Annotated in this window: 111 protein-coding genes and 1 tRNA gene (1 of these 112 running past the window's edge); 42 read left to right on the plus strand and 70 right to left on the minus strand. The window is 56.8% G+C overall.

Features of this window, described 5'->3' with window-relative positions:
* Positions 1-371: 371 nt before the first annotated feature.
* The 4 genes from AACZ86_RS10100 to AACZ86_RS10115 form a co-directional block, all read right to left on the minus strand.
* Positions 372-1124, minus strand: a complete 753-nt coding sequence (locus tag AACZ86_RS10100; protein WP_339692054.1) for a siderophore-interacting protein — start codon at positions 1122-1124, stop codon at positions 372-374.
* Positions 1125-1190: 66 nt separating this feature from the next.
* Positions 1191-1904 carry an SDR family oxidoreductase gene (locus tag AACZ86_RS10105; protein WP_339692057.1) on the minus strand — a complete coding sequence of 238 codons (714 nt, stop codon included), beginning with the start codon at positions 1902-1904 and terminating at the stop codon, positions 1191-1193.
* Positions 1901-2776 carry a TauD/TfdA family dioxygenase gene (locus AACZ86_RS10110; RefSeq protein WP_339692059.1) on the minus strand — a complete coding sequence of 292 codons (876 nt, stop codon included), beginning with the start codon at positions 2774-2776 and terminating at the stop codon, positions 1901-1903. The genes AACZ86_RS10105 and AACZ86_RS10110 overlap by 4 nt, the downstream gene beginning before the upstream one ends.
* A 220-nt stretch (positions 2777-2996) precedes the next feature.
* Positions 2997-5462 (minus strand): TonB-dependent receptor, encoded by a 2466-nt coding sequence (locus AACZ86_RS10115; RefSeq protein WP_339692062.1) that lies wholly within the window; start codon positions 5460-5462, stop codon positions 2997-2999.
* 197 nt (positions 5463-5659) lie between these two features.
* Between AACZ86_RS10115 and AACZ86_RS10120 the strand changes: the two genes are divergently transcribed.
* Positions 5660-6139: a hypothetical protein gene (locus AACZ86_RS10120; RefSeq protein ID WP_339692064.1), complete on the plus strand. Its 480-nt coding sequence runs from the start codon at positions 5660-5662 to the stop codon at positions 6137-6139.
* A gap of 14 nt (positions 6140-6153) precedes the next feature.
* On the opposite strand, the gene AACZ86_RS10125 is transcribed toward AACZ86_RS10120, so the two are convergent.
* The 4 genes from AACZ86_RS10125 to AACZ86_RS10140 all read right to left on the minus strand — a co-directional run bounded on the left by AACZ86_RS10125 (position 6154) and on the right by AACZ86_RS10140 (position 9974).
* Entirely contained in the window at positions 6154-7104 is a 951-nt protein-coding gene (locus AACZ86_RS10125) for a LysR family transcriptional regulator (RefSeq protein WP_339692065.1), read from the minus strand.
* 174 nt (positions 7105-7278) lie between these two features.
* Positions 7279-7572, minus strand: a complete 294-nt coding sequence (locus tag AACZ86_RS10130) for a LysR family transcriptional regulator (protein WP_339692067.1) — start codon at positions 7570-7572, stop codon at positions 7279-7281.
* Positions 7573-7650: 78 nt separating this feature from the next.
* The gene (locus tag AACZ86_RS10135) at positions 7651-8607 is read right to left on the minus strand and encodes a 2-dehydropantoate 2-reductase (protein WP_339692070.1); all 957 of its coding nucleotides are present in this window, start codon (positions 8605-8607) and stop codon (positions 7651-7653) included.
* Entirely contained in the window at positions 8604-9974 is a 1371-nt protein-coding gene (locus AACZ86_RS10140) for an MFS transporter (protein WP_339692072.1), read from the minus strand. Before AACZ86_RS10140 ends, AACZ86_RS10135 begins: the two co-directional genes overlap by 4 nt.
* Positions 9975-10328: 354 nt before the next feature.
* Between AACZ86_RS10140 and AACZ86_RS10145 the strand changes: the two genes are divergently transcribed.
* The 7 genes from AACZ86_RS10145 (at position 10329) to AACZ86_RS10175 (ending at position 21261) form a co-directional block, all read left to right on the plus strand.
* Entirely contained in the window at positions 10329-11339 is a 1011-nt protein-coding gene (locus AACZ86_RS10145) for a TauD/TfdA family dioxygenase (protein ID WP_339692074.1), read from the plus strand.
* A 77-nt stretch (positions 11340-11416) separates the two neighbouring features.
* Positions 11417-12151 (plus strand): SDR family oxidoreductase, encoded by a 735-nt coding sequence (locus AACZ86_RS10150; protein ID WP_339692075.1) that lies wholly within the window; start codon positions 11417-11419, stop codon positions 12149-12151.
* Positions 12152-12162: 11 nt separating this feature from the next.
* The gene (locus tag AACZ86_RS10155) at positions 12163-13077 is read left to right on the plus strand and encodes a fumarylacetoacetate hydrolase family protein (RefSeq protein ID WP_339692076.1); all 915 of its coding nucleotides are present in this window, start codon (positions 12163-12165) and stop codon (positions 13075-13077) included.
* A gap of 504 nt (positions 13078-13581) precedes the next feature.
* On the plus strand, positions 13582-15699 hold the full coding sequence (locus AACZ86_RS10160) for a BamA/TamA family outer membrane protein (protein ID WP_339692078.1): 2118 nt from the start codon (positions 13582-13584) through the stop codon (positions 15697-15699).
* The gene (locus AACZ86_RS10165; RefSeq protein WP_339692080.1) at positions 15699-19913 is read left to right on the plus strand and encodes a translocation/assembly module TamB domain-containing protein; all 4215 of its coding nucleotides are present in this window, start codon (positions 15699-15701) and stop codon (positions 19911-19913) included. The genes AACZ86_RS10160 and AACZ86_RS10165 overlap by 1 nt, the downstream gene beginning before the upstream one ends.
* The gene (locus AACZ86_RS10170) at positions 19913-20143 is read left to right on the plus strand and encodes a hypothetical protein (protein WP_339692083.1); all 231 of its coding nucleotides are present in this window, start codon (positions 19913-19915) and stop codon (positions 20141-20143) included. Before AACZ86_RS10165 ends, AACZ86_RS10170 begins: the two co-directional genes overlap by 1 nt.
* The gene (locus AACZ86_RS10175) at positions 20140-21261 is read left to right on the plus strand and encodes a YihY/virulence factor BrkB family protein (protein ID WP_339692085.1); all 1122 of its coding nucleotides are present in this window, start codon (positions 20140-20142) and stop codon (positions 21259-21261) included. The genes AACZ86_RS10170 and AACZ86_RS10175 overlap by 4 nt, the downstream gene beginning before the upstream one ends.
* 51 nt (positions 21262-21312) lie before the next feature.
* Here AACZ86_RS10175 and AACZ86_RS10180 read toward each other — a convergent pair whose 3' ends face one another.
* The 4 genes from AACZ86_RS10180 to AACZ86_RS10195 all read right to left on the minus strand — a co-directional run bounded on the left by AACZ86_RS10180 (position 21313) and on the right by AACZ86_RS10195 (position 26725).
* Positions 21313-21549 carry a hypothetical protein gene (locus AACZ86_RS10180; protein WP_339692087.1) on the minus strand — a complete coding sequence of 79 codons (237 nt, stop codon included), beginning with the start codon at positions 21547-21549 and terminating at the stop codon, positions 21313-21315.
* A gap of 651 nt (positions 21550-22200) precedes the next feature.
* Positions 22201-23133, minus strand: a complete 933-nt coding sequence (locus AACZ86_RS10185; RefSeq protein ID WP_339692090.1) for a hypothetical protein — start codon at positions 23131-23133, stop codon at positions 22201-22203.
* Positions 23130-25754, minus strand: coding sequence for a hypothetical protein (locus AACZ86_RS10190; protein WP_339692093.1), 2625 nt, complete (start codon positions 25752-25754; stop codon positions 23130-23132). Before AACZ86_RS10190 ends, AACZ86_RS10185 begins: the two co-directional genes overlap by 4 nt.
* Positions 25751-26725: a hypothetical protein gene (locus tag AACZ86_RS10195; RefSeq protein ID WP_339692095.1), complete on the minus strand. Its 975-nt coding sequence runs from the start codon at positions 26723-26725 to the stop codon at positions 25751-25753. The genes AACZ86_RS10190 and AACZ86_RS10195 overlap by 4 nt, the downstream gene beginning before the upstream one ends.
* A gap of 200 nt (positions 26726-26925) precedes the next feature.
* Here AACZ86_RS10195 and AACZ86_RS10200 point away from each other — a divergent pair, with 200 nt between their 5' ends.
* The 5 genes from AACZ86_RS10200 (at position 26926) to AACZ86_RS10220 (ending at position 32583) form a co-directional block, all read left to right on the plus strand.
* Positions 26926-27453, plus strand: a complete 528-nt coding sequence (locus AACZ86_RS10200) for an ECF-type sigma factor (RefSeq protein ID WP_339692276.1) — start codon at positions 26926-26928, stop codon at positions 27451-27453.
* Positions 27450-29795 carry a serine/threonine-protein kinase gene (locus tag AACZ86_RS10205; RefSeq protein WP_339692096.1) on the plus strand — a complete coding sequence of 782 codons (2346 nt, stop codon included), beginning with the start codon at positions 27450-27452 and terminating at the stop codon, positions 29793-29795. Before AACZ86_RS10200 ends, AACZ86_RS10205 begins: the two co-directional genes overlap by 4 nt.
* 448 nt (positions 29796-30243) lie before the next feature.
* Positions 30244-30492 carry a DUF3489 domain-containing protein gene (locus AACZ86_RS10210; protein ID WP_339692098.1) on the plus strand — a complete coding sequence of 83 codons (249 nt, stop codon included), beginning with the start codon at positions 30244-30246 and terminating at the stop codon, positions 30490-30492.
* Complete coding sequence (locus tag AACZ86_RS10215) at positions 30489-30947, plus strand: DUF2924 domain-containing protein (RefSeq protein WP_339692101.1); 459 nt, start codon at positions 30489-30491, stop codon at positions 30945-30947. Before AACZ86_RS10210 ends, AACZ86_RS10215 begins: the two co-directional genes overlap by 4 nt.
* The gene (locus AACZ86_RS10220; RefSeq protein WP_339692102.1) at positions 30940-32583 is read left to right on the plus strand and encodes a recombinase family protein; all 1644 of its coding nucleotides are present in this window, start codon (positions 30940-30942) and stop codon (positions 32581-32583) included. Before AACZ86_RS10215 ends, AACZ86_RS10220 begins: the two co-directional genes overlap by 8 nt.
* A 182-nt stretch (positions 32584-32765) precedes the next feature.
* On the opposite strand, the gene AACZ86_RS10225 is transcribed toward AACZ86_RS10220, so the two are convergent.
* From AACZ86_RS10225 to hisB, 10 genes are all read right to left on the minus strand, one after another.
* Positions 32766-32841 (minus strand) — tRNA-Phe (locus AACZ86_RS10225).
* 101 nt (positions 32842-32942) lie between these two features.
* Positions 32943-33146, minus strand: a complete 204-nt coding sequence (yacG, locus tag AACZ86_RS10230; protein WP_339692104.1) for a DNA gyrase inhibitor YacG — start codon at positions 33144-33146, stop codon at positions 32943-32945.
* 9 nt (positions 33147-33155) lie between these two features.
* The gene (locus tag AACZ86_RS10235) at positions 33156-34619 is read right to left on the minus strand and encodes a sodium-dependent transporter (RefSeq protein ID WP_339692107.1); all 1464 of its coding nucleotides are present in this window, start codon (positions 34617-34619) and stop codon (positions 33156-33158) included.
* A gap of 52 nt (positions 34620-34671) precedes the next feature.
* Entirely contained in the window at positions 34672-35052 is a 381-nt protein-coding gene (locus AACZ86_RS10240; protein ID WP_339692109.1) for a histidine triad nucleotide-binding protein, read from the minus strand.
* Entirely contained in the window at positions 35052-35372 is a 321-nt protein-coding gene (locus tag AACZ86_RS10245) for a phosphoribosyl-ATP diphosphatase (protein ID WP_339692112.1), read from the minus strand. The genes AACZ86_RS10240 and AACZ86_RS10245 overlap by 1 nt, the downstream gene beginning before the upstream one ends.
* Before the next feature lie 164 nt (positions 35373-35536).
* Positions 35537-35941, minus strand: coding sequence for a PEP-CTERM sorting domain-containing protein (locus AACZ86_RS10250; RefSeq protein ID WP_339692113.1), 405 nt, complete (start codon positions 35939-35941; stop codon positions 35537-35539).
* A 196-nt stretch (positions 35942-36137) separates the two neighbouring features.
* Positions 36138-36899, minus strand: coding sequence for an imidazole glycerol phosphate synthase subunit HisF (hisF, locus tag AACZ86_RS10255; RefSeq protein WP_339692114.1), 762 nt, complete (start codon positions 36897-36899; stop codon positions 36138-36140).
* Positions 36900-36995: 96 nt separating this feature from the next.
* The gene (hisA, locus tag AACZ86_RS10260) at positions 36996-37724 is read right to left on the minus strand and encodes a 1-(5-phosphoribosyl)-5-[(5-phosphoribosylamino)methylideneamino]imidazole-4-carboxamide isomerase (RefSeq protein WP_339692117.1); all 729 of its coding nucleotides are present in this window, start codon (positions 37722-37724) and stop codon (positions 36996-36998) included.
* Positions 37721-38341, minus strand: a complete 621-nt coding sequence (gene hisH / locus AACZ86_RS10265) for an imidazole glycerol phosphate synthase subunit HisH (RefSeq protein ID WP_339692119.1) — start codon at positions 38339-38341, stop codon at positions 37721-37723. The genes hisA and hisH overlap by 4 nt, the downstream gene beginning before the upstream one ends.
* 117 nt (positions 38342-38458) lie before the next feature.
* A complete protein-coding gene (gene hisB / locus AACZ86_RS10270) occupies positions 38459-39052 on the minus strand; it encodes an imidazoleglycerol-phosphate dehydratase HisB (protein WP_339692122.1) in 594 nt (197 codons plus the stop codon).
* Positions 39053-39166: 114 nt separating this feature from the next.
* On the opposite strand from hisB, the gene AACZ86_RS10275 reads away from it, so the two are divergent.
* Genes AACZ86_RS10275 through AACZ86_RS10285 form a run of 3 tightly spaced genes read left to right on the plus strand, consistent with a single transcriptional unit; the run spans position 39167 to position 41352 of the window.
* Positions 39167-39652, plus strand: coding sequence for a ClpXP protease specificity-enhancing factor SspB (locus AACZ86_RS10275; protein ID WP_339692124.1), 486 nt, complete (start codon positions 39167-39169; stop codon positions 39650-39652).
* Positions 39649-41043: a class II fumarate hydratase gene (gene fumC / locus AACZ86_RS10280; RefSeq protein ID WP_339692127.1), complete on the plus strand. Its 1395-nt coding sequence runs from the start codon at positions 39649-39651 to the stop codon at positions 41041-41043. Before AACZ86_RS10275 ends, fumC begins: the two co-directional genes overlap by 4 nt.
* Positions 41044-41058: 15 nt before the next feature.
* Positions 41059-41352: a hypothetical protein gene (locus AACZ86_RS10285; RefSeq protein ID WP_339692129.1), complete on the plus strand. Its 294-nt coding sequence runs from the start codon at positions 41059-41061 to the stop codon at positions 41350-41352.
* Here AACZ86_RS10285 and AACZ86_RS10290 read toward each other — a convergent pair.
* Complete coding sequence (locus AACZ86_RS10290; protein ID WP_339692130.1) at positions 41335-41946, minus strand: DUF2585 domain-containing protein; 612 nt, start codon at positions 41944-41946, stop codon at positions 41335-41337. The two genes, AACZ86_RS10285 and AACZ86_RS10290, sit on opposite strands and share 18 nt — an antisense overlap.
* Positions 41947-42073: 127 nt before the next feature.
* Here AACZ86_RS10290 and AACZ86_RS10295 point away from each other — a divergent pair, with 127 nt between their 5' ends.
* Positions 42074-43354 carry an MFS transporter gene (locus tag AACZ86_RS10295; RefSeq protein WP_339692132.1) on the plus strand — a complete coding sequence of 427 codons (1281 nt, stop codon included), beginning with the start codon at positions 42074-42076 and terminating at the stop codon, positions 43352-43354.
* Here AACZ86_RS10295 and AACZ86_RS10300 read toward each other — a convergent pair.
* Positions 43351-44469 carry an AI-2E family transporter gene (locus AACZ86_RS10300; protein WP_339692135.1) on the minus strand — a complete coding sequence of 373 codons (1119 nt, stop codon included), beginning with the start codon at positions 44467-44469 and terminating at the stop codon, positions 43351-43353. The genes AACZ86_RS10295 and AACZ86_RS10300 overlap by 4 nt on opposite strands.
* A gap of 121 nt (positions 44470-44590) precedes the next feature.
* Here AACZ86_RS10300 and gmk point away from each other — a divergent pair, with 121 nt between their 5' ends.
* Complete coding sequence (gmk, locus tag AACZ86_RS10305) at positions 44591-45259, plus strand: guanylate kinase (protein ID WP_339692137.1); 669 nt, start codon at positions 44591-44593, stop codon at positions 45257-45259.
* A gap of 466 nt (positions 45260-45725) precedes the next feature.
* A complete protein-coding gene (locus AACZ86_RS10310) occupies positions 45726-47756 on the plus strand; it encodes a hypothetical protein (RefSeq protein ID WP_339692139.1) in 2031 nt (676 codons plus the stop codon).
* A gap of 63 nt (positions 47757-47819) precedes the next feature.
* Here AACZ86_RS10310 and AACZ86_RS10315 read toward each other — a convergent pair whose 3' ends face one another.
* Both AACZ86_RS10315 and AACZ86_RS10320 read right to left on the minus strand, forming a co-directional pair.
* Positions 47820-49259 carry a hypothetical protein gene (locus AACZ86_RS10315; protein WP_339692140.1) on the minus strand — a complete coding sequence of 480 codons (1440 nt, stop codon included), beginning with the start codon at positions 49257-49259 and terminating at the stop codon, positions 47820-47822.
* A gap of 30 nt (positions 49260-49289) precedes the next feature.
* Positions 49290-50135, minus strand: a complete 846-nt coding sequence (locus tag AACZ86_RS10320) for a caspase family protein (protein WP_339692142.1) — start codon at positions 50133-50135, stop codon at positions 49290-49292.
* Between the two features lie 178 nt (positions 50136-50313).
* Here AACZ86_RS10320 and uvrA point away from each other — a divergent pair, with 178 nt between their 5' ends.
* Both uvrA and AACZ86_RS10330 read left to right on the plus strand, forming a co-directional pair.
* A complete protein-coding gene (uvrA, locus tag AACZ86_RS10325; protein WP_339692144.1) occupies positions 50314-53334 on the plus strand; it encodes an excinuclease ABC subunit UvrA in 3021 nt (1006 codons plus the stop codon).
* The gene (locus tag AACZ86_RS10330; RefSeq protein ID WP_339692146.1) at positions 53331-53666 is read left to right on the plus strand and encodes a phosphotyrosine protein phosphatase; all 336 of its coding nucleotides are present in this window, start codon (positions 53331-53333) and stop codon (positions 53664-53666) included. The genes uvrA and AACZ86_RS10330 overlap by 4 nt, the downstream gene beginning before the upstream one ends.
* Here AACZ86_RS10330 and AACZ86_RS10335 read toward each other — a convergent pair.
* Together AACZ86_RS10335 and AACZ86_RS10340 are read right to left on the minus strand one after the other, a co-directional pair.
* Positions 53663-54034, minus strand: a complete 372-nt coding sequence (locus tag AACZ86_RS10335; protein ID WP_339692148.1) for a DUF4345 domain-containing protein — start codon at positions 54032-54034, stop codon at positions 53663-53665. The genes AACZ86_RS10330 and AACZ86_RS10335 overlap by 4 nt on opposite strands.
* Before the next feature lie 381 nt (positions 54035-54415).
* Entirely contained in the window at positions 54416-55813 is a 1398-nt protein-coding gene (locus AACZ86_RS10340) for a cytochrome P450 (protein ID WP_339692149.1), read from the minus strand.
* 174 nt (positions 55814-55987) lie between these two features.
* Here AACZ86_RS10340 and AACZ86_RS10345 point away from each other — a divergent pair, with 174 nt between their 5' ends.
* On the plus strand, positions 55988-56680 hold the full coding sequence (locus tag AACZ86_RS10345; protein ID WP_339692152.1) for a hypothetical protein: 693 nt from the start codon (positions 55988-55990) through the stop codon (positions 56678-56680).
* A gap of 153 nt (positions 56681-56833) precedes the next feature.
* Positions 56834-57922 carry an acyl-CoA desaturase gene (locus AACZ86_RS10350; RefSeq protein WP_339692155.1) on the plus strand — a complete coding sequence of 363 codons (1089 nt, stop codon included), beginning with the start codon at positions 56834-56836 and terminating at the stop codon, positions 57920-57922.
* 19 nt (positions 57923-57941) lie between these two features.
* Here AACZ86_RS10350 and gspM read toward each other — a convergent pair whose 3' ends face one another.
* From gspM to AACZ86_RS10400, 10 genes are all read right to left on the minus strand, one after another.
* Positions 57942-58415 (minus strand): type II secretion system protein GspM, encoded by a 474-nt coding sequence (gene gspM, locus AACZ86_RS10355; protein ID WP_339692159.1) that lies wholly within the window; start codon positions 58413-58415, stop codon positions 57942-57944.
* Positions 58412-59536: a hypothetical protein gene (locus AACZ86_RS10360; RefSeq protein WP_339692161.1), complete on the minus strand. Its 1125-nt coding sequence runs from the start codon at positions 59534-59536 to the stop codon at positions 58412-58414. The genes gspM and AACZ86_RS10360 overlap by 4 nt, the downstream gene beginning before the upstream one ends.
* Before the next feature lie 12 nt (positions 59537-59548).
* Positions 59549-60016, minus strand: a complete 468-nt coding sequence (gene gspG / locus AACZ86_RS10365; protein WP_339692162.1) for a type II secretion system major pseudopilin GspG — start codon at positions 60014-60016, stop codon at positions 59549-59551.
* 20 nt (positions 60017-60036) lie between these two features.
* On the minus strand, positions 60037-61260 hold the full coding sequence (gene gspF / locus AACZ86_RS10370; protein WP_339692164.1) for a type II secretion system inner membrane protein GspF: 1224 nt from the start codon (positions 61258-61260) through the stop codon (positions 60037-60039).
* On the minus strand, positions 61253-62743 hold the full coding sequence (gene gspE / locus AACZ86_RS10375) for a type II secretion system ATPase GspE (RefSeq protein WP_339692279.1): 1491 nt from the start codon (positions 62741-62743) through the stop codon (positions 61253-61255). The genes gspF and gspE overlap by 8 nt, the downstream gene beginning before the upstream one ends.
* Positions 62744-62799: 56 nt before the next feature.
* Complete coding sequence (gspD, locus tag AACZ86_RS10380) at positions 62800-64950, minus strand: type II secretion system secretin GspD (protein WP_339692165.1); 2151 nt, start codon at positions 64948-64950, stop codon at positions 62800-62802.
* The gene (locus tag AACZ86_RS10385) at positions 64950-65759 is read right to left on the minus strand and encodes a type II secretion system protein N (RefSeq protein WP_339692167.1); all 810 of its coding nucleotides are present in this window, start codon (positions 65757-65759) and stop codon (positions 64950-64952) included. The genes gspD and AACZ86_RS10385 overlap by 1 nt, the downstream gene beginning before the upstream one ends.
* 108 nt (positions 65760-65867) lie before the next feature.
* The gene (locus tag AACZ86_RS10390) at positions 65868-66515 is read right to left on the minus strand and encodes an HAD-IA family hydrolase (RefSeq protein WP_339692170.1); all 648 of its coding nucleotides are present in this window, start codon (positions 66513-66515) and stop codon (positions 65868-65870) included.
* Positions 66512-67210, minus strand: coding sequence for a VIT family protein (locus AACZ86_RS10395; protein ID WP_339692172.1), 699 nt, complete (start codon positions 67208-67210; stop codon positions 66512-66514). The genes AACZ86_RS10390 and AACZ86_RS10395 overlap by 4 nt, the downstream gene beginning before the upstream one ends.
* Before the next feature lie 9 nt (positions 67211-67219).
* On the minus strand, positions 67220-68140 hold the full coding sequence (locus tag AACZ86_RS10400) for an SMP-30/gluconolactonase/LRE family protein (protein ID WP_339692174.1): 921 nt from the start codon (positions 68138-68140) through the stop codon (positions 67220-67222).
* Positions 68141-68226: 86 nt separating this feature from the next.
* On the opposite strand from AACZ86_RS10400, the gene AACZ86_RS10405 reads away from it, so the two are divergent.
* Both AACZ86_RS10405 and AACZ86_RS10410 read left to right on the plus strand, forming a co-directional pair.
* Positions 68227-69663, plus strand: coding sequence for an NAD-dependent succinate-semialdehyde dehydrogenase (locus AACZ86_RS10405; RefSeq protein ID WP_339692177.1), 1437 nt, complete (start codon positions 68227-68229; stop codon positions 69661-69663).
* A gap of 177 nt (positions 69664-69840) precedes the next feature.
* Complete coding sequence (locus AACZ86_RS10410) at positions 69841-71490, plus strand: thiamine pyrophosphate-binding protein (RefSeq protein WP_339692180.1); 1650 nt, start codon at positions 69841-69843, stop codon at positions 71488-71490.
* Between the two features lie 85 nt (positions 71491-71575).
* Here the strand turns inward: AACZ86_RS10410 and AACZ86_RS10415 are convergent, their stop codons facing one another.
* On the minus strand, positions 71576-72037 hold the full coding sequence (locus AACZ86_RS10415) for a response regulator (protein ID WP_339692182.1): 462 nt from the start codon (positions 72035-72037) through the stop codon (positions 71576-71578).
* Positions 72038-72214: 177 nt separating this feature from the next.
* Between AACZ86_RS10415 and AACZ86_RS10420 the strand changes: the two genes are divergently transcribed.
* Positions 72215-72388 (plus strand): hypothetical protein, encoded by a 174-nt coding sequence (locus AACZ86_RS10420; protein ID WP_335653157.1) that lies wholly within the window; start codon positions 72215-72217, stop codon positions 72386-72388.
* Between the two features lie 34 nt (positions 72389-72422).
* Here AACZ86_RS10420 and AACZ86_RS10425 read toward each other — a convergent pair whose 3' ends face one another.
* The 15 genes from AACZ86_RS10425 to coxB form a co-directional block, all read right to left on the minus strand.
* Positions 72423-72833, minus strand: a complete 411-nt coding sequence (locus AACZ86_RS10425; RefSeq protein WP_339692187.1) for an EVE domain-containing protein — start codon at positions 72831-72833, stop codon at positions 72423-72425.
* A 100-nt stretch (positions 72834-72933) separates the two neighbouring features.
* A complete protein-coding gene (locus AACZ86_RS10430; RefSeq protein ID WP_339692190.1) occupies positions 72934-73503 on the minus strand; it encodes a fasciclin domain-containing protein in 570 nt (189 codons plus the stop codon).
* 177 nt (positions 73504-73680) lie between these two features.
* Entirely contained in the window at positions 73681-74262 is a 582-nt protein-coding gene (locus AACZ86_RS10435) for a fasciclin domain-containing protein (protein ID WP_339692193.1), read from the minus strand.
* A gap of 124 nt (positions 74263-74386) precedes the next feature.
* Complete coding sequence (locus tag AACZ86_RS10440; RefSeq protein ID WP_339692195.1) at positions 74387-75154, minus strand: SDR family oxidoreductase; 768 nt, start codon at positions 75152-75154, stop codon at positions 74387-74389.
* The gene (locus tag AACZ86_RS10445) at positions 75151-75522 is read right to left on the minus strand and encodes a dihydroneopterin aldolase (RefSeq protein ID WP_339692199.1); all 372 of its coding nucleotides are present in this window, start codon (positions 75520-75522) and stop codon (positions 75151-75153) included. The genes AACZ86_RS10440 and AACZ86_RS10445 overlap by 4 nt, the downstream gene beginning before the upstream one ends.
* Before the next feature lie 36 nt (positions 75523-75558).
* Positions 75559-76443, minus strand: coding sequence for a class I SAM-dependent methyltransferase (locus AACZ86_RS10450; RefSeq protein WP_339692201.1), 885 nt, complete (start codon positions 76441-76443; stop codon positions 75559-75561).
* On the minus strand, positions 76436-77839 hold the full coding sequence (gene thrC, locus AACZ86_RS10455) for a threonine synthase (protein WP_339692202.1): 1404 nt from the start codon (positions 77837-77839) through the stop codon (positions 76436-76438). Before thrC ends, AACZ86_RS10450 begins: the two co-directional genes overlap by 8 nt.
* 12 nt (positions 77840-77851) lie before the next feature.
* A complete protein-coding gene (locus AACZ86_RS10460) occupies positions 77852-78457 on the minus strand; it encodes an SURF1 family protein (RefSeq protein WP_339692203.1) in 606 nt (201 codons plus the stop codon).
* Positions 78454-78846, minus strand: a complete 393-nt coding sequence (locus tag AACZ86_RS10465; RefSeq protein ID WP_339692204.1) for a DUF983 domain-containing protein — start codon at positions 78844-78846, stop codon at positions 78454-78456. Before AACZ86_RS10465 ends, AACZ86_RS10460 begins: the two co-directional genes overlap by 4 nt.
* Positions 78847-78855: 9 nt before the next feature.
* Entirely contained in the window at positions 78856-79716 is an 861-nt protein-coding gene (locus tag AACZ86_RS10470; protein WP_339692205.1) for a cytochrome c oxidase subunit 3, read from the minus strand.
* A 31-nt stretch (positions 79717-79747) separates the two neighbouring features.
* On the minus strand, positions 79748-80335 hold the full coding sequence (locus AACZ86_RS10475; RefSeq protein WP_339692206.1) for a cytochrome c oxidase assembly protein: 588 nt from the start codon (positions 80333-80335) through the stop codon (positions 79748-79750).
* Positions 80335-80496 carry a hypothetical protein gene (locus tag AACZ86_RS10480; protein WP_339692207.1) on the minus strand — a complete coding sequence of 54 codons (162 nt, stop codon included), beginning with the start codon at positions 80494-80496 and terminating at the stop codon, positions 80335-80337. The genes AACZ86_RS10475 and AACZ86_RS10480 overlap by 1 nt, the downstream gene beginning before the upstream one ends.
* A complete protein-coding gene (locus tag AACZ86_RS10485) occupies positions 80493-81398 on the minus strand; it encodes a heme o synthase (protein ID WP_339692208.1) in 906 nt (301 codons plus the stop codon). Before AACZ86_RS10485 ends, AACZ86_RS10480 begins: the two co-directional genes overlap by 4 nt.
* Before the next feature lie 32 nt (positions 81399-81430).
* On the minus strand, positions 81431-83092 hold the full coding sequence (gene ctaD, locus AACZ86_RS10490; RefSeq protein ID WP_339692209.1) for a cytochrome c oxidase subunit I: 1662 nt from the start codon (positions 83090-83092) through the stop codon (positions 81431-81433).
* Between the two features lie 11 nt (positions 83093-83103).
* On the minus strand, positions 83104-84117 hold the full coding sequence (coxB, locus tag AACZ86_RS10495; RefSeq protein ID WP_339692210.1) for a cytochrome c oxidase subunit II: 1014 nt from the start codon (positions 84115-84117) through the stop codon (positions 83104-83106).
* 250 nt (positions 84118-84367) lie between these two features.
* Here coxB and pyrE point away from each other — a divergent pair, with 250 nt between their 5' ends.
* The 4 genes from pyrE to lepB all read left to right on the plus strand — a co-directional run bounded on the left by pyrE (position 84368) and on the right by lepB (position 87136).
* On the plus strand, positions 84368-84961 hold the full coding sequence (pyrE, locus tag AACZ86_RS10500) for an orotate phosphoribosyltransferase (RefSeq protein WP_339692211.1): 594 nt from the start codon (positions 84368-84370) through the stop codon (positions 84959-84961).
* Positions 84958-85692 carry a pyridoxine 5'-phosphate synthase gene (locus AACZ86_RS10505; protein ID WP_339692212.1) on the plus strand — a complete coding sequence of 245 codons (735 nt, stop codon included), beginning with the start codon at positions 84958-84960 and terminating at the stop codon, positions 85690-85692. The genes pyrE and AACZ86_RS10505 overlap by 4 nt, the downstream gene beginning before the upstream one ends.
* 127 nt (positions 85693-85819) lie before the next feature.
* Complete coding sequence (gene acpS / locus AACZ86_RS10510) at positions 85820-86221, plus strand: holo-ACP synthase (RefSeq protein ID WP_339692213.1); 402 nt, start codon at positions 85820-85822, stop codon at positions 86219-86221.
* 42 nt (positions 86222-86263) lie between these two features.
* Positions 86264-87136 carry a signal peptidase I gene (gene lepB / locus AACZ86_RS10515; protein ID WP_339692214.1) on the plus strand — a complete coding sequence of 291 codons (873 nt, stop codon included), beginning with the start codon at positions 86264-86266 and terminating at the stop codon, positions 87134-87136.
* A 9-nt stretch (positions 87137-87145) separates the two neighbouring features.
* On the opposite strand, the gene argC is transcribed toward lepB, so the two are convergent.
* Positions 87146-88075, minus strand: a complete 930-nt coding sequence (gene argC / locus AACZ86_RS10520) for an N-acetyl-gamma-glutamyl-phosphate reductase (protein WP_339692215.1) — start codon at positions 88073-88075, stop codon at positions 87146-87148.
* Between the two features lie 8 nt (positions 88076-88083).
* The gene (locus AACZ86_RS10525) at positions 88084-89010 is read right to left on the minus strand and encodes an NlpC/P60 family protein (protein ID WP_339692216.1); all 927 of its coding nucleotides are present in this window, start codon (positions 89008-89010) and stop codon (positions 88084-88086) included.
* 462 nt (positions 89011-89472) lie between these two features.
* Between AACZ86_RS10525 and AACZ86_RS10530 the strand changes: the two genes are divergently transcribed.
* Complete coding sequence (locus AACZ86_RS10530) at positions 89473-90939, plus strand: amidohydrolase family protein (RefSeq protein ID WP_339692217.1); 1467 nt, start codon at positions 89473-89475, stop codon at positions 90937-90939.
* A 61-nt stretch (positions 90940-91000) separates the two neighbouring features.
* Here AACZ86_RS10530 and AACZ86_RS10535 read toward each other — a convergent pair whose 3' ends face one another.
* The 4 genes from AACZ86_RS10535 to AACZ86_RS10550 form a co-directional block, all read right to left on the minus strand.
* Entirely contained in the window at positions 91001-92419 is a 1419-nt protein-coding gene (locus AACZ86_RS10535; protein ID WP_339692218.1) for a leucyl aminopeptidase family protein, read from the minus strand.
* Between the two features lie 39 nt (positions 92420-92458).
* Positions 92459-93973, minus strand: coding sequence for an NAD(P)/FAD-dependent oxidoreductase (locus AACZ86_RS10540; protein WP_339692219.1), 1515 nt, complete (start codon positions 93971-93973; stop codon positions 92459-92461).
* 54 nt (positions 93974-94027) lie between these two features.
* Entirely contained in the window at positions 94028-94360 is a 333-nt protein-coding gene (locus tag AACZ86_RS10545) for a PilZ domain-containing protein (RefSeq protein ID WP_339692220.1), read from the minus strand.
* 107 nt (positions 94361-94467) lie between these two features.
* Positions 94468-95997 carry an NAD(P)/FAD-dependent oxidoreductase gene (locus AACZ86_RS10550; protein ID WP_339692221.1) on the minus strand — a complete coding sequence of 510 codons (1530 nt, stop codon included), beginning with the start codon at positions 95995-95997 and terminating at the stop codon, positions 94468-94470.
* A 355-nt stretch (positions 95998-96352) separates the two neighbouring features.
* On the opposite strand from AACZ86_RS10550, the gene AACZ86_RS10555 reads away from it, so the two are divergent.
* Complete coding sequence (locus AACZ86_RS10555) at positions 96353-96721, plus strand: hypothetical protein (protein ID WP_339692222.1); 369 nt, start codon at positions 96353-96355, stop codon at positions 96719-96721.
* Between the two features lie 392 nt (positions 96722-97113).
* On the opposite strand, the gene AACZ86_RS10560 is transcribed toward AACZ86_RS10555, so the two are convergent.
* Positions 97114-97701 carry a manganese efflux pump MntP family protein gene (locus AACZ86_RS10560; protein WP_339692223.1) on the minus strand — a complete coding sequence of 196 codons (588 nt, stop codon included), beginning with the start codon at positions 97699-97701 and terminating at the stop codon, positions 97114-97116.
* Positions 97702-97879: 178 nt separating this feature from the next.
* Here AACZ86_RS10560 and AACZ86_RS10565 point away from each other — a divergent pair, with 178 nt between their 5' ends.
* Together AACZ86_RS10565 and AACZ86_RS10570 are read left to right on the plus strand one after the other, a co-directional pair.
* Positions 97880-98398: a hypothetical protein gene (locus AACZ86_RS10565; protein ID WP_339692224.1), complete on the plus strand. Its 519-nt coding sequence runs from the start codon at positions 97880-97882 to the stop codon at positions 98396-98398.
* 204 nt (positions 98399-98602) lie between these two features.
* Positions 98603-99625 (plus strand): hypothetical protein, encoded by a 1023-nt coding sequence (locus tag AACZ86_RS10570; RefSeq protein ID WP_339692225.1) that lies wholly within the window; start codon positions 98603-98605, stop codon positions 99623-99625.
* 608 nt (positions 99626-100233) lie between these two features.
* Here AACZ86_RS10570 and rimO read toward each other — a convergent pair.
* Positions 100234-101616 (minus strand): 30S ribosomal protein S12 methylthiotransferase RimO, encoded by a 1383-nt coding sequence (gene rimO / locus AACZ86_RS10575; protein WP_339692226.1) that lies wholly within the window; start codon positions 101614-101616, stop codon positions 100234-100236.
* A gap of 179 nt (positions 101617-101795) precedes the next feature.
* On the opposite strand from rimO, the gene AACZ86_RS10580 reads away from it, so the two are divergent.
* Together AACZ86_RS10580 and AACZ86_RS10585 are read left to right on the plus strand one after the other, a co-directional pair.
* Positions 101796-102206 (plus strand): DUF1761 domain-containing protein, encoded by a 411-nt coding sequence (locus tag AACZ86_RS10580; RefSeq protein WP_339692227.1) that lies wholly within the window; start codon positions 101796-101798, stop codon positions 102204-102206.
* 223 nt (positions 102207-102429) lie between these two features.
* Complete coding sequence (locus tag AACZ86_RS10585) at positions 102430-102690, plus strand: hypothetical protein (RefSeq protein ID WP_339692229.1); 261 nt, start codon at positions 102430-102432, stop codon at positions 102688-102690.
* Positions 102691-102703: 13 nt separating this feature from the next.
* Here the strand turns inward: AACZ86_RS10585 and AACZ86_RS10590 are convergent, their stop codons facing one another.
* From AACZ86_RS10590 to serS, 5 genes are all read right to left on the minus strand, one after another.
* On the minus strand, positions 102704-103423 hold the full coding sequence (locus AACZ86_RS10590) for an alpha/beta hydrolase (RefSeq protein ID WP_339692231.1): 720 nt from the start codon (positions 103421-103423) through the stop codon (positions 102704-102706).
* A 76-nt stretch (positions 103424-103499) separates the two neighbouring features.
* Positions 103500-104561: a potassium channel family protein gene (locus tag AACZ86_RS10595; RefSeq protein ID WP_339692233.1), complete on the minus strand. Its 1062-nt coding sequence runs from the start codon at positions 104559-104561 to the stop codon at positions 103500-103502.
* 6 nt (positions 104562-104567) lie between these two features.
* Positions 104568-105617 carry a M23 family metallopeptidase gene (locus tag AACZ86_RS10600; protein ID WP_339692235.1) on the minus strand — a complete coding sequence of 350 codons (1050 nt, stop codon included), beginning with the start codon at positions 105615-105617 and terminating at the stop codon, positions 104568-104570.
* A gap of 114 nt (positions 105618-105731) precedes the next feature.
* Positions 105732-106496 (minus strand): 5'/3'-nucleotidase SurE, encoded by a 765-nt coding sequence (gene surE, locus AACZ86_RS10605; protein ID WP_339692237.1) that lies wholly within the window; start codon positions 106494-106496, stop codon positions 105732-105734.
* On the minus strand, positions 106496-107776 hold the full coding sequence (gene serS / locus AACZ86_RS10610; RefSeq protein ID WP_339692238.1) for a serine--tRNA ligase: 1281 nt from the start codon (positions 107774-107776) through the stop codon (positions 106496-106498). The genes surE and serS overlap by 1 nt, the downstream gene beginning before the upstream one ends.
* Here serS and AACZ86_RS10615 point away from each other — a divergent pair.
* The 5 genes from AACZ86_RS10615 to AACZ86_RS10635 all read left to right on the plus strand — a co-directional run bounded on the left by AACZ86_RS10615 (position 107775) and on the right by AACZ86_RS10635 (position 111630).
* Positions 107775-107948, plus strand: coding sequence for a hypothetical protein (locus tag AACZ86_RS10615; RefSeq protein WP_339692239.1), 174 nt, complete (start codon positions 107775-107777; stop codon positions 107946-107948). The genes serS and AACZ86_RS10615 overlap by 2 nt on opposite strands.
* 127 nt (positions 107949-108075) lie before the next feature.
* Positions 108076-108879, plus strand: coding sequence for a hypothetical protein (locus AACZ86_RS10620; protein ID WP_339692241.1), 804 nt, complete (start codon positions 108076-108078; stop codon positions 108877-108879).
* A 553-nt stretch (positions 108880-109432) separates the two neighbouring features.
* Positions 109433-109900, plus strand: coding sequence for an RNA polymerase-binding protein DksA (gene dksA, locus AACZ86_RS10625; protein WP_339692243.1), 468 nt, complete (start codon positions 109433-109435; stop codon positions 109898-109900).
* 191 nt (positions 109901-110091) lie between these two features.
* A complete protein-coding gene (locus AACZ86_RS10630; protein WP_339692246.1) occupies positions 110092-110502 on the plus strand; it encodes a PilZ domain-containing protein in 411 nt (136 codons plus the stop codon).
* Positions 110503-110589: 87 nt separating this feature from the next.
* Entirely contained in the window at positions 110590-111630 is a 1041-nt protein-coding gene (locus AACZ86_RS10635; protein ID WP_339692247.1) for a CaiB/BaiF CoA-transferase family protein, read from the plus strand.
* On the opposite strand, the gene AACZ86_RS10640 is transcribed toward AACZ86_RS10635, so the two are convergent.
* From AACZ86_RS10640 to AACZ86_RS10650, 3 genes are read right to left on the minus strand one after another with little or no spacing between them, the layout of a single operon-like run.
* Positions 111588-112349, minus strand: a complete 762-nt coding sequence (locus AACZ86_RS10640; protein ID WP_339692249.1) for a LytTR family DNA-binding domain-containing protein — start codon at positions 112347-112349, stop codon at positions 111588-111590. The two genes, AACZ86_RS10635 and AACZ86_RS10640, sit on opposite strands and share 43 nt — an antisense overlap.
* Positions 112350-112351: 2 nt before the next feature.
* A complete protein-coding gene (locus AACZ86_RS10645) occupies positions 112352-113527 on the minus strand; it encodes a histidine kinase (RefSeq protein WP_339692252.1) in 1176 nt (391 codons plus the stop codon).
* The gene (locus AACZ86_RS10650) at positions 113524-114729 is read right to left on the minus strand and encodes a DUF2891 domain-containing protein (RefSeq protein ID WP_339692254.1); all 1206 of its coding nucleotides are present in this window, start codon (positions 114727-114729) and stop codon (positions 113524-113526) included. The genes AACZ86_RS10645 and AACZ86_RS10650 overlap by 4 nt, the downstream gene beginning before the upstream one ends.
* Before the next feature lie 149 nt (positions 114730-114878).
* On the opposite strand from AACZ86_RS10650, the gene AACZ86_RS10655 reads away from it, so the two are divergent.
* Positions 114879-115343, plus strand: partial view of an MATE family efflux transporter gene (locus AACZ86_RS10655; protein ID WP_339692282.1) — the 5' end (the start) only. The gene runs 858 nt beyond the window's last position; the window shows 465 of its 1323 coding nt (coding positions 1-465); the start codon lies at positions 114879-114881; its stop codon lies beyond the right edge, outside the window.

The raw sequence follows: 115343 nt of genomic DNA on the forward strand, positions 1-115343 counted from the left end.
CAGAGGACAGTACATATCTTGGCGCTCAATGACGGGCGAGCTTTTAACAAACCTAATCCCCTACCTACATTCCTGACTATCGCTCTAGTCAATGCAATAATTTCTATACTGCTTATCGTTATAATGATATCTATTATTAATTATAATTTGATATTACAAGCGTATTTAAAATTTGTGTCGGCTTTTGCAGTTGAGCGAAGAACGGTGTCGACCTAAAGAATTAGGCAGCCAATGGCGGATTTAATCTAGGCCGCGCGGAGCCCGTTGTGCTGAAATACATTGGAATTGGACGCGCCGCATTTTTATTGGAAAGCCTAGATATTCAAGTCAGCTATTTCTTGTTCTTGCAATTTTGTCCGTCTGGTGGCGGTTCAGTCCGCGGTTTCCAAGTCGTCGCGCTTGATCTGTTTGTGATCATCTTCCATCAACCCTCGCTTCCAATAGCTGGATATATAGAGGCGGTCTGGTCCGAATTGTCGCTCGACCCGGAGAAATTGACGGAGCAGCTTCATAGCCTCGAACTCGCAGGCGACCCAAGCATAGGCAACTTCACCCCCAGTAGGCAGTTTACGGACGGCATCGGCGAGCAGCGTTGGGTTGGCGCCAAGATCGGCTTCTACCAGCCAGTGAACCACGACTCCTGCCGGTTTAGCAAGTCGCTGCTTGTCCCCAGCATCGCGAACAAGAATGATAGCATCGCCTTTCGCTTCATCCGACAAGGCCTTGAGATTGACGGAAATCGCTGGTAATGCCGTCATGTCACCGACAAGCAGAAACGGGCCGCGCATATCTGGTAAAGGTCTGGCAGCGCCCGGACCACCAACCTTTACCATATCGCCCGTTCTTGCATTTAGCGCCCATTTGGTGGCCGGACCGGACTTTTCAATGGACCCGTGCAAGGCGAAATCCACTTCAATTGCGCGCTCCGACTGACTTCTTATAGTGTACGTTCGAACAGGCGTCTTGCGACCTTCAGCTCCGGGGAGCATCAGCTTTATGTAACCGCCGCTCTGGCTGCGCGGAAAGTCAGCAAGGCCTTCACCGCCGAGTGTCAGGCGGTGAAGGTTCGGAGTGATCCTGACACTCTTCATCACCGTCAAATTTCGTGGTTCCGGCCGAGCCATGATCATTCCTCATCCAGTTTCAGCACATCTTGATCAACGCTCGGAACAATCCAAGCCTGCGGATGTTCAAAAGGCGAAGCGGCGCAATCCGCCATCGACGGAGATTGTTTCCCCGGTAATATATCGCGCGACAGGGCTGGCCAGAAAGGCAACAAGCGCACCGACGTCCGAAGGTTCGCCATAGCTGCCGACCGGTATTGCGGATTCTGGCACCGGCACCGGAGCCCGGTCCATTTGCTCGCTACGGATAAAGCCAAGTGCGATCGTGTTTACAGTCACGCCATCGGCGGCGACCATGTGCGAAAGGCTCTTGCCATAAACGGTTATCGCCGCATTGAACACGGAAGCCGCGTTAATTGTTTGCTGCACTTCAAAACCACCGCCTATTGAAATAATCCGTCCAAAACGGTTGGCGCGCATATGGGGAAGCAACGCTTCGATCAACTGTCGACCACCGATCATCCGCAATTGCGCCGAGACCGCCCAATCGGCTTCGGAACCACCGATTCCCAGCGGTGCGGACGCACCGGCACAATTGACCAAAATGTCGACATCCTCCGCCGCACGGGCCAGCTTTTCGGCGGCGCCCACTTGTGATAAATCGATAGAGACCGAACGGGCATCGCCTATTTCGGCGCATGCTCGCGAAAGCGCGTCTTCACGCCTACCGGCAATAACAAGTCGCACACCTTCTGCCGCGAGTGCCTTGGCAATACCAAGACCGACACCAGCCGAACCGCCCGTAACAAGCGCTACCCTTCTTTCAAGTCCGAGTTTCATCGGTCTTCCACCAGCGTGCGGACCAACTGCCGAGGTTCGTCATTCTCGCGATAACGGCAAGCCCGATGCAGTGTGGAGCGGTCGTCCCAGATAACCAGTTCACCCGGGCTCCACTGGTGGCGATAGCGATATTGTGCCTGCGTGGCATGTTCCCGCAGTGCAACAAGCAGGGCTCGTCCTTCCGGGAGCGACATCCCTTCGATATGGGAACAATGCGAGCCGATGTTCAATACCTTGCGGCCTGATCCCGGATGAGTTTCGACGAGCGGCCTCGGCTGATCCGGCAGGTCGGAGGTAAAGCCGCCTTGGTTGGCCTTGGTCGCACCCAAAAGGTCCATCACGGTCCAGGGGCTGTGAATGCCAACTAGGGGGTCAACTTCCTCGCGGATGTCTTGTGGCAAACCGTCATAGGCGGCAGCCATATCGGCAAACTCTGTATCACCTCCGGAATGCGGCACCTTTATCGCCAAGAGCATGGTGTAACGCGCGCGTACCGGACGAAAGGTACTATCAGTATGCCACAACTGGTTTGCATATTGGAAGGTCCGGCGCAGATCGTTTTTCTCTAGCAATTTCTCACCGTCGACAAGATTGGATATTTCGGAAACACGCTGGTCTGCAAACTTCAACTCTTCCCGAAGCTTCTGATATTTGGGATTGCCTTCGTCGGAATTCTCAATCGGACCGAGGTGCTCGCTAAACGCAATCTGCTCGTCTGGCGACATATTCTGACCCGGCAAGACGACCACGCTATATTGATCAAGTGCGCTTATGATGGTTGCGATTTGAGTCGGATCGAACGGCGGCTTAAGATTGAGGCCGGTCAGACGTGCGGCAAAACTGTTTCCGACTTGCTCTATTTGGGCTGTCATTCTTGCTCTCCATTCAATCTATGTTAGTTTGGGCTACCTTGTCGCATCCGGAGAGGCTCGAGTAAAATAGCTGATCGGAATAGCGGGTATAGGAAGCAGAGCATAGGGCGGCTCGATCATTTGCGAAACCATGGCTCGTTTGACTCATACTATCGCGAGTGAAAGGCCGGAGCGAATATTTTCGTTCCGGCCTTTCGCCGATTTTGGTACAGGATGCGTATCAAAAGCTCTTTTTGATATTGAAGAACCATTCTCTCGGGGCGGCGGGAGCACCGACCATGGTTTGCGAGCTGTTCCGATTGTCAAAATAGGTGTTGTAGTAGAGCTTGTCAGTCAGGTTCGACACCGACAATGCCATTTCCAGATCCTTGTCTGCGTTGCGCCACGACAGGCGCGCATTCATGATCGTGTTGCCAGCGACATAATTATAGGGGTCGTTGCCAGCTGCGGCGAAAAACCCTGACTGATATGCCATGTCGACCCGGGGTGTAAGCGAGCCCGCGTCGCCCAGCCCTATCTCATATTGCGCCCCGATGCTCAGCTTTTTCTCGATCACAAAGGGGCCTTTTGATGCCAGATTGATCCCTGACGCTAGCGCCTCGGAAGTCAGTGATTTATATTTGAAATCAACGAGGCTTCCCGATGCGTCGATGATGAAGCCGTCGACGGGTTCAATCGTCGCTTCGAGTTCGCCGCCCCGAAGTGTTGCGCGACCTGCATTAATCGGCGCGGCGCATGGAGGCGTGAGCGGGTCGAGCGTTGGGCAGCTAAGCACAGTTATCTGGATGTCACTATAATCATTCGTGAAGATAGCACCATTCAGCCTTAGCCGGCGGTCGAAAAATGTTGATTTAAAGCCTAGTTCCCATGCCTTTGTCTCTTCGATATTAAACGGCTTCACCTGTGCTGCAGAGAATGGCCGAGGGTTTACACCACCACCCTTGAAGCCGGTAGCAAACTGGCCATACGCCATAAAGTCCGGAGAGAAACGATATTGCAGTCCAAGCCGAAAATCGGTGTGATCGCCAGTGTAGACCTGTGGAACCAGAGTTGCGAACCCTGCGATCAGCGGAATGGTTGAAATCGGGTCTCCATTTGAGGCGCGCCGGTCGAAGATATAGTTCTTTTTTTCAGACGTATAGCGAACGGCGCCGATGACATTTAGATCGGGCACAATCTCCCAATCAACATGGGCAAATACCGCCTTCGACGATTGCGGAACTTTTTCGTTGTTCACCGTATCGAATGCACCAAGGTTGAGGCGGCCACCAAGCGTCGTGGTCTGCTTATTGTATATACCACCGACAGTAAAATTGGCCACGTCAGCAATCGTGCCGGACAAACGCAATTCCTGACTAAACTGCCAGTGCGAATAAATATTGCTCGTCAGGCTGGTTTTCACCGGCGACATGTCCTGGTCAAATGCGTAGTCGCTGTTATAGGCGCGATAGGCCGTGATCGATTTTAGCGCCAAAGTATCGCTCAGTTCGGCGTCAATCGTGCCGGAGAAGCCGTAAATATCCAGATCGTTCGTTCTTTGCAGGCAATAGGGATAATAAGCAGTAGCCCCCGTTCCTGGATTTGCTGGTCTGCCAACGCTATCGCAGTACGTCGAATAATTGGCATAGGGGCTGTTCGTGAACGTATCACCCGGGACGATTCCCGCAAAGGGCGAGTAACTTAGATAGGGAGACGATCCCGGACGGCCTACACCGGGAATTACCGGCGTAACCAGAGGGATAACAAAGTCTACCCCGCCAATGGTTGGCCCGACGCCGCCGCCGCGTGAGGTGAACGCGGCGAGCATAGTGTTGGCAACTGGTTCCGAGCGGTCGCGTGTATAGTCAGCGGCCAAATTGATTTCGATCCCATCAGACGCAACCCAGCGCAATGCCGCGCGTACACCGCCCAAATTGATGCCACCCTGCTTGCCAATCACACAATCCTGCCCGGAGACCATAGCCGCGGGAACACCGCTGCCGGGATGGGTGCAACCGTAATCATAGGACGTTACATAGCCTTTTTTAGACTTGTAGACGCCAGAAACCCGTCCAAAAAGACTGTCTTCCGCAATAGTGAAACTTGCCCCACCACGCGCTTCGATGCGATCATAGGCACCATAACCAACCGACAGAAAGCCATTGGTTTCGGGACCCGGCTTCTGGGAGAAAATCTTGACCGCGCCACCGATTGAGTTGCGACCCGATAGCGTTCCTTGTGGACCGCGAAGGACTTCGACCCGGTCAATGTCGAGCAGGTCTACCTGCGAACCCACGAGGGTCGCATAATAGACGTCATCTACGTAAAGACCGACACCGGGTTCAACGGCAGCATTGGTGTCACTTTGCCCCACGCCGCGAATGAAAGCGGTTATCGCTGGACCAGCAGTATACGGCTTCAACGACAGATTGGGGACCGACTGTGCAATATCCGTAACCGTAACCTGTCCGCGCGCATCAAGCATATCCGCATTGACGGCGGTCATAGAAATCGGTGTATCCTGCAGGTTTTGGTTGCGAAACTGGGCCGTCACAACGATCACATCATCTTCGTCTGCTGCGTCAACCTGGGCTGCATCAGCCTCGCTCGCCATTGCCGGCGTCGCAATGGCCATTGCCAGCGCCGTTAGCGATCCACCGATCAATGTGGCGAACCGCAGATTCATCTTGTAGTTTATTTTTGTCATTTTTGTCCTCCCCAGACATATTTATTATTACACACTTATGTTGCGCGTATTGCGCTTGCTTACGTCACGAATTTAAGTAACCGAAGCCAAACAATCGAACAAAAACCCATCTGATATAGGGATATGCCCTGTCGCGATGCTGACATCCGTTAGCGAGCTGCTAGATGTTGCGAATGGAAATTGGAAAACACGCTCGCGTGAGCCTTGCGCTCATCTTTGGTTCACTTGTTGCCTTGCCGGCGCAGGCTGCCGTTCAACCTGGCAACGAGTGCAGTTCGACGCCCGCACAGATTGCCGCCAATAAACAGTTGGTCGAGACTTTCTATGACAGCAGCGGCGCTGACAAAGTTGCACTGATCCATCCCGACTATATTCAGCACGATCCCGCCTTCGAGAAGCGTTCGGAAATCAACGGAACGAGTGCCTATGATGAGATTGCTTCGGCAATTTTGAACGGCAGCCAGCCGACACCCGAATCAGCCAATCGCGAAATAGTGATTGTGATGGCGGAATGCGATTTCGTGACAGGCATCGTCAAGCGTATCCGACCGGATCCACATACCGCAGGCAGAACCTACGAATTATACACATTCGATGTTTTCCGGGTTCTGGATGGTAAACTATACGAGCATTGGGACGGGGTCGACTTGAACCGCGCTCCCGGGGCCCCGGAATAAACGCTTATTGGCTGTCAAGCGCACAGGGCTGCGTGTTTCCATTCACCGCTCTCGATCTTGTCGAGAATGATTTGCTGCAATTCGTGTGCAATGGCGCGTGCAGCTAGTGTTCGCGGCCGCCCTTCAGCGACACAAAGCACGATCGTCCGGCTTAGCGGCATATCCTTGAGGCGCTTCAGGCATAATGACCCGCTTTCGACATTTCCTGCGACAAACGATTCAGGCAAGATGCATGCCCCATAGCCCGAAGCCATCAATATCTTAATCGCGTCGCCGTCAATCTCGGCCACCACGTTCAATTCGATCCCGTGCCGTCGGAAAAAATCAATTGTATACTGGCCACTCGCGAACGTTTTGGCAGTGGGAAATATGAAAGGTATATCCGCCAGAACCGCCCGATCGATACATTCCTGTTCCGGAAGCCCGGGCAGCGTCGGTCCTGCGACGATGAACAGTTCCTCGTCGAGCCGCATATCGATATCCAGATTATCCGCTTCCTCATCGAAAACCATGATTCCGACATCGATCAGACCATCGATCAGCGAGCGGTAGATATCCTTGGTCTGCCCGGCACCGACCGAGAGCCTGACATTGGGGTAATCATTGCTGACCTTGATCGCCAGCGGCGGTGCCAGAAGTCGCGTCAGACTGTGCAAGCAGCCGACCCTGACCTCGCCGGTCGGATTTTCATCCGCTGCATGAACTTGGTCAATGACGTGCTCCATATCGCGCAAAACGCGCTGGGCTGCCTGGTATAGCAGCATTCCCTGCTCGGTAGCTTGAATGCCGCCCGGCCCCCGATGAAGCAATGTCACTTTCAGGCCGAATTCAAGATTGGCAATACGCTTGGACAAGGCGGGCTGGGCAATGTTGCAGAGCCGGGAAGCTTTCGAGATGCTGCCAGCGTCAATAACCGCGACAAAATAGCGGAGTTGCTTCAGATCTATGTTAGAATTGAAGTTCATGATCTTGTGGTCGCTTTCGCCATATCGCTACGATATTTTCCCATTAGTTGCTCCCGTATATTAACCGTAAATCCATAATAATGGCATCTATTATCATGTTATGCTTATCAAGTATATTCGACTGAAGCAGCACTAGTGGCCAAACTAACAATCAATCCCGAGGGGGCAAAGAGGTTAGCCGTTAGTAGGATGTATGGAGAGATTTGCAGCGGCTAGTTCGGCATCGCGCAGACTGTGCAGCACGCCGCGTGCTGACGGGAGAAAGGCGCGTCCCGCTTCCGTCAGCGACACCCTGCGTGTGCTACGCTCGAAAAGTTGGGCACCAATGCTCAGCTCGAGCTTTCCGATGAGAGCGCTCACAGCAGAAGTAGTCAGCGCAATGCGCTCCGCAGTCTCGGTAAAGCTGCTCAACTCCGCAACCAAAACGAAGGCTTCAAGCTGGCGCACGATCAGTCGGGAACGCTTCATACGACGCTCTTTTGCCAAGTTGCATTTAACTTCACAGACACCCGATCTAAAGCGATTGGCGAAAGACTAAATACCGATTCAGTAGATCCCACGACTTTCCCCCATAAGGCGCGCAAGTCCGAAAAGAGCGTCGAGATTGGGTGTCGAGACCCCGAGGCCAGCAGCAATTTCCAGCGGCGCGCCCAGCAGCGCATCAAGCTCGATGCTGCGGCCCGCCTCCGTATCCTGTAACATTGATGTCCTGAATGCGCCGAGTTTGCGCGTCAGCTGGTTGCGCTCCTCACCACTTTGCTCAATCGGGCAGCCGATTTTCTCACCAATCGCATTGGCTTCCGACATCACCGAGAGGATGAAGTTGCTGACGAGTTCGTCATCAAGGATGCGATCAGCAGTCGCCAGCGTTAGTGCGGAGATCGGGTTCACCGTCATGTTACCCCAGAGCTTGTACCAGATTTCCTGCCGGATCGATTCGCTCAATACGGCAGGGATGCCGGCTTCCGCAGCAACCTTGACGACGGCTTCGGCCCGGTCAGCGCCATCCAGAGACGGCGCACCCAGGATCAGGCGATCGGCAAGCCTCAATTGCACGATGCCCTTTTCAGGGCAGAAAGCAGCGGCGTGGACGACAGCTCCCGTGATCTGATCCTCTGGCAGGGCAGCCCTGATCTGGCCCTCGGGATCAACAGATCCCAACGGCTGGTCAGCACCCATGAACCACCAGGGAACGCCGTTCAGAAGCGGGACGATTGTCGTGGATGTACCGACCATCTTGCTGAGTTCTGGAGCGAGAGCGGGAAGGGATTGCGCCTTGACTGCGATGAACAATATGTCCTGTTCGCCCAATGCAGCGGGACTATCGGCGGCGAACATTCGATAGCTCTGTTCTACGTCTCCCTCCCGCAAGATCAGGCCGCGGTCGCGGACTGCATCCAAAGTGGTTCCGCGAGCCAGCAGCGACACCTCGTGTCCGGCACCAGAAAATTTTGCGGCAACCCAGCCGCCTATCGCACCAGCACCAGCAACTCCTATTCTCATGCCACATTCTCCTTCTTGCTTCCCAATACATCATCCCAGATACGGCGGCCACTCTGGTCCGGGACCCATTTCCAATAAACGAACGTTCCAATTGTGAATATGAAAATGGGCAGGTAAATTCCGCCGATCGGGTCGTTGAGAAGCTGTCCCACCAAGAGCGAACCGCCAGGTGCAAACCCTCCGACGATACCTCCGATGGAAAAGGACAGAGCTACGGAAGTGGCGCGGCGTGAAGCGGGAAATGCCTCAGTCATTGCCGCGAAACCAGGCCCCACAATCATCGCGCCCGGAATTTGCAGCAGACAAATCCAAAGCCAAACCATGGATGAAGCGGCTTCAGCCGCGCCGATCAGAAGTCTGAACAGGGGCAAGAATATGATGATGCCCAGAATCATGCCAGCCATCTGCACCTTCTTGCGATTAAGTTGGTCAGATAGCCAGCCAAAGAAGACGGTGGCGCAAAGACCGAAAAAGCAACCGGCCGCAATAATCAGCGTTGCCGAACCCGCGTCGAGGCTCGCCACTGTCTGCAACATATATAACGCCAGCATCGAACCACTCAGTCCAGCGGTAATCTGCGGGGCACAAATGCCGAATGCCACGGCGAGCGTAAGACCGAGCGCAGACGGATCGTTCAGAATATCCCTTAGCGGTGTTTTTGCCACGCCCATGGTTTTCTTCAGATGCACGAAGATCGGAGATTCGCGCAGTTGCGACCTGACGACAAGAGCCAGCACAAGCAGAATCGCTGCGCCTAGAAACGGCACCCGCCAGCCCCATTCGTCGAATGCTTCCCGTCCCAGCCAGGCCTGAACGCCAGCTACAACAAGCAAAGCTAGCAACAACGAAGCGCTCGTCATCGCACCAAGCCAGCCGGTATAATATCCGCGCTGCCGATCGGGAGCATGTTCTACGACGTAGGTCGATGCCGCGGCATATTCCCCCCCCACCGCCAGGCCCTGTGCAACACGGAGCAGCAGGATGAGGACCGGCGCAAGGATACCGATAGCCGCATAGGTAGGCACAAGGCCCATCAATATCGTGGCACAACTCATCAGCAACAATGTGACCATGAATGTGAATTTTCGTCCGATCCGGTCAGACATGACGCCAAATAACGCTCCGCCGAGAGGCCGGACAAGGAAGGCCGTACCGGTCGAAGCAACCGCGAGGAGAATTCCGAGCTCGGGATTTTCCTGTGGGAAAAAATTCATCCCCAGATAGACAGCCAAGGCAGAATATATGCCAAAATCATAATATTCGATCACTGTGCCAACAGCAGCACCCGTGACTACCTTATTGAGCGGCGTGACCTCGTCTCCAGAAACATCCGCTTCAAGTTCGAAATCCGCCAAAACATCTGCCATTATCTGCATCCCCCACCAGCGACTGCTTGCAAGCGGTCGCTACTCAACATCTTTTGCATTTTTGCAACTCTCCAATGATGTGCACTCACGCGAAATAATGCAAAAATGCTCAAGCGAGATGGGGGCATAGGAGGAAACTATAGGAAGGACATAAGTTTCTTTCATCGCTTGCACCTCACCTGCAATCAACCAAGCATCACGGATTGTTGCCAGGCGATGCTGGGGATCCACTAGCGGTATCACGCACTGATATACCCCCGTCGTCAAAGGTGATTTTCGACGACCCTCAAACCATGGCAGGCATTTGTCTGAAAGTGCACGCGAAACTGACCAAGCTGCGCAAGGAGTTGACTGATGGAAGACGAAATTCTAAAAACACCGATCACGGGAGCAGCGCTCTGGGGCCCCGAAGACTTTCCAGGTGACGACTGGGTCTGGCGGATAACCGACGAGGAGCTTGCTGACATTCACAACGCATTTCTGAATGCCCAGTCGCGCCGACTTCGTCTGGGCGAGTTTGGCAAAGAGGACTTTCCTCTTCCAGTGTTCGGGAAGAAGCTAGAAGAAATACGCCAGGCACTGATCGAAGGAGTGCGCTTCGCGCTCATCCGCAAGCTGCCGGTTGACCGCTATTCCGTCTCCGAACTCGAGGTTATTTACTGGGGGATCGGCACTCATTTGGGAAGTGGTATCGGACAGAATGCTTCTGGTTCGCTCCTGACCCATGTCACCCATCGCGGAATCGACCCGTCTAATCCCAATGTCCGCGGCTATCAGGACCGGCGTCACCAAGAACCTCACAACGATCTTGCTGATATCGTCGGCTTGCTGTGCGTGCGGAAAGCCAAATCGGGCGGCGCGAGTTCTATTGTCAATATTCCCGCGGTCTATAACGAATTTCTCGCCAATCGACCGGAGCTGCTGAAGATATTCTACCGTGGCTTCCACCTCGACTATCGCGGCGAAGGCGACGATCCCAATGCGACGACCGATTACCGGGTCCCGAATTTCGGTGTCGCCGACGGCAATCTTAGCGTGTTTTTCGGACGTCGCGGCATCGAAGCCGCACTACGAAAAAGAGGCGAAACCGCAACTGTCGAAGAGACCGAAGCGATGGACTATCTGGAAGATCTGCTTAACCGCCCGGAATATCGGCTGGACATGCAACTCGAAACTGGCGACATCCAGTTTGTGAATAATTATGCGGTGATGCATGCGCGCACGGCTTATGAGGATTATGAAGAACCCGAACGCTGGCGACTAATGCTGCGCTTGTGGCTCAATCTGGAAGATATCCAGCTGCCGCCACGACAGGCACGCTTCACACGCGCGGGCTTTGCAGATGTCGCTACCAAGGATAAGTGAACCGATATGATCGGACAGTCTTTATCGAACCACAATAAGGAATATTTCAAGTCATGGATCTAGGACTGTCAAGTAAAGTGGCGATTGTAACAGGTGCGGGAACCGGAATCGGCTTTGCGGTCGCTGAGGCTCTTGCCGAGGAGGGCGTACGGGTCGTCATGGTCGGTCGCAGAGAAGCCGTCCTAAAAAAGGCCAGTGAGCAGATTGCAGCGACGGGCGCACCCGAACCGCTTATCATCCCTGCTGACTTGACTGAAGACAACGGGGGCAAGCTGGTCGCCGCTGAGGCCATTCGGCTTGCAGGGCAGGTCGATATTCTGGTGAACAGCGCAGGTGTATCGCAACCCGTCGGAATCGGCGGCTCTGAAGACAGATGGCAGCACGCTTATGCGTTGAGGGTGATTGCAACCCGTCATCTCGCCGAGGAGTTATTGCCCGCAATGCGAGAACGCAAATTCGGTCGGATCATCAACATCGGCGGATCATGGGAAGTCCAGCCAGTCATCAACACGGCAAGCGTGATGAACGCCGCACGAACCGTATATCACAAGAGCCTGAGCCACGTGGTCGCAGCTGATGGGGTTACCGTGAATACTGTCGGCCCGGGCATCATAGAAAGCGAACAGATCGGAAAGATTTTCCCGACCGACAAAGAGCGTGAAGCTGCGATCGACCAGCTCATCCCGGCTGGTTATTTTGGCGCAGCCCGCGATCTGGCCGTTCTTGTCGCCTTTCTCGCCAGCCCCGTCGCCCGCTATATTACAGGCGAGGTCATTGCAGTCGACGGCGGCATGCACCGCTTCGCGTTTTAGGCAAAGCGGAGATGCGACTTGTCAGTTTCGGGCCCAAAGGTGAAGAACGTTGCGGCATCATCGATGGCGATTGGATAATTCCGTTCCCCATACGTTCATCCGAGCATGGCCTTGATCATGTTATAGCCAATTGGGAGAAATTTGGCTCAACTGCAGCAGCCGTGAATCAATCATCACCCGGAAGCGTCCCGCTCGCTGGCTCCCGGCTTGGCTCGCCATTATTACAGCCCGGCAAAATTCTAGGCGTGGGTGCGAATTATTGTGATGCAAATGGGGCACCTCCCAAAGGACCGCCCGATCCGATCCTATTCTTCAAGCCTGCATCCAGCCTCGCAGGCCACAATGACCCCGTGACTCTGCCCTTCGAGACTGGCCGTGTGGTTGCAGAGGTAGAGCTTGCCATCGTGATCGGAAAATCCGGTCACCGGGTCCCGGTCAGTGAAGCCATGGATCATATATTCGGCTATACAATCGCCAATGACCTGACGGCGCCTGATGTCATGCTTGGAGACAGCCATGAAAGCCCGCTCTATTTCCAGCAAGGGCGCGGCAAAGGGTTTCCTGACTTCTGTCCGCTGGGCCCATGGATTGTAACCCGGGACGCCATTCCCGATCCTGAACGGCTGATGTTACAGCAGCATATCAACGGTCATATCGAACTATCCGGTTCGTCGGCTCTTATGCATCACTCACCAGCTGTACTTGTCTCCGAGGTAAGTCATGCATTTGGCCTCGCTCCCGGAGATATCATCTTGTCAGGGTCTCCACGCCCAACAGCAGCGGGGCGCCAGCCCTTGACACATGGTGATATCCTGGAAAGCCGTATCAGCGGAATTGGTGTTCTGCGGAATCAAATAGTAGCAGAGAGCCGACAGTCCGCTAACCAACCAATCCGCATATTTAAGGGGCCGAACGGAAGCTACTAGATTGCGGTCTTTGCCCGTCTAAAGTAGCACATTCCGCCAGCCTTTTTAGACGATCAAATGCAGCCAGTCCGCAAACGGGATAGAGCGAACATCCCCGCCCCATCAACATAAGATAAATTATCAACCGTTCTCTAGCTTCCGCTTTGCGCCCAATTGCCGCCATATCATAGTCGAAAATTGTGCCTAATTGCGGCCATTCCACTCGCGCTGCTTACTCGAGCTCGAATGGCAACAACTGCGTGAGAAGCTGTCGTTTAATGGGTGATGAGCGGAAATATGTTATCAACAGGGAACCAATTGATGAATTGAACGTATTGTCGCTGAGGCCGATATTTGTGAGGATCTGCGGCCATCTCGGTTTGACAAACAATTTCACAGCATCTCGGTACTGATATGCGTTCAAGTAGGTGCGGCACCACAATGCGTCATAAGAATATGATCCCGGGCTTCACCGCAATTTTATCACTGGCCAGTTTGAACGCGACACCCTCTCGTGCTCAAGCGTTGGATAGCCCACAATCTCCAACAGAACCGCGTGCGCCGATCATCGACGATTCCGAATTTGATCGGACGATCCCGGCAATCGACGAAAATCCAGATGCTACGATGGGCAGCGTGGAAGAATGGGATGCCGAACAGCAGAAGCTGGAACGCGAGACACAGCAAGAAGATTCGGAGGATGGTCTGTCGGCTCTGCCTGCACTGCAAGATGCAGATCCGGACGAGTTGATTGCCGATGCGCCGGTCAATGATCCTGAAATCGACGATCCGCTGACACCGATTGAGGGTTTTGATGTCGAGCCATTTGATGAGCGCCAGTATACGGAAGCAGACGACGGCGAGCAAACGGCGTCATTGCGATATGATTATAGGATAGATGGTCTCGAAAGCCTCGACGAAAGCGGGAAGACTCAAGTGCGTCCTGTCAGTGCGGATGATATTCGCAGCCTGTTTGAGGAGCTCTCTGCGCTCGAAGAGGCTGACGGCAAGGCCGCGAACGGCGCAATGGTTTCGGCCCGGATGCAAGAGGACCAGCAATTGCTGGTCGATATCATGACCGGTCAGGGATTTTTTGACGCGTCGGTAAACGGTATGGTCGAGCTTCCCGAGACCGAAGGCGAGAAACTGACCGTTGTACTCCAGGTTGAGCCCGGCAGGCGCTATAATCTCGGCGCGATAATATTCGATGCTGACAGAGTCGTCCCCGAAGACCTGATCACCAAGAATTTCGTACCGAAAACGGGTGAACCAATTGTCGCCGAGCGGGTCTTGGCCGCCGAAGCCAATATTGCAGTGGTTCTGCCACAGGAAGGCTATCCTTTTGCTGAAACCGGCCAGCGAGATATTCTACTCGACCCCGACACTGGCACGGGCGATTATATGCTGCCTGTCAATATTGGCCCACGTAGCAGCTATGGTGAGATAGTCACGAACGGCACAACCGCTTTCGATGCTGACCATATCGCGGTGCTGAGCCGGTTCGAAAAAGGTGCGCTTTACGACAGCCGTATGGTTGACGACCTCCGCAAGGCCTTGGTCGCCACCGGTCTGTTTTCAATCGTATCGGTCAAGCCAACCGCGAGCGGAGAAACCGCGCCGGACGGGACCGAATATGCGACCATCAATGTCGAGCAGGTAGCAGGGCCACCGCGCACTCTAGCGGGCAGCGCGGGCTATAGTACTGGGCAAGGTTTCCGTCTGGAAGGCAGCTGGACCCATCGCAATTTATTCCCGCCAGAAGGCGCACTGATCGCAAGCGGAGTGGCAGGAACCCAGGAACAGGGTGCATCGCTAACCTTCAGGCGCAGCAATGCCGGTCGTCGCGACAGAACGGTCGAACTGGGTCTCTCCGCGTTGCACAGCGATTTTGAAGCCTATGAAGCGTTTACGGGCAGGCTCGCCGGACGTATTTCCTATGACAGCACGACAATCTGGCAAAAGCGGTTAACGTATAGCTATGGCTTCGAGATTCTGGGGTCCAACGAACAGGATTTCAATTTCACAACCGGCGTAAGGGATCGGCGCACGTTTTACGTGGCCGCTCTACCGGGGCAGGTAACATTTGATACAACGGACAACCTGCTTGACCCGACGCAAGGCTTCCGTTTGTCGGCGAAACTGTCCCCCGAAGCGTCACTTGGCAGCGGCGCGCAGCTCTACGTCCGGGACCTTCTGGAAGGAACCGCTTATTATCAGTTCGATGACGGAATCGTCATCGCAGGCCGGGCGCGCGTCGGTTCTATCGCGGGCGCGGATCGGGAATTGATCGCACCTTCGCGGCGCTATTATGCCGGCGGTGGCGGATCGGTGCGCGGCTTTGGCTATCAGGAGCTGGGCCCCAAAGACATCGAAGACCGTCCTATCGGCGGACGCAGCCTGGTCGAAGCGGCGGCGGAAGTCCGCTATCGCTTTGGTGACTACGGGATCGTCGGTTTTGTCGATGCTGGCCAAGTCTATACGAGCTCGACTCCGGGCTTTGACAATTTACGCTATGGGGTCGGCATAGGTGGGCGCTTCTACACCAATTTCGGACCACTCAGAGTCGATGTTGCCACCCCGATAAACCGGCAGCTGGGTGAATCGCGGGTATCGGTTTATGTCTCGATAGGTCAGGCATTCTGATGGCGGAAACCGAAACCCTGGCCGGGCCAAACAAGCAGGGGAGCCTAGCTCAGAAGATCGCGATCGGATCGGGGGCATTGATCGGGCTGGTTCTGGTGATCCTGATCGCCGGTTATTTCTGGCTGGACAGCATCAGCGGACATCGTTTTGTCGAAAAACAGATTGAAGCTCTAGAGTTTGAAAACGGCATGGAACTGGAGGTCGGGAAGATCGACGGTTCCATATACGGCGACATGGAAATTTCCGGTTTGAAAATCCGCGATCCCAAAGGTATTTTCGCTACCGCCGATGCGGTCAGAATGGATTGGCGACCCTTCGCTTTCATTGGCGGTCATGTTGACATTCGTTCGCTAATCATTCCGAAAGCAAGCTTACTCCGCCTCCCCGAACTGCTGCCGACCTCTTCCGAAGGCCCGTTATTGCCCGACCTCGATATAGATGTCGGAACACTGGAGGTCAGCGAGCTGGATATTTCCAAAACAATAACCGGCGAACGTCATGTGCTTAGCGTGTCTGCGGACGTGAAAATTGCCGACGCGCGCGCCCTTCTAAACGGCGATGCCCGGGCGCTTGCAAGGCCCGGCGTCGCTGGCGGCGACAGTTTGACATTCAGGATCGACGCTGTGCCTGAACAGAATAAGCTTGACCTCGCGCTCAATCTGAATGCTCCGTCCAATGGACTGGTAGCCAGTATTGCAGGCACTGGTCAGCCGATGAGCCTCGCGCTGAACGGCAAGGGTGACTGGGCCAAATGGAACGGTGCCTTGAAAGGCAAAAGCGGCGGGGATATGCTCGCAGACGTAGCCATATCGGCACGGAACGGTACATTCACCGTGCGCGGCGATGCGCGTCCCGGATTGTTTGTTTCCGGGTCCGGTCGCAATATGCTGGAGCCTGTCACGAATATCGATTTTACTGCCGCCGGTGCAGACCGGAAGTTCGACATCAAGGGACAGATCGGCAGTGACAATTTCATATTGGCGACCGACGGTGTCGTAGATCTGGGCAACAATGAGCTACGCGACCTTAACGTTGATTTCCGATTGCTCCGGCCCTCGGTGATTGCGGCCAATTTAAATGGCGCCGGTGTTGCTGCCAATATGATATTGAACGGTGATTTCGCTGCCCCCACTATCGCATATACAATCAATGCGGCGCGGATCGGCTTTGACGAGACGTCGGTGATCGGCCTGCGCGCCAGCGGCAATGTTAAGCTGGAAGAAGAAGAATGGCGCATTCCGTTGCAGGCGCGGGCGCAACGGATTGCCGGTCTCGCCGAAGGCGTCGGCGCATTGCTTACCAATGTCCGGCTGGATGGTGACTTCGGTTATGCCAATGGCAGGTTGCTATCCGACAATCTCAAGATTGTTTCGGACCGTATCAATGCCACTGCGATCATCGTTGCTGATCTCAACCAGGGACTTTATACCGGAGGCCTCAAGGGGCGCATTAATGGCTACCGGGTCGAAAGCGTCGGTGTCTTCAATATCGATAGCGATATCGACCTGCAATCCGGGAGCAATGGCGCCTTTGCATTGACCGGCACTGTCCGCGCACGGTCGAGCCAGATATTTAACGACGGCGCTCGGGAATTTCTCGGCGGCAACAGCCTGATCGTCGTGAAACTATCCTATGACACTAACGGCATCGCGCGGGTCAGCAGCCTGAACGTCGCCGCTCCATCCTTCCGGCTGACCCAGGGCAGTGGCAGCTATACCCCGTCTGGCGGGATCAGTTTCGCTGCCAAGGGCGTCTCCGACCAATATGGCCCGATTGGCGTAAAAGTCAGCGGCAGCGTTGCCCGTCCGGTTGCCACAATAGCCGCTGCGCGGCCTGGCCTTGGCGTGGGCATGAACAATGTTGTTGCCACCATAAGGGGCAATGCCAAGGGTTATGCCATCGTCGCGGATGGCAATAGCGATTACGGACAATTTGACGCCAATGTCGATATTCTCGCGGGTAGTGGGCCGCTGACGGTCGACGTGAATAATGGAACCCGGTTTGCCGGCGTCGGTTTGACAGGGCGGATCCGGCAGATCGGAGCCGGTCCTTTTTCCGGGCAACTTGCCGCCAGTGGTTCCGGGATAGAGGGCAATGTGATCCTCAGCGCCTTCAGTGGCAAGCAGCGCGCGATCATCGACGCGACCGCCGTCAACACCCTATTGCCTGGTCCCGCCGGTCTGGCAATCGAGCGGGCGATCATCGATGCGGATATCATTCTTTATGACCAGCCGCAGATCATTGCCGATGTCCAGATCCTGGGCCTGAAAATGCAAGAGCTGCAAATTGCTGCGGCGCGGGCAAAGGTCGATTATCGCGCCGGACAGGGCACCGCAAAAATCATGGCGGAGGGCCGAAACCAGGTTCCTTTCCGTTTTGCGGCAAACGCCGTCCTCAATCCCAAGCTTTGGCGAGTGGCGCTTGATGGGCGAGCCAATGGCGTCCAGTTTAAAACCCGTAAAGCCGCGCGGATTATTCCGGGGAGCGACAAATATAGCTTGCTCCCAACGACCATCGACTTGTCGAAAGGTAGTATCCAGTTGGCCGGGGAGTACGGACGCGGCCTCGATATCCAAAGCCGCTTGAACAACGTCAATCTCGCTCTCATCAACCCGATGATGCCCGGCCTTGGCCTCGGAGGGACAGCGACGGGAAGCCTCGATTTTTCCCAAAGCTCGCCCCGCGCCTTTCCGGAAGCGGACGCGCGCTTGCGGATCGACAATTTTACCCGTACCAGTCTGGCGTCGGTATCGCAGCCGGTCGATCTGCACTTTGTCGGACGGCTGCTCGCTGATGGCGGGAATGCTCGTGCAATATTCCGGCGTAGAGGTGCCGCTATCGGCCGGATGCACGTAAACTTGACGCCGCTTCCACCCGCCGCCGGGTCATGGACGACGCGGTTGCTTGCGGCGCCCCTGTCGGGAGGTTTGCGCTATAACGGACCGGCCAGTACCTTATTCTCTCTCGCGGCGCTTCCGGATCAGGATCTGCGCGGCGCAATAGGCGTGGCGGCAGATTTCTCCGGCCGGGTACAGGCACCGGTGCTGACCGGTGTCGTCCGCGCGAACAAGCTGGTTTATGAGAATAACGCCTATGGCACCCGCCTCACCAATATGAAAATACGCGGCGAATTCACCAATGACCGGCTAGAGGTTACCGAATTGACCGCCAATGCCGGAGAGGGAACGATCAGCGGCAAAGGTTTTGTCTCTCTGAGTTCCGCCAAAGGCTATCCGCTGCAGCTGGCACTCGATCTGGACAATGCAACGCTCGCAAAAGGCAGCGATCTTGCCGCATCCGCCACTGGAGCGATTGAGATCGTCAACAATGCGACAACACCTGCGACGATCCGCGGCCGTATTCGCCTGCCCGAAACGCGCTATAAGATCGTGTATGAAGGTTCGGCGAAAGTCGCAACGCTTACAGGCGTAAGACGCAAGCCTGCTTTGGGTCGCAAGAAAATCACCGGCGATGCCGATCCGATCAGCGGAGTTCCCAGCAACTGGAAGCTGGATATCGATCTGATAGCCGACAACCAGATTTATGTCAGCGGAATGGGGCTCGATTCCGAATGGTCCGCGGATATCAAGGTGCGCGGCACCACCGGCAAGCCTGTACTGACCGGCGGCATTGATCTGATCCGCGGAACACTCGGCTTTGCCGGTCGATCTTTCGATCTGGAATCTGGACAGCTCCGCTTCAATGGGGGTTCAATAACCAACCCGACCTTGAAGCTAGTGGCAAGCGGTGAAGCGGATGACGTGGATATCAACATCAATATCACCGGCAGCGCCGAATATCCGGAAATCGCGTTCAGTTCGACGCCCAGCCTGCCGCAGGACGAGATTATGGCGCGCATATTATTTGGCAATTCGATCGGCGAATTGACCCCGATTCAAGCAGTGCAACTGGCATCGTCCCTCAACGGTCTGCGTGGCGGTGGCGGCGGGCTTAATCCGCTAGGTGTATTGCAGTCCTCCGTGGGCATCGATCGTCTGCGCATATTGGGCGCAGACGAAGACACGGGGCGCAGTACGTCAATTGCTGCCGGCCAATATATTTCCAATGACATCTATGTCGAAATTGTCACCGATGCCCGCGGCTACACCGCGACACAGCTGGAAATTAGCCTGACGCCTGCCTTATCCGTCCTAAGTTCGGTCGGCAGCTTTGGCGGCTCGAACGTCAATGTGCGATACCGGAAGGATTATTGATGCGCGGACGAATTATATTGCTGGCAAGCTCGCTATTATCGTTGAGCGCTTGTGAGAAGGATTTTGATGAAAAATATCAGGATAATCTCGATCAGTTGAACGAAGAGGCCAAGGCGATCGAGTCCGGCGTCAACGAACATCTGGCCGAGGGACGCAAGGCGGATAAAATCATCGAGTCCGCAGGACAACCGGACGAAGCAATCCAAAGGCAAAACGGGTCGGCCCGATGATTGCTGAGCATGACGATGACAAAGCTCAAACCAACCGGGTTGATGAGAATCTCAGCCTGAGTGACATCGAGGCGCAGACGCCCGGAGCAAAGGCTCGGTCTCCGCTCCATTTCCCGGTGACAGCATGGTGGGCGATATTGAAGCGGCTATATGTGATGAACGACTTTCACAATCTGCCCTTGCTGTCGGCCGGCGTTGCGTTTTTTGCTTTTCTCGCCTTTGTGCCACTGATCGCCGTCATCGTGCTGCTATACGGCCTCGTCGGCGACCCCGATACAGTTACCGACAGCATCGAACAATTGTCTGCCATCCTACCTACTGCCGTGCTTACCATCCTGCGCGAGCAGCTGCTGTCGGTCGTCAACACGAACAAGGCCGCGCAGGGCCTGGGCCTGGCGCTCGCCTTGTTTGTCTCGACCTATGGCGCGACGCGAGCGGCAAATGCGATGATGAAAGCGCTCAATATCATCTATGAAGAACATGAATCACGTAATATTTTCATGACGACGCTGGTTGGCGCGCAGATTACCATCGGTATGGCGGGGGTCGCGATTGTCGGTCTGACCGCAATCTCGCTATTCACCTACATCAGTAATTTTCTCCAGGGCTATCTTGGCGATAGTGTGCTGGTCTTTCTGAAACTGGCGATCTGGTTGATGGCGGGTTTTCTGGTCAGCCTGACCTTTGCCTTATTCTTTCGCTATGCACCCGACCGCCGCCCCGCAAAATGGCGCTGGCTCTCGCTGGGGTCGGTAGTGGCAACTCTGCTCTGGTTATTGATCACCTTAGGTTTCGGCTATTATGCCGCCAATGTCAGCGATTATAACGCAACTTACGGATCGCTCGCTGCGGTTGTTATTTTTCTTATGTGGCTGTTCCTGTCGGCATATTCCGTATTGATCGGAGCCGAAATAAATGCGGAAACCGAACGCCAAACGTTTGAGGATTCCACGATCGGAAAAGACCGGCCCATCGGCGAGCGCGGCGCGGTCATGGCAGATACCATCCTTCTCGGCGAAGCAAGCCGTAAAATTCTTGAAAAGAAGCAACGCCGACGCGCGGACTGGCTCGCTCGGAAGGTAGCAAACGAAGATATGAACGATGCCGATAGCCGATAGATACATTGGTTCGCTGACATTGGTGGCTATCATGGCTCTCCCACATCCGCCTTATTGCAGATTTCCATGAACAGAAGGTCTGCTAACAGCTAAGCGCTGAAACCGACCTTGGATCGCATGATTTGCTGCTTCCCAACCAATTTTGTGATGATGAAACGCGCCGATCGAGTTCAGGCAATGGCCGCTCACATGAACAACCGTCTGCCCTCGGAATGACAACACCTCGGCGCGAAGCGGACGTACAATCGCGCGGATGTGAATGTCTGCAAATGGGGTGGAGGCGGTCATTTCGATAGCCCCGACTGAAGTGTCCGCTTGCTTTGCTTAAAACCCTCTAAGCCGACAGTCGGCTGTCGGCCCAGAAGCTGTCATACAGATCGCTCATTTTGAATGACCGCTTTCCACCCAACATCAGACATTTGCATGGCAATCGTGAGAGCCTAAAAGCCGACGCAAGACGACTTCGCCTCCTACAGCAGGAAATGGGCCGTTTCGAGACTGTCCGCTATTGGATGCTGCGCGGTGGAAAGCTGACCTTCCGGCTACCGCCCCAATTTCGCTTGTGCAAATGCAATCGTGATTCCGCCGATAGCGGACGACTAGCACAGTTTCGACTTCTATAGCCAGACGCTAAGGATCAAGATCATCATTAGGTCAGGATTTCCAATCTAGACGCTTTCGCAGCGAACTTTGTACAATAATTATCAAAATTGCTGTTTAGACCCTCGAAAATTCATCCGAGGGCCCGTGTTGGTGAAAGGAGGAGTAGCAACTTAGCTGCTCCATATAAGATTCGCGATTTCGCGCATTTTTAGCCAGTTGCTCTAAAAAAGGCTGAATGAACGCGGGAGGCGAATATTTTGAGTTCTGACAATTCAATTTGGTGCGACAGCGAAAAGGTCCGATGATGTGAAATTAAGGAAAGAGATCGTTACGAGTTCAAAACCGCTGGCGGAGTGAAATATTGGCTACGGTTCCTATTGCATCGAATTCAGAAAGGAAGAAGGAAGATGACTGATCTTCATACGCAACGCTCGCGGATATCGTCAGATTGCTGGTGGGCAGCCAAGAAAGCGCTGCACTCAAGCCTATATTTTCATCACGGCGCTCGACAAAGGTTACGTCTTCGTAGAAATTCTCATACCAGCGTTTGGAAAACGAAGCCCGGCCAGACATCATCCACTTGGGCGATAACGCGTATAGAATATCAAGCGATCCGATAGCCGATAGGCTGTTATTCTCGGACACACCCGACCATTGTTGGGTCATTCCGATACCTGGCCGAACCAGGAAGCGCTGTGTAATGGGCAGAGCCGCACTTATGTTACCAGCAACGCCGTAAAAGCTCGTTCCGCTCTCGAAATCGCTGTCAAAGACATATCCACCAAAGCCAGTAACGCCTCCATAAATAGGGCCCAGAATTGTGGTGCCAGCTGACATAGAACCAGAAACACTGCGGCTAGAAGCCAGATTGTTTTCGAAATACTCCCTGCCATCGAGATTGAGGGCCGCACCGAAATCAACATTTCCGCCAAGACGAGTGCTAAAACCAAGGCTTGCTCCAAAATCCCCGTACCAATCGCCGCCAGGATCAGATGCCGTGCGTGTAGGATTTGACGTGTAGCCAAGACCCGCATTTCCGGAGATCGAGAATATCTCGTTGATGTTGAGAATATAGATACCGGCTTCCCCATCCAGTTCGGTATCTGAAACTTCGCGGGTCCCCTTAGGTTCGCCGATGGTGGATCCTACCGATCTGTTAAGGATTTCGCCCTGGATTACGACATCCTCTATCGGAGGGGCTACCTGCGCGTTGGCTGGAGCAGCGATCGCGGCAATAGCAATTAATGCAAAAATACGGTAAACGTTCATTGTGGGCCTCCTGCACTTGCCGTCGCACCAGCCTCGATACGAAGTGTGGCCGTCTCCCCTGTTCTAAGGGAATAGCTTTGCGTTCCTTGCCCGCGGACAACATTGTCGACGGAAATTTGTGCGGTATTGGGCGAAGCTGTTCCCTCGTTAACAGCAAAAATCTCTAGCGAGGCGACCCCGCGACCCAAGCCCAGGTTGAACAAGTTGCCAATATTGGTCAGTGAAATCTCCCCTTCGTAGATAGTCCGGCCAAATTGGGTTATCCGAACGCGCACAATATCACCGTCCTCAAGGGCATTGTCGCGCAACAGATAACTGAGATTGAGACCCGAAATGCCGATGTCGCTAAAGCCGCCGGTCGAAAAAATATCACGGCTACTGCTCAATATATCACCCAGTGCTACGATCGATGTTTTCATATGCCAGCGTTCGAGATAACTTGGTCCGCAGCCAACATAGCCTCCGCAACTTGGCGCTTGAAGCGCCCATTGCCGATAGCCCTCGTCCTGTGACTGGCGCAGTATGTTGCTGGAATCGGAAAGCGCCGACGCAAGGTTCGGATAGCCTGCCGTTAGTGCCAGACGTTCTAGCTCGCGAACATTCTGCGTGGCTAGCCACTCGGACCAACGCGACAGGCTGGTCGGAACAATGCCGACCATGCTGCTATAAGTGAAAGCATTATTGGCGACAAAGCTATCAAGGCTATCTGCCCCGGAATCAGCGCGTTTCTTATCGACCGCTTCCTGGGCGGTGCGGGTCTGGTCGAGTTCGCTTAGCAGATCCTTGAGCAGTTGATCATATTGCGCCCTGCGTTCGGATTCATCAATCGGCGACATTTCGTCTACCAACCAGTCCGGCGATACACCGTCGCCAACGCCTGCGTCTTGCAGCCTGGGGCCATCGCCCTTTTTGACGCTGGCGTCTTTCATGAACTGCACCACCGCCAGAGCGGCTGCGGCCTCGGCATTTTTCTTTTGTTCCGCGCTGAGCTCGGCCGCTGACGACGCCGCTATCTGCGAGACCAGCGCGTCCAGTTCTGCGGCGGTTCTATCGCCGAAAGCCTGATAGTCATCTTGCAAATCCCGCACCATCATGCTGATAAGTCTCATTGGAAAGCCTCGGAGTTTGTTCTCCTGTTGCGCCCTCACTTGGTCTGCAAATTGTTTTAGTTCCTCGGGCGTCGGTTGATGATCAAGATACTTCCTCTCCAATGCAATTGATAATATATCGCCGTGAGAAGCTTGAACAGGGATCTTATCCTTATCTGTTAGCAGTGGGGCACCTATAGCAGCATTGTACTGATTTATGATTGCGATCTGCTCATCAGTATAAATAAAAATCGGCGAATTTGCTTCTCCAACTTCGTTAATATTGGAGTTCCGCAGAGATTGCGCGCGCTGCTCGATTTCCTCCGCCGTATACGGGTTTTCAAAATCAATGCCGGCTAGCGCTTCGTTAAGTCCCGATAGATCGGGTAGGTCAGGAGCCATTACCTTGACTATGTCATTGGTCAGATTTGACAGTCCCTCTGTAATTTTTTTGTTGATGTCTGCCAGTTTATCACTCTCCGATGCCGAATCTGTGTCGGCAACCTCATTTTCAGTAATAATTTTCCACGACTTTTCTTTTGCGGCAGAATCGGCGATGTCGCGGGCTGTGCTGAGTGCGAGCCCGATACCGTTGGGGCTGTTCTCCATCATACCAAAGGCAACAAAGTCCAGTCGAGCAGCGACATCATTAAAGCTGACAGCGCCATTTGACCGCCCAGAAGCACTCTCAGTCGTCGCAAACTTACCCCCTCTAGTCGCCATTACGCGATCTATGGCGGCCAGTACTTCTGGTGACTTGCCGAACTGCATGCGCCATCCACCATTTCGGTCTATTCCATGGAGAGAGGTGGATATGCTGACTGGGCGCATCGTCCCATCTGGGGCCATGTTGCTGATCCGGTGCTGGGTAGCCAGAGCGTGAATTTGTCCAAAGCCGGGATCGGAAGCCGCAAATCCGTGCGCCCAATGAACAATCGTATCACCGTTAGGCAGTCTGTAGGTGAAAGCCGGAATATCGAACTCAATCAGCGCGATGGGCGCTCCCTGATTATCCAGATAGCGACGGCTCAGTTTAAAGCTGACTGCCGCAGGATCCTGCTGCAACCCCAATGAATGGAGATTCGTAGTGACTGACCAGTCTGCATCACCGTCCAAAGGTGGTGAAGAAATTAACAGCGGATGGACAATGGTGTTGAAATTACTGGCAGCCGCGTCGCTTCCGCTTGCGATATTATTGACATAATCGAAAGCGTAACTGGCCTCCGGTCCGGTCTTGTTTAGCAGGGGCATAATGCCAATGCCGCCGGCGCGTTCGGCTATGGCCACTCCATTTTGCGCATCGAAGATCAAAAGCGACCTGCCATTGACGCGTCTCCGCGCCATCATCACATCCTTGCTCTCGCTTACAACCTCACCCGCTTGTGAAACTTCCTGGCCAAAGCGCAAAAGACTGACGCTCTGCTCCGGGGTTTCCTGAGCGATGGCTGGAGCTTCTGCCATAATTCCTAATGTTGAAACCCCGGCCCAGAGGGCTAGGCGCAGTGCAACGCGCATATTAAGCTTGGTGGTCAATTTACGTCTCCTGTGATACGGCTAACAAATACAAAATCGTCAATTGGGCGCAGCGCCAGAGTGGCCCCACCCGCACGCCAGACCCGGTCGCGGAAAGTCGGTTCGTCCGATCCGACGATGTTGGCCCAGTTTTGACTTGCGATCAGTGCGCGGGCAGCGATCAAGCGCGCTTCACCTGCACCGCCTGCGAGCGTGCGCCCGCCGAATGGCGTAGGGTCCATCAATGCGGACGCAGCTTCAGCATCACCGGATTTCAATGCATTCAGGAAACTCGTGGCGACCATTTTTTCGACGGCCATCGGGTCGCTTGCGCCCGAAAAGCGTATGTCGCGAACCGCTGATTCTCCCATTAAACGGCGCGTTGCCCTTTCATTGGCTGCTGAGCCCGACGCAGCAACATTATAGCTGGTCTGGCCAAGTCGTCCGAGCCAAACGCCCCTTTGTTGACGATTTTTAATGCGCGCGAGACTTGCATAGGCATCGGGTGCGGCGGCCTGGACAACTTCTGACCATTGTTGGGTCAGCCGGATAGCATCGAATCTTTCTACACCGATCTTTGCCCCATATGGGCGAAGCAACAGCAACTGCCCTGGTTTGGCCTTTTCATTGTTTACTGACGCCGAACCCTCGATGACGGCTATATAAGCAACTTCATTGGCATAGCCTGCAATTCCAACAAATTTATCCAGATCCACTTGACGGCCAGCAAAGGGCATTGAGGATGCATCAGAATTGATCAACAATTGTTCACCCGTCGCGAGCCGTTCGCTGTGCCCTGCTTGCGCGTTGGCGAGCAAGACGCCCGTCTCTGCGCGCACAGACGAAAATGCGCTTCCCATTATTACCAATGCTATCGCTAGATCGCGACCAATGCGTAAATCAAATGTCATCGATGCCCCCTGTTTCAGTCCTGTCACAAGGTACAGCGAGTTATTGTAGGAGAACGGATCACAAAAATCTGACGGTCGCAAAAAAATCTTACGGTGACAGCGCCAGAAACTATGAATGTCCCATCATCTAACAGAACAAAATGCGTTCACTTAATGCGTTGGGCTTTGATACAGTGCGATCTTCTTTAATCGATTGATCTTTCTTTGTTTTTCAACTTTAAAGATATTCATCACCACGGGGGCGACGAAAATTGTCACGAAAGGGTCCTGATACCCAGCAAATGATCGTGAGTTGGCGCGAAGGGGTTGCTGACGATCGTGATCGATTGATCCAGCATCTATTGCCTGAACTGCAGCAAATCGCGGCTGCTAGGCTTCGCGGCGAGTATGGAAGCTCGCTTTCGACAGGTGATTTGATTAATGATGCAGTTCTCAAGCTGATCCGGATCGACAAGATTACTCTTGCAGACCGGGCACATTTCATCGCTCTCTCATCCCGGCTGATGCGTAACATCTTGACCGATCACGCTCGCGCGAAGTCGTCAGAGAAACGTCGTCATCACAAGGTCGAACTCAACACGAGTATCGATGGCGAACAGAGATTTGATCTCGATTCACTCAATTCTGCGCTGATAAGATTGGGGGTTATTGATCCTCAATTAATGGAGATAGTTGAGATGCGTTATTTTGGCGGCATGACGATTACCGATATAGCCGAAGTCAGTGGACTGTCCGAGCCAACCGTCAAACGGCGCTGGCAAACTGCCCGCGCTTGGTTAATGGCCGCTCTCGACGAGCAGGAGGTATGACCGATGCTGATATTGAACGCGAAGCCATAGCACTCTTCGAAGCGATGTTAGACATCGCTGAGCATGATCGCGATAACTGGTTGGCGCAACGGACTTCGAATAATTCTCCTATACGCATGCGCGTCGAAGCCATGCGTAGAGCTGACCGGAATGCTATGCTCCGTACTGGTACTGCATCCGAAACTATTTCCGAGGAACTTGCTCCAGAGAGGATCGGTGCTTATCGGATAGTGAGCTTGATCGGTCGGGGCGGTATGGGTTCAGTCTATCGCGGCGAACGCGACGTGGGCGATTTTGACCATGTGGCTGCTATCAAATTAGTCAAGCCTGGGCTCCTGTCGACATCATTAACCGATCGGCTGCGAAAAGAACGCCAAACACTTGCACAGTTGCGGCACCCCAATATAGCTCAACTTTACGATGGTGGTGAGACTCCCGAGGGACTTCCCTTTATCGTCATGGAATATGTTGATGGCGAGCCTCTGCTCAACTGGGCTGACGGCAATAAATTGGATCTGAAAGCCAGAGCTGCATTGTTCGTGACAGTATGTGATGCCGTCGCATTTGCTCACCGCCATCTCATTGTTCACCGAGATCTGACGCCATCGAATATTCTCGTTACATCGGACGGCACTGTCAAGCTGATCGACTTTGGTATCGCCAAGCCCGCTGAGACCGACACCGTGGACGTTCTGACGAGTTTGGTTACACCATCGATTGCTAGCCTAAGTCTGACGCCAGGTTTTGCCGCACCTGAACGGCTAACCAGCTTGCGGGTAACGACAGCTGCCGACGTATATTCTCTCGGCAAGATACTCGCCGCACTGATTCCCGAAAGTGAGACAGATCTTTCGGCAATTGTGTCAACGGCGACAGCTACTGAACTGGAAGATCGCTATGCTACTGTCGACGCTTTGCGTGATGATGTATCCGCTTGGCTTGAAGGTATGCCAGTCAGTGTGCGGCCAGGTGGGTGGCGTTATCGTACGGTGCTTTTTGTCAATCGTCACAGGCTCGGTAGCCTGTTAGGCGGTCTTGCATCGGTTTTTATAATTGGCGCATTGATAGTTGCGACTGTGGCTTATTCGCGAGCAGAGCGGGCCCGGCAAGCGGAGGCTGCGCGCTTTGCCGAAGTCCGCGATTTGGCCGGCTTTATGATTTTTGATCTCGAAGAGCGGCTTTCACGGGTCGTTGGGACAGGCGAGGCGCGAGTGGCGCTGACGAAACGGGCGCAAATTTATTTATCAGAACTGGCGAAGAATTCTAACGTTACTGAGCAACTTCGATTGGAGGCAGCACGAGGCTTTCTTCAGTTAGCACTTATCCGCGGAATACCGGGTCAACCGAACCAAGGCGATCGCGTCGGTGCTCGACATAATATTTTGGACGCTCTCAAATTACTTCATGGAATGGAAACGGCAGAATCCAGAACCCTGAAGGTGCGTGTTTTGGCTAAACAGGCATTGCTGGAAGCCCATGTCGATAGCGATCTCAAAAAGGCAGGTGAGAGTGTTGAGAAAGCAACGCAGAATCTTGAAGCCGTCTCTGAATCTAAGCGTGGCGCCGCTTGGAAATCGGCGCGCAGCGACGTCCGGCGCAGCCAGCTTGAGCTAGCTTTGCTAAATGGAGATGCAGACGGGATTCGCAAATTTGCCGCTCTGCTGGCTCGCGAAGCACAAGAGCGTAGTTCCGATTCACTGCCTGATAGCGACGTTCGCCTAGATCAAGCCTTGGCAGAGCATTTCCTTGGGCTCGCTGGATATTTGTCGGACAATCTCGATGAAGGCGTAACCTATTTCACAAATGCCGATCAGCGCTTCGCAGCGATCATCAAAGACGAACCAAATGAACCAAATTTGCTCTATTTGCGTGCTTTCAACGCTTATACAGGCCACGGAACCGCCGAAGGGTTGCCAGGGAAACGGTCCGCGGCAATCGCGTTTTTGCGTACCGCGACCGATAGTGTCGACAGGCTATTGGCTGTAGAACCAAATGATGCCGCAATGCTCAGTTTTGCAGCAGCCGTTAAACAAGCCCAAGCACAAGATCTGTCTGCTCAAGGTCGCTATTCACAGGCAATCGAGACGCAGAAGCAAGTGATTGAGAATTATACTTCAGCTTACAGGCGCAGCAAAAGCCCCGGAACTGCCAACAAGCTTGTTGGTGCATATCAAACGCTCGGACTGATTTTCGATCAGGCCGGTAATAAGAAACAAGCTTGCAACGCTCGTACCGATGCGATTGATTCGCTAGATGTCCTAAGAAAGGCCAATCAATTATTGGGTTCTATTGAGGCGATGGAAGTGAAAATTAGGGCTTCTTTAAAAAGCTGTCCGGCATGATCACTGCCGCCTTCAATGGTTCAGCGGCGACCGCTTCGTGTAAATCTATAATGAAGTACAGAGGCAAAAGATAAGGGCAAAGTAGACGACAAGCCAAATCTATTTGGATGACCAACCCTAAACGGAGCCGATTTTCTTCTTGCCAAGCATAGACGATGGCATCGTCTGAGTGTCTGCTTTCAGAAATTCCTCGCGACGACCTGATAGTCTGCAATTGGGCGCGAAGCAGACAAAGGATCCGACTGTTGTCAATAACCGCTCGTGGGGCGTTAGCCGACTAGCCGCTTTTGACAAAATTCGGATAATCCACTGGACTTCGGTGTTTGTTCGAGCATTGCTATTGGGGTCGCTGCAAATAACCGCGACACGCCGCAGGGTTTTCAATCCCATCCGCGGCTTGGGTCAGTGGAAGAGCCGGATAGACCGGCTCCAATGCTGGAGACCCAATGTGCCAACGACAAAACCCAAGACGCAAACCAAATCCGCCACCGTTATTGCGCTGCTAAACCGCGGCAAAGGCGCAACTCTTGGTGATATTTGCAAAGCCACAAAATGGCGAACCCACAGCGCTCGTGCGTTCCTGACTGGCCTGCGCAAGAAAGGCTTTACTATCACCCGCGAACAGCGCGGCGATGATGGCACGGCCTACAGGATTACACAGAATCCGGATCAGAGCGCGATACAGGCAGCATCATGACCGCACTCGAACAGCAGTTGGCCGAACTGATGACAATGCCCCCTGCCCAGCTGCGATCCTTGTGGCGCGACACATATCGATCGCCTGCTCCCGACATCGGACCAGACCTGCTCAGGCGCGGTATCGCCAATCGCCTGCAGGAACGTGTGCACGGCAGCCTGACAGGCGCCACCACGCGAGAAATCCAGCGCCTTCGCAAACGCGTCGAGCGCACCGGAAAAGCCGGCTACATGCACGCCATCTCGTTGAAAACCGGAACCAGACTGGTTCGATCGTGGAACGGCAAAAGCTTTCATGTTCTGGTATGTGATGACGGGTTTGAGTTTGAGGGGCGCCACTACGAGAGCCTCAGTCATATCGCCCTAGAGATAACTGGCGCCCATTGGTCCGGCCCTCGCTTCTTCGGATTGAAGAAGCGGAGCGGATACAAATCCAAGGCATCGGCTTATGTCTGACAAACCCAAAAAGCTGCGCTGCGCCATCTATACGCGCAAATCGACCGAAGACGGGCTGGAACAGGATTTTAACAGTCTGGACGCTCAGCGTGAGGCCTGTGCTGCCTATATCCTCAGTCAGGCCAGCGAAGGCTGGGAAGCGGTTCCCGAACTGTATGATGACGGTGGCTGGTCTGGCGGTTCAATGAACCGACCTGCCATAACCCAGCTTCTCGGCGACATAAAAGCCGGCAAAGTCGATGTCATCGTTGTGTACAAGGTTGATCGACTGACCCGCTCGCTAGCTGACTTTGCCAAAATCGTTGAGATACTCGACGAGAACGAAGCCAGCTTTGTCAGCGTCACCCAATCGTTCAATACAACAACCAGCATGGGGCGCCTGACGCTGAACGTCCTTCTATCATTCGCGCAGTTCGAGCGCGAGGTGACCGGCGAACGCATCCGCGACAAAGTTGCGGCATCCAAGAAGAAAGGCATGTGGATGGGAGGCGGTGTGCCGTTTGGATATGATGTTATAGAACGCCAGTTAGTGATCAACCAATCTGAAGCGGAAATCGTGTGCTGGATGTTTGAACGCTACACAGAGATAAGATCAGTGCCGCAGCTGGTCGAGGAAATGGCGGCGAAAGGTATCAAAACTAGAATGCGTGTCTGGAAAACGGGAAAGGTTGTGGGTGGAGTTACTTTCAAAACCGGTACTCTGACCCATCTCCTTCAAAACCCGGTCTATGTTGGCAAGGTGAAACATAAGGACAATGTCTACGATGGAGCCCACCAAGCCGTAATCTCTCAAGAGCTGTTTGATATCGTTCAGGGCACCTTTGAGGCCAATCGACGCACCAATGCGCTGGGTAAGAAAAGCCGCAACCCGAGTCTGCTAACGGGCATGATCACGGATCCAGATGGCAAACCGATGACGCCCACCCATGCAACCAAGGGATCAAAACGGTTCCGCTATTATGTCACCCGTACCCAACCAGGAGACCAATCAACCAAATGGCGCATGCCCGCTGGGGAAATCGAGAGGCTGGTGGTTGATGCAGTTGCGAAGCAACTGGGCTTTGTTGATTCCAACGGCGATGAGACCGCAGCTCATCTTTCCGAGCTGATAAACAAACGTCAGGATATTGCTGGTGCCCTGCCCGGCATGACCATCAGGGAACAGCGCAAAATATTGCTCAGCAGGCAGACCAGCGTGGAGGTGAACGAAGCTGCTATAAAAATAAGTTCCAAACCATCAGATCAGGATGAGCCATCCACAATATCCGTCAAGGCAAAGCTGGTGAGCAAGGGCTCCGACTTAAAACTCGCTATCGCACCTGACCAAGGCCCGCCCAAACGGGACCCCGATCCAGTGCTTCTACGATTGATCGCTCATGCGTTTGCAGCGCAAGACCTTCTGCTCTCAGGAAAACCATCGCCGATGATCGCAGAATATAGCCCGCGCCATCTCCAGCAGCTTACCCGGCTAAGCTATCTTGCCCCTGACATTATCTCCTCCATTATAGATGGCGCGCAGCCAGTTGATCTCACCGGCCGCAAGATCCTGCGCATTGGCGGCGTTCCGCTTTGCTGGAGAGCACAGCGCGAGCTGCTCGGCTTCAACGGAAGCTCGAAAACCACCCAATTCCAATAGTGCATCTGGTGCCAGCGTTTTGGGCCATGGAGATAAAAAGGCATTATGCCCTACTATGGCCGCTGCCAAATGGTCTCTGGTCACGGGAGCTCCCATGCGGCGCGAGCTAACCCTCTAAGAACTTGGCATTAAATTGGCCCAAGGCCGCAGTGCCGCTAGACATTGAAAAATAAGAAAAAAGGTGGTGCCCGAGGGCGGATTCGAACCACCGACACAGCGATTTTCAGTCGCTTGCTCTACCAACTGAGCTACTCGGGCATCTGGGCCTGCGCGATGCGCTGGCCACGTTAGGAAGCGACGCTATAGGCGGGGCTATTGCTGCTTGTCCAGCCTAAAAATGGCGGTTTTGTTGCGCCTGTTCAGTCCTCTCCATTTCGGCCCGAATCCCCGGTGAAATGTTCAGCCAGTTCATCCGGCGAAACCGCCTGCCCGGGGATTTTATAGCCGTCGCCCAGCCATTGCAGCAGATCGCGATCCTTGCAGCCTGCGCTGCAGAAAGGGGCGAATTCTGCCGTCGCTACACGCTTGCACACCGGACATTTTGGCGTTTTTGTTCCGGCCATCTGCTATCCTTATCCCAACAGTCCGGGAAACAGGCCCGACAGCAGGATGGCAGATATCACCAGCGGGCAGAGCCAGCGGACCAGAAACAGCCAGATGCGATGCAATTCGCCGTCGAGACCATTTTCGCTGTCGATCAACCGCCGGTCGGCGATCCAGCCGACAAAGATGGCGACCAGAAGCGCGGATGTTGGCAGCAATATTTTCGCGGTCAGTTCGTCAATGATGCCGAACACCGGCTGACCGGAGAAGATCATGAAGTCAAACGGCTGGAAATCGGCCTGGCTGTTGAACGAGAAACTTGCCCAGGCACCGATCAGGAAGGCGAGCCCGCCCAATATGATCGTCACCAGCCAGCGCGGCTGTTTGAACCGCCCTATCGCCCAGCTGACAGAGGCCTCGAGCAGTGCAACCGAACTGGTCAGCGCTGCAAAGAACACCATGATGAAGAACAGCAATCCAATGAGCGATCCCGCCGGCATGGTCTGGAACGCGACCGGCAGATTGACGAATAACAGTCCGAGCCCGCCCTGCACCTGTTCCTGGCCATCCAATATTGCAGTCAGACTGGCCGGAGCGAGCGCGGCGAATGTTATCGGGAATATCGCCAGACCGGCGATAATCGCAACCGACGTATCGGCGCTGGCGATCTGGACCGATGTTTTTGCCAGATTGATGTCCCGCGCCGCATAGGCACCATAAGTGATCATCAGTGCCGACCCCAGAGACAGCGAGAACAGGGCCTGACCGAGCGCCGACAGCTGGACCGACGGGTCGAGCAAACGCGCCGGCTCGAAATCAAACAGAAATTCCAGAGCCGCACCGAATGATCCGGTAAAGGCACCATATATGGTAATCGCAATCAGCAAGATGAAGAAAATCGGCATCAGCCAGACAGCGACTTTCTCGATGCCGCTGCTGACGCCGCGTCCGACGAAGAATATCGTCAGAGCCATGAAAATGGCGTGCATCGCCAGCATCTCGCTGCTGTTCGCCTGCAGGGCCGGCAGCAGGGCCTGGACCTGATCGACCGACGAATCCTGCAAGGCGCCTTGCGCCAGACCGCCCGATGCGAAAGCATGGACGACATCGCCGACAAAAATGCCGATAAAATGCACGATCCAGCCCGCCAGGACGCTGTAATATGTGAGAATCAGGAAAGCACCGACCATCCCGATACCGGCAGCGACGGACCACCAGCTTGACGCGCGGGATTCGATTGCCACCTTCTTCATGCTTTCGATAGCCGACCCCTGACCGTGGCGGCCAATGAGTGTTTCGGAAAGCAGGATCGGCAGACCGATCAGCAAAACGCAGAAAATATAGAATATGACAAAGGCACCACCGCCATTTGCGCCCGCTTCAGCGGGGAAACGAACCAGATTGCCGAGCCCGACGGCCGAACCGATCGCGGCCAGGACAAATGCGGTTCGCGAGGACCAGCCCTCTCCTCTTGGTGCTACTGCGCCTGCCATATTTCATTCTCCCCGTAATCTCGAGCCGGTTGCGGCTTTGTTACCCCTGTTACTAGCTGCGCATCAGCATCGGGCCAAGCGGTTTTCCGGCAAAAATATGGACGTGGAGATGGGCCACTTCCTGATGGCCGTGCTTGCCGACGTTGGCGAGCAGGCGATAACCCGGCTCAACCATACCGGCTTCGCGGGCGACATGGCCGACGGCGCGGACAAATCCGGCGATTTCCGCGTCGCTCGCGCTGGCCGAGAAATCGTCCCAGCTGACATAGCGGCCTTTCGGGATCACCAATATATGTTCCGGTGCCTGCGGATTGATATCGTGGAAGGCGAGCACCCATTCGTCTTCATAGACGGACTTGTTGGGGATCTCCCCGCGCAGGATTTTCGCGAAAATATTATCGTCATCATAAGCCAGGGTCGGGTCGATCGCCATCAATTTGCTCCTCTTGCCGCTTTTTCTTCCAGGCCGGACAGGCCTTCGCGGCGCGCCAGTTCGGCGGTCACGTCATCGAGAGACAGGTCCATGTCGGCGAGCAGCACCATCAGGTGGAACAGCAGGTCGGCCGCCTCTCCGGTCATCGCCGCCTTGTCATCCAGCACAGCGGCAATCACCGCTTCGGTCGCCTCTTCACCAAGCTTTTCCGCCATTTTGGCACGGCCTTTGGCCCGCAGGCTGGCGACATAGCTTGTTTCCGGCTCCGCTTCGCGGCGTTCCAAAATCGTGCGTTCGAGAGATTTGAGAATATTGGTCATCGCTGGCGGTTTGCGCGACGGATCGCCTGTTCGTCAAGTCCTAGCGACACAAGTTTGCTGATCCTGTGACAATGGCGAAAAAAAGGGACCGCCGGTTGCCCCCCTGACGGTCCCATCCGGGCCACACCGCAATTGGAAAGCGGACGGCGCCGGGAATTTGTCGATTAAAGCTTTTTGCGACGCCGGGCTGCCATTCGGCCAGTAACCAGTCCGGCCAGCCCAATGCCGAGCATCAGCATGTTCGAAGGTTCGGGAACCGGAGTACCGCCGGAAGAAGATCCGGTCCCGCCCGAAGAGCCTGTTCCCCCTGAAGTGCCTGTTCCTCCGGAAGAACCTGTTCCGCCTGTCGACGTTCCGTTTCCGGATGAACCCGAACTACCCCAGCCCGAGCTACCCCAACCGGAACTACCCCAGCCGGAACTACCCCAGCCCGAGCTACCCCAGCCCGAGCTACCCCACCCTTTGACGGAGCCGCGACTGTCGCTGCTCCAGGTCGCATCGGCAGGAGCGCTGGCTACAACAGCCAGTGCTGCGGCGGCGGTCCAGATCGTATATTTCATCAGTTTCATAGTCGAATTCCATTCCCAAATTTTAAAAATCCCATGGAAATAGTTAAGCAAGAGGCCTGCCAGTTCGCCGGAAAGCCCAGCTTAGCGGCGATAGAATAGTTAATGATATTTCGAAAAATCAGCAGATGTAAAGTAAACCGACATTAACCATCGCCCGACATGGCGATAATCGGGGAATATTTACAATTTTGCCGGATCAGGCCCGGGCGGGCAGCTTCGCAGCGCGTAGCGCGGCATGGGCGTCAGCAATGCTATATTGGCCGAAGTGGAATATCGAGGCCGCGAGCACAGCGTTGGCATGGCCTTTGGTTACACCCTCGACCAGATGGTCAAGATTGCCGACCCCGCCGCTAGCCACCACCGGTATGGACACCGCGTCGGCAAGCATGCGGGTCAGTGCCAGATCATAGCCGTCGCGGGTGCCGTCGCGGTCCATCGAGGTGACCAGCAACTCCCCTGCCCCCAGATCGGCCATGCGGACGGCATGTTCCAGCGCGTCGATCCCGGTCGGCGTACGGCCGCCATGGGTGAATATTTCCCAGCGCCCTTCCGCCACTTTGCGGGCGTCGATCGAGGCAACCATGCACTGGCTGCCGAATCGGGTAGCAATGTCGCTGACCACTTCGGGCCGCGACACAGCGGCACTGTTCACCGCGACCTTGTCCGCTCCGGCCATCAGCAAAGCCCGCGCATCATCCGCCGTGCGGACGCCGCCGCCGACGGTCACCGGCATAAAGCAGACCTCGGCGGTACGCCGGACGACATCGATGATCGTGTCACGATTTTCGTGAGATGCAGTGATGTCGAGAAAGCAGAGTTCGTCTGCGCCAGCCGCATCGTAGGCCTGCGCCTGCTCGACCGGATCGCCGGCGTCCTGCAGATCGACGAAATTGACGCCCTTGACCACGCGGCCATTGGCAACGTCGAGACAGGGAATGACGCGGATACGGACGGTCATGAGCGTCCCGCCGTTCGTCTCGAGCGAAGTCGAGAGACGTTTGCGCGCGAAACCAATGTGTCTCGACTGCGCTCGACACGAACGGATTGAAACAACTCAACCACGATTGGCCATCGCAATCGCCGTCGCCAGATCGAGCCGACCATCATATAGGGCCCGGCCGGTAATCACGCCTTCAATCCCGTCCTTGGCGAACTGGCTGAGCATGTGAATGTCGTCGAGACCCTTGACCCCGCCGCTGGCGATCACCGGAATATCGACGCCGCGCGCCAGATCGACGGTGGCTTCGATATTGCAGCCGGTCAGCATGCCGTCGCGGCCGACATCGGTGAACAGGATCGAGGCAACGCCTGCGTCCTCGAACCGGCGGGCAAGATCGCGGACGCTGACATCCGACACATCGGCCCAGCCTTCGGTCGCGACCATGCCGTCCCGTGCGTCAACCGCGACGACGATGCCGCCTTCATATTCTTTCGCCATATCCTTGACGAAATCGGGATCCTTGAGCGCAGCGGTTCCGATCACCAGCCGGGCGACACCCAGTTCGAACCAGCGCTCCACCGTCTCGCGATTGCGGATACCGCCGCCGAGCTGTACATAGCCGGGAAAGCTGGCGACAATCGCTTCCACCGCTTCGGCGTTCTGGGGCGATCCGGCAAAAGCGCCGTCGAGATCGACCACATGAATATGCTCGGCACCGGCAGCGGCAAACAGGCCGGCCTGTTCCGCCGGATTGTCGCCATAGACGGTGGCGCGGTCCATATCACCTTCGGCCAAGCGCACGACTTCGCCCGATTTGAGGTCAATTGCGGGAAATACGATCATGGTTTCCACTCCAGAAAACGGTTGAGAAAGGCCAGTCCATAAGCCTGGCTTTTCTCCGGATGAAATTGCACGCCGACGATATTGTCGCAGCCAACCGCCGATACCAGCGGCACGCCGTGGCTGGTCTTCGCCAATATGTCGGCTTCATTGGCGGCATCAAAATGATAGCCGTGCAGATAATAAGCTTCGCCCGACTCGAGCAGATCATGCCCCTCGGTCGGGGTCACATCGTTCCAGCCCATATGCGGGATCTTTATTTCGTCACTGGCAGGCTCGATCGCCTTTACCGTGCCGCCAATCCAGCCGAGACCGTCATGCTCGCCAAATTCGATGCCTTTGTCGGCCAGCATCTGCATTCCGACACAGATGCCGAGAAAAGGTATGCCCTCAGCGCGGACCCGCCGATCCATCGCGGCAACCATGCCGTCGATCGCTACCAGTGCATCGCGGCAGGCACCAAAGGCGCCAACGCCGGGCAATATGATCCGGTCGGCGCGCGCCACCAGTTCCGGGTCGGTGGTTACAGAGACATGGCCGGCCCCTGCGGCCATCAAGGCGTTGTGGACACTGTGCAAATTGCCGGCGCCGAAATCTATAAGAGCGATGGTTTCAGACATAATGCCAATCAACCGCCGAATGCGCGAAGATTACCCGAAATCCGCATCTTCTTTGCGACTTCGCGGCTTCGCGTGATAGAATCCTGAAGAAAAGTCCGCTGACGCGGGAAACACAACTCAGCCACCCAATTGCCCCTTGGTCGAGGGAATCGCGTCGCCCTTGCGCGGGTCGCGCTCGACAGCCTGACGCATCGCGCGGGCAAAGCCCTTGAAGATGCTTTCCGCAATATGGTGGTTATTCTCGCCATAGAGCAATTCGATATGCAGCGTGATCCCGGCAGCATCGGCGACGCTGTGGAACCAGTGTTTGAACAATTCCGTGTCCATCTCGCCCAGCCGCTCCTGCGTGAAGCCGGCGTTCCATACGAAATAGGGGCGGCCGGAAATATCCAGCGCCACCCGGCTCAACGTCTCGTCCATCGGCGAATAGGCACTGCCGTAGCGCACGATACCGGCCTTGTCGCCGAGCGCCTGATGGATCGCCTGGCCCAGCGCGATGGCGCTGTCTTCCGTGGTATGATGCTGGTCGACGTGGAGGTCGCCCTTGATCTTCATTTTCAGGTCAATCAGCGAATGACGCGAGAATTGCTCGATCATATGATCGAGGAAACCAATGCCGGTGGACACGTCAAATTGGCCGGTCCCGTCAAGGTTCAACTCGACAAAAATCTCGGTTTCTTTGGTATTTCGCTCGATTGTCGCTGTTCTCATGCAGATGGCCTATAAAGGCTTGGACAAATCAGGCAAGAATTTCGCGGTCTTTGGTCGACAGGAAATTCATTTTACACTCTTGACCCGCTGCCCGCTTCACGCCACCTAGTGCAAATGAGTGAAGATGCCCCAGATAGCCTGATTCCATATGACGAAATCGTGCAGGAAGCCCTGCGCGCTGTGGTAAGCCGGGTGCTGGGAGAAGTCGTCAAAGGCGGCCTTCCCGGCGAGCATCATTTTTATATCACCTTCAAGACCCGCGCCCCCGGCGTCGACATTCCCGATCATCTGATCGCGAGATTTCCGGACGAGATGACGATCGTCATCCAGAACCGCTACTGGGACCTGAAGGTCGACAAGGATCGATTCGAAGTCGGACTGAGCTTCAACCAGATCAGCTCCATGCTGCATATCCCGTTCGCGGCGATAACCTCCTTCGTTGATCCGGCGGTCGATTTTGCGCTGCAATTCCATGTTGACGAGATCGAGGGCGATGTGAACAGCCACGACCCGGCGGAAAATGACGGCGAGACGGAAACGGTCAAGCCGGCTGATGATGGCTCCAACGTGGTGACGGTGGACTTCGGCAAGAAAAAGTGAGCGGGACCCGCACAGAGACCGACTCTCTTGGCGAGATACAGGTTCCCGCCGACGCCTATTGGGGCGCACAGACACAACGCAGTATCGAGAATTTCCCGTTCCCGCGTCAGGAACGCATGCCGATCCGGCTGATCCACGCATTGGCCGCCGTCAAACAGGCCGCCGCGCGGGTCAACGGCATCCATGGCCTGGAACCGGAAATTTCTGCGGCGATCGAAAAAGCCGCCAATGCCGTGCGGACCGGCGAATATGACAATCAATTTCCACTGACCATCTGGCAGACCGGATCCGGAACCCAGTCGAACATGACCGTCAACGAAGTGATCGCCGGCGTCGCCAACGAGGCGATATACGGCACCCGCGGCGGCAAATATCCGGTCCACCCAAACGACCATGTCAATCGCGGCCAATCGTCGAACGACAGTTTCCCCACCGCCATGCATGTCGCGGCGTCGCGGGCGCTGGAAGTCGAACTATTCCCGGCGCTGGAACAATTGCACGATGCGCTGGCGGAAAAGGCGCAGAAATGGAAGTCTATCGTCAAGATCGGCCGCACCCATTTGCAGGACGCCACGCCGCTGACCCTCGGACAGGAATTTTCCGGCTATGCAGCGCAACTGGTGGCCGCGCGTGACCGGATAGAAACCGTCCTCCCCCGATTGCGCCAGCTGGCGCAAGGCGGCACTGCCGTCGGGACCGGCCTGAATGCGCCGGAAAATTTCGGCGAGAATATCGCCAAGGAAATCTCCAAGATCACCGGCCTGAAATTCACTTCTGCCCCGAACAAGTTCGCCGAACTGGCGGCTCATGACACGATGGTCGAATTGTCCGGCGCGCTCAACACGCTCGCGGTGTCGCTGACCAAGATCGCCAATGATATCCGCCTGCTCGGCTCCGGCCCGCGTTCCGGGCTCGGCGAGCTCGACCTGCCGGCCAATGAGCCGGGCAGTTCAATCATGCCGGGCAAGGTCAATCCGACCCAGTGCGAGATGCTGACCATGGTCGCTGCACAGGTTATCGGCAATCATCAGGCGGTGACCGTCGGCGGACTGCAAGGCCATCTCGAACTCAATGTATTCAAGCCGCTGATTGGCGCCAATGTCCTCCGCTCGATCGAGATCATCTCGATCGGCATGTCCAGCTTTTCCGAGCGCTGTGTGGAAGGCCTGGAGGCTAATGAGGTGCGGATCAAGCAGCTGGTCGACAATTCACTCATGCTGGTGACCGCGCTGGCTCCGGTGATCGGCTATGACAAGGCTGCGGCGATTGCCAAATATGCCCATAAAACCGGCCAGACCCTTCGCGCATCCGCGCTGGAGCTCGGTCTGGTTGACGCAGAAACCTACGATACCCATGTTAGACCTGAGAATATGGTCGGCAAACATGGCTGATCCGGGAACCAGAGCATGTCGCTAATCAGAAATATATTCACCACCATGGTCGGTTACGAGGCGCGCAAGCACACCACGGGTCATGGCTTGCGCAATTTCGGCCTCGGCATGATCGCCGCCCGCATAGCGACCCGGTCCGTCCCCGGCGCGCTGCTGGTCGGCGGGGCGCTGATCGCGAAAAAACTCTATGATGACTCGAAAGAGGCAGAAGCGCTTCCCGCATCCGAGGCGGTTATCGAGATCGAAGGCCGTCCGGTTCCCGAAAAGAAAAAAGCCGCTGCAAAACCGGCGCTAAGGCTTCCCGGTTAGCCAGTAGCCGGTACCGGCCGCCTGCCAGTCCTTCACCGCCTCGATCGGTACCGTGAGCATCAGGATGTTGAGCGCGAGATTGTCGCGGATCATATAGCCGGTAAACAGCTCGAAAATAACGGCAATTGCCAGCGTCACCTTCCACGGCAGCCGTGATGCGAGAAAGAATCCGACGATCATCCATGCAATATCGGCCATCGAGTTGATGATGGAGTCCCCTTCATAGCCATAGGAAATAGTCGCCTCGCGATAACGGTCGATGATGACCGGCGAATTTTCCAGCACTTCCCACGCGCCCTCGACCAATATCGAGAGACAGACGATGACACCGAGCGGGAACAGCTTCGGGAAGCGCTTGCGCAAGAGATGGCCGATACCGAAGAAGATGAACCCGTGAATGATATGGCTCATCGAATACCAGTCGGCGAGATGCTGGCTGTTTTCCGATGATTGGACAACGCCCTGCCACAGCTTGACCGTACCGCAAGCGCAGATCGGCGGGCGTCCCATGCCAAACAGGATCAGCCCGAATAAGGCGAATAATATCAACGCGATCAGCGTACTGCTCTTGCTGATCCTGAGCGGCCATTTCATCCTGCACTTCCTCCCACGCAACGATCATGTGAGAACAGCTTATCCTCCCAATTGCAATATTGATTGTAACTGACATTGCTGTAAGCTGCCTGAGAACCGCCAATATGAAGCGGCACAGGAGAGCATATTGGCAACCACCGCGCAATCCGGGCAAGCGCCCCGCAAATTCTATGGCTGGAACAATGTAAGCCTGTTTTTCTTCATCCAGTTTGCCGCATCCGGCTTTGTCTATTTCGCCTATTCGGTGGTCTTCCCGGTGATGGTCGAGACCATGAACTGGAACCGCGGCTCCGCCTCCATTGCCCAGTCGGTTGCGCTGATAACGCTTGGCTTGTCCTACCCTCTGACCGGCTATTTGCTGAGCCGTTCGGGTGTCCGGAGAACCGTTACCATCGGACTGCTGGTGATGCTGGCCGGTCTTCTGCTGCTGGTTTTCGGCGTCACCGAATTATGGCACTGGATCCTGGTCTGGGGCGTGGTCATGGGGCTGTCTTTCGGTCTGACTGGTCCGATCTGCGCGCAGACCGCCATGATCAGCTGGTTCAGCATCAAGCGATCGACAACGATCGGCATAGTCATGACCGGCGGCGCGCTCGGCGGCGCGATGGCGCAGCCAGCGCTGGCCGAGATGATGAACCGGTTTGACAGCTGGCGGGCCGCCTGGACCATTGCCGCCGCAATGGTCGTCATTGCGCTCGTCGCGACGCGGTTCATCATCAATCGCCCGGGCGATATCGGTCAATTCCCCGACAATATCGATCCCGCACGCGCGATCAGTGACGAGCAGGCCCATCACACGCGCCCGAAAACCTATCGCACCGACCATGCTTGGACGATGCGGGAGATCATCCGCAAACCGACCCTTTATCTGATGATGGTGATTTCGGTCGGTTATCTGGGCACCTTCTTTGCCTTGCTCAATCACGGCGTTCTGCATCTGACAGACAACGGTTTGAACGGGCTCGAGGCGGCCGCAATATTCGGACTTCTGATCTTGGGCAGCGGGCTGGCGCGGATTCCGGCTGGCTGGCTCGGCGACCAGTTCGAACTGCGCTGGACAATATTCGGATCCATCGCCCTGATGGCCTTGGCCCTGGCCGGATTCTGGCAGGGTCAGGAGATATGGCTGTTGTCGCTTATGGGGATGCTGTTCGGCGCCGGCTATGGCAGTCTGCTGGTATTGCTCCCTGCAGCAATCGGCAATTATTTCGGCGAGCGCGCCTTTCCCATCATCAATTCCCTGTTCGCTCCTGTGGTTCTGCCCTTCGCCGCCGCGGCGCCCGCCGGAGCCGGCTTTGTCTTCGAGGCTACCGGCAGCTACGACTTCGCCTTTGGTGGCGCGATCATCCTGCTGTCCGCCGGAATGGTCGCCGCCTTTTGTCTCAAACCACCGGCAACGCCCGCCTAGATATTCCCGTCGCTGGACAGCAAAGCCGCTATCGGACGCGTTCCGGGCCGGCGCGCCAGCACGATCATCAATATGGTCGTGAACGGCACCGCCAGTATCGCCCCGGGAATACCCCACAGGCTGCTCCAGATGGCCAGCGAGACCAGCACCACCATCGGGCTGAGATTGACCGATTTGCTCAGCATCTTCGGTTCGACAACATTGCCGATAACCACCTGCGCGGTCGTCATCAGACCGGTAGCGATCAAGGGAATGGTCAGACTGCCGAACTGGGCCACGGCAAAGAGCGCCGGAAAAGCGACGCCTACGAAAGACCCGATATAGGGAATATAGTTGAGCAGACCGATGATGATCGCCCACAAAGCGGCATATTCCACGCCCAATATCAGCAATATCAGCCAGCAGACGACGCCCAATATGATATTGATCAGCGTCTTGGTCGCCAGATAGCTGCCGATATCATGGTTGATCCGGGTGATCATATTCAGCGTGTCGGTGGAATCGCTGTCCGAACCGAAGGCGCGGCGCACTTTCTCCGGAAAACCGGTGATCTCGCTGAGCAGAAAGGATGCGTACAGGATCGTGATGAAGACAAATCCGCCGAAACTGGTCAGCGAGGACAGGACCGACTGGGCCAGCGCGGCGATATCGATCTCGGTAAAAAATCTGGTCGCGAATTCGCTTATCGCCTTCGCGACCGCTTCCGTTCCGCGGTCAAAAATCGCGGTCGGCGACGCCATGAGTTCGGAAACCTCCGGGCGGCCGATCCCGCCATTGGCCGGAGCCGGGAACCAGGCTGCAAACAGATTTTCCAGATTGCGCTGGTAGACCGGCAGCGATGGCACGAGATTTTGCAGGCTCGCGACCAGCATCCGGGTCATCGCGAAAAGCAGGGCAAGGACCCCGATCAGGGCAAGCGTGGCGCGCAACCACAGGGGAGTCTGGCCCAGCCCCGGTATGCGGGCGACCGTCGCGCTCGCGGCATAGAGTATCTGCAGCAGGATGACAGCGGTCACGATCGGCAATATGATGTCCTTGCCGACGTAAAACAGCCAGCCGACCATGATGGTAATGCCGACCGCGTAAAATATAGTGCTGATGCGTCCCTGAATCATGATTTTCGAATAGCCGGATTTTAACAGACTGTCATCAGCAGGATTGTACCGGACAGGCGGGATCGAAAAAACATGCTAGCAGCATCTTGACGCCGCCCGCCCTTCTCGGCCAATAGCCGCTATGGCCGAGAATATATCTTCCCAGAATATCGACAATGATCATCGCGAACTGAGCCGCCGCGGCCTGTTGTTCGTGCTGTCCTCGCCCTCCGGAGCCGGCAAGTCGACGCTCGCCAAGATGTTGCTGGAATCCGACGACGAGATTGCCATGTCGGTCTCCGTCACCACCCGGCCGAAACGGCCCGGCGAGGAACATGGCAAGGATTATTATTTTGTCACTGGCGACGAATTTGAAGAGATGGTCGCCGATCACAGTTTCCTCGAATATGCCACGGTATTCGGCAATCGCTACGGCACGCCGGCCGTTCCGGTTAACCAGAGTCTGACGGATGGACAGGATGTTCTGTTCGATATCGACTGGCAGGGGACACAGCAGCTTTATCAGCGCGCCGGACAGGATGTTGTCCGCGTCTTCATCCTGCCACCGTCCCTTGACGAACTGCGCAACCGGCTGGAAAGCCGCAACACCGATGCGACCGAGATTATCGAGAGCCGGATGCAACGCGCCGCCAGCGAGATCAGCCATTGGGACGGTTATGATTATGTCCTGATCAACGACGATCTCGACGCCTGCTTTGCCAAGGTGAAGCAGATCCTCGCCACCGAACGCATGCGCCGGGCGCGGCAAACCGGTCTGATCGGATTTGTCCGGGATTTGATGGCAGAATAAGCCGAATAAGCCGGACATTTGCTGTGCCTGAAGAGGCGCAAACAAAGAGGATGGCACCAGAAGCGTCGCAGGGACCACGTCCTGTAGGGGGGCGGACGCGAGACCAGCTTGTCCCGGGAACAGGAGCTTGCCCATGCGGTAGGCAATATTCCCGGACCAGATTTTGCGAATCCGCATTCTGGCACCATCCCCCATGATTGAGCTTCGATGCGACCCGCGAGCTTATGACGCTCTTTCCGGATGTTCACTCAGCTGCCAGTTGGATAGCATGAAGGCGCGCTGCGCTGTTTTTCATTCGACCAACGGCTATCGACCGTCGACGAAAGAATAAGCATGCTGCCCTGCCCGCACCTGGTGGAAAGTGCTCTATTAAGGCCTGTCCCGCGCCATATTCAAAAGAGCGTTGGATTTACTGCTCTTACCGGTTACCAGTTGTAAAAGCGTCGGATCGCTGCAGGGGGCCAATATGGTGGAAGCACGGGAAATTGATGTCCTGATCGTCGGCGGCGGTTTTTCGACCATGCCGCTGGTCCGCGAGCTCGACGCCAGCGGGATCAAATGGCTGATGGTGTCGGAAATGACCCCGATCTGGCAACAGCTGGAAGCCGCCGATGCGCTGGATTTCGATCTGGTCAGTTCCCTGCAGAGCAGCGTCTATTCCTTCGAACTGGTCGAGATGCTGAAAGAGCAGGGCGAGGATTTTACCGACGGTTTCCCGACCGCTCGCGAATTTTACGCGATCCACAAGAAATATGCCTCGCGCTACGCCGACCATATCCACCACGGGCGGGTCGGCAGTATCGACAATCATCCGGATCACAGCATTGTCCACCTAGAGAGTGGCGAGCAGTTCCGCGCGCAGCATGTCGTCGTCGCCACCGCTTTCCGGCGGCAGATGAATGCCAATCTCAAGCAGATCAAAATTGATGCCAGCTATGCCGGCAAGAATGTCGCGATCACCTCGACCGGCGACAGTTCCAACCTGCTGATCGCCAAGCTGGTCGCTCATGGCGCGAAAGTGCATCTTGTCACCAATGGCTTCATCATGCTCGACAAGATGTTCGCCACCTTCTCGCCATTCGACGACGGCCCGCGTTTCGTCCCGCTCGACCAGCTCGAATGTCACAATTTCTCCGAAGTCAGCAAATGGAGCTATCGTGCGTTCATCGACGGCGGCTATATTCACGGCCTGATCCACCGCTGGTTCGCGAAGTTTTTCGACCGCAACAGCCTCGGCGTGCGCCACCCCAAGAGCATCCGGCCGCACGAAAGTCTCCGGACCTTTTTCGAAGCCAGGGCACCGATTGAAAACGGTCATATCGCGATCAAATATTGGCCGATCGATGTCTACAAACTCTATTGCGACGAGACGCTCGAGCAGAAGATCAGCGACGGCTATCTGATCAACGACCTGCCCTTCTTCCTCGAACATGGCCATGTGAAATTGTGGGACAAGGCGGTCGCCACGCTTGACCGCGAAGCGATGACGCTGACCGAGGGCGGCGAGACGGCGACGTTTGACGAGATTATCGACGGCGATCAGGAAGTGCCCAATATCCCCGAAATCCGGCTTTGCGGCGATCAAGCGTCGGAGCATTTTATCTACAAGACGCGGCAACAGTTTCTCGGTGTGATATCCCCCCGCCTGCGCAACATCTACACCATCGGTTTCACCCGTCCCTTCACCGGCGGGCTCAACAATATCAGCGAGATGCAATGCCTGCTGGTCCACCGGATGATCAGCGATCCGGAATTCCGCCACAGCGTCAACGCCAATATCGAACAGCGGATCGCAACCTATAACGCGAACTATTATGCCAGACGGCCGGAGAGCAAGACCGACCATCTGGTCTGGTACGGCACCTATACCGACGAGGTCGCGCGACTACTCGGCATCCGCCCGAAACGCAGCGACACGCCCGGCCTCAAGGGGCTGATGAAATATTATATGTTCCCGAACAATGTGTTCCGCTTCCGCGAGACCGGCCGCTATGCGGTGGACGGCGTCGACGAGCTGCTCACCCACACAGCGAAACAATATCACGACTATAAAGTCCTGGCGCTGCTGGTCATTCGCTACCCGTTTTTCGAGCTGCTCGCCCTCGGCACGATCCTGTTCGCGCCGGTGCCGTGGTGGGTCAAAGTCCCGGCAGCGATCATCCACAACCGGCTGCCGTTTACCTCGACGCTGGTCGGGAAATTCGGATTGCCGACACGGGAGAGCAAGGCGATCTTCAATTACCGCAAGGCGATCAGCTTTCCGGTGCTGGCCTATCCGGTGGTCGCGGCGGTCGTGTGGGCAGCGGCGGGCATGGGAGCGGCGTTCGCGCTTTCGGCAGGGTTACTCGCTTATGTCTATGCGATGGTGCATCTGGGCACGGCGAAGGGATGGAACCGCAAGTTCTTCTGCGACATGAAGAGCAAAAGGTCGATGGAGATGGTTGGGTTTTTTGAGCGGTACCGGAAGGTTTTTGGGCGGGTTAAGGGCGGTGTTTAGTATTAGAAGCAGGGACATAGGATACAACTAGCACCACAACTGGACGTCCAGCTCCGAAACAAATTATTCAACTAAGCATAGAGATGGATCACCATTGGTGTTTTCAGCCTTCCGAAAACACTGTTGCAAGGAAATCAGTTTCTGTTGAGCTTCCAGCTGTTTGGCATAACCGCTTGACAAGCTTTCTGCCTGGCTGGAGTAATTTACCCTGAGTTGTAGAATCTCGGCCGGAACTGATATAACTGCTTTCAATAAGCGGATCGGAAGGCGGACAATTTCGAGCACTTCACTTGGCCGATTTGCTTCCCACGATGTCAGCATACCTTTGTCAAATACGATATTGTCCACTGTCTTAACGAATGCCGACGAGCGTAACGGAATATAGCTGACCGGTCCAGCCTGCGGGAGAGCTACAAGTGCACCTTGGACGGGAACTCCCGGAGTACGTTGAGAAAGATTACACCCTCCAACGCACTGCCGAATGGTTATCGTAGCTGGCAACGCCGTACGATATAAAAGCCCGTCGACAGGCTGACAAAGTTGCAATTTCTGTTGCGACGCATTCTGAATTGGCTCCTTTTTGCAATTCCCCGAATGATCGAAGGTATTTGAAGTCAATAATGGCACTTTACGTGAAGGCGCTTCGGCATCACTTCGTTGTTCCAATAAGTTCTTCACTTCCGCATCTACAAAAAATGGCCAATTGGCTCGATTCAGTTCGTCATTCACCTTTTTGCGTTCGTCCTCGCTGATCGGATCAAAGATATATCGGAAATCCTTGATTGGTGTATCACAGTTCACAGGCGCTACAGGTTCCTCGCCAACAACCTTGGAACGAGCGACTGGCAATGAGCCCCCTCCGAATGCGGCGAATGCTCCAGCTAGCTCCACAATAACATCGCCGGTCCGGTCAGCAGCGGTAACGTTTGCGGAAGAAAGTAACCCGTCGCTGGAAACCATAAATTTCTGCTCATCATCTCGAAGTATATTATGACTCAAATTTGCAACAAATCTCGCCGAGGGGTCTGGAGAGAACGGTTGAAGTTCCAGCTTTACATCATACGAATAAATACAGGCTTTATCTCCAAAAGTTCGCAGCGTGTCCTCCAAGTCTATGATTTCTGCTTTCTTGAGAAGTTGAGTCCGTTGTGCGTCGCCGGCTTTGAACTCCGCTATCGTGGCATCGTCTTGGAGTTTCTGCCTTCTCAAGCTACTGATCGGATTCGCATTTAATGCGTTGTCTGCCGCCGCTTTTTCTATTTTAGCTGCTTTTTCTGCATCCTCTGCAGCACCCAATGCCGTCACGGCTGCTTTGATTTTTTTCTCTACGTCCGCCTTTCGCAACGGCGCTCTAGCACCGACAAAAGCAACTTCTCGTTTCGGCAGAAAATAACTCATGCCTTCAGCATTAGATTGATCATGTCTGAATCCGTGCGTCTTTACAGTAGCACAACCACTTAAAAAAACCGACAGACTGGCGGTAACAATCAGCGCGACTCGCATTGACCTTCTCCTTATTCGGTGATGTTCAGTCTAAATCGAAAATGGTTTTTCAAATGGGAAGATGTTGGTGTTCTTTCCAAATGCCTTATTAGTAGGGTTTTGGTAGCTTGGGATTTCACTTGCGACCCGATTTCGAAAGTCGTCATAGTTTCCCTCAAATCGACCATAGTTCCATGTTTTGACCAAAGCCGTTGTAAAGAAGCCACCGAAGGGGTTTTCGTAGGACAGTTCGAAATCTTGACAGGCCGCAAGCAGAAGTCCGGTGGACTGCATTGAGGCCTTTATTTGAGCTTCAGAGACATCCCCGAGCGCTTGTTTGGTGACTTCTTGCAATCCTTCATAAAATTTTCGGTTTGCAAAATAAGTGTTTTGAAGAATGGTTGCGGGGGCTCGTCTCACACGAACGTCTGGTCCATAAGAAAATCCGTCCGCCGAACCACCGAATGCCATTTTTTCCATTCCGCCAGAGTAGCAACTATCGGAGATAATCAGGATGCGACAACCCTCAACAAATGCCGCCCAGGCCCGAACCAATTCGTCGTCCATCAGTTGACCGTCAAACAGACACCAGGTCTCATCGTCTCCAAAATCGTCTGGCTCCACCAAATCGGGAACCTTGCCGCCATGTCCCGAATAGGTGATCATAAAAATATCACCTTTTTGCGTTTTCTCGGCAGCTACGCGAATATGACGTAATACATTATCACGGGTAGCGGCCGTCGTCCGGAGTTTCCCCAGATTTTCAAATCCCGCGCTTGACGCTAGATTTGCCATGGTGTGCATATCATTTTCGCACGCATTCAATGCACCGTCCCAACCATCATAGTGATTGGGATCGACGCTGTTCAAACCGATGTGTAGTGAATATCCTGCCATCTTATCCTCCATGTTTCGATTTAAATGCTCCCGATAGCTCCCCAACACCCGTGACCCCCGTCACGCTCCCCCAAAAACTCCCCTCTTGAAAACAGAACAAACATTGAACATATAGCGCAGATCACCCTGTCCCTTTGGCCCGCTGGACTCTCTCCGGCATCTTCTGCAAAGCACGCTCATGAGTCTGACCCACATCAAAGTAAAAGGCGCCCGCGAGCATAATCTCAAGGGCGTGGATATCGAGCTTCCGCGCGAGAAGCTGATCGTGATCACCGGCCTGTCCGGCAGCGGCAAGTCGAGCCTTGCGTTCGATACCATCTATGCCGAGGGGCAGCGGCGCTATGTCGAGAGCCTCAGCGCCTATGCGCGGCAATTTCTCGAGATGATGCAGAAGCCCGATGTCGAGCATATCGAGGGGCTGTCACCCGCGATCTCGATCGAGCAGAAAACCACCAGCCGCAACCCGCGCTCGACCGTCGCGACGGTGACCGAGATTTATGACTATATGCGCCTGCTCTGGGCGCGCGCCGGTGTGCCTTACTCGCCGGCGACCGGCTTGCCGATTACCGCGCAGACCGTTTCGCAAATGGTCGACCGGGTGATGACCCTGCCCGAAAAGACCCGTTTCTTCCTGCTCGCGCCGGTGGTGCGCGGACGCAAGGGCGAATATCGCAAAGAATTGCTGGAGTGGCAGAAGGCCGGTTTCACCCGGGTCCGGGTCGATGGCGAATTTTACGATATCGAGGAAACGCCCAAGCTCGACAAGAAATACAAGCATGACATCGAGGTGGTCGTCGACCGTCTCGTGGTGCGTGAAGGCATGGAACAAAGGCTGGCCGACAGTTTCGAGACCGCGCTGCGGCTGGCGGATGGCTTGGCTTTTGTGGATTTGGCTGATGGGACGGTTGAGGAGGCTTTGGCGATTGCCAACCGTGCTTCGACAAGCTCAGCACGAACGGCGAGTGTCGCGGAAGCCCAAACTCCGTTCGTGTCGAGCGAAGTCGAGACACCCCTCTCGACTGCGCTCGAGGCGAACGGAAAAAATGCTGATTCGCCGCAGGGCAAAATGAAAGGCACCGGCCTCCCGCCAAACCGGATCGTCTTTTCCGAACGCTTCGCCTGCCCGGTCAGCGGCTTCACCATCGAGGAAATCGCACCGCGTTTATTCTCGTTCAACGCCCCGCAAGGCGCCTGCCCGTCCTGCGACGGTCTTGGCGAGAAGCTGCATTTCGACACCCAGCTGATCGTGCCCAATCCGGCGCTGAGCATCAAGAAGGGCGCGGTCGTGCCCTGGGCGAAGTCCAACCCGCCCTCGCCTTATTATATGCAGGTGCTCGGCAGCCTCGCCCGGCATTTCGAATTTGATCTCGACACGCCGTGGAACGAATTGAGCGAACATCATCAGGATATCGTCCTCAACGGTACGCAGGGTCTGCCGGTCACGCTCCGCTTTCAGGACGGGCGCAAATCCTATGAAGTGAAGAAGCCGTTCGAAGGCGTCGTCGGCAATCTCAAACGGCGGATGCTGCAGACCGAGAGCGCATGGATGCAGGAAGAACTGGCCAAGTTCCAGGCCGCGGCACCCTGCGAAACCTGCCACGGCGCGCGGCTCAAGCCGGAAGCGCTGGCGGTCAAGATCGCGGGCGAGGATATCTCGATATCAACCCGGCGCAGCGTCGGTGATGCGCTGGAATTTTTCGAGGGTCTCGGCGCACAGCTCAACAAGACGCAGAGCCAGATTGCCGAACCGATCCTCAAGGAAATCATCGAGCGACTGGGATTCCTTAACAATGTCGGGCTGGATTATCTCAATCTCGACCGGACCAGCGGTACATTGTCCGGCGGCGAAAGCCAGCGCATCCGTCTGGCCAGCCAGATCGGCTCGGGCCTCAGCGGCGTGCTCTATGTGCTCGACGAACCGAGCATCGGCCTGCACCAGCGCGACAATGACCGCTTGCTGACCACGCTCAAGCGGCTGCGGGATCTCGGCAACACGGTGATCGTGGTCGAACATGACGAAGATGCGATCCGCACCGCCGACTGGGTCGTCGACATGGGCCCGGGTGCCGGTGTCCATGGCGGCGAGGTTGTCGCCGAAGGCACGCTCAAACAGATATTGAAATCGAAGAGATCTCTGACCGCCGCCTATCTCAACGGAACCCGCGAAATCGAGGTTCCGAAGAAACGGCGCAAGGGCAATGGCAAGAAGCTGACCGTTCACGGCGCCACCGCCAACAATCTGCAGAATGTCACGGCCTCGATCCCGCTCGGCACCTTTACCTGCATCACCGGCCTGTCCGGCTCGGGCAAAAGCTCGCTGACCATCGACACGCTTTACGCAGCAGCAGCCCGCACGCTCAACGGCGCGCGGGTGATTGCCGGCGCGCATGAGAAAATCACCGGCCTGCAATATTGCGACAAGGTCATCGATATCGACCAGTCGCCGATCGGACGCACCCCGCGTTCGAACCCGGCGACCTATACAGGCGCGTTCACCAATATTCGCGACTGGTTCGCCGGCCTGCCCGAGGCGCAGGTTCGCGGCTACAAGCCCGGCCGGTTCAGTTTCAACGTCAAGGGCGGCCGCTGCGAAGTCTGCCGCGGCGACGGGTTGATCAAGATCGAGATGCACTTCCTCCCCGACGTTTACGTCACTTGCGAGGAATGCCACGGCAAACGCTATAATCGCGAAACGCTCGAAGTGAAATTCAAGGGCAAGTCGATCGCCGATATTCTCGACATGACGGTCGAGGACGCGGTCAGCTTCTTCAAGGCAGTGCCGCCGATCCGCGACAAGATGGCCATGCTCTATGAAGTCGGCCTCGGCTATGTGAAAGTCGGCCAGCAGGCAACAACCCTGTCCGGCGGCGAGGCGCAGCGGGTCAAACTGGCCAAGGAACTGTCGAAACGGTCAACCGGACAGACACTCTATATTCTCGACGAGCCCACCACCGGTCTTCATTTCGAGGATGTCCGAAAGCTGCTGGAGGTGCTCCACCAGCTGGTCGAGCAGGGCAATAGCGTGGTGGTGATCGAGCATAATCTCGACGTCATCAAGACCGCCGACCATATCATCGACCTCGGCCCCGAAGGCGGCGTGCGCGGCGGCGAGATCGTCGCGCAAGGCACGCCGGAAGAGGTCGCCAAGGTCAAGGCAAGCTTCACCGGCGGCTATCTGAAGGATATGCTGGCGAAGTGAGCCGCGATCAAAGGAAGCTGTTGTTTGTCTGTTCCCGCAACCGATTGCGCAGTCCCACTGCCGAAGCGGTGTTGAATGGTGTGGAAACGGTAACTGCCATTTCCGCAGGCACGAACAATGACGCCGAAACACCGCTATCCGGCGATCTGATCATATGGGCGGATATCATCTATGTGATGGAGACCGCCCACAAGAAGAAGATCACCCGGACATTTGGCGAATTGCTGAAGGATAAGCCCGTCAGAAATCTTGCTATTCCGGACAATTACAAGTTCATGGAACCGGATCTTGTCACCAGAATAAAATCCAAATTCCCGGAATATTTCTCTTAATAGCGTAGCGCCTTCGCCTGCCAAAGCAGCAGCAACGGTGACAGCAATTCGACAACCATCGCTCCGATTTGCTCGGTCGGTGCTGGGCCTACGGTAAGGTAGGATACCGCCCTTGCGCATCCACCGATGAAGAAAAACAATATCCCGAAGCGGAACAGACTGGCCCGTCGCCTCAGATCGCCGGCGCTGTAGAAAAACATCGCGGCAACCCCGAGATAAACGCCGGAATAATAGCGATACTGGTTATCCAGCGCGATGCTGAACGGGTCTCCCCCCATATGCTCCGCCGCTCCGAAAAATATTCCGTTCACGCCGAACCAAAGCGGAATGAAGCTAATCAATATTGTGGCAAAGCGAAACGCGATCATATGATATCCCCCTGTTTTCCCTTCCCTCCGAACAGAGAAGAGTTTGTGACTTTGCAGACTGGCTGCCCAGCCATGATTATTGAGGTTGTGATTTCGTCCAATTGCGAAGCCCCCTCATACGGCTCAGGCCAACGAATGGATTCACAAGCCGTGAAAGCCCTTTCCCTTTGAAAGAAAGCTCACACTCATCGCAAATCCCGGAACCACCGATGACCCATTCGACCGGTTCTGCTCTTCGTTGATCAATGAAGACTGCCACGGAGGAATCGCACTGTCAATTTTTGTGTGCAATATCAGTCGTAAAGCGACAATCAGCAGAGAAATGGGCGAAGGCACTCCGATCATCCGAAGCCTGAATCGCGACCTTCAGTTACAAGCCCGCTAGAGCCGTTCAAGCCGAACCGGGAGTCCGTCTTTCGGCTGCGGGATCGGAAAAGCCTGCCATTCCGGCTCATGATCATCACCGCCCTGCAAAACGATACGGTTCTGGGTGAGCATGGCATGCATCAATATCTTGATCTGCATATAGGCAAAATGCAGGCCGAGACACATATGCGCGCCACCGCCAAATGGTACCCACGCATATTTATGCCGTCCGGCACTATTTTCCGGTGTGAAGCGCAATGGGTCGAATTTTTCCGGATCGGGCCAGTGCTTCTCCATCTTGTGGACGAATTGCGGACTGATGCCGACATTTGTGCCGGCCGGGATCGTATAGTTGCGGAAGGTAAATTCCTTGAGCGCGCGACGCGGGATGCTCGGTACCGGCGGAATAAGGCGAAGCGACTCCTTGAACGCCATTTCGGTGAGGTCGAGCTTGCCCAATTGTTCCATGGTCAGCACCGTACCGGCCGGCGCCACCGACAGGCACTCCTCGCGCAGGCGGTCCTGCCATTCGGGATTCTTGGCCAGCAAATAGACCATGCTGGTCGCCGAAGAGGTGATCGTGTCATGGGCTGCCATCATCAGGAAGTTCATGTGGTCGACGACCTCATCCTCGGTCAGCAGTTCGCCATTCTCATGGGTTGCCAGACAGATCTGGGTGAAGATATCCTCGCCGCCCTTGGCCCGGCGCTCCTTCACTTGCGGCGTAAAATACTCCAGCAGATATTCGCGCGCCTTCACGCCTTTCCACATCTTCGTAAACGGGATCGGCTTGCGTGCAATACCGATCGAAGCCTGGACTTCATCGACAAATGCCTTGTTGATCTTGTCCGCTTCCGGTCCCCAGGGGATGCCGAGAATCGCGCTCGCAGCGGTATCAAGCGACAGCGATTTTATCGCCGGATAAAATTCGAATTCGGTATCGCCCCATTCGGCGACACGGTCCAATATGCCTTCGCCCAGCACCTGGCAATGATGCTTCATCGGTCCGGGCTTGAAGGCAACCGAGAGCGCCTTGCGGTCGGCTCTGTGCCGTTCGAAATCCATCAGCATCAGCCCCCGCGGGAAGAGATTGTTCAGCACCGGACCCCAGCCTTGCTCGCTAGAAAATATCTTGTCCTTGTTGAACATCACCATTTCAGTAGCATCTGCTCCGAGCAGCATGACATTCTGCTTGCCGAAACTATAGGTACGATAAACCGAGCCGTAGCGGTCGAACATATATTTCCCGAAACCGATCGGATCCTTGATCACCTTCAGCGTTGTTCCGAATATCGGGATGCCGTTTTCGCCGGGAATATGCGCCAACTGGTCTTCGCCCGGAGTCTTCACCCAATGCGGATTGGCACTTTCCTCATAGGGATATCCATGCGGTTTTGCTAAAATTGTCGCCACGGGCCGAACTCCTGAAATAGTTTTACATGATCTTACTAGCTACTTTCATCAATGTCAGCAAGACCCTCCATTCATCGTTTATTCAATCGCAACATGATAGCCGGGACAAGAAAGACGCAGAATCGCGACCCGGCACATCTGGTGCCGTCAGGGCCGGTTTCGAGGAAAAAGATCATGACGCAATTTACGATGGCCCGGGCCCTGAAGTCCGCTGTGGCAGCGGGAGCATTATTGAGTCTGGGCGGCTGCATGTATGGCGGTGCCGGCTATTATGGCGACGGCTATGTCAACAATGGCTATGATTGCGATCCCTATGCGCCGTTCGACGATTATTATGCGTGCGATTCCGGCTATGGCTTTGCCAATATCGGCTTCGGCGGTGGCTGGTATGATCAATATTATTATCCCGGCTATGGTGTCTATATCTTCGATCGCGGAGGCAGGCGCCATGCCATGCGTGACAATCACCGGCGCCACTGGGCCAGACAACGGGCCGAATATGGCGGACATCACGTCAGAGACCGCAGTCGTAATCCGCAGCAGCGAGCCGAGCGACGCGATCGTCGTGACGGCGCGCAGGATCAACGGCGCGGCAATCGGGGCGACAATATTGGAACGCGCAATGGCCGCGGTGATCGTCCGGCGACAACGCGACCCGACCGAAATAGCCAGGCCGCACCGAACCGCAATCGCGGTGACCGGACGGGAACAACTGGCCGGCGGCCAGCGAGAGCGGTCGAACAGCCCCAAAGTCGGGCCGAACCCGCTGCACGGCCAGTGGAAACATCCCGGCCAGTGCGTGCAGCCCCCCCTCGCTCTTCACCGAGAACCAACCGCAACGGGCGCCTGAAGGTCAGCGACGACTAGGTCGGGCTGACGTTCATCTGCCGACAATAGCTTGGCAAATGATTGAATTTGGCGGCTTTTTGCCGATTGTCAGGCGAATGGTTAAGACAATTGTAATCATAGTGAATAGCCTATATCCTGGGTTCCCGAGTGAAGTTTCGAGGAATTTTGGCGATGGCGACCGCATTTAGCGATATTCAACCCGATGACTACACACCGTCGGAACAGCATCCGCAGCATGGCGTCATCATTGGCGGACCGGCGGCGCGGGCAAAGCGCATCGAATATGGCATATTGCTTTCGACAATGGTGCTGGGTTCACTCGGCGCCCTTTACTGGACACTCGCCTATTCGACCGGCTGGGTAGAATGGTCTGCCTTTCTGTTCGGTTTCGCCCTGATCAACATGGGCGTCGGCATCGGCTATCACCGCTATTTCACCCACCGCGCCTTCGAAGCGGGACCGAAAATGCGTCTCGCCATGGGCATCATGGCGCAAATGGCCTGTCAGGCTTCGGTCCTGAAATGGGCAGCCGACCATCGTCGCCATCACGCTTTTTCCGACGATGTCGGTGACGTGCACAGCCCCTATGTCGACGGCCACGGCAAGAAGATGGGCAAGCTGAAAGGGCTGGGCATCGCCCATTTCGGCTGGCTGTTCGATAATACGACCTCCGACATGCGCGTATATGGCAAAGGCCTGATCGACGATCCGCAGGTCTTGTGGTGCCACAAGCATCGCTGGTCGATCGCAATCTTCTCGAGCATCATCCTGCCGGCTCTCTGGGCGCTGGCCTTTGGCGGACCGGAATATATCATCGGCACGATCCTGATCGGCGGCTTCTTCCGCAATTTCTTCTTCCTGAATTTCGTCATGGGCGTGAACAGCATCGGCCATGTTTTTGGCTCGCAGCGGTTCAAGACCAAGGACGGCTCACGGAACAACTGGTTCATGGCGTGGATGACCTTTGGCGACGGATGGCACAACAACCATCACCAGCACCCGCGCGCGGCATCGTCGCAAGTGGCCTGGTGGGAATTCGATCTCAACGGCCAGATCATCTATCTATGGGAAAAAATGGGTCTGGTCTGGAACGTCCAGCGCGCCCCCGCCTATATTCGCAACGAAAAGGGTGAATGGGTCCAGAAAAAAGCGAAAGTCGCAATCCCCGGCCTGGCCGAACCGGAAGCCATGTCGGCTGACGATGGCGGCGTGATGTTCCCGGCCAAGGACAGACAGCCCCATATCGAGCCGGCTGAATAGCCGACAGCAAAGCGTTCGGCTAATGTGAGCGCAAGGTGATCGTCGCGGAGACCGCGCCATTGCCAGCCGGGCTGACGTTGAGCGCCTCGACCGCGACTCCCTCCCGTTCGATCCGTGCCAGCCAGCCGAATAATGCTGTCGGCTTGGCGGATTCGACCACCATGTTGACCCGGTTGCCTGACTGCGGAACGACGGAGCCAACCGCGATTCCCGTCTCCCCCGCGCTCTGGCTGACGAATGCATCGATCGCGCCGCTGAACTTCACCGTCGTCCCGTCGACCGGCTGCTGAAGCGCAGCAACCTTCGACTCGATCCGCGCCTGCTGCTCGACCGCACCGACATAGCGTTCTTCGGCAGCGGTCATCGCACCGAGCACCGGTCGTGCGATGCCATAATAGCCGACCAGTCCCGCCAACAATATGCCCGCAACCCCGACCAAGACCCGCTCCCTCTGGCTGAGCCCGGCAAACCAGTTTCTCGCATTGTCGATCATGGCGCCCTCACCGTAATATCCGCTTGTGCTGACCCCGTAGCATCGGTGCGCGGGGTCGCGGTGATGAGGAAGCCCGCTTCCTGCATCGCCAGCAGGGCCGGATTGATATCCTCGTTACGGACAGCGGACAATGTCGCCGACACGATCCCGTTCTCGCCATAAGCCATGCGGGTAATCGATACGTTCGGGACCTGTTGCAGCGCGGAATAGAGCGCCGAAGCCGGAACCGGGAACATGATATTGCCGCGGTTCTCGGCGACCAGCCGCTGGTCGAGCGCGCGTTCGGCGCTGTCCGGATTTTCCTGCTCGCCAACGAGGGGAGCGGCACTGGCAAGAGCCGCCTCGTCCGCTTCGCTCGCCGCCCACTGAAATTTCGCCAGTTGCACCAGCGGAACCGCGAGCGAGACAACAACCAGCGCCGCCGCCATCCAGCCGAGCCGGCGCTTTTGCGTTGCGTCCATCGCCCGCCGCGTCTTTTTCGCAAACGGCCCGCTGCGAAAATTCAGATCGCATTTTTCGGAAGCACCGGCCAGCATGGCGTCAAATGCATCGCCGGTGACCGGCACAATGGCCTGATCGGCAAATAGAATCTCGCGCAGCGCCGGATCATCGGTGGCGATAAGATTGTCCGCGCGAATGACCTGGTCGAAACCGAAATCTGCCGACACCGCCCCGTCACCGGTACCCGGCAGCAACCAGCCCGAGGGAATGATCGCGTCCGGGTCCAGTTCCAGCGCCTGCAAGCGGACCAGCCCGGCGGACAATATATCCCGTCCGACCGACGCCGTGACGACCGCGCCTGCATCGTCCATTGTCGCGACGATGTGAAGGTTCGCGCTGTCCAGACTATTGGCTTTCGCCGTCATACTCGCAGCGGCAAGCGCCTGATTGTCGGTCACGTCGCTGATCGCTTCATGCGCCATGATCATCGTCAAATGCGATGCAATTAGAGCAACCACGCGAATATCCGCCTGCGCCTCGTCCGGACCATCGGTCTGCGAAGCAGCCCGGGGATCGGGATCGCATCCTGCCCCCTGTACCGCGCCGTCGGCGACGCGCCACCAATAGAGCGCTTCGTCATCGGCGGCCGGAAAGGCGATCAGGAGAAGATCTGGGTTCACGCGCTGCTGTTCTTATTCGGCGTAAATATCGGCATTGTCATCTTCGCCGCCCGGCGCGCCGTCGGCGCCCAGCGAATAGAGATCAAAACCGGGGCCCTGACGGCCGGGATTGTCATATTGATAGGGCCGCCCCCACGGATCGTCGGGCAGCTTCTTGATATAGCCGCCTTTCCGGTAGCGGGCCGTGGTCGCCAGCGATGCGGGTGGCGCGATCAGGGACTGGAGTCCGTCGGACGATCCGGGATAGGCCAGATTGTCGAGCCGGTACATTTCCAGCGCCTGACCGAGCGTCGCAATATCCGCCCGCGCCTTCTGGACCATCGCTTTATCCTGACTGGGCAATACATTGATCACGACAATCGTCGTCAGCAGGCCAAGGATGAAGATCACCACCATCAACTCGACCAGAGTGAAGCCGTTGCGCTTTTGCTGCTTCCTGGCTTCCGGAGCCGTTTCTTCGTTCTCAATTTCAGTCGTCATGATCATTCCTTTTTCCGGCCCTATAGTCCGGCAAGATTCTGAAGCTGCAGGATCGGTAATAATATCGCCAATATCACCACCGCGACCAGCCCGCCAAGCGCCACAATGATGATCGGCTCGAGCAAGGACAAGGCGGTTGAGCTGAAATTGTCAAATTCCCGCTCCAGATAACCCGCCGCCCGGGCCAGCATGTCGTCCAACTGTCCCGATGCTTCGCCGCTGGAGGTCATATAGACCAGCATCGGCGGAAACACGCCGGTATTTTTGAGCGCCGTGGACAGGCTTCCGCCGCCTCTTATCGCTTCCACCATATCTTCCGAAGCCTTGCGCAATACGCTGTTGTGGATCGTCTCGGTGGTCAGCCGCAATCCCTCGATAATCGGCAGGCGGCTGGCCACCATCGTCGAAAGGGTTCGCGCCAGACGCGCCGCATGCAGATCACGCAGCAAGCGGCCGACAAATGGCAGGCGCAGCAGGAAACCGTCAAAACGGTATTTGAGTTGCGGCTCCTTGAGCGCGCGCCAGCCGATCAGAACCATCAGTCCGATGAAAATCGCAATCGCCCACCACCAGTCGGCGAGAAAGCTGGAAATGCCGATGACGATCCTCGTGACCATCGGCAGTTGCTGATTCACGTCGTCAAACTGCTCGACCACCTTGGGCACGACCGCGATCATTAGCAGCGCGACGACAATGACCGAGACCAGAGCCAGGACCGCCGGATAGGCCAATGTGCCGATCAATTTCCCCCGCAATTCTGCCTGTCGCTCGAGCAAGTCCGCCAGCCGTTCGGTGATATCGGGCAAAGTGCCGGAGCTTTCCCCCGCAGCTATCATCGCCCGGTAGAGCGGCGGAAAGCTTTTTGGTTCGCGCCGCATCGCCTCCGACAATCGCTGCCCCTCGATCACCCCGCCATGGACCGTCGCAATCCGTTGTTGCACATGCGGTTTCTCATTCTGATTGCCGATCAGCCGCAGCGCTTCCTCGAGCGGGCTGACCTGCACCAGCGACGATAATTGACGGGTGAATAATGTGAGTTCTTTTGTTGTCAGCTTTTTTGGACCGAACAGGCCGGCAGATTCCTTGCCCTGCTTGCCTGATTTGCCCTGCGCCGCTTCCATCTTGACGACATAGAAATTGCGCTCGGTCAGCTTCGCCCGAGCGGCATCATCGCTGGCCGCAGTCAGCCGCCCGGTCTTTTCCCGCCCCTTGGGGTCAATGGCGCTATAGGCATATTCAGGCATCGACCGCTTCGCTCTCGCGCCGGGAGATACGGATAGCCTCTTCAGCCGTTGTGAGCCCTTCGCGGACAAGCGCTCGCGCGGCGACACCCAGATGCGGCTGGTTGCGGAAGGCATGGGCACTGATTGCGGCCTCGTCGCCGCCGTCATTGATCAGCTTGCGAAGCTTGTCGTCGATGCGGATCGCCTCGAACACGCCGATACGCCCCTGAAAGCCGGTCTGGTTGCAATGTTCGCAACCGGTCTCGCGATAGACCACCGTGCCGTCGTCAAAACCGAGCAGCGAGGCCAGACTGCCATCGACCTCTATCGGTGTGCGACAATGTTCGCACAGTTTTCGCACCAGTCTTTGGGCGATGACCGCGCGCAAAGTCGAGGCGAGCAGAAACGGTTCCACCTTCATGTCGCGCATTCTGGTGATCGCACCGACCGCATCATTGGTGTGCACGGTGGAAAGCACCAGATGGCCGGTGAGGCTCGCCTGCACCGCAATTTCGGCGGTCTCGCGGTCGCGTATCTCGCCGATCATCACGACATCGGGATCTTGCCTGAGGATGGCGCGCAGGCCCGCAGCGAAGGTGAGACCGACCTTGGCATTCACCTGCGTCTGGCCAATGCCCTCGATCGCATATTCAACCGGGTCCTCGACCGTCAGGATATTGCGGCTGCCGTCATTGAGTTGCTTGAGCCCGGCATAAAGCGTGGTGGTCTTGCCCGATCCGGTGGGGCCGGTGACCAGGATGATACCATTGGGTTCGCTGAGCGCATCAGTCAGGATCGCGTGGGTGCTTGGCGACATGCCGAGCAGATCGAGCGAGATGCCCGCGCTTTCCTTGTCGAGAATCCGCATCACCACCCGTTCGCTGGCACGGTTGGGCAAGGTCGAGACACGCACATCGAGAAGCTTGCCGCCGAGTGTCAGGCTGATCCGGCCATCCTGCGGTATCCGGCGCTCGGCTATATCGAGCCGCGCCATCACCTTGATCCGGTTGACGATCACGCCTGCGACATGCGGCGGCATACGCAGTTTCTCGGTCAGCACACCATCGACCCGCATCCGCACCACCAACCCGGTCTCATAGGGTTCGATATGAATATCCGAAGCGCCTTGGCGCGCCGCCTCTGCGATAATCCCGTTGATCAGCCGGATCGTCGGCGCATCATCGGCACTGTCGAGCAAATCTTCTGCGCTCGGAATATCCCCGGCAATATCGTCCAGACCCTCGCCCGCCAGCGCCATATCACCGGCCATGGCGGCGGCAGAGCCATCCATCGCATAATGGGCGCTGAGCAGCTTCTCGAACGCCGGACCATCAACCAGCTCGACATCAAAGGGCAGCGCCAGATAGCGGCGCACCTCGAGCAGGGCAGACGGATCGGAACCCTCGCGCATCGCCAGCGACAGCCGTTCACCGCTGCGCTCCTGGATCAGCAGACCATGATCGCGGGCATAGGAATAAGGCAGGTCTTTGACGGCTGCCGACATCACAAGTCCGCCATCCGCTTCGGAGACCACCGTTTCTGTTCCCCGAGCGATCTTCATCATCGCTTCCCGCTGGTCCCGCTCGCCGGCAGAGGAGCCTGCTCGATAATGCCGCTGTCCCTGACCGCAGGCATGTCGCCGGGCGCATAGATGATCTGGTCATCCGGACGCGCCTCGACCGATGGCGGCACGGTGCCGAGATAATCGCGGACCAGAGCGTCAATCGACGGCTCCTGATCGGGGTTCCGGCTGAGCTGCCGATCACGGATATAGCCATAGCGCGCGCTCGAGAAACGCCGTGCATCATTGGGGTCTTTCAGGATCGTCGGCCGGATGAATACCATCAAATTGGTCTTGACCCGCGACTTGCCACGCGACTTGAATAATTCACCGAGGACCGGAATATCCCCCAGAAATGGCACTTTCTGGATCGTGCGCCGTTCGTTATCGTCGAGCAGACCGCCCAATGCGATAATCTCGCCATCACCCACTGTTACCGTGGTGTTGATTTCCCGCTTGTTGATGATCAGCTCGCTGAAATCGTCGGAAACCGGCCCGGCAATCGAACTGACCTGCTGGCGCAATTCCATCCGGACCTCGTCGCCCGCGTTGATCTGCGGCGTCACTTCCAGTTCGATCCCGACATTCTGCCGCTGGATCGTGCGGAAAGCATTGTCGAAATTGCCCGACAGCGCTTCGCCGGTCGACACCGGGATTTCCTGCCCGAACAATATGCTGCCCTTGAGATTGTTATTCACCGTCAGCGAAGGCGTCGACAGCACATTGCTGTTGCTGTCCGACTGCACCGCATTGATGATCGCACCAAGCACGGCACTGCCGCCAAGGCTGGTCGCAAATCCGCCAAAGCCGCCCCGCGCGCCGAGAACGGCATCCGCGGCATTCTGGCGCAACGCATCGCCGACCGAACTATTGGTGGTCGTCGTTGTCGCGGTAGTTGTCGTCGTGGTCGTCGTGGTATCGAACTGGTCGGCCAGCAAGCCGCCTGCAACATCGACGATATTGGGAGAAGCATTGGAGAAATTGGTCACCGCAAAGGGCACGTCCTTGCCACCAACGAGCCATTGCACGCCCAGCTCGCGGGCCAGCGTTTCCGAAATCTCGACAATGATCGCCTCGACAACCACCTGTTCCTGCCGCGTGTCGAGCTGGCGGATCAGTTCGCCGATCATCCGCTGCACATCGGGGTTGGCCGCAACAATGATCGCGTTGGTCCCTTCCAGACGGGTGACGATCGAGGGCCCGCGACTGGCAATGCCATTGCCGCCGCTGCTGACAGCGGGTGCCGCGGCGCCTTCACCGCCGCCAGCTGGCGCAACCGTCGCCGAACCGCCGCTTGTTCCGTTACTGCCCAGCAGATTCTCGATCACTGGCAAGAGATGTTCGGCATTGGCATAATCCAGCCGGTGAACCCGTATCTCGGTCCCCGATTCCGCGCCCTTGTCCAGTTCCCGCGCCATTTGCGCAAAGCGCGTTACCGCACCGGGATCACCGCGCAACGCCACGCTGTTGCTGCTGTCGATCGGCACCACGGTAACCGGCGCGCGCAGGCCTTCGCCACCGCCCTGTGCAGCCAGCGCCTGTAACGAAGTTGCGATTTCGCGGGCACCGGCGTTCTTCAGAGTGACGATCGTGCTCGCGGCGCTGTCGCGGTCTATCTCTCCGACCAGACTGCGAATCCGCCTGATATTGTCGGCATAGTCGACGATCACCAGGCTGTTCGCATTACGGTTGGATGTGATCGAGCCCTGCTTGCTGACCAATGGCCGCAATGTTTCCAGCGCTTCGGACGCGACAATCGATTTGAGCCGCACGACCTCGGTCACCATCTGGTTGCCCTCGGCGCCACGCGAACCGATCCGGGTCGGCTGCGAAGCCGCGCCATCGGCGGGCTGGATGCGATAGGCGCCACGGGTCGTCGGAATCGCGACCAGATTATTCGCACGCAGAGTCGAGAGAAATATCTCGAAATATTCCGATCGGCTAAGCGGACGGTCGGTGACCACCGAAACCTTGCCCTGGACCCGGCTGTCGAGAATGAAGGTACGGCCGGTCACCTTCGCCGCGTCCTGGACGAAGGCGCGAATATCGGCATCCCGGACATTGAGCGTATGCTGGGCCGACGCTGGCGCAGCCGACAGGCTCGCACAAAGCGCAAGGACGGCGATAATCCGGGTGAACAAGCTACGCATCAAGGGGCTCCCAGATTGACTGCTATCGGAACTCTATCGGCTCCGCGCTCTACTTCGACCGACAGGCGCGTGCCTGGCCGGATTTGGCTTTTCAACGCTTCGATATCGCCGGCCGAGCCGACCGGATTGCCGTTGATCGACACGATGATATCACCATTACGAAAACCGGCGCTGTTGAACAGAGCGCCATCTCCCAGAGGAGACATCACGATGCCGGTCACCCGGCCCTGATCGTTACGCGGCGCCAGCGATGCGACACCGGGAATTTCATTGCCGCCTGTGGTCAGGGACGCAGGTGCAACCGGATCGTCCGCGCCCACCGTCTGCGCCGGTATCGACTGGTCGAGATACAGGCTCTCGCGGACCCCGCCGCGGTCGATGATCACATGGTCGAATTCGACGCTGCTCAGCGTGACCCCCGACAGGATTTCTTCGCCCACGACATAATTTGTCTGCACCCCGTCCGGTCCCGCCAGTATCGCCGAACCCAGTCCCGAGGCCTCGTTCATCCGGATACCGAAAAGCGTCAGTTGCAGCGATGTCACCACATTGGCGCTTTGCGCCGCATCGCTGCGGAAAAACGGATCAAAGCTGCTGAACAGGGTCAGGCGCGATTGCGGCGACAGGATTTCCACATCATCGGCGCGATAATCGCCGACAGGGCCCAGCGGGGTCAGGACCAGCCAGATCAGGCGAACCGACTGAACCAGCAATAAAACAGCCAATATGGCGAACAGAACAGGATAAGGCCCCTTCTGGTTATACCAGCGGGCCAAGCTGCCAAATCTGTCCGAAAAGCTGTTTCCCACGAATCCCCGCAACCTTGCAATCCCCGTCGCGCTATAGCGATTTCACGTCCGTTCGACGACTCATTGATGACAAATATATTACAGATCGAGCCTAATGGGCTGAAAGCATCAGGGCAATTGCATGTTCAGCAGAGCGCCAAGATCATCGAGCGCCTGCTGCTCTGCCGACACCTTGATGGCGGCCATACCCAGAGCGGCAGCCGGTTTGCAGTTGATCCCGAGATCGTCAAGATAGATACATTGTGCCGGCTCGACGTTCAGCGCCTCGCACATCATCTGGTAGATCCGCGGATCGGGCTTGCGGATGCCCGCCTTGCTGCTCTCGATAATATGGTCGAAGCGCAGCATGACAGCTTGCACCGCAGCGGCTTTTTCATCGTCCATCGCCATGCCCGCGCCCTTGCCAGCCGGTACATTGTTCGTGATGCAGGAAATCGTGAACCCTTCGGTTTTCAGACGGTCCAGCGTTGCCACCATCCGCGGACGCACATCACCGGCCAGCCGCGCCAGCACATCGGCGCCGCGCAATTCTATGCCGATCGCCCGCGCTTCCTCCGCAAAGGCTTCGTCGAAACCGTCACCATCGATTTCCGCCCGCTCAAACCGGGCCCACGCATTATGATCGGGATTGGCGCTGTTGATCTGGCGCACACTGTCTTTCGGCACACCTTTTTCCGCCTCGAGCCGGTTGAACGCTTCAAAGGGGGACGATGTGATCACACCGCCGAAGTCAAAAATTACGGTCTTATATGTCATGCAACAACTGCTCCAAAAATTGATCCGATAGCGGCGGTAGCTGCCATGGCAGCAGCTCCCCAGAAAGTCACGCGAACCACAGGCCGCACCATCGGCGCGCCGCCAAGCATGGCTCCGACGGCTCCCAGCGCGGCAAGCAACAACAAGGCTGCGCCGGACACTATCCAGATCAACATCTGCCCGCTGAACAGCGCCGCAAGAATGACCGGCAAGATCGCCCCGGCAGCAAATGCCAGAGCGGAAGCAGCGGCGGCCTGCAAAGGCCTGGCAGAGAAATGCTTGGTCAGGCCGAGTTCGTCGCGCAAATGCGTGCCCAGAGCGTCATGCGCCGTGAGCTGGTCGGCAACCTTCTCGGCAAGATCGGCGGTCAATCCCCGGTTCTTGTAAATCGATATCAGCTCCAGCCGCTCGGCCTTGGGCTGGTGCTCCAGCTCCCAGGCTTCCTTGGCCCGCTCCGCCTTCTCGCTATCGGCCTGCGAACTCACCGAGACATATTCGCCCGCAGCCATCGACATGGCTCCGGCCACCAGTCCCGCGAAGGCAGTGAGCAAAATCGTCTCCTGCGAGGTGGCGGCGGCGGCCACCCCGACCACCAGACTGGCGGTCGATACGATCCCGTCATTGGCCCCCAATACGGCAGCGCGCAGCCAGCCTACCCGGTCAAGCCGATGTTTTTCATTATGTACTTTTGCCAAGATGGATTCCTATTTGTTCAAATATTCCAGCTTGAGGCCCGGGCGTTTCCAGCGGGTCTTGACCAGTTTCCCGGTCGCCGACAGGCAGATCCAGGCGTCCATCATATCCTCGCCGCCAAAGCAGATATTGGTGGTGAAGATATCCGGCGTCTCAACAAATTCAACCAGTTCGCCTTCCGGAGAGACGACGCTGATCCCGCACTCGCCGATGGTCGCGACGCAGATATTGCCGCATTCCTCCATAGCCAGACTGTCGAAAAACTTATAGCCGGAGGGGCGATAGAGCGGAATACCCGGACCGCCCGGCCCGGCATCCGCCGCGACCTTGCCAGGCGCGGTGATGTTGAACTTCATCAGGCGGCAAGTGAAGGTCTCGGCGGCGTAAAGCGTGTTGCCATCGGGTGAAATGCCGATGCCATTGGGATTTTGCGAAGGAAAAATCACTTCTTCCAGATGGCTGCCATCGGCCTTGGCATAGAAAATCCCGACAATATCATGACAGCGTTTTGCATAGTCGGTCTTGCCATGGTCGGTGAACCAGAAACCGCCGTGGGCGTCGAACTGGATATCATTGGGACCGCGCAGGATGCAGCCGAAATCGCCGTCATTATACAGCGTTTCGACTTCGCCGGTGTCGGGATCGACCCGCTGGATGCTGCCGCCGACATAATCCTTGGCAATGCCCGCCGGGGTCAGGAAGCCATTTTCCTCATGATATTCGAAACCGCCATTGTTGCAGACATAGATTTTGCCATCCGGGCCCATCGCCGCGCCATTGGGACCGCCACCGGTTTTTGCGACCAGCTGTTTGGTGCCGTCGGGCAAGACCCGGGTGAGCTGCTGCGCCTCGATTTCGACCAAAATGACGCTGCCGTCGGGCATGGCAATCGGCCCTTCGGGAAAGCGCAGGCCTTCGGTGACTATTTCCATGACTTTTTCCTCTCGAATTTTAGGACAGTCATTGCGGGAATTGGACGACAAGTCTAGTGCCAAGAGAGACAGTTTCAGGAGCAACTATGTCCAACGCATATCCCAAAAAATTGCAACTCCATATCGATGGCGAATGGGTTGATGGCGAAGATCGCGAAGTCCATCAGGTCGTCAATCCGGCGACGGGGCAGACTATCTCGGACCTGCCCAAAGCGACGACCGCCGATCTCGACCGCGCACTGAGCGCAGCCGACCGGGCCTTCCCGATCTGGCGCGATACGCCGGTGGCCGAGCGCGCCGTGATATTGCACAAGGCGGCAGACCTGATGCGCGAACGCGCTCCGGAAATTGGCCGTCTGATGACTTACGAGCAAGGCAAGCCGCTGCCTCAGGCGATTGGCGAAGTTACAGCTTCGGCCAGTCATTTCGACATAATGGCCGAAGAAGCCAAGCGCTGTTACGGTCGCGTATTGGTACGCCCCGCTGGTCAGAATAGTTTCGTCAAATATCAGCCGGTCGGACCGGTCGCCGCGTTCAGCCCCTGGAATTTTCCGATCTTCACCCCGGTACGCAAGCTGGCCCCTGCCATTGCCGCCGGCTGCTCGATCATTCTCAAGCCGGCGGAAGAAACCCCGGCCAGCCCGATCGAGATGATCCGCTGCCTCGTCGATGCCGGCCTGCCCTCCGGCGTCGTCCAGATTGTCTTCGGCGATCCGGCAGAAGTCTCCAGCCATCTGATTGCCTCACCGGTGATCCGCAAGATCAGCTTCACCGGATCGGTTCCGGTCGGCAAGCATCTGATGAAGCTCGCCGCCGAAGGCATGAAGCGCACCACGATGGAACTCGGCGGTCACGCACCGGTGCTGGTCTTTGATGACTGCGATATAGAAAAAGCGCTCGATCTGACGGCGATGCAAAAATATCGCAACGCCGGGCAGGTCTGCGTGTCCCCGACCCGTTTCTATGTCCAGTCCGGAATTTACGACCGGTTCGTCAAAGGTTTCACCGAACGCGCTGCCAAGGTTGCGGTCGGCGACGGCTTTGCCGACGGGATTGAAATGGGGCCACTCGCCAATCCCCGTCGCCCCAGTTCGGTCGGCGATATGATCAAAGATGCCAAGAGCAAGGGCGCAGAAGTCATGCTCGGCGGCAACCGGCAGGACAAGGACGGCTTTTTCTTTGATCCCACCGTATTGTCGCACGTTCCGCTCGACGCCAATATCATGAACGACGAGCCGTTCGGTCCGGTCGCGGTGCTGCGGCCCTTCGACACGCTCGACGAAGCGATTGATCAGGCCAACCGTCTGCCGCTCGGTCTGGCCGCTTATGCCTTCACCAACAGCCTGCACACAGCCAACATGGTCGGCGATAAAATCGAAGCAGGAATGGTGGCGATCAACAATCTGACCGTCAGCCCCGGGGACGCACCTTTCGGCGGCGTCAAGCAAAGCGGCCACGGGTCGGAAGACGGACCAGACGGATTGAAAGCCTATATGGTGACCAAGGCGATCCATCAGGCTTGATTTGCAAGCAGGCCTAGAGACAGCAGAACGCGACAGCGTTCTCAATTTTGTCGCACGAAGACACGAAGGCACGAAGAAGACTGGATAGTTAAATTTCCTTCGTGTCTTCGTGTCTTTGTGCGACATATAAATAGATAAATTGCAGCTAAAGCTGCGGGTGAGCATGGAGAGAGAAACATGAAAAAACGCACCGGCGCGCAGATTTTGGTCGATCAGTTGCTCATCCAGGGCACCGAGCGTATCTTCACCGTTCCCGGAGAAAGCTTTCTCTCCGTTCTCGACGCACTGCACGACTGCGGTTCGATCCAGACCGTCTCCACCCGGCAGGACGGCAGCGCCGCCTTCATGGCCGAAGCTGATGGCAAGATGACCGGCGCGCCCGGCATTGCCTTTGTCACCCGCGGCCCCGGCGCGACCAATGCCAGCATCGGTGTCCACACCGCGATGCAGGACAGCACGCCGATGATATTGTTTATCGGTGATGTTGCTCGAGACGACCGCGACCGCGAAGGCTTTCAGGAAGTCGATTTCACCGCGATGTTCACCCCGCTCGCCAAATGGGCCGCGCGGATCGACAATGCGGCACGGATTCCGGAATATATCGCCCGCGCCTTCGATACCGCGAGCAGTGGCCGCCCCGGCCCGGTGGTTCTGGCCCTGCCCGAAGACATGTTGCGCGACGAGGTCGAGGCGCTGGACCGCCCCAAAGTGGTCGCCCCGGCCCAGCCGCTCTGCCCGGACGCGATGACTACGCTCACCGATATGTTGCGCGATGCCACCGACCCGATCGCGATCATCGGCGGCGCTGGCTGGAGCGCCAAGAGCACGCATTATTTCGCCCAATATGCCGAGCGCATGGGGCTTCCCGTGGCGGTTGCGTTCCGGCGGCAGGATAATTTCCCCAACGAGAGCCCGGTCTATGCCGGCAATCTCGGTTACGGCCCCAATCCCAAGCTGATCCAGCGGATCAAGGATGCCGATCTGATACTGGCGGTGGGCGCTCGGCTGGGCGAGGCGACGACGGACGGTTACACGCTGATCACGCCCGATCACCCCGATCAGATCCTCGTCCACGTCCACCCCGATCCCGACGAACTCAACCATGTCTATCGCACCGACCTGCCGATCTGCGCGGAGATGGATGAATTTGCCGAACAGGTCGCCCTGTGGGAAGATGATCTGCTGAGTTTCGATGCCGGCAAGGACGCCCACGCAGACTATCTCGCCTGGTCCACCCCACAACCCACGGCTGCGAAACTGGACCTCGGCCAGTGCGTGGCAGCGATGCAGGAGCAACTTCCCGCCGACGCGATCATCTGCAATGGCGCCGGCAATTTTTCCGGCTGGTGGCACCGCTACTGGAAATATGGCGCTTTCCCCAGCCAGCTTGCCCCGACATCGGGTGCGATGGGTTACGGTGTGCCTGCGTCGGTCGCAGCAGCCCTTCGCTTCCCCGACCGCGTGTCGGTGGTTGTCGCCGGCGACGGCGATTTCATGATGAACGGCCAGGAACTCGCCACCGCAATCCAATATGACGCCAATCTGCTGGTGCTGGTGATCGACAATGGCAGTTTCGGCACCATCCGCCTGCACCAGGAACGCGAATATCCGGCAAGGCCGTCGGCGACATCCCTAAAGAACCCCGACTTCGCGAAGCTGGCCGAAGCTTATGGCGGATGGAGCGCGACCGTGGAAGATACAGACGCATTCGCGCCCGCTTTGGCACAGGCGATGCAGCGGAAAGGATTACGGTTGCTGCACCTGAAAACCGATGTCGAATTTTTAACCGCTGCCGGTGCGACGGTGAGCGGGTTCAGAAGCCGCTAATATCGCCAATTCATTCCCGGACACCGGCAGTCACATTCAGCCGGCTCGGGTTTGGCAACCAGTGCCCTTCCTGCGTCGAAGTCGGCTATGCCTTCTCCGCAACCCGGCCCATCGCCATGTCGATATTTTCCGAACATAGTGCATCTTCATATTTGCCGGCCACAATTTTGCGGATAAGCCCCACAAGCCTGTCGGCTTCGCGAATGCAATTGGCCTTGTCGAAACAGGCGATGGCGCCTCTTTTGAGCGCGTCGACCCTGATTTCGGATCCTCGCACCGACGATGCTGAAACGATCATCACCCGCGCAAGGTCATTGGACACAATATGATCGAGCAATTGCAGCCCGTTCATGCCGGGCATATTTATGTCGAGCAACACCAGATCGAACAATCGCACATCGAGGGTTTCGATAGCCTGCAGTGCGTTTGCCGCATGTTCCGGTGGACGAAAATCCCGATGTTTGCTTATCACCACGTCGAGCATTGCTCTCAATGTTGAAGAATCATCGACGATCAGGGTTCTGATGGCTCCCAGCATGACTTTCATTTCTCCTCGCCAAGCAAGATGCTTGAGCAGTTCATCAATATACGGCGGTTGTGAAGATCTTTTAACCATAGAGACTGGAATTGTGGTGCCGGGCAAAAACGCGCGCGGCGACCACAGCGGCCGTTAATGCAAAAAAGAGGTTTGCGGCGCATAGCGGAGGGGTCTGGAGACACCCACATGAAATTCGTTTTACTGAAATCGCACGGCGGCAATTATATGGTCGTTGTCGAGAATATCGCGTGGCTGCGCACCGATGCCGATGGTCAGACCAAGGTCGGCATGGTCGGCGGCTCACCGCTGCTGGTGGCGGGTACCATCGAAGAGACCGCGGCAACGATATTGGCGGGTTAGGTCCGTCCACCCGTCGCAACAGCGGGTGAAGAAGCTAGGCTTCACTCATCGCCAGAATGGCATCCCATTCGCCCTTGGTCACTGGCGCCACAGATAGTCTGAATTGGCGGATGATCGCCAGATCCTTGAGCTTCGGGTTCTGCTTCATCGCTTTCAGCGGCACCGGCTTGGCCAGTTTGCGCACCGGCTTCACCTTGACCACTACCCAGCGGTCGGGATCGGTGCTGACATCGGGGCTATGCTCTTCGCTCACCTCCATGATGCCGACCACTTCCAGCCCCTGACGCGAATGATAGAAAAACACCTGATCGCCCTTCTTCATCGCTTTCATATTGTTCGAGGCCTGCGCGTTTTTTACGCCATCCCACGTACCTTCACCCTCGGCAACCAGATGGTCCCAGCCATATTCATCCGGCTCCGATTTCATCAGCCAATATTGCGACATGTTTTGCTCCTTCGGTGAGGATCGGATTGTAGCCGACAGCGCACAAACAAAAAAGGCCCCGCAATCCTGCGAGGCCTTTCCTGTCATTCAATATCCGAACCTATTTTGGCATCAGGAGATTGTCGATGATGTGCAGCGTTCCGTTGGTCGATTTCACATCGGCCTCGGTTACCGTCGCTTTGTTACCGGCGCCATCTTCGAGGACGATCTTGTCGCCGTCCATCGATGCTTTGATCTTGGTGCCTTCCAGAGTAGTAATATCCGCGCTTCCGCCGCCATCTGTAATCGCCTTGGCGATGTCAGCAGCGGTCATGCTGCCTTCGACAAGATTATATTTGGTGATGCTGGCGAGTTCATCCTTATTATCGGAATGCATCAGCTTGCTCAGCCGTTCCGCATCCATCTTGTTATATACTTCGTTGGGCGCGGCAAATGCGGTGAAATTGGCATCGCCATCCAGATCGGCACCAACGCCGGACAGACCGATCAATGTGCTTGCGGTGCTGAGGTCGGGATTGGCTTGCAGAACGGCAATCAGATTGGTCGGCTTATGTTCGTCGGCGAGACGCGTATCGAGGATTTCCTGTTCCTCTTTGCTCAATTCCGAAGAACATGCCGGCAGCATCGCCAACAGGGCAGATGCCAGAATAATTTTGGGGGCTTGAAACATGAATTTCCTTTCTTGTAATCACGCTGTTCCCCGCACCATGCGGGGAACAGCTGATGAAATTCGTAGGCGCGAACTACGCCGCCGGGCACAAGAAAGAAACCCTCAATATTCCTAATAGAAAAGGCCCCGCCATTCGGCGAGACCTTTTCCAGTCCATCCTAGTTCGGGGGATGAAAACTATCCCGGCATGACGACCGTATCGATCGCGTGAATCACGCCGTTGGATGCTTCGACATCGGTCAGGATCACGGTTGATTTTCCGCCCGCTCCGTCTTCAAGGATCACCGACTCGCCATCCAGAGAGGCCTTCAGTTCTGCGCCCTGTACGGTGGTCAGCGTGGCTGTTCCGCCGCCATCGGTAATGGCCTTTACGACGTCTGCCGCGGTCAGTTTACCGGCGACCACATGATAGGTCAGAAGCGCGGTCAGGTCGGCCTTCTTTTCCGGCGTCAGCAGCGCATTCAACGTGTCCTGGTCGACCTTGGCAAAAGCATCGTTGGTCGGGGCAAAGACGGTAAAGGGTCCTTCGCCGCTCAATGTCGCGCCAAGATCGGCAGCGGTCACAGCCGCAACGAGGGTCGAGAAATCGTCATTGCCGACGGCAACATCGACGATCGTACCCGGTTCGGCGGTCGCCGCAGAATCCATCATCGCATCGGCGGAGCTTTCATCAACCGCAGCCTTCGGTGCTTCGGTCGAGCAGGCCGCCAGAGCGACAACAACAGTGGTGGTCAGAAACATTTTGGGGGAAATACGCATGATAAGCCTTTCAAAATTACATGTTCATCTATCCCGGTCACAAGAACGGCCGGTGTTCGAATATGCAAGATATGGGCTAGATCAGGACCGGTTCAAACCTGTCCTTTCAGGCGTATCAAGCGTCTCAGTCCTTGCCGAGATGGACAAAATCGCGGTCAAAGCTCCTCAGACTGGCGCCGCCATCAACGTAGACAATCTGCCCGGTGACGGCTTTGGCGCCGGCCAGATAGAGCACGCCATCGGCGATATCATCGAGATCGGGCAGCCGGTCGAGCGGCATCATTGCGGTGATATTGGCCAGCTGGTCTTCGCCATATTCCCCCGCTGTCAGTGTCAGTCCGGGAGCCAACCCGTTGACGCGAAGCTTGTCAGCACAGGCGACCGCCAGCGAACGCACCGAAGCGGCCAAAGCCTGTTTGGAAAGCGTGTAGCTCAACTGATCCCGGTTGGGGTTGCGGATGCGCTGGTCGAGAATATGGATGACACAGGCCCGGTCGCTGCCTGCGGGCCGGCGATGGTGGAGCGCGGTCGTCAACAATATCGGTACAAGGCTGTTGACCCGGAAATGTTCTTGCAGATCTTTTTCGCCAATGGCTTCGGCGTCATCCTGACCGAAAATCGAAGCGCTGTTGACGACAAGGTCGGGCGTCCGCCCGAAATGGCCGACGATCTCGTCCATCAGGGATTCTGCGGCACCGTCATCGAGAAAATCCTGCTGGAAACCGGACCATTTACAGTCCGTTTCCACGAGTTTCTTTGCCAGCGCGTCTTCGGGGGTGACATCACTATTGCCGTGCAACGCCAGTGCATAGCCGGCCTCGGCCAGTCGCGCGGCAATCGCCGCACCAACCCGCTTCACGCCGCCGGTGACCAGCGCTAGCGGTCTGGTCATTTCCGGCTCCGGCTAAGCGTAATGCCGATCTGCTCTCCCTTTTCGGAGATCAGCAGTTTGACGATCTTGACAGTGACCCGGAGAATGTTCTTGTCCTGCAGAAACAGCGTCTCGACGATATGATCCGCAACGGCCTCGATCAGCTTGAAATGCACGCCTTCGGGCAGCGCCTCGGTCGCGGCATGTTTGAGATCCATGTAATTTTTGGACTGCTCGAGCGGGGTGTCCGCTTCATAGCGTTCCTGTATCTTCAGCTCTGCCGCGATCGAGATGCGCAGCGGCTGCGGCAAATGGGTTTCTTCGGAATAGATCCCGGTCAGCACGTCAACGTCGAGATCGTTGACTTCCAATAGCAATGTGTCTGTCATAGATAATCTCTGATCTTGTTCCGGTTAAATGGCAAGTCAGGCGGACCAGCGCGCGAATATCGCGGTCGGCAAAAGCAGGCCCCGCGCCTCTTCGCGAACCGCCAGTTCACCGACCTCGACGGTCCCGCCGAGATGGGCCAGTTTTTCGTTGAGCAGCGAGCCAAGCGCCAGCGCCGACATGCGCACGGCATAGACGGTCAGAAACATACAGCGACTGTCGCCATCGAGCAGCTTTCCGCAATCCTCGACCAGCCCGGCCAGATGTTCTTCGAGCCGCCAGATTTCGCCATCGGGGCCGCGACCATATTTCGGAGGATCCATCAGGATCGCGTCATAACGCCGTTCCCGCCTGACTTCGCGGGCGGCAAATTTGGCGGCATCATCAATGATCCAGCGGATCGGACGATCGGTCATTCCCGACAGGGCAGCATTGTCGCGCGCTGCGGTCACCGATTTCTTCGATGCATCGACATGCACCAGATTGGCGCCGGCTGCCGATAGCGCCAGCGTGCCGACACCGGTATAGCCGAAGAGATTCATCATCTGCGGCGATTCGAGCGTCTGCAAATTGCCGCGGAACCAGCGCCAGACCGGATCCATATCGGGAAAATAGGCGAGATGCCGGAACGGCGTGCACTGGGCGGTAAAGCTGACTTCCTCCCACTCCATCTGCCACCCCTCTTCCGGAACATTGGCGTTCAGATGCCAGCGGCCCCCGCCATCCTCGTCGGACGCAGGAATAAATTCGCCATCGGCCTGCCAGTCATCGTTGGCCGGCTCCCACATCGCCTGCGGTTCCGGGCGGATGAAATGATATTTCCCGTAACGCTCCAGCTTGCGACCGTGGCCGGAATCGACCAGCGCATAGTCGCTGCGCGGGTCGCTGATCATCAAGATCGGGGTGGAACTGGATTCAGCCATCGGTCGGCGTGGCGTTGGACATGACGAATTGTTTCACCGCATCATATGTGCCGGGGAGCTTGGTATATTTCTCCTCACGGTCGAACAGATCACCGACGCGGCGCGGCAAGGCCGGGCGGATGCCCGTGGCTCGCTCTACTGCATCGCGGAACTTCGCCGGATGGGCGGTCGCCAGCGTTACCACGGGCACCGATGGATCGAGATCGACATGTTGCGCCGCCGACAGGCCGATGGCGCTGTGCGGATCGATCACATGACCGGCACTGTCCTGCGCCCAGCGCATTGCCAGCGACATGTCATCCGGATCGACACGGTGGCTGGTGAAAATAGACGCTGCTTTTTCCCGCATGGCGGGTTCCAGCTGCATATTGTGGCTCTGCTCAAAGGCCGCCATGCGGGCCGCCGTCTTGCCCCCGTCACGGCCTTCCAGATCGAACAACAGTCGCTCGAAATTGCTGCTGACCTGAATATCCATCGAAGGGGCCGCTGTCGGAGTCACGGTGCCGGTGGAATAGTCGCCGGCGCTGAGCGCGCGGTGGAGAATATCATTAACGTTGGTCGCCACGATCAGCCGCTCGATCGGCAGTCCCATTTGCGACGCGACATAGCCGGCAAAGACATCCCCGAAATTGCCCGTCGGCACCGAGAAAGCGATCTTGCGATGCGGTGCGCCCAATTGGCTGGCGGCGTAAAAATAATAGACAACCTGCGCCATCAGCCGCGCCCAGTTGATCGAGTTGACCGCCGAGATCGAAAAGCGGTTGGTCACTTCCTGGTCGGCGAACATCCGCTTGACCATCGCCTGGGCATCATCGAAACTGCCGTCGATCGCGATATTATAGACATTCGGTGCAAGGACCGTGGTCATCTGCCGACGCTGGACATCGGATATCCGCCCATCGGGATGGATCATGAAGATATCGACCTTGTCGCGGCCAGCCAGCGCATCGATCGCGGCCGAACCGGTATCTCCGGAAGTGGCACCCACGACCGTCAGATGTTTGTCCTGCCGGGCAAGAAATTTCTCGAACAACAGCCCGAGCAATTGCAGCGCTACGTCCTTGAACGCCAGTGTCGGACCGTGGAACAGTTCGAGCAGCCATTGCCGCCCGTCGAGCTGAACCAGCGGTGTCACCGCCGCGTGGGAGAAGCGGCCATAGGCCTGTTCGCAAATATCGCGCAGCTCCGCTTCGTCGAGCGCATCGCCGACGAAGGGCAGCATCACCCGAACCGCGGTTTCGACATAGGAAAGACCCGCCATCGCGGCGATCTCGTCAGCGCTGAACGAGGGCCAGGATTCCGGTATATAGAGTCCGCCGTCACCAGCCAGTCCGGCCAGGGTTACTTGTTCGAAATTCAATGGCGACGCGGCGCCTCTGGTAGAGATATAATCCATGGTGCGAGCGGGTTAGGACAAGTTGCCGGATTGGGCAACGCTCTTGTTGCGACCGCGCAGCGCGAGCAGAAAGATGATCAGCGCGATGCCGGCAAAGAGGAACCACTGGACCGCATAAGACAGGTGGTTGTTCGGAACATCTTCCAGCGCCGGCGGCTGGCTTTTCTGCAATCCGGCCACCGGTTCGCTGGCCACCAGACGGATGATATACTGGCTGTCCGGCGCGATAATCCCGTTGACGATGCCGCCCTGCCAGTCCGGATCATCCGGGCGACTGGACCAGCCGGCAACGACTTGCGCGCCCGGGCCTTCGGCACCGGCGGTGCGGCACTGGGCAATATGGGCCCAGCCGGATTGGCCGGATGCATTGCGACCGCTGGTCGAGCGCCAGCCGGTGACGGCGAGACAATTGACGGTGGATTTGCGGAAATAGGGTGCGTCCTCGGCGCTGGGCACGGCGGGATAGGCAATCGCCGGCATATCCGATGCTGCGGCATAGGTCGCCAGCAGGTCATTCTTCCATTGCGCCCGCTGTAACTGCCAGATGCCAAGACCGGCCATGGTTACCACAGCGATCAGGACAAGGATCGTCCCCAATATCGGCAGACGCTTGGTCATTCGCCGTCGCGTTTGTCGATACTGCCTTCGCGGGCCTGGTTACGATGTTCCAGTATCAGCAATATCCCTTTTGATACCCTGAGCGCACCGACGACCGCGCCGACGGTCAGCGGCACCCAGAGCAACAGATGGATCCAGAAGGGGGGATGGAAATTGGCCTCGACGGCCAAAGCCAGACCGAGGATGATCGCGCCGACAATCAATGTCAGAAAAGCCGCCGGACCATCGCCGACATTATACTGGCTGAAGTCCAGCCCGCAGCTCCGGCATTTGTTGGAGAATTTTATCGCATTGGCAAAGAGCGTCTTCTGCCCGCAACGGGGGCAGAGACCAAAAAGGGCAGCAGGAAGAACATCCGGCTGCCCTTTTAGATTTTGGTTTTCGGTCAACGCGCTGGCCTAGTGAACCGGTGCGCCCCAGCCGCCCCAGACGTAGACGACGATGAACAGGAACAACCATACGACATCGACGAAATGCCAATACCAGGCCGCTGCTTCAAAGCCGAAATGCTGTTGCGGGGTGAAGTGGCCCTTGTACACCCGCGCCAGACAGACGATCAGGAAGATCGTGCCGACGAGAACGTGGAAGCCGTGGAACCCGGTCGCCATGTAGAAAGCCGAGCTATAGTTGAGACCTGCAAACGGGAATGGCGCAACGCTATATTCATAAGCCTGAATGGCCGAGAACAAGACACCCAGAATGATCGTCAGCCACAGGCCGGTCTTCAAACCTTTCCGGTCGCCATGGATCAGCGAATGGTGCGCCCAGGTGACGGTGGTACCGGAGCACAACAGGATCATCGTGTTGAGCAGCGGCAGTTCAAAGGCGTTGAGCACTTCGATGCCCTTTGGCGGCCATTGCAGCAGCGCGGCTGCGCCGTCCTGACCGATATAATTGGTGACAATGCCGTCAACCATTTCAAGCGGCTGAGGGAAAAGTGCGAAATCAAACCATGCCCAGAACCAGCCGACGAAGAACATGACTTCCGAGGCAATGAACAGGATCATGCCGTAGCGCAGGTGAAGCTGAACCACCGGTGTGTGGTCGCCCGCATGGGCTTCCTTGATCACATTGGACCACCAGGCGAAGAAGGTCAGTCCGACGGCAGCAAAGCCGACGTAGAAAACAAGCGCGCCGAATGCCATGTCGTGCATCCAGCGAATGCCGCCGATTGCCATGACAAACGCGGAAAACGATCCAACCAGCGGCCAGATGTCTGGCGGCAATATGTGATAATCATGATTTTTGGCACCGGCCATATTATTTCCCTAACCTTGACTTGAATTTCTCTTAGCTATCGCCGGTAGCGGCGTCTACTGCCTGCTCGTCCGTCGAACGATAAAAAGTATAGCTGAGCGTGATTTCCTTGATATCTTTTGTTTCCGGATCATCCAGAATCGCCGGATCGACATAATAAAGCACCGGCATCCGCATCGTCTGGCCCGGTTTCAGCAATTGCTCGCTGAAGCAGAAGCACTGGACCTTGTTGAAATATTGACCGGCCAGCAGCGGCGTCACGTTGAAGGTCGCGGTACCGACGACCGGCTGGTCGCTATTATTGGTCGCTATAAAAATCGCCATGTCGCGGGCACCGACGGTGACATGGTCAACCGCCTGCTCCGGCTTGAACGACCAGGGCAGCGCGGAATTGACGTTGGAATCGAAACGGACCGACATCACCCGATTGGTCGCCTGAACCGTTGCGGCCTGCGCTTCGCCAACCCGCTGGGTGGTACCGGCATAGCCGGTCACGCGGCAGAACACCTCGTAGAGCGGCACGGCAGCGAAGCCGAGGCCGAGCATACCGAGACCCATTGCACCGGCCATCATGGCGCTGCGACGGTTCCTGCCGGAAAGGGAGGTTTTAACGGTCGTCATCAGGCGCCGCCGCTGATTTTAACGATGGTGATAAAATAGAATAATATGACCAGGAAGAACAGCAGCCCAGCCAGAATGACCGCCCGGTGCTTCTGCCGTGCCTGATAAATTTTCTGCTCTTCAGGGCTCATCGGAGCTTTGCTATTATCAATCTCGCTCATGCGAATATCATCCGGTCAGCTACAAGCGCTGCGAACAGCGCGAACAGGTAAAGAATCGAAAATTTGAACAGGCGCTTTTCCGCTGCCATTTCATCCGGCCTGGTCGTCTTGCTGCGGGCGACCTGCAGGGACAGCACGCTAAATACCAGGCTCAGCACGATCGCCGCGACACCATAGACCGAACCGGCCAGCCCGAGGGCGAAAGGCGCAATCGCGACCGCGGCCAGTATCAGGCTATAGCCGAAAATCTGGTTGCGGGTCGACCGCTGACCGGCGACCACCGGCATCATCGGTACGCCGGCTTTGGAATAATCGCTGTTCATGAACAGCGCGAGCGCCCAGAAATGCGGCGGCGTCCAGAAGAAAATAATTGCAAATAGCAGAAACGGCATCACCGTCATATCGCCGGTCACCGCAGCCCAGCCGATCGCTGGCGGGAATGCACCGGCAGCGCCGCCGATCACGATATTTTGCGGTGTGCTGCGCTTCAGCCAGATGGTGTAGACGACAGCGTAGAAGAAGATCGAGAAGGCGAGAAATATCGCGCTGAACCAGTTGACCGCGACTCCCATCAGCAGAACCGAGAAGACCGACAGTCCGATGCCGAAATGCAGCGCCGTTTCCCGGTCCATCCGGCCAGCGGGCAGCGGACGCTGGCTGGTCCGTTTCATGATCGCGTCGATATCGGATTCATACCACTGGTTGAGCGCGGCCGAAGCCCCTGCTCCCAGGCTGATCGCGAGGATCGCGGTAAAGCCGATCACCGGGTGGATCGATCCCGGTGCCGCCAGCAAACCGCAAAGCGCCGTAAAAATGACCAGAGACATCACGCGCGGCTTGGTCAGCGCAAAGAGATCCTTTGCGCTGGCCAGGCCTTGTATCGTGTGTGACGCGGTGGTCATTTCTTGTTCCCAGCTTTCGCCTCGCCCTCAGATCACTTGATCTGGGGAAGGGTTTCGAATTGGTGGAAAGGCGGCGGGCTGGACAATGTCCATTCCAGCGTCGTTGCGCCTTCGCCCCAGTAATTGCCTTCCACTTTACGGCCAGCCATCAAGGCGTAAGCGATATTCACGAAGAAGATCAACACGCCAACCAGCATCACGGCATAGCCGAGCGAGCTGATCTGGTTCCAGTAAGCAAACTGCTCCGGATAGTCGGCATAGCGACGTGGCATGCCTTGCTGTCCGAGGAAATGCTGCGGGAAGAACAGGATGTTCACGCCGATGAAGAAGATCCAGAAGTGGAGCTGCCCCAGCAATTCGCTGTACATCCGGCCCGACATTTTCGGGAACCAGTAATAGAAGCCGGCGAAGATCGAGAAGACAGCGCCCAGCGACAGCACATAGTGGAAGTGGGCAACCACATAATATGTATCGTGAAGGTTGTCATCAATGCCGCCGTTGGCCAGCACAACACCGGTCACACCGCCAACGGTGAACATGAAGATGAAGCCAAGCGCCCACATCATCGGTGTCTTGAAGGTCATCGAACCGCCCCACATGGTCGCGATCCACGAGAAGATCTTGATGCCGGTCGGCACCGCGATCACCATGGTCGCTGCGGTAAAGTACATTTTTACGTTAACCGACATGCCGGTGGTAAACATATGGTGCGCCCAGACCACAAAGCCGACGACACCGATGGCAACCATAGCATAAGCCATGCCGAGATAGCCGAAGATAGGCTTGCGGCTGAAGGTCGAGATAATATGGCTCACCATGCCGAAACCGGGCAAGATCATGATATAGACTTCGGGATGTCCGAAGAACCAGAACAGATGCTGGTACAGCACCGGATCACCGCCACCGGCGGCATCATAGAAAGCCGTACCGAAGTTACGGTCGGTCAACAGCATCGTGATTGCAGCAGCCAGCACGGGAAGCGCGAGAAGCAGCAGGAATGCGGTAACCAGAACCGACCAGACAAACAGCGGCATTTTGTGCAGGGTCATGCCCGGCGCGCGCATATTGAAGATGGTCGTGATGAAGTTGATAGCGCCAAGAATCGACGAAGCACCCGCCAAGTGAAGCGAGAGGATCGCCATGTCCACCGCAGGCCCGATCGAGCCTGACGTCGACAGCGGCGCATAGACGGTCCAGCCTGTGCCGGCACCATTGCCAGTACCGCCAGGGACAAAGGATGATCCGAGAAGCAGAAGCAGCGCGGGGACAAGCAGCCAGAAGCTGACATTGTTCATCCGCGGGAAGGCCATGTCCGGAGCGCCGATCATCAGCGGCACGAACCAGTTGCCGAAGCCGCCGATCATCGCCGGCATGACCATGAAGAAGACCATGATCAGGCCGTGCGCCGTGATCAGCACGTTCCAGAGGTGATAGGCCTGATCCATCGAAGCCTCGGTGCCGTTGGACATGCTTGCCCAGGCCTGCAGATATTGAATGCCGGGCTCGGCAAGTTCGAGCCGCATCAGACCGGAAATACCGCCACCGATAATACCCGCGACAATCGCGAAGATCAGATAGAGTGTGCCGATGTCCTTGTGGTTGGTCGACATGAACCAGCGCTGGAAAAAGGCCGGCTTGTGATCCGCGTCATGCGCGTGATCGTCGATATGGCCATCTGCTGTGATAGTTGTCATTGCTCTAACCCTCAGTTGGTCGCAGCGGCTGCATCGGCAGGCGCAGTTTCGGAAGTCGCGTCATTGGCGGCGGTTTCGGTCACGACAGGCTCTTCTGCCTCGCCCTTCACCGTGCCGCCATTGGCACGAACCCAGTTGTTGAATTTTTCTTCGGAAAGGACTTCGACCGTGATCGGCATGAAGCCGTGGCGCGCGCCGCAAAGTTCCGAGCACTGGCCGTAATAAACGCCTTCGCGATCGATCTGCAGGACCTTTTCGTTGATCCGCCCCGGTACCGCATCCAGCTTGAACCAGGCCGAAGGAATGGCGAAGCTATGGATAACGTCCGCTGCAGTAATCAGCAACTTGACCGGCTTGCCCACCGGAATAACCATACGGTTGTCGGCGGCCAACTGGTGCGGTTCGCCGCGCGCTGCTGCTTCTTCTACGGAAAGCATGTTGGAAATAACTTCGAAATCGCCATTGTCGGGATAGCTATAGCCCCAATACCACTGGTAGCCGGTGACTTTCACGGTCAGCGCATCTTCCGGCGCCGGTTCAAACTGCTCGGCGAGCAGGCTGATCGACGGGACGGCGATCACCACCAGGATAAGAACGGGAATAACCGTCCAGATGATTTCGATGAACGTATTATGCGTGGTTTTCGACGGCTCGGGATTGGCTTTACGACGGAAACGGAAAACGACCCAGAACAGAAGAAACAGAACAAGCAGACTGACACCAACCATCATCGGCACCAGAATTACATTGTTGATCCAGTGAGCGGTTTGACCGGTTTCGCTGAACTGCTCCTGGAAATCAATACCGCCATCGACCGGCATACCGATGCCTGGCGTCGGCTTCATCGGGGTATAGAGAGCAGGATCAAGTCCGGATGCAGGCGCTTCCACCGCTGCCGGTACGTCTGCTGCTTCCAGTTCACTGGCCGCTGCCGGATTTACGACTGGCGCTTCCGGCAATGCTTCCTGCGCCGACAATGCAGCCGGCGTGAGAATCAGGCCGATGGCCAGAATCCAAGCTTTCAAAAAATGAGTCATAAATCGCTCAACCCTATCTTACCCCAAGTTTCGGTAGTTTTCCGGCAATGGCACGACTTTTGGAATCAGCGAGCCCGGCCTGGAATAGTCCGATTGGGGCGGCTTATAGGCATGGTTGCCGCAAGCCTCAAGCTACCGATTAGATATTTTTTCAGTTTTTTGACTTTAATTTTTCTGGCAATGCGGTGCCAATATGGCCATTTGGGAAGAAAGGCGAAAATCAGGCAGGGACAAAACATTGACAGAAGAAGAGATTTTAGCGGAATTCCGGAGCTGTGATGCACTGCTGCAGGGCCATTTCGTCCTTTCCTCAGGCCGCCATAGCAGCCGCTATTTACAATGCGCGCGATTGCTGATGAACCCGGCCCGCGCCTCGCGGATGGCAGATGCCCTCGCGGCGAAAATTCCCCAGAATATCAGGCGTTCGATCGATATCGTCGTCTCGCCCGCCATGGGCGGCGTGATCATCGGCCATGAAATGGGCCGGGCGCTTGGTCTTGACGCGCTGTTTCTCGAACGTCCCGAAGGTATTTTCGAATTGCGCCGTGGGTTCCGCCTCGAACCGGGCCAGAAAGTCTTGATGATGGAAGATGTCGTCACCACCGGCCTGTCGTCGCGCGAAGCCATTCAGGCCATCCGCAACGCCGGAGGCGAGGTGATCGCCGCCGGTGCGCTGATCGACCGTTCCAACGGGGCCGCCCAATTCGACGTGCCCTTCTTCCCGCTGGTCGCGCTGGATGTGCCCTCTTATGCCGCTGACGAGATTCCCGCCGATCTGGCTGCCATACCCCCGACCAAGCCGGGCAGCCGGGCGGAGCCATCCGCGGCGTGAACACAGGCAACCCGCTGAGACTGGGCGTCAATATCGATCATGTTGCCACGATCCGCAACGCGCGCGGCGGCGACCATCCCGAGCCGGTGCGCGCTGCGCTGGTTGCCGCCGCAGCCGGCGCCGATGGCATAACCGCCCATTTGCGCGAAGACCGGCGCCATATCCGCGATGACGATCTGACCGTGCTGATGGACAAGCTGACCATCCCGCTCAATCTGGAAATGGCGGCGACCGACGAGATGCTGCAAATCGCGCTGCGCCACAAGCCGCACGCCGCCTGCATCGTCCCGGAAAACCGCGAGGAGCGGACGACCGAAGGCGGGCTCGATGCTGCGGGCATGCACAATAAGCTCGCCGATTTTGTCGGACAGCTGAAAGAAGCCAATATCCGCGTCAGCCTGTTTATCGAACCCGAGCCGCGCCAGATCGAGGCCGCTATCCGCCTCGGCGCTCCGGTGGTCGAATTTCACACCGGCCGTTATGCCGAACTTGCCGGTCCGGAGCGCGAAACCGAACTCCGCCGGATCGCAGACGCAGCGGCTCTCGCGGCGAAAAACGGTATCGAACCCCATGCCGGCCACGGCCTGACCTTCGACAATGTCATACCGATCGCCGCAATCCCGCAGCTTGCCGAGCTCAACATCGGCCATTTCCTGATCGGCGAAGCGATTTTCAGCGGCCTCGACGGCAGCATAAGACAGATGCGCGCGCTGATGGATGAAGCGCGATGAGCAATAGACAATTTTTTTCCTCCCTGTCGCAGACGGGGAGGGGGACCGCCCGAAGGGTGGTGGAGGGGTGCCCCTCCGTCGCCTTCGGCGCCACCTCCCCGCAGCTTTACTGCAGGGAGGAAAAGATATGATCATCGGCCTCGGCTCAGACCTCTGCAATATCGAGCGGATCCAGAATTCGCTCGACCGTTTTGGCGAGCGCTTCGAACTGCGCGTCTTCACCGAGCTCGAACGGGCCAAGGCGGCACGGCGACCGCATACTATTGCCGGAACCTACGCCAAACGCTTCGCCGCCAAGGAGGCTTATTCCAAAGCCGTCGGCACCGGTTTTCGGGCCGGTGTCTTCATGAAGGACATCGGCGTCGTCAATGCGAAAAGCGGAGCGCCGACGCTCGCCCTGACCGGAGGCGCGAAAAAACGGCTCGACGCGTTAACACCGGCGGGATATGAAGCGATTGTTCATCTCACACTCACCGACGATCATCCATGGGCACAGGCATTCGTGATCATTGAAGCCCATCCGCTATAAGAGATGCGCTCCCCCATGGACCAGGAAACCGAAGATAAAAATATGGCTTTAGAAAATGCCGCTGACAGCGGGTCCACCAAGAAACCGGAAAAAGAAAAAGAAAAGGTCGACTGGTTTGGCGAGATCAAGAGCATCGGCGTGCTGTTGCTGGCGGTTCTGGCCTTCCACAGCCTGATCGCCAAGCCTTTCTATATTCCCTCGGTATCGATGATGCCGGGCCTGCTGGTCGGCGACCGGCTGATCGTCAGCAAATATGCCTATGGCTGGTCATGGGTATCGCCAACCTTCCACATATTGCCGCGCATGGAAGGCCGTCTGTTCGGCAGCCTGCCGGAGCGCGGTGACATTGTGATCCTGACGCCAAAAGACGCCAGCGCCGACTGGATCAAGCGGGTTATCGGCCTGCCCGGCGACACGGTGGAGCTGCGCGGCGGACAGATTTTCCTCAACGGCAGCCCGGTCCAGCAGGAATTCCAGCCCGATCTGCAAGTACCGATCGATGCCAATTCACCCTGCGGACCGGAGTTCCCCGGATTACAGGGCGCCAATAGCAGTGGCGAGCCGGTGTGCAATCTCCCGATCCTGCGCGAGACGCTTCCCAACGGCGTTTCCTATGACATCATCGATCTCGGCCCGAAACGGACCGACGATTTTTCGCCGATCATCGTCCCGGAAGGAGAGGTTTTCGTGATGGGCGACAATCGCGATCTCAGCGCTGACAGCCGGGTATCGATGCGCGATGGTGGTCTTGACGGACCGATCCCGTGGGAAAATATCGGTGGCCGCGCGGAATTCATCACCTTCTCGCTCGACGGCAGCACGACGTGGAACCCGCTCAGCTGGTGGGGTGCCTTCCGCAGCGGACGCGCCGGCACCAGCCTTCGCCCCGACAAGGCGGTAACAGCCACCAAATAAGTGAAAGGTCTAGAGCCGCAGTCCGGCGGTTTCGTCGAGACCGGCCATGATATTGAGATTCTGCACCGCTGCGCCCGAGGCACCCTTGCCGAGATTGTCCAGCCGGGCGATCAGGCGGGCGTGATAGCCCTCGGCATTGCCACAGGCAAACAGCTCCAGCTTGTCGGTCGGAGCATCATTTTCGCTGATCAACAGTTCCGACAAATCGCCCCTGCCCTGCACCGAAACGATTTTCGAACCGGCGTAGAAGGAACTCAGATCTTCCAATAGCTGTTCTGCCCGCACCGATCCGATGGCGCCGAGATGCAGCGGCACGTCGACCAGCATCCCGCGAAAGGCACGGATCACCGACGGCGCAAAGATCACGTCGTGGGCCAGACCCGCATAAGCCTTCATTTCCGGCAGATGCTTATGGTCAAAATTCAGGCCATAAGCGCGGAAACCGAGATCGGGCTCGTCCGCAAAGCGCTCGATCAGCGCCTTGCCACCGCCGGAATAGCCGGACACCGCGTTCATGACATATGGCCAGTCGGCTGGCAGCCGCCCTTTTGCGATCAGCGGCGCGATCAGCGCCAGAAAGCCGGTAGGATAGCAGCCGGGATTGGAGACAAAGCGCGCACCCGCAATCGCTTCGCGCTGGCCATCGCGGAATTCGGCAAAGCCGTAAGCCCAGCCATCGGCAGTCCGGTGCGCCGTCGAGGCATCGATCACCCGCGTCGTTTCATTGTCGATCAGCGAGACCGCTTCGATCGCCGCCTCGTCGGGCAGGCACAGGATGACAAAATCGCTGTCGTTGATCGCTTCGCGCCGCGCACCCACGTCTTTGCGCTTGTCTTCGGGCAGCTGGACCAGCTCGAATTCGCTCCGTCCGGAGAGCCGTTCGGCGATTTCCAGTCCGGTGGTGCCCACGGCACCGTCGATAAATATTGTCTGCGTCATCTTCAGTCTCAGGAAAGCCGTTTGCGAGCCAGTATCGGCTGCTCGGATATCTTGGCAAAGCGGGCGACTATGTCGGCCAAGGGCTCGATCACCACCTGCATGGCATGGGACGTGGAATGGATGGTCCGGTCCTTGTCGATCATCAGGCCGACATGATCCGGGAAGAACACCAGATCGCCGCGCCGCAAATCCTCGCCCTCGGCGATATCCTCACCCAGTGCCGCCATCTGCTGATCGGTGTCGCGCGGTGCGGCAATGCCGGTCAGCATCAATATCATCTGGATCAGACCCGAACAGTCGAGACCGTCACCGCTGCGGCCACCCCAGAGATAGGGCGCGCCGATCAGCTGCTCGGCCAGCGCGGCGGTGCCGTTGCTGCCGTCAAACACGACCTTGGTGCCAATCGGCTGGACATGGCGGACATGGACATAGCCCTTGCCGGTCTTCAGGAAATTGCCACATTCGCTGGCTTCGCCGCAGGCGATCCGCGCGCCCATCGGCAGCCGCTTCATCACACCCGACTTGAAATCCGGCTCAATGAAGATCAGCGCCGCGCGGGCGAAAATCAAATGGGTCGGCTCGGGGGTCTTCTTCTGATGCTGCAGCGCATGGACCGGCACATAGCCGACATAATTGTCATAGCCGCAATAGCCCCAGGCCCAGTCACCGGCGATATCCAGCACGTGGAAATCCTCGCCGTGCAGCAATTCGGAAATCGCTTCATGATCCTTGCCGGGCTGCTTGCGGAGCATCGCCTTCGGCGCGGAGCAACGCATCGGCATTGCCGCGGCATAATGCGGCGCGAACAATTTGCCGGCCAGCGCGACATCCGCGAGGTCCCCGCGATGCGCGGTAATCCGGGGATCAAAATCCCCTTCCGGACCATTCAGCACGAATTTCGTGTGCGCGCCAGTCTCTGCAGTTTCCATGTCCATGCGTATAGAAATCCCAATTGCGATAAAAATGTCCATAGCTCTGCGGCTTATGAGCCCTGTTGCAAAGCGATGACAATCGACGGCCTTTAGACGACCTAAGGGCGTTTAATCAAGCGGTGTCGCTTTAGGGCGGTTGTGCGGGCTTGAATTGCTGCATCCCGCCCCGGAGAAATCCGGCGTCCGGGGGTATCAGAAAGCCCGGAAGAGGCTGGTCAGCAGCGCGCCGGTCTTTGCGTGAACTTCGGACAGGTGGATCGCCTCACGGTTTCACATAAGTCTTTTTCTCGCCTTTCGGTTTATCCCGTTCTGCTGCGTTCATTTCGGCGGCCTTTCATCAGGGAAAAATCGGTTCGTTTCTCTTGCCGTCCTGCAGGGATGTCAACGATTGCTGCAACTGCCCCCGGACGAGTGGCGCGGAACGGACCGGCGCCCGTAAAAAATTTTTGACCCTTATCCCACCCCATGCTATTTTTTGTCATAATATTGATGGAGGCATTTATCGTCAAATTCGTCCCAGCCCTCGCATTCTTTTTCTCGCTCGTGATCGCGCCCACCCCGCTTTTGGCGCAAGCCGATTCCCCGCTTCTTCTTCACAATGTCCAGATTCTCGATCTCAGCGGAGCAGAACCGGCTCTGCGGCCGGGCCAGTCCATTTTGATTGACGGCGGGACTATCAAGACCGTCGGGCCAATGGCTACCCTTTCTCCGGACCATGCTGTCCGCTTGGTCGACGGAGGCGGCCGGATCGCAATGCCCGGCCTGGTCGATATGCACGTTCACGTCTGGGACGAAGCTGCGCTGGGCGCCTATCTCGCGCGAGGCGTCACGACGGTCCGCAATGCTTCCGGCATGCCGTTTCATCTGCGCCTTGCGCACAATATCGAAGCCGGAAAAGTCGCCGGACCACGTTTGATCACGACAGGCCCCATTCTCAACGGGAACGGCCCCAATGCCCAGATTAATCACCAGATTGTCTCGAGCGGCGCCGAGGCGCGTGCGGCGGTTCGCGCCCAGCATGATGCCGGATACCGTCGCATCAAGGTTTATTCGAATCTGTCCCGCGAGGCCTATGATGCGGTGCGCGACGAAGCCAGAACGCTGGGCATGACGGTGATGGGCCACACGCCTGAGGGCATCCGGGAACCTGGCATGCCGCGCACGCGTCCGTTCAACATCGCATTTGAAGAATTGCTGGACGACGGCTTCATCACCTTTGAACATATCGAGTCGATTGTCTGGCATGGCCTGCGCAACCAGTATGACGAGGCCGCCGCCAAGCGGCTCGCCACCCGGATTGCCTCCGCCGGCGTGCCCGTCGATCCGACGCTGCTCGCCTTTTATAATCTGATGCGGGTTGCAGAAACGCGCGGCGAATATCTGGAACGGCCCGGCGTGGAAATATTGAATCCGCTGGTTGTAGCCCAGGAACAAGAGAATTACGACCGGTGGTCCGGCGAAGCCATCGCCCCCGCACGCGCCGCCTTTGAATTTTACAAGCGGGCGACAAAGGTTTTTGCAGACGCCGGCGTACTGCTCGTTAGCGGTAGCGATGCAGGTATTTTCACCAATATTCCCGGCCACTCCCTGATCCAGGAACTCCACTTGCTGTCGGAAGCCGGCCTGTCACATGGCGACGTCCTGCGCGCGGCGACGCGAAACGCCGCTTTCGCGCTCGGTGAAGCGGATAGAGCCGGTCGTATCGCGCCCGGCCACCGCGCCGACCTCATCCTGCTCGACGGCAACCCGCTCGACGATCTGGATGTTGCGGGTCATCCGTTCATGGTGATTGCCGGCGGCCGTCTCTATGACCAGACCATGCTGGATCAACTTTATGAGGCCGCCAGCCAGGTCGATGTGGCCAGAACCCAGCGCAATCTTGTGGAAGGCTTGCAGGCGCAGGGCGGTGACCCATCCATACTGGCGGAATAGCCTGCTTGCTGATCGGAAATCAATTGGTTCGCTGACGAAAGTCCCGCCATCCTGCTCGCGGCTACTGCCCGTAGCGCCCCTGCAAATAACGCCAGCTTGCCCGCAGGCCCAGCGCTTCGCCGCCGATCGGCCGACCCGGCTTGACCGCGGGCCGCCAGGCAAATGTGTCGAAATGCGCCCAGGGCACGGATTCGGGCGCGAATTTCTTCAGGAACAGCGCTGCGGTGATACAGCCGGCAAAACCACCGGCTGCGCTGTTCACGCAATCGGCGATATTGCTGTTCAGCATCGCATCATAGCCGGACCATAAGGGCATTTGCCACAGCGGGTCGCTTTCATCGCCACCCGCCTGCAGCAGACCGTCCGCCATATCCTTGTCATCGCAGAACATCGCCGGCAAGTCGGGCCCCAGAGCGACGCGAGCCGCACCGGTCAGCGTTGCGAAATCGATGATCATTTCCGGCTCTTCCTCGCCGGCCAGCGTCAGCGCATCGCCCAGTACCAGCCGTCCTTCGGCATCGGTATTGGTGATCTCGACGGTCAGCCCCTTGCGGCTGTTCAATATATCGCCGGGACGCAGGGCATTGCCGTCGATCGAATTTTCCACCGCAGGCACCAGCAGATGCAGGCGCACCGGCAGCTTGGCTTCCATCACCATCCGCGCCAGCGCAATCGCATGGGCAGCGCCGCCCATGTCCTTTTTCATCAGCATCATGCCGGCCGGAGATTTCATCGACAGCCCGCCGCTGTCAAAGGTCACACCCTTGCCGACAATCGCGATTTTCGGATGATCGGCCTTGCCCCATTTCAGTTCGAGCAGGCGCGGCGCATGGGCACGCATCGCGGCCTTTCCGACGCCGTGGATCATCGGAAAATGCTCTTCCAGCGTATCGCCGCGCGTCACTTTCAGCTCTCCGCCGTGCTGGGCCGCCAGCTTGTCGACAATATCTTCCAGCTTGTCCGGCCCCATATCGGCCGCCGGGGTGTTGACCATGTCCCGGACCATCGCGGTCGCTTCGGCCTGACGCACCGCTTCATCGCGCTGACCGATAGCGTCGTTGACCAGCAGCACGCTCGGTCCCTGCCGGTCGGGCAATTCCTTGTAGCGGTCAAATTCATGTTGCGAGATCAGCCAGCCGAACAATGTCCCCTTGGCGCTGATGTCCTGCAGACGATAATTGCCCTCGGGCAGACTGCCGCCCAGCTTGGCCAGCGACCAGGCGTCGAGCTTGTTCCGGTCAGCTACACCGGCAACAACCGAAAAGTCGCCGGTGACCGACTTGTCATCGCTCTTGCCGCCGACCGGAGGCAGCAGCAGATAGGAGTCGGGATTGGCGACAAAACGATAGGCCTTCACAATCGCGCGGATGGTCTCCGGCTGGCCCTTCAGCCAGTCTTCGAAACTGCCTACATCCAATATCTGGATATTGCGTGCTGCCTGGCCGGAGTCGGCCTCGATCAATGCCTTAAAATCAGTCATATGGTCGCTATAGGCACAGATTTGGCGAAGCGCGAGAGTCTATTCAGCGGCGATGGCCTCTGCTTCGGCTGGCTGCTCGGGCAGACGCGCCGCTCCGGCACTGGGCCTGGAGAAAACAATGACGCCATCGTTCACCGCCTTGTGCCGCAAATTGATGATATCCTTCGGATAATTCTGGTTGAGCCGCCACGGTTTGCGATCCCCCTGTTTCGGCAGATCCTTGATCGCCCGCTGGACATAGCCCGAACTGAAATCGAGCATCGGCTCGGTCCCCATCGTCTCGCCAACCGGCAAGGTCGGTGTCGCAATCGGCGTTCCGTTCTTGTCCATATAGTTGACCAGACGGCAAACATATTCGCTGGTCAGGTCGGCTTTCAGCGTCCAGCTGGCGTTGGTATAGCCCATCGTCATCCCGAAATTGGGGATGCCGGAGAACATCACGCCCTTGTAATTGATCTTTTCGCCGAAATTGACCGGTTGTCCATCAACCGAAATTTTCGCGCTGCCGCCGGTGAGCATTTTCAGTCCGGTAGCGGTCACGATGATATCCGCCTTTATCATCTTGCCGGATTTCAGCTTGATGCCGTCCCTGGTAAATTTTTCCACCTGATCGGTGACAATCGATGCCTTGCCCGATTTGATCGACGCGAACAGATCGCTGTCGGGCACCAGACACAGGCGCTGGTCCCACGGATTATAGCTCGGCGTATAATGGGTCATGTCGACGTCCGCGCCCATTTCATCCTGCACCATCTCCAGCAGCCGTTGCTTGAAGCCGGCGGGTTTCTTGCGCGCCAGATTGAACATGAAAATGCCCAGCAGCACATTCTTCCAGCGGGTCAGCAGATAGGCAAGCTTGGCCGGCAGGAACTTGCGCAACCGCAAGGCCCATTTATCCTCGCCCGGCCGCGATACGATATAGGTCGGTGAACGCTGCAGCATCGTCACATGCTCCGCCGTTGCCGCCATCGAGGGCACCAGCGTCACCGCAGTCGCGCCGCTGCCGATCACCACAACTTTCTTGCCGCTATAGTCGAGATCTTCGGGCCAGAATTGCGGATGCACGATATCGCCGGCGAAATCCGCCTTGCCGGGAAAGTCGGGATTATGGCCCTGCTGATAATCATAATAGCCGGAACACATGTGCAGGAAATTGCATTTTACGGTGCTGTGCGTACCGTCGCCATGGGCCAGCGTGACGGTCCACAGCGCCTCTTCGCTCGACCAGCTGGCATCCACCACCTTGCGGTTGAAGCGGATCTTGTCGTGCAGGCCATATTCGTCGACGGTTTCGTTAAGATAGGTCAGGATAGACGGCGCGTCGGCAATGGCGCGGCGTGCGGTCCAGGGTTTGAAATTATAACCCAGCGTATACATGTCGCTGTCCGACCGGATGCCGGGATATTTGAACAGGTCCCAGGTCCCGCCCAGCCGCTCTCTCCCCTCGACAATGGCAAAGCTCTTGCCGGGGCATCTTTTGGTCAGGTGAACCGCTGCGCCAATACCGGACAGACCGGCACCGACAATCAGGACGTCAAGAATTTCGTTTTTCATCCCGCCACCTTACTGACATGGATGTTAGTTGGCAAGTGGGAGCTTTTGCCCGGCCTAATCGTTGATCAGGGTGAGCGAGCGGAACAGCCCCTGATCGAGCTTTTCGTCAAAACGGCAGCCGATTTGGCCGCCTTTGCACCAGATGGTGGTTGCCGAAACCGGGCTGCTGCCGTCGAAGCGCAACCAGAGATTGGTACCGTCCGAAAATTTCGAATCGCAAGAAAGCCGGCAGCCATAGACTGAGACATCCACCAGTTCGCCGGACTTGGTCGCCTTGGTCGCTTTGCCGTTCTGCCGGATCGAGGTACGCTGGATCTGGACCGGGTGGCGGTCCATCTGACGATGTTCAATCAGCGCGGGCTTCACCGCGCGAAATTGTGAATGCATGTACCTCATCGCCGTTCCCCTTGAAAAAGGGCTTAGCAAAATCTGCTCAACAAATGGTAAACGACCGTAAACAGGATATTATTTCCCTGATTATCGGGCCGTCGGGGTCATTCCGCTGCCTCGAGTTCCGGCTCGTTATCGCCGGCGCCCTGCTGCGAATTCGGGCCGTAAAATTGCATGACTCCGTCATCGACCGGATCGTTGAGCAATATCTTCTTGTCGAACAGATAATCCTGGTTGAGCTTCCACGGCATCGCGGTGCTGTTGCGCGGCAGTTCGTTGATCGACCGCTGGATATAGCCGGACGAGAAATCGAACAATTGCTCCTGCTCCAGCTCCCTGTTCAGCACCGGATTGGCGATCCGCGTCGAGGTCGCGTCCATATGGTTGAGCACGCGGCAGGTATATTCCGAGACAATATCCGCCTTCAGCGTCCAGCTCGCGTTGAGATAGCCGAACACGATCGCCAGATTGGGAATGTCGGAGAACATGCAGCCCTTGTAATAATAATGGTCGGGCCAGTTCACCTTTTTGCCATCGACATCGAACGCGACCTTGCCGGCGACCGCCAGCTTCAGCCCGGTCGCGGTGACGATCACATCGGCGTCGATCGTCTCGCCGGATTTAAGCTTGATGCCGCTCTCGGTCACGGTCTCGATATGGCCGGTCTTCAGATCGGCTCTGCCGTCGGCAATCGCCTTGAACATGTCGCCGTCGGGCACCAGGCACAGGCGCTGCTCCCACGGACCATATGGCGGCGTGTAATCTTCCTTCACATATTTGTCGCCGAGCTCTTTCTTCATCGGCTTTTCAAGCTTGTCGATGACCTTCTGCGGATTGTCGCGCGCGGTGCGGAAGGTAATGTCCTGCATCCAGACATTCTTCTTGCGGATGATATTATAGGCCCATTGTTCCGGCATGATCTTGCGCAGGAAATTGGCCAGCCAGTCTTTCGACGGGGCCGAGGCATACCAGGTCGGTGTCCGCTGCAGCATCGTCACATGGCTCGCTTTTTCCGCCAGCACCGGAACGATGGTCACGGCGGTGGCGCCGCTGCCGATGATCACCACCTTCTTGCCCGTATAGTCAAAATCCCTGGGCCAGAATTGCGGGTGAACCACGTCGCCCTTGAAATTGGCCAGCCCCTCTATCTGCGCGTCATAGGGATTGTCATAGTCATAATAGCCGGCGCCCATATAGACGAAATTGGCGTGCATCACGACCTTGCTGCCGTCGGATTTCTCCGCCGTCACCGTCCAGCGCGCATCCTCGCTCGACCAGCTGGCCGACAGCACTTTATGGCCGAAATGGATATGTTTCTCCAGATCATGCTTGGCCTTGATCCGGTGGAGATAGTTGATGATCGAGGGACCGTCGGCGATCGACTTCTGCTCGGTCCACGGCTCGAAACTGAAGCCCAAAGTGTGCATGTCGCTGTCGCTGCGGATGCCGGGATATTGGAACAGGTTCCAGGTCCCGCCGATATCGTCGCGGCGCTCGACAATCGAAAAGCTCTTGCCCGGACATTTGTTGCGCAGATGCACCGCCATCCCGATACCCGAAATCCCGGCGCCGACGATCATCACGTCGACCGATTCAATTGCTGCACTGCTTTTATTCACGATCTGAGTCGCCATTGCCGTCTCTCCCAGCTTTTTTCATGTTATGCCATTGGCGGGGACGAGTTGCAATTGAAGATTTAACTGGCCGGTTAATGGAAGCCCTTCTCCCGTGAGGGAGAAGGGTACGTAATCTTGCCACCAGAGCGTCAGCGAAGGTGGTTAGACGAAGTTGGATGAGGGTATACCGATGGTCGGTTGCTGTGCTGCGACGGTCAGTACGCCCTCACCCAGCTGCGACTAGGCAGCAAGCTGCCAAGTCTCCACAACCCTCTCCCGCACGGGAGAGGGGAGAAGTAGGGGAGAGGCAGCAAGCCCACTTAACACCCCCGCCAAAGCGTGATAGCGGCAGCGCATCGAAACGATCTTCCTCTTGATCGCCCTCGCCCTCGCGGCAGCAGGCCTCACGCTGATGGTGCGCAGCGATCTGCTGTTCATCCGCAACGGCACCCGCCATGTCCCGGCCCAGATCGTCCGCCACCAGATGAAGCGGCGCGGCGGCACGACGCTGTATAGCGCGGTGCTGCTGGTGCCCGACGAGCGCGGCGGCTTTATCGAGGTCCGCGATCCCTTGGCCACACCCTTCCCGACCCCGGTAATCGGCGAGCGCCTCACCGTCGTCCACCCGACCGGCTACCCGGCGAGAGCGCGCATCCCCTATCCGTGGTTCCGGGCGGGGGTGTACGGGGTGCTGGGCTACGGGTTTGTGATGTTCGGGCTGGAGTTGACGGGACTGGGGTGAAGGGTGGACTTGTTGGCGACCTTCTTAAGCCTTCATCGCGTATCGTCCGTTATAGACGCAGAAGGCGACATTGAAGAAAGTGAAACGGTCGGTCCGCTACCGCCCCGATTGCAGACCTTTCTCAGCCAATCAAACTTTACTAATTTCTGCCATTCGATGAAAGGCTTATCCCTGTGTGGCCTTTCGACAGCTTCTCACCGTTCGATAGTTTTCGGGCAATCCGAATAGGTCTCAGTTGTTACTGTCAAACACAGCCAAAGCTGAAGTCGTCTTTCAGAATGAAGTCTTCAGTAGATATCATTTGTCTGCATGAACGCTTTTCACCCAGCTCTGGTCATCCGCGCTGACAGTCGTGAACGGGAACTAGTGCTTCGAAAGCGGGCATGCTTCCATCAGCCACCAAACGCCTGATTCGCGATGAAGATTTTAACCCCAAGACCGATCAAAATTAGCCCTCCCAGGACTTCGGCCCATTTGCCAATTCTTGCTCCGACAAGCGCGCCTAGATAAACGCCAGGATATGTTAGAGCTGATGTGGTCAAACCGATAACAACGCAGGCGAGGACGATTGGTGTGCCAAAACTCGGCAATGTAATGCCGGCGACGGCAGCATCGATGCTTGTTGCAATGGAAACGATCAGCAGGGGCCATATTGCCAATTCTTTCATTGCCTCTTCAGGGTCGCGGTCAAGACCTTCCTTAATCATTCGAAGGCCGAGGCCACTCAAAAGAATGAGCGCGATCCAGTGAGCCGCCGTCTCTACAACAGAGGCAAATGCAATTCCTAGTGCCCATCCGAGCAAAGGCATTATTGCCTGAGCCAATCCAAAGGCAATGCTCATCCGCAGCGCTGTGGCGCGGCTCGGGCGACTTGACGCGCCCTGCGCGACCGCAGCCGCGAAGGCATCCATTGCCAAACCTAAAGAGAGCAGAACAAGGGAGATCATCATCATGCCTGCCCCTTGAAACAATTGGTACATGAACTCAACAAATTCATATTCTTACAGTCCGCTGCGAAATGGTCAGCGGACGAGATGATATCCTGAACCTATTGTCCGTAAGCTGTCGATTATCGACCGTGAGCGGACGGTCTTCTAACCACCCATTAGCTGAAATGTCGAAATATGCTATGTTGCCCCGATGGCCTCTCCGAATCCGTTGAACTCACTGCTGACCATCTTCAATATTAAGAAGAAGTCGGACCTCATTGATCACTGTCGCCAGTCGGTAATCGATGCCGAGGATTTAGCCAACCTGACCTTGGCCTGCATGACCGAGGTGATCCCCATTCGCCACTTCAGGTTCCATAAGCATCATCATCCCGAACATTTAGTACCCAAAGAAAGGGATCACGAGGCACTTGCTCGCAACGGGGTGGGGCCGTTGTCGAAGGACGCGAAACGGTTCGTGAACAAAATCGACCAGATGCTCGAACAACGACGGCTCTTCAACGGCCACCTGTTTATCCCGGCAGAATATCCCACCGATTGGCATTTGTTCTACTTTAATCAAAGGGATGTTGACCGCCATCGCAACCACTGGGAGCTTGGCGAGCATATCCACCTAATGAACATGGTCACACATCCGCAGCTCCCAGTTCTCGAACTGGTGAAGAAATTGGAAAGCGAGGACCGACCGAAGCTTGGAGGAGGCTTGCACATTCGGTATCAGCGTTGACTCTCATTATATGTCAAGTTCCCACCCACTTGCTACCTTCAATCACGGTCAAAGCTAACGTCTACTGCAAGAATGAAGCAGACATTAGAAATGAAACACTCAAACCACGGCTTTCCTACAATCCACCAAATAGGTTATATTAACTCCATTTAACAAACCATATCTGGCCCGCTGCGCCATTGTGCTGCGGTCGGGATGGTTTCTTTGGAAGGAGTAGGATGTATGACTTTTCAGGATGAATTTGCACGGCGGCTGAACGCGGTGCGGGGTTTGGGTGACGGTGGGGAGGATGCTCCGGATAAATCCGTTCGTCTCGAGCGCAGTCGAGAGACTGGTGATGGCGGAGACGTGTCTCGACTTCGCTCGACACGAACGGGTGGGGATGACGGTGATGATAATACCGTTCGTCCTGAGCCTGTCGAAGGACGCCTATCGTCTGAACACTGTCCTTCGACAAGCTCAGAACGAATGGACCAAAACGACAACAGCGCCCCTCCCTCCCCCGCCACCCGCCACGACGGCTGGCACCTTGATCTCCGCGTCAAATTCCTCGAGGCGCTCGCGCAGACCGGCAATGTCCAGGCGTCGGCCTATTTTGTCCAGCGGACGCGGCAGTCGGCCTATGATCTGAAACGGCGCGATCCGGATTTTGCGCGGGCGTGGCTGGCGGCGCTGGTGCTGGCGCGGGAGGAGGCGCAGGACAAGTTGCAGGAGCGGGCGATCGAGGGCGTCGAGGAGGAGATTTTCTATCACGGCGAGGTCGTCGCGACGCGGCGGCGCTATGACAGCCGGCTGCTGCTCGCCCATCTCGCCCGGCTCGACAAGATCGCCGGGCAGATCCCGGCGCAACGCGGCGCGGCGCGCTTTGGCGATATGCTGGAGGCTATCGGCAAGGGCGAGGACACCGCCCCGCTGATCGCCACCCCGACCGAGGAGGAGCTGGCGGTGCTGGCCGCCGAAGCCGAAACGCACGTGCAGCCTGTGCCGGAGGAAGAAGGCGAGGAATTTTACGCGGTCACCTTCCCCGACCATGACGGCCCGCCCGACTATTATCGCCTGACCCCCGAAGAAGCCGCCGACATGGAACGTGAGGTCCCCGGCCTGACCGCCCAGGCGACCGGCATCACCGACGACGCGACGATCAACGCGCTGGCATTCCACGCGCAGGCGATGGCGGAATCCGGGCTGGATGAGGCAGACGGGGTGGAGAATGGAATAAATCTATAACAGTGTAAAGTTTGTAAAGATCATGTGGGGGTGAAAGTGCCACCGTCATTGCGAGGAGCGGAGCGACGCGGCAATCCAGCGCGGCAAACGCCGACCATAGTGACAAGACGCCCTGGATTGCTTCGCTACGCTCGCAATGACGAATGTTGATAGATACCGTTCGTCTCGAGCGCAGTCGAGAGACCCGTGACGGCGGAAAAGTGTCTCGACTTCGCTCGACACGAACGGGTGGGGGGATGGTGACTTTAACACCGTTCGTCCTGAGCCCGATCATAAGCCCCTCATCTTCAGAAGTTTCGGGTCGATCAGTCCCCCGGACTGATCTGAAACGGCCGGGGGCCGTTTCACCCGGAACTGGGTTGGGGTGGTGGCGATGCGAAAGCATCGCTCGCGTGAGCGAATTGCGGTGGAATGGAGATGTTGGAATGAAAACGCAAACGCAGCGCTCGGAGGAGAGAAACCACCCCAACCCCTCCTTTGAAAAGGAGGGGCTTAAGAAGGAAGAGCAAACTCGTCATCCTGAACTCGTTTCAGGATCTCGGGCGTCTAAATCGGAAGTTGGTGGCAAGTGGGAAGAGGTCCTGAAACGAGTTCAGGATGACGGGATACTACCCAGCAGCAACCCCGAACAGATCATGCTCGTCGGCATCCTCGATCACCGCGTCGATGATATCGCCGACCGACAGGCTGGCAGGGACGTTGCGGAGGAAGACATTGCCGTCGATCTCGGGAGCATCGGCTTCGGATCGGGCGGTCGCACCGACATCGCCGTCTTCATCGGGTTCGCCGATGTCGTCGATGATCACCGGCAGGGTGCGGCCGACCTTGGCCTGCAGCTTGGCGGCGCTGATCCGGGCGGTGACTTCCATGATCCGCTGGTAACGCTCTTCCTTGACCTCTTCGGGCAAAGCGCCGTCGAGGGCATTGGCAGCCGCTCCTTCGACGGGCTCAAAGCGGAACGCGCCGACGCGGTCGAGCTGGGCTTCCTCGAGCCAGTCGAGCAGATATTTGAAGTCGTCCTCGGTCTCGCCGGGAAAGCCGACGACGAAGGTCGAGCGGATGGTGAGATCGGGGCAGATATCGCGCCAAGATTTGACCCGCTGCAGCACCTTGGCCTCGTTGGCCGGGCGCTTCATCCGCTTGAGGACGTTGGGCGCGGCGTGCTGGAACGGGATGTCGAGATAAGGCGTGATCTTGCGCTCGGCCATCAGCGGGATGACCTTGTCGACATGGGGATAGGGATAGACATAGTGGAGACGGGTCCACACGCCCTTGCCTTCCGGCGTCCGCAGCTCGCCAAGCGCGGCGGCGAGATCGGTCATATGGGCGCGGACTTCGCGTCCCTGCCCGGTCGGGCCGTTCCACTGGCGCGGCTGGTGGCGGATATCGACGCCATATGCCGAGGTGTCCTGGCTGATCACCAGCAGTTCCTTGGTGCCGGCCTCGACCAGCTTCTCCGCTTCGCGCAAGATCGCGTCGGGGCGGCGGGAGACAAGGTCGCCGCGCAGGCTGGGGATGATGCAGAAGGAACAGCGATGGTTGCAGCCTTCGGAAATCTTGAGATAGCTGTAATGGCGCGGGGTCAGCTTGAGACCCGCTTCGGGCACCAAGTCGACGAACGCGCCGCGGGCGGCCGGAGCCGCAGCGTGAACCGCGGTGACGACATCCTCATATTGATGCGCGCCGGTGACGGCGAGCACATCGGGGAAGCGCTTCATGATCATGTCGGCTTCATTGCCCATGCAGCCGGTGACGATCACGCGTCCGTTCTCGGCCATCGCTTCGCCAATCGCCTCGAGGCTCTCCTCCTTGGCGCTGTCGAGAAAGCCGCAGGTGTTGACCAGCACAACGTCGGCACCGGCATAGTCGGCCGACAGGTCATAGCCGTCGGAGCGCAGCTGGGTGAGAATGCGTTCGCTGTCGACCAAAGCCTTGGGACAGCCGAGCGAGACCATGCCCACTTTGGGCGGAGAAGGAATTTGGGTTGCCATATTGCGCGGCCTTTAGGCGTGTTTTGCAGGGGAGTCACGTCAGATGTGAAGACAGCGATGTTGGCGGCTCCGCGCCAGCGCTTGTCGAAGGACCGGTCCGGGCATATAAATGCCGCTGATCCGGGGAGCATGTTCCGACTGGCGCAGCATCTTCGGACGGAAAACAGGAGGAGGATGTTATGAATATATTCGATCTGAACTGGATTGCGGTCATCGTCGCCGCGCTGGCGGGCTTTCTGGTCGGCGGCATCTGGTACGGCCCGGTAATGGGCAAGAAATGGATGGGCGCGGTCGGGCTGACCGAGGAGCAGATCAAAACGGGCAATATGGGCAAGATCTACGGCGGGGCGTTCGCGTTCAGCCTGGTCGCCTCGTGGACGCTGGCGCACACGTTCGCGACTTATGCGACGGATCTGGATTTCGGGATCAAGGTGCTCACCGCCTTTGGCGTCGCGCTCGGTTTCATCGTCCCGGCAATCGGCACCAACTATCTCTTCTCGCAAAAGAGCAAGGCGCTATTCTTCATCGATGCCGGATACTGGCTGCTCTTCTACATCGCGATGGGCGCGGTGCACGCGTGGCTTGGCTAATGAATAGAAGGAGTTAACAACAATATTGAAAAGCCGGTCCGGCAGGAAGACGCCGGGGTTGCCAAAAATTTGGGAGGGAGTGACAACACCCGGCTTGCCGATATAACCAGCAAGCCAGGGATTGGTTCCCTCCGGCCGGAAAAAATCGGATCGGATTGAACGATATGCCCGCTCCGTGCGTAGGCCTTGCATCGATAGCCAATGCAACAGCCGGAGCAACAGGATGGAACTGGTCGACATATTGCGGTGGACCGCAAGCATCAGCGGCATGATCGCCGCCGCCATGGTCTCGCTCAACGCCGGCGCCAGGGTCAGCGGATGGGGCTTCGTGCTGTTCTGTGGATCGTCGATCGTCTGGGTGACATCATCGCTGCTGGACGGCAACAATCCGCTGGCGGTGCAGAATGTCGTGCTGCTGGGTATCAACCTGTTCGGCGTCTACCGCTATCTGTGGCGCAAGCCGAAAGAAAAGGCGGCGGATTGAACCGGAGCGAGGATCAGGTCCGCCCGGCGAGCGTATCGGCGATGATCCGCCAGACCCTGGGGTTGAAGCCGAGCCCCATATGGCCCCCATCGACGCGGATATTGCGGGCCTGGGGATTGTAGATGTCCCTGGCGATATCGGGCCCGACAATGCCGTCGCGGTCGGAATAGAGCACGGTCAGCGGCTGGTCGAAGCCGATGCTGTTGCGCTGATGCACCTCGCGCTCGAACTGGTCGAGCCTGATATTGGCGGACCGGGCGTAGCGCTGGCCCGGCGTGGTATATTTGGGACCGCCGATGATCGGCGTACCCATGGTGATCACCTCCCGCACCAGATGCGGCGACAGGCGAGCGACCTCGCGGGCAATGATCCCGCCCAGCGACCAGCCGATCAGGGTGAGAGGCTGCTCGCCATTGCCGGCGAACCGCTCTTCGGCAACCGCGGTAAAACGCGCGACATCCCGGTCCACAGAGCCCTTATTGCGACCGAGCGACCAGTCGGCGACGTCGTAGTTGATCCGCCTGAGAAAGCCTTCCAGCGGCCGCATCGACAGCTCGCTGCCGCCATAGCCGGGGATCAGATAGACCGGCCGCCCGTCGCCGCGTGGTGCGGTAACCAGCCGCGGCCATTGCAGGCCGAACCGTAACAGATCCAGCGGCAGGGACAGTTCGCCAAGCTGCGCCAGCCTGTGCGGCGGGCGAAGCCCGGTGGGCATTGGTATAGTGTCAGCCATCAGTCAGCTCCATGAATAAGCCATCAAGATAGTGGTTTATCTCGCAGGTGCAACATGAACTAAGGAACAGGCAGGCTCAGGCGGGTTCCCTGTCCGACGCCTCCGCGCCATTACCGGGAATGATCTCGACGATAATATCGCCTGCCTCGAGCATCTTCGCTTCCGCTTCCCAAAACCCAATCACCGTGTCCCCTCGGTATATGCGAACACCCAGCCCCGAACCGACAACTTCGCTCATCGCCATGCCGACTTCATCCTCGGTAACCGCTCGCTGGACCAGCTTGACCCGGCCGGTGGCCGAAGCGAGATCGCTGAGATAGTCGGAAATCTTTGCGCCTTCGCAGCTGCCGGCGAGCAGCAGGCCTGCGAAACTGACGGGATTGATCACGGTAGTCGCACCGGCCTGCCGCGCCAGCAGTTCATTGTCCGCTGCCTTGATCGAAACGCTGATTGGCAAATGATAGGCGAGATGCCGCGCGGTAAGCACGATCAATATGCTGGTGTCATCCCGTCCGGCCGAAACGATCAGCGAGCGCGCTCGCGATATTTTCACATTCATCAATGAATTGTCGCGCGTAGCATCGCCATTGATCACCGCGCAGCCCAGCTTCTCTGCGAGCGACAAGGCGTCGTCCGATGTGTCGATCACGACAATCTCTTCCGGCTTGGTCCCGCGAGCGAGCAGTTCCTGCACAGCCTCGCTGCCGCTCGTGCCAAAGCCGGCGATCACGATATGGTCGTGCAAATTGCTTTGAATAAGTTTCATGCGCCAATTGTCCCAGGTCCGTTTGAAAACAAAATTATAGGCCGTGCCGACAAAGATTAGCACGACGAAGATTCGAATAGGAGTCACAACCAGCGCGTCGAACATCCGCGCCCGTTCGGTGACCGGAGCGATGTCGCCATAGCCGGTGGTGGTGATCGAGATCATCGTAAAATAGACGACGTCGAGAAAGCTCACATCGCCGTCATAGCTGTCCTGAAGTCCAGTGCGGTCGAAATAATGGACCGAAACAGCCATCCCGATGAGACCGAGGACAAAGGCGACGCGCCACGCGATATCCGCCCAAATCGGCAGACTCGAACGCCGACGCAGAGTGAAATAATCAGAAATCTTACGTCGGTTGCCGTTTGCCATCGCGGGTCAGCTGCGTTTCGGCAGATGGCTGTTCGGATCGACCGGCTTGCGGTCCTTGCGGATCTCGAAATGCAATTGCGGCTCCTCTACATAGCCGCTTTCGCCAGCGAGCCCGATAATGTCACCTGCTTTAACTTTCGCGCCACGAACCACATTCAGCTTGTCGGCATGGCCATAAGCGGTAACCCAGCCGGAACCATGGTTGATCAGAATAAGACCACCGAACACACCGATTTCGTCGCCGCTATAGGCAACGACACCATCAGCCGACGCACGAATTGGCGTACCTTTGGCGACACCGATATTAAGCCCGTCGTTGACCTTCCCGCCGCCTTTGCTGCCAAAACTGGAAATTACCTTACCATCCACGGGCCATTGGAAGCGTCCGGAGAAGTTGGTCGGAGTGGCGATGGTTGCATTGGGCGTGATGGCTTTCCGCCAATCGGATGGCTCGTTCGCTGTGGCACCGTCGGCAAGCGCAGGCTGGCTGCCGGTGACTATATCGTCAATATCGAGATTAAAAGCGGCCGCGCGTTGCTCGATGCTCAGATTGGCCAGATCGCCGGTTGCTGATGCCGGCAGTAGCAACTTCTGTCCCACGCGCAGGATATAGGGCTCTGCCAGCGCGTTCAGCGCCACGACTTCGTGCCATGGAGCTCCATAAGCGCGCGCGATCGCGATACCTGTCTCTCCCGCATTGACCGCATGATAGCGTCCGCCGGTAATTTTGAGCCGCTGCCCCGGATGGATAATATAAGGTTCGGCCAACCCGTTTGCCGACGCGATAATCTGCGAACCCGCACCTGTTTTGTTAGCAATTCCACGCAACGTGTCGCCGGGTTGCACAATATATGTACCCGCTTCCACCCGTTGGGCATTGGCCGTGACGGGGCTCGCCTGCCAAGTCGAAAGCGGCGCCTGTTCAGGCGCGGTGCCAAGAACGGCAGGATCCGTGAACAACTGAGGTTGGGTTGGCGCCGGGACATAATCGTCACGGCCCGGTGGAATGCAGGCGGCGACTGCGAGGATCAATATCAGGATCGCAACGTGACGCATATTTGACCCCATTAACCAACTCTTCCCCATGCTGGAACGTTATTAGCAGCAAAAGCGCAGCTTGCCAGCCCCGCTGGCCCAAGCATAGTTAATTCTTCCTGCTGCCGTTCGCAATCAGGGGTAAAGTTTCTTTAGACCATCCATAGAATCATAATGGGTTAAGTCGAGATGGAGCGGTGTGATTGAAACGTAGCCGTCAGCGATGGCTTCCAAATCGGTACTGTGCGCAGGCGTTTCCACCATCGGGCCAAGGCCGAACCAGTGATATTCAAAGCCTCGCGGATCGCGGTTGCTGACAATCTGCAGTCGGCCGTAGTCACGGATACCCTGCGATACGATCCTCACTCCCTTGACTTCACTCGCCGGGAGAGCCGGGAAATTGATGTTCACCAGCGTCCTGTAATCCATGCGTTGCTTGATTAGAGGTCGGAGCACCCGTTCACCCCATTGCACCGCCGCGTCGAACGGTACATCCGCCCCCAGATCTCCCCGTGCATAGGCTTGGCTGAGCGCGATTGAAGGAATTCCTGCCAACGCGCCTTCCATAGCGGCGGAGACGGTGCCCGAATATGTCACATCCTCCCCGAGATTCGCGCCACGATTGACGCCGGACAAAATAAGATCAGGCGGACCGTCTTTCATGATCTTGGCCACAGCCATCAATACGCTGTCGGTTGGTGTACCATCGACCGAATATTGCTGGTCGCCGCGCTTGCGAATACGAAGCGGCCGGGTGATGGTCAGCGAGTGGCCGGCACCCGAATTCTCGTCGGACGGCGCGACAATCCAGATATCGTTGGAAAAATGCTGCGCGATATCGAGCAGAATCTTCATGCCCGGCGCATCGAAGCCATCATCATTGGTCAGCAATATCCGCATCAGCTTGGCTCCAGCCTGTCGATGCCGCCCATATAAGGCAGCAGTGCCGACGGAATAGTAACAGATCCGTCCGCCTGTTGGTAATTTTCAAGCACGGCTACCAAAGTGCGGCCAACGGCAAGACCGGAACCGTTGAGCGTGTGAACGAATCTCGTTCCCTTTTCCTCACCTTCAGGACGAAAACGGGCATTCATCCGCCGCGCCTGATATTCACCGCAAGTCGAAATGCTGGAAATCTCGCGATAGGTGTCCTGGCCCGGCAACCAGACCTCCAGATCATATGTTTTGCGCGCCGTCGCCCCCATATCACCCGTACACAACAGCATCTTGCGATAAGGCAGTTCGAGCGCCTTGAGGATCGATTCTGCCGCTTCGGTCATCCGCAGATGTTCGGAATCGCTATCGTCAGGATGAACGATCGCGACCATCTCGACTTTTTCAAACTGATGCTGACGGATCAGACCTTTCGTATCCTTGCCGGCAGAACCAGCTTCGCTACGGAAGCAGAGGGTCAGCGCGGTCAATCGCATTGGCAGCTGCGCCTCGTCCAGTATCTGCCCGTTTACACTGTTGGTCAGACTGACTTCTGCGGTCGGGATCAGCCAGTGACCATTGGTTGTGTGGAACGAATCCTCGGAGAATTTGGGCAGCTGACCTGTGCCGAACATGGCCTCATCGCGAACCAGAACCGGTGGAGCGCATTCCTGATAGCCATTTTTCATCGTCTGCTGATCGAGCATATATTGGCCAATAGCACGCTGTAGTCTGGCCATCTGTCCGCGCAGGAACGCAAAGCGCGAACCGGACATGGCGGCGGCAGTCTCGAAATCCAGCCCCAAGGCAGGACCGATATCGCTATGTTCTTTCGGATCAAAATCAAACTTGCGCGGCTCGCCCCAGCGTTCAACCTCTACATTATTGTCTTCATCTGCGCCGAGCGGGACACTATCTGCCGGAAGATTCGGCAGTGCGGCCAGCATATCCTGCAATCGGCCTGAGACTTCCCGCTCTTCTTCTTCAAGCCCGGGCATTGTACTTTTCAGTTCGGCGACTTCCGCCATCAACGCCTGAGCAGCTTCGTCGTCTCCCTGGCCTTTCGCTTTCCCGATAGCCTTCGATGCTTCATTGCGTCGAGCTTGCCCATCCTGCAGCCGGGTTTTCAGCGCCCGGCTTTGCTCGTCCAGCCGCAGTATATTCTGAGCCACTGCTGCGACTCCGCGCTTCGCCAGCGCGGCATCGAACTCTTCGGGATTTTCGCGAATATATTTTATATCATGCATGGCAAAAGCCTATGCCGAGCGTCTGTTTCACTTGCAAGACTACAAAGCAAAAAGCGGCCAGATTGCTCCGGCCGCTTTTCAGATTATTTCGGTTGGCGCTTATTTAAGCAGCGACTGTCTTTTTTGCCTTACGACGACGCGCAAACAAGGCTGCCGCGGCTGCGCCGAATAGCAAGACTACCGGTGGTGCCGGAACTTCGGTACCGCCTGTAGAACCGCCAGTACTGCCACCGGAAGAAGAACTTGAGCTGCTGCTCGACGAGCTGGAGCTGGATGAACTACCCGAGGAACCGGACGACGTGCTGTTGCCGCCAAAACTCGAAGACCCGCCTGTCGCGCCAGAAGAACTGCTCGTGGAGCTGCCACCGGAGCTCGAGGAAGATGAACTGGAACTGCTGGATGAGCTACTGCTGGACGAACCTGAACTACCCGAAGACCCCGAACTACCCGAAGAACCGTTGGAGCCACCAGATGAGCCGTGCCCACCGGAAGATCCATGTCCGCCACTGGACCCGTGGCCTCCGCTGGATCCGTGCCCACCGCTGGATCCACCGGGTTTACCCGGTTTGCCTCCACTGGAACCAGAAGAACTGGATGAACTGCTCGACGAGCTACTGGACGAACTCGACGACGACGAACTGCTGCCTCCCGTAGAAGTGCTCGTTGAACCGCCCGTGCTGGTCACGCCGCCAGTGGAGGTGCTGGTGGAGCCACCGCTCGTTGAACTGCCCCCCGACGATGTACTTGTTGAGCCACCACTGCTGGTCGAAGAAATTACGACGCTACCGCCACCGGAGCTGCCGCCACCGAAAAATCCTCCAAAAAATCCGCCGGAACTTCCGCCATATCCACCGCTGCCACCGATCACGACCGGCACAGAGCCGCCGCCATCAATCATAGGCGGAGCAGGTGGCAGATATGAAGGCAAAGGAACCGGCATCGGCTGCGCTGCCGGCGTCTGGGCGATGGTAACCACGGTTGGCTGGCAAGCTGTCACCGTTTTGGTAACGGTGCGCCGTGTACGTTTGATCTTGCGGGCAGGCTCACCTTTGCGAACCATCCGGGCGCGGACCGGCTGCTTCTTGGTTTGCTTCTTCACATAAGGCGCTGCAGGCGCTTCTGACACGTGAACCGCACCGCCGCCAATTAATGCCCCGCCGCAAGTGCAGGCACATAATTTTGCTAAAGCCATCCGTACCGACATAATATCATCTCTCTTCCGCTGTGGAGGCGATAAGAGAGTCAGCATTTAACCGCTGACTTCCCATTTCGCTCTCCCGACATGCATCAGAAAGACAGAATAAATCGTAAACCACAATTACGTTAACCCTGTTTCCTCGTCCCAAATGACAAAAAAGCTTAGCAGTTTATATCCAACCACGGTTAATGTCCCGAATTGGAACCACTATGGATGCGATTGTTGCGAAAGCCTGATAAAATTGCGTGAATTTGACCGTGATGGGAGAACCGTCAGCGAATGGACTCCGTCAAAATGCCCACTGTGCCAACACTTATGGCGCTCAAAATTTTCTCATTTTGGGATATTTAAAATATCGAGTATTTTGCGCCTTGTTTCAAGCAAGTGTGCTCGGTATAGCCCCGCCGTGTAAATAGTTCCAGCCTTCCGGATTCGGACAGGGCAGATGTTTGGAGAGTATGTTGGCATCCTCGGCGAAAAAAGCATCGGCAAAAAATAGCGCGAATGGCGCAGATCCAGTTCTTGCAGACGGTTATGAACCCAGCGAAGACGAAGAGTTTATGAACGAGCATCAGCTCGCTTTTTTCAGACAGGCTCTGAAAAAATGGAAACAAGAAATCATCGATGAATCCAAAGAAACTCTGGCACATTTGCAGGATGGTCCAATTCAGGAAGCCGACCTGAACGACCGAGCATCAAGCGAAACCGACTGGGGCCTGGAGTTGAGGACCCGCGATCGTCAACGCAAGCTAACTTCCAAAATCGATGCGGCATTGCGCAGGATCGACGAAGGCGAATATGGCTATTGTCAGGTGACAGGCGAGCAGATTTCGCTCGACCGTCTGAAAGCCAGACCGATAGCTACGATGACCGTCGAGGCGCAGGAAGCGCACGAACGGAACGAGAAAATATCCCGCGATCAGTGACCTGAGCTAACGCTCCGACACACCCTAGGAGCAGTTAGGTTCCTGAGATTAAACACATTCATTGATGTCCGCACAACGGCGCACATTCCTTGCCCAAAAAAACTCCTAGACATTAACCAAATTTGCACGAATTTCGCTCTATTCCACGCATTACGAAACATGAATTTACATATATCGACTGCGGGAAACCTATGAGAGAGACATTTGACGATAGTCTGAAAATGAACAGTCAGGCCGTTGACCACCCGAAGCGCCAGCTGGACCGGGACAGTCTGTTTCTAAAAGCAGAGTTGCGCTTCGTTGACGGCGACGACTGCGGTGAAGTGCGGATCCGGAATCTATCGGCAGGCGGTTTGATGGCCGAAGCACCCGTACTCGCCAAGCGGGGCGACAATGTGGAAATTGAACTGCGCAATATTGGCCGTATCACCGGTTATGTCGCCTGGGTTGCCCAAGGCAGGTTTGGCATCGCATTCGATCATCCCATCGACCCGAAACTAGCCAGAAAACCAGTCGGACAGAAAAAATCCGATTTGCCGCAATATCTGCGCCAGCAAGCCAATAAGTCTATTCCCCTGCGTCACGGACAGCGTCCTCGGTAGAACATGCCTGATGGTCCACATTAAGCTTGATTCGAATAACGTCCCTGCATAGGACCGATTAATCAGTCGATTAAACGGGAGCAGAACATGGCAGGACCACTAGCCGGCATCAATATTATTGAATTCGCCGGAATCGGCCCCGGTCCATTCTGCGGCATGGTGCTTGCAGATCAGGGGGCCACGGTGACCGTTCTCCATCGTCCAGGCCAAGCCCCTGACCCCCGCCTCGCACTTTCGCGCTCTCGCAATTTGGTCGAGATCGATCTGAAGTCAGCCGAAGGAATCGAGACGGCTCGAAAACTGGTCAAAAATGCTGACGGCTTGATCGAAGGTTTCCGTCCCGGTGTTATGGAGCGGCTGGGGCTCGGGCCCGACGTGTTGCTCGCGGACAATCCAGGCTTGGTCTATGGCCGGATGACAGGTTGGGGCCAATATGGTCCGCTCTCCGCCGCAGCAGGCCACGACATCAACTATATTTCAATTTCCGGTGCCCTGCATGCCTTCGGACGGGCCGGCGAAAAACCGACCCCGCCGATCAACATGGTAGGCGATTTTGGCGGCGGTGGAATGATGCTTGCATTTGGCATGGTTTCAGCGCTTCTCAATGCCAAAACCGGTGGAACCGGACAGGTTGTTGACTGCGCGATGACCGACGGCTCTGCCGCATTGATGGCGATGATTTTCGACTTTCACAATATTGGTCAATGGCAAGACGATCGGGGCGTCAACCTGCTGGACACCGGCGCACATTTCTACGACAGCTACGAGACATCCGACGGTAAATTCATCTCGATCGGGTCGATCGAGCCGCAATTTTACGCGCAGCTTCGGCAGGTGGCTGGCATTGCAGACGATACAGACTTCGACGCGCAGATGAACCCAAAACAATGGCCAGCGTTGAAGGAGAAGCTGACGGCGCTGTTCAAGACCAAGACCCGCTCTGAATGGTGCGACCTGATGGAAGCAACGGACATCTGTTTTGCACCCGTTCTGTCGCTGACGGAAGCAAAGGAGCACCCGCACAATATCGCAAGGCAGACCTTTGTCGATGTCGGCGGAATGATGCAGCCAGCACCGGCGCCGCGCTATTCGGTTACAGTGTCTGATCCTCCCAAACGCCCTGCTTGAGCCGGGCCAATAATTCTATCTGCATATCGGGGTCCAATCGCCAACTGGCTACCGTCCTGCAAGATTACGAAACGTTTGCGGCCTTTACGGCGAACTTCCGAGATGCAATCACGCCGGACGATGGCCGACCGGTGAACGCGGACAAACAGGCTGTCGGGCAACAGGCTTTCCAGCGAACGCATGGATTGGTGCAGCAAATAGCTGCGGCCCGGCAAATATAGCCTCATATAGTCCCGTTCCGCTTCTACCCACTCAATATGCGAAACCATCAACTGCAGCGACCCGGTACCATCCTGCACCCAGAGACGTTGAGCGAGATCAGGCTCATGGTCCTCGTGGCCGCGGGCAAGATTGGTGATGGCCCGCTCGACGGCCTCCCGCAACAAGGCCTCCTTGACCGGCTTCAGTAGATAATCGGTGACTTCCAGCCGAAATGCCTGGACCGCATATTTATTGTGCGCGGTCGTAAAAATAATTTCCGGTATCCGCGCCATGCCCCCACAAAATTCCGCTACTTTCAGACCGGACAAATCGGGCATGTCGACATCAAGCAACAGGATATCCGGTTGTAGCCGCTTGATTTTATCCAAGGCCTGACGGCCTCCGTTAGCTAATTCAATCGTTTTAAAAAGCCCGGTCCGTTCACACAGCGCCTTGAGGCGGGAACGGGCCAGCGGTTCGTCGTCGACAATCAACACCGATGGCGGGTTTGCGGCCATATTCAAATATCCTGAAAAATCAGCGACGGGTCAGGCAGGACGATTGTGGCAATGGCCATTCCATCGTTATTGTTGGCCAGAAGCAAAGAAGCATTCTGACCGTATAATGCTCTCAGCCGTTCTTGGATATTGATAAGACCGGTCCCGGTGCCCGGAGTGCGTTTATGGGCTAGACCGGCAGGCCTTTTGACCCGGCCATCATTCGCGACGCTGATGCACAAGCGATCGCCTTCTCTTTGGGCCGAGATGATGATATTGACCGGCTGGTCGGTTCCTGAAACGCCGAATTTGACCGCATTTTCAATCAATGGCTGAATTATCAATGCGGGTATCATCCAGCCATGTGCAGTTGCATCGATATTGACAAAATAATGCAACCGGTCCGGGAAACGCATGCGTTCTATCTCTAGATAACGAACCTGCTGAGCAATTTCCTGTTCCACCGCAACCATATCTTCGGCGCCATCAGTCAACACCGCGCGCATATAGTCTGCCAGATCGTCCACCAGCTTTTCAGCCTTTTTGTTTTTCCGGTCAATGATCAGACTGCTTACCGAATTGAGCGCATTGAAAACGAAATGCGGGTTCAATTGGTAGCGCAGCGCCCGTAATTCACTTTCCCGGTTCACCCTCTCGAGATACCGGCTGTGCGCCATCATGCGTTGCAGTTCATGGCTATGGGCCAAGGCCAAATATAGAGCGCCCCAGCTGGCCAGAATGAAATAACGGGTGAACGCCTCGTCCAGAATATAAGTCCAGTCGAACATCGAGAATTCAATCGGATCGAGCAGATAGGAAAAGTCGAACAATGCGGCATCATGATCAAAAATTATTTGGTCAAGAATAGCGATATAATTGGCCAGAATCATCGTCGGGAGGAGAAGCACCAATATCGCAGCTCTCATCCCGTTACGGCGCACCGCAACAAGCAAGCGGTAAAGCATCCAGGTCAAGGTTATGCAGACGCTGGTCATCAATATCCGCTGGACAAATAGCGAATCTGCGTTGTTCTGCTCCATGTACAAACCACGGCAGGAAACAAACACGAAATAAGCGCCCCATACGCCAAACATCGACTTGATCGCCAGAGCTTGATTTACCGGAAACAGCCGGTCGAGCAGTGACCGCGTCCGAGCCCCGGCATTGATTGCCGAACCAAGACCATGCTCGGGCTTCACGAAGCCGGATTGCCTCCGCTTGTACTGATTCCCCGATTAGTCCGCCAATAGGTCGCAAAACTCGCCAGCCAGTGGCTACCGGAATAATGCGGAGTCCGGACAGAATCCTCTCCGGAATTGCCGTGCAAGCTGGCGGAGGCAAGAAGCGACGCGCGGCGTTTATCGTCAGCTGGAAGCGCTGAAGCCATGCCCTCAAGCGCCCAAGCGCGCGAAAGATTGAGCCCGTCAAGATGCACCAATTTGCCGTCCGTCGGATCGTTGACGATGCCCACTTTCAGCCAGCTGTCGCTGCCATCGGTCGGAATCGCGGGTAGAAAGTCAGAGAGCCAGCTTGCATATTCATCGCCATCCATCACCCGTCGCATGAGATCGGCGACCATCAGGCAGGAAGAGAGAAAATCCTCTCCCGACGGTTCATAAGCCATCGGGCAATTCTGGTCGTTGCGATGGAAACCCAATGCTTTGTTTCGCACGAGGCTGGCCATCCCATCATCTCCGCTACGATCGGCCCAATCGAGAAACAGTCCAAATGCGAAAGCCGACTGGTTGTGGGTTCCCAGCCGGATGGGGTAAGCCAGTTTTGGCAGCCAGCCCTTGATATTGCCCACAATCACTGCTTCGAGCGGCTCCAGTCGGGTCAGCCAGGCCTTGGCCTGCACGGCCTTATTGCCTTCGCCAGCTGCAATTTCGCGTAATTCGGTGGTCAACTGCAGAAACCATGCGAGCCCATAGGGGCGTTCGAATGCTTTGCGATCATCGCCATTAAAATAGGCGAGTTCTCCGGCAATTTTTTCGTTGGTGAAATTAGCAGCGAGCGCTGCGGCAATCTCGTCATCCATCTCGGGAACCAGATCCTGACCCCAAAGACGCGTCAGCAACCAATGGCCGTGAACGGCGCTATGCCAATCAAAACAGCCATAGAAGACGGGCGTCAGCTTTGCCGGTTCCGCGACATCTGCCGCGTTGTTCAAAACATGACTTATTTTGTTGGGATATTGTTTGTTGATGCAATTCAGAGCGATCCGCGCATAGGCATGCTCCGCCTTGCGGGGCGTCTGACTGTTATCCGCCGGATCTGGCGCTACGTTTTTACGCTCGAAAACACCCCGTTCTTGCGACGACTGGTTTTTATCTTCCTCCGCAACCGAGCAACCCGTCAATGTTGCGATCATTAACGCGGCTATTGCTTTTCGATAGATCATCCGATGCCCTCCAAAGATCCTTTCCCACTAGAGATGAATTGACCCCTTGGCAAAAGCCTATAGGAAAAAATCTCGCGCGCGTCATTGCCCGTTTCGGCCGTGTAATTTGCATTGGATAAGATAAAGTCTCGATACAACCCGCCATATTCCTGACCGGCAGTCCCCTGCGGCATATCGCAACCATGTCCCTCACTGCCAGCATCGGTCTGCTGACCATGTTCATCGTCGATTTTGCCGATCTGTTCTATATCGCGCAACTGGCGGACAGCGCGCTGACTGCGGCAATGGGTTTTGCCGCGACGGTCCTGTTTTTCGGTACGGCATTCTATATCGGCCTGATGATTGCCACAAGTGCGCTTGCCGCTCGCCATATCGGCCAGGGTGATCCGGATCAGGCCCGTCGATACCTGACCAGCATATTGGTTCTCAGTGCGATGCTGATTGTTCCCCTGGCTATCCTGCTTTTCGTTTTCGCTCCCGACATACTGGATCTGGCAGGCGCCGATGGAACCGCCAATCGGGCAGCGACCGACTATATCCGGATTGTCGCTCCGTTCATGCCGTTCAGCGTCGCAGCCATGGTCTGTTCGGGTTTCCTGCGAGCCCATGGCGCG

The sequence above is a fragment of the uncultured Parasphingorhabdus sp. genome (assembly GCF_963975735.1).
In the GTDB taxonomy this organism is placed as follows: domain Bacteria; phylum Pseudomonadota; class Alphaproteobacteria; order Sphingomonadales; family Sphingomonadaceae; genus Parasphingorhabdus.

What these genes read in the sequence shown, in the direction of transcription:
- thrC (WP_339692202.1), bottom strand. Translation starts at nt 77,839, where the DNA reads ATGGATTATATCTCTACCAGAGGCGCCGCGTCGCCATTGAATTTCGAA.
- AACZ86_RS10155 (WP_339692076.1), top strand. Translation starts at nt 12,163, where the DNA reads ATGCGACTTGTCAGTTTCGGGCCCAAAGGTGAAGAACGTTGCGGCATC.
- gspE (WP_339692279.1), bottom strand. Translation starts at nt 62,743, where the DNA reads ATGTCGGCAGCCGTCAAAGACCTGCCTTATTCCTATGCCCGCGATCAT.
- AACZ86_RS10530 (WP_339692217.1), top strand. Translation starts at nt 89,473, where the DNA reads ATGCTATTTTTTGTCATAATATTGATGGAGGCATTTATCGTCAAATTC.
- dksA (WP_339692243.1), top strand. Translation starts at nt 109,433, where the DNA reads ATGTTGGCATCCTCGGCGAAAAAAGCATCGGCAAAAAATAGCGCGAAT.
- AACZ86_RS10130 (WP_339692067.1), bottom strand. Translation starts at nt 7,572, where the DNA reads ATGAAGCGTTCCCGACTGATCGTGCGCCAGCTTGAAGCCTTCGTTTTG.
- gspD (WP_339692165.1), bottom strand. Translation starts at nt 64,950, where the DNA reads ATGCGTAGCTTGTTCACCCGGATTATCGCCGTCCTTGCGCTTTGTGCG.
- AACZ86_RS10440 (WP_339692195.1), bottom strand. Translation starts at nt 75,154, where the DNA reads ATGACCAGACCGCTAGCGCTGGTCACCGGCGGCGTGAAGCGGGTTGGT.
- AACZ86_RS10310 (WP_339692139.1), top strand. Translation starts at nt 45,726, where the DNA reads ATGGTGGAAGCACGGGAAATTGATGTCCTGATCGTCGGCGGCGGTTTT.
- AACZ86_RS10245 (WP_339692112.1), bottom strand. Translation starts at nt 35,372, where the DNA reads ATGACCAATATTCTCAAATCTCTCGAACGCACGATTTTGGAACGCCGC.
- AACZ86_RS10105 (WP_339692057.1), bottom strand. Translation starts at nt 1,904, where the DNA reads ATGAAACTCGGACTTGAAAGAAGGGTAGCGCTTGTTACGGGCGGTTCG.
- AACZ86_RS10110 (WP_339692059.1), bottom strand. Translation starts at nt 2,776, where the DNA reads ATGACAGCCCAAATAGAGCAAGTCGGAAACAGTTTTGCCGCACGTCTG.
- AACZ86_RS10460 (WP_339692203.1), bottom strand. Translation starts at nt 78,457, where the DNA reads ATGACCAAGCGTCTGCCGATATTGGGGACGATCCTTGTCCTGATCGCT.
- AACZ86_RS10300 (WP_339692135.1), bottom strand. Translation starts at nt 44,469, where the DNA reads ATGATTCAGGGACGCATCAGCACTATATTTTACGCGGTCGGCATTACC.
- lepB (WP_339692214.1), top strand. Translation starts at nt 86,264, where the DNA reads ATGGCTTTAGAAAATGCCGCTGACAGCGGGTCCACCAAGAAACCGGAA.
- AACZ86_RS10315 (WP_339692140.1), bottom strand. Translation starts at nt 49,259, where the DNA reads ATGCGAGTCGCGCTGATTGTTACCGCCAGTCTGTCGGTTTTTTTAAGT.
- yacG (WP_339692104.1), bottom strand. Translation starts at nt 33,146, where the DNA reads ATGGCCGGAACAAAAACGCCAAAATGTCCGGTGTGCAAGCGTGTAGCG.
- AACZ86_RS10430 (WP_339692190.1), bottom strand. Translation starts at nt 73,503, where the DNA reads ATGTTTCAAGCCCCCAAAATTATTCTGGCATCTGCCCTGTTGGCGATG.
- AACZ86_RS10320 (WP_339692142.1), bottom strand. Translation starts at nt 50,135, where the DNA reads ATGGCAGGATATTCACTACACATCGGTTTGAACAGCGTCGATCCCAAT.
- AACZ86_RS10590 (WP_339692231.1), bottom strand. Translation starts at nt 103,423, where the DNA reads ATGGCTGACACTATACCAATGCCCACCGGGCTTCGCCCGCCGCACAGG.
- uvrA (WP_339692144.1), top strand. Translation starts at nt 50,314, where the DNA reads ATGAGTCTGACCCACATCAAAGTAAAAGGCGCCCGCGAGCATAATCTC.
- AACZ86_RS10450 (WP_339692201.1), bottom strand. Translation starts at nt 76,443, where the DNA reads ATGGCTGAATCCAGTTCCACCCCGATCTTGATGATCAGCGACCCGCGC.
- AACZ86_RS10635 (WP_339692247.1), top strand. Translation starts at nt 110,590, where the DNA reads ATGGCAGGACCACTAGCCGGCATCAATATTATTGAATTCGCCGGAATC.
- AACZ86_RS10480 (WP_339692207.1), bottom strand. Translation starts at nt 80,496, where the DNA reads ATGAGCGAGATTGATAATAGCAAAGCTCCGATGAGCCCTGAAGAGCAG.
- rimO (WP_339692226.1), bottom strand. Translation starts at nt 101,616, where the DNA reads ATGGCAACCCAAATTCCTTCTCCGCCCAAAGTGGGCATGGTCTCGCTC.
- AACZ86_RS10220 (WP_339692102.1), top strand. Translation starts at nt 30,940, where the DNA reads ATGTCTGACAAACCCAAAAAGCTGCGCTGCGCCATCTATACGCGCAAA.
- AACZ86_RS10200 (WP_339692276.1), top strand. Translation starts at nt 26,926, where the DNA reads ATGATCGTGAGTTGGCGCGAAGGGGTTGCTGACGATCGTGATCGATTG.
- AACZ86_RS10560 (WP_339692223.1), bottom strand. Translation starts at nt 97,701, where the DNA reads ATGTACCAATTGTTTCAAGGGGCAGGCATGATGATGATCTCCCTTGTT.
- AACZ86_RS10165 (WP_339692080.1), top strand. Translation starts at nt 15,699, where the DNA reads ATGGCGGAAACCGAAACCCTGGCCGGGCCAAACAAGCAGGGGAGCCTA.
- AACZ86_RS10205 (WP_339692096.1), top strand. Translation starts at nt 27,450, where the DNA reads ATGACCGATGCTGATATTGAACGCGAAGCCATAGCACTCTTCGAAGCG.
- AACZ86_RS10415 (WP_339692182.1), bottom strand. Translation starts at nt 72,037, where the DNA reads ATGAAAGTCATGCTGGGAGCCATCAGAACCCTGATCGTCGATGATTCT.
- hisB (WP_339692122.1), bottom strand. Translation starts at nt 39,052, where the DNA reads ATGAGAACAGCGACAATCGAGCGAAATACCAAAGAAACCGAGATTTTT.
- AACZ86_RS10535 (WP_339692218.1), bottom strand. Translation starts at nt 92,419, where the DNA reads ATGACTGATTTTAAGGCATTGATCGAGGCCGACTCCGGCCAGGCAGCA.
- AACZ86_RS10350 (WP_339692155.1), top strand. Translation starts at nt 56,834, where the DNA reads ATGGCGACCGCATTTAGCGATATTCAACCCGATGACTACACACCGTCG.
- AACZ86_RS10545 (WP_339692220.1), bottom strand. Translation starts at nt 94,360, where the DNA reads ATGCATTCACAATTTCGCGCGGTGAAGCCCGCGCTGATTGAACATCGT.
- argC (WP_339692215.1), bottom strand. Translation starts at nt 88,075, where the DNA reads ATGACGCAGACAATATTTATCGACGGTGCCGTGGGCACCACCGGACTG.
- hisF (WP_339692114.1), bottom strand. Translation starts at nt 36,899, where the DNA reads ATGACCGTCCGTATCCGCGTCATTCCCTGTCTCGACGTTGCCAATGGC.
- AACZ86_RS10425 (WP_339692187.1), bottom strand. Translation starts at nt 72,833, where the DNA reads ATGTCGCAATATTGGCTGATGAAATCGGAGCCGGATGAATATGGCTGG.
- AACZ86_RS10485 (WP_339692208.1), bottom strand. Translation starts at nt 81,398, where the DNA reads ATGACCACCGCGTCACACACGATACAAGGCCTGGCCAGCGCAAAGGAT.
- AACZ86_RS10345 (WP_339692152.1), top strand. Translation starts at nt 55,988, where the DNA reads ATGACGCAATTTACGATGGCCCGGGCCCTGAAGTCCGCTGTGGCAGCG.
- AACZ86_RS10335 (WP_339692148.1), bottom strand. Translation starts at nt 54,034, where the DNA reads ATGATCGCGTTTCGCTTTGCCACAATATTGATTAGCTTCATTCCGCTT.
- AACZ86_RS10525 (WP_339692216.1), bottom strand. Translation starts at nt 89,010, where the DNA reads ATGGACATGGAAACTGCAGAGACTGGCGCGCACACGAAATTCGTGCTG.
- AACZ86_RS10215 (WP_339692101.1), top strand. Translation starts at nt 30,489, where the DNA reads ATGACCGCACTCGAACAGCAGTTGGCCGAACTGATGACAATGCCCCCT.
- AACZ86_RS10405 (WP_339692177.1), top strand. Translation starts at nt 68,227, where the DNA reads ATGTCCAACGCATATCCCAAAAAATTGCAACTCCATATCGATGGCGAA.
- AACZ86_RS10185 (WP_339692090.1), bottom strand. Translation starts at nt 23,133, where the DNA reads ATGAACGTTTACCGTATTTTTGCATTAATTGCTATTGCCGCGATCGCT.
- AACZ86_RS10615 (WP_339692239.1), top strand. Translation starts at nt 107,775, where the DNA reads ATGGCAAAAGCCTATGCCGAGCGTCTGTTTCACTTGCAAGACTACAAA.
- AACZ86_RS10125 (WP_339692065.1), bottom strand. Translation starts at nt 7,104, where the DNA reads ATGAACTTCAATTCTAACATAGATCTGAAGCAACTCCGCTATTTTGTC.
- AACZ86_RS10650 (WP_339692254.1), bottom strand. Translation starts at nt 114,729, where the DNA reads ATGATCTATCGAAAAGCAATAGCCGCGTTAATGATCGCAACATTGACG.
- AACZ86_RS10630 (WP_339692246.1), top strand. Translation starts at nt 110,092, where the DNA reads ATGAGAGAGACATTTGACGATAGTCTGAAAATGAACAGTCAGGCCGTT.
- AACZ86_RS10170 (WP_339692083.1), top strand. Translation starts at nt 19,913, where the DNA reads ATGCGCGGACGAATTATATTGCTGGCAAGCTCGCTATTATCGTTGAGC.
- AACZ86_RS10140 (WP_339692072.1), bottom strand. Translation starts at nt 9,974, where the DNA reads ATGGCAGATGTTTTGGCGGATTTCGAACTTGAAGCGGATGTTTCTGGA.
- AACZ86_RS10580 (WP_339692227.1), top strand. Translation starts at nt 101,796, where the DNA reads ATGAATATATTCGATCTGAACTGGATTGCGGTCATCGTCGCCGCGCTG.
- AACZ86_RS10470 (WP_339692205.1), bottom strand. Translation starts at nt 79,716, where the DNA reads ATGGCCGGTGCCAAAAATCATGATTATCACATATTGCCGCCAGACATC.
- AACZ86_RS10445 (WP_339692199.1), bottom strand. Translation starts at nt 75,522, where the DNA reads ATGACAGACACATTGCTATTGGAAGTCAACGATCTCGACGTTGACGTG.
- AACZ86_RS10250 (WP_339692113.1), bottom strand. Translation starts at nt 35,941, where the DNA reads ATGAAACTGATGAAATATACGATCTGGACCGCCGCCGCAGCACTGGCT.
- AACZ86_RS10595 (WP_339692233.1), bottom strand. Translation starts at nt 104,561, where the DNA reads ATGGCAAACGGCAACCGACGTAAGATTTCTGATTATTTCACTCTGCGT.
- gmk (WP_339692137.1), top strand. Translation starts at nt 44,591, where the DNA reads ATGGCCGAGAATATATCTTCCCAGAATATCGACAATGATCATCGCGAA.
- gspF (WP_339692164.1), bottom strand. Translation starts at nt 61,260, where the DNA reads ATGCCTGAATATGCCTATAGCGCCATTGACCCCAAGGGGCGGGAAAAG.
- AACZ86_RS10410 (WP_339692180.1), top strand. Translation starts at nt 69,841, where the DNA reads ATGAAAAAACGCACCGGCGCGCAGATTTTGGTCGATCAGTTGCTCATC.
- AACZ86_RS10285 (WP_339692129.1), top strand. Translation starts at nt 41,059, where the DNA reads ATGTCGCTAATCAGAAATATATTCACCACCATGGTCGGTTACGAGGCG.
- surE (WP_339692237.1), bottom strand. Translation starts at nt 106,496, where the DNA reads ATGCGGATATTGCTGACCAATGATGATGGCTTCGATGCGCCGGGCATG.
- AACZ86_RS10235 (WP_339692107.1), bottom strand. Translation starts at nt 34,619, where the DNA reads ATGGCAGGCGCAGTAGCACCAAGAGGAGAGGGCTGGTCCTCGCGAACC.
- AACZ86_RS10550 (WP_339692221.1), bottom strand. Translation starts at nt 95,997, where the DNA reads ATGGCGACTCAGATCGTGAATAAAAGCAGTGCAGCAATTGAATCGGTC.
- ctaD (WP_339692209.1), bottom strand. Translation starts at nt 83,092, where the DNA reads ATGACAACTATCACAGCAGATGGCCATATCGACGATCACGCGCATGAC.
- gspM (WP_339692159.1), bottom strand. Translation starts at nt 58,415, where the DNA reads ATGATCGACAATGCGAGAAACTGGTTTGCCGGGCTCAGCCAGAGGGAG.
- AACZ86_RS10180 (WP_339692087.1), bottom strand. Translation starts at nt 21,549, where the DNA reads ATGACCGCCTCCACCCCATTTGCAGACATTCACATCCGCGCGATTGTA.
- AACZ86_RS10290 (WP_339692130.1), bottom strand. Translation starts at nt 41,946, where the DNA reads ATGAAATGGCCGCTCAGGATCAGCAAGAGCAGTACGCTGATCGCGTTG.
- AACZ86_RS10115 (WP_339692062.1), bottom strand. Translation starts at nt 5,462, where the DNA reads ATGACAAAAATAAACTACAAGATGAATCTGCGGTTCGCCACATTGATC.
- AACZ86_RS10240 (WP_339692109.1), bottom strand. Translation starts at nt 35,052, where the DNA reads ATGGCGATCGACCCGACCCTGGCTTATGATGACGATAATATTTTCGCG.
- AACZ86_RS10275 (WP_339692124.1), top strand. Translation starts at nt 39,167, where the DNA reads ATGAGTGAAGATGCCCCAGATAGCCTGATTCCATATGACGAAATCGTG.
- serS (WP_339692238.1), bottom strand. Translation starts at nt 107,776, where the DNA reads ATGCATGATATAAAATATATTCGCGAAAATCCCGAAGAGTTCGATGCC.
- gspG (WP_339692162.1), bottom strand. Translation starts at nt 60,016, where the DNA reads ATGACGACTGAAATTGAGAACGAAGAAACGGCTCCGGAAGCCAGGAAG.
- AACZ86_RS10100 (WP_339692054.1), bottom strand. Translation starts at nt 1,124, where the DNA reads ATGGCTCGGCCGGAACCACGAAATTTGACGGTGATGAAGAGTGTCAGG.
- AACZ86_RS10640 (WP_339692249.1), bottom strand. Translation starts at nt 112,349, where the DNA reads ATGGCCGCAAACCCGCCATCGGTGTTGATTGTCGACGACGAACCGCTG.
- AACZ86_RS10145 (WP_339692074.1), top strand. Translation starts at nt 10,329, where the DNA reads ATGGAAGACGAAATTCTAAAAACACCGATCACGGGAGCAGCGCTCTGG.
- AACZ86_RS10585 (WP_339692229.1), top strand. Translation starts at nt 102,430, where the DNA reads ATGGAACTGGTCGACATATTGCGGTGGACCGCAAGCATCAGCGGCATG.
- hisA (WP_339692117.1), bottom strand. Translation starts at nt 37,724, where the DNA reads ATGATCGTATTTCCCGCAATTGACCTCAAATCGGGCGAAGTCGTGCGC.
- hisH (WP_339692119.1), bottom strand. Translation starts at nt 38,341, where the DNA reads ATGTCTGAAACCATCGCTCTTATAGATTTCGGCGCCGGCAATTTGCAC.
- AACZ86_RS10540 (WP_339692219.1), bottom strand. Translation starts at nt 93,973, where the DNA reads ATGAAAAACGAAATTCTTGACGTCCTGATTGTCGGTGCCGGTCTGTCC.
- acpS (WP_339692213.1), top strand. Translation starts at nt 85,820, where the DNA reads ATGATCATCGGCCTCGGCTCAGACCTCTGCAATATCGAGCGGATCCAG.
- AACZ86_RS10475 (WP_339692206.1), bottom strand. Translation starts at nt 80,335, where the DNA reads ATGACGACCGTTAAAACCTCCCTTTCCGGCAGGAACCGTCGCAGCGCC.
- AACZ86_RS10400 (WP_339692174.1), bottom strand. Translation starts at nt 68,140, where the DNA reads ATGGAAATAGTCACCGAAGGCCTGCGCTTTCCCGAAGGGCCGATTGCC.
- AACZ86_RS10600 (WP_339692235.1), bottom strand. Translation starts at nt 105,617, where the DNA reads ATGCGTCACGTTGCGATCCTGATATTGATCCTCGCAGTCGCCGCCTGC.
- AACZ86_RS10435 (WP_339692193.1), bottom strand. Translation starts at nt 74,262, where the DNA reads ATGCGTATTTCCCCCAAAATGTTTCTGACCACCACTGTTGTTGTCGCT.
- AACZ86_RS10175 (WP_339692085.1), top strand. Translation starts at nt 20,140, where the DNA reads ATGATTGCTGAGCATGACGATGACAAAGCTCAAACCAACCGGGTTGAT.
- AACZ86_RS10420 (WP_335653157.1), top strand. Translation starts at nt 72,215, where the DNA reads ATGAAATTCGTTTTACTGAAATCGCACGGCGGCAATTATATGGTCGTT.
- AACZ86_RS10135 (WP_339692070.1), bottom strand. Translation starts at nt 8,607, where the DNA reads ATGAGAATAGGAGTTGCTGGTGCTGGTGCGATAGGCGGCTGGGTTGCC.
- AACZ86_RS10390 (WP_339692170.1), bottom strand. Translation starts at nt 66,515, where the DNA reads ATGACATATAAGACCGTAATTTTTGACTTCGGCGGTGTGATCACATCG.